Genomic DNA, 115,343 nt, shown 5'->3' with positions numbered 1-115,343 from the left:
GTGGCGAGCTGGCTGCTGCTGGGCGAGGTCCCCGCCGCGATCCAGCTGGCCGGGGGAGTGCTCATCCTGGTCGGCGTCGCGCTGACCCGTTCCCGCCCCGCCGGCCTCGCCGAGCCCCGGGAACCCTGGGACGAGCCCCGGGAGCCCTGAGAACGCGGCGACGGCCCGCCACCCCAGCGGAAAGGGGTGCACGGGCCGTCGCCTGGTCGACCATCCGACCGCCGCGGCCTGACCGCGTTCCCGCAGGTCAGGCCGCGATGACGCGATCAGACGTCGTAGTACAGCGCGAACTCGTAGGGGTGCGGGCGCAGCCGCAGCGGGTCGATCTCGTTCTCCCGCTTGTACGAGATCCAGGTCTCGATCAGGTCCGGGGTGAACACGCCGCCCTCGAGCAGGTAGTCGTGGTCCGCCTCGAGCCGGTCGATGACCGCGCCGAGCGAGGCCGGGACCTGGGCGATGTCCTTGAGCTCCTCCGGCGGGAGCTCGTAGAGGTCCTTGTCGACCGGCGCCGGCGGCTCGATCTTGTTCCGGATGCCGTCGAGACCGGCCATCAGCATCGCCGAGAAGGCGAGGTACGGGTTGCCGGACGAGTCCGGGCAGCGGAACTCGATGCGCTTGGCCTTCGGGCTGTCGCCGGACAGCGGGATCCGGATGCAGGCCGAGCGGTTGCGGGCCGAGTAGACCAGGTTGACCGGGGCCTCGAAGCCGGGGACCAGGCGGTGGTACGAGTTCACCGTCGGGTTGGTGAAGGCCAGCAGCGACGGCGCGTGGTGCAGCAGGCCGCCGATGTAGTAGCGCGCGGTGTCCGAGAGCCCGCCGTAGCCGGACTCGTCGTGGAACAGCGGCTGGCCGTCCTTCCACAGCGACTGGTGCACGTGCATGCCCGAGCCGTTGTCGCCGAACAGCGGCTTCGGCATGAAGGTCGCGGTCTTGCCGTGCTGCCACGCCGTGTTCTTGACGATGTACTTGAACAGCATGATGTCGTCGGCCGCGTGGAGCAGGGTGTCGAACTTGTAGTTGATCTCCGCCTGCCCGGCGGTGCCGACCTCGTGGTGCTCCCGCTCCACGTCGAAGCCGCTCGCGATCATCGTGCTGACGATGTCGGCGCGCAGGTCGGCGTAGTGGTCCACCGGCGGGACGGGGAAGTACCCGCCCTTGTAGTTGACCTTGTAGCCGAGGTTGCCGCCCTCCTCCTCGCGCCCGGTGTTCCACCAGCCCTCGGTCGAGTCGATGTGGTGGAAGGTCTCGTGCGGGTTCGAGCCGAACCGGATCGAGTCGAAGACGTAGAACTCCGCCTCGGGCGCCATGTAGGCGGTGTCGGCGATGCCGGACGCGGCCAGGTACTCCTCGGCCTTGCGCGCGATGTTGCGCGGGTCACGGCTGTAGGGCTCGCCCGTGATCGGGTCGTGCACGAAGAAGTTGATGTTCAGCGTCTTGTGCTTGCGGAACGGGTCCAGGCGCGCGGTCTTCGAGTCCGGCAGCAGCGCCATGTCGGACTCGTTGATGGCCTGGAAGCCGCGGACGGACGAGCCGTCGAAGGCGGCGCCGTTCTCCAGCAGGTCGCCGGCGGTGGAGGCGGGGACGGTGAGGTGCTGCATCACGCCGGGCAGGTCGCAGAACCTGATGTCGACGTACTCGACCTTCTCGTCCGAGATGTACTTCAGTACCTCTTCGGAGTTGTTGAACACGCGCGCTGGCTCCTTCAGTCGTCTCCTGATTCGGCCGCGACCGTAGGGCGGCCGTGTTGCCCGTTCATCACTCGTGCGTTTCGCAGACGTTAACGGGCCGGGATCGCGTCCTCTCTCACACGGGACAACTAGGGTAGGGCGCATGGCGGGGTTCCTCGACTCCTGGACGGGCGGTTCACCCTCCGCGCACGAGCAGGGCCACCCGGGTGAGCGGTTCGGCCTTCCGGCCGAGGGCGTGGGTGCGGTCGCCGGGTTCGGCAGGCGGCTGGTCGGCGTCACGCTGGACTGGCTGCTCGCCTACGTGCTCACCCTGGCGGTCCTGGGGCTCGACGCGCTGGGCGGGTCGCGCATCGGCTGGTGGGTGTGGGCGGTCTGGTTCGTCCTCACGGTGGTCCCGACCGCACTGTTCGGCATGACGCCGGGGATGGTCGCCGTCGGTATCCGGGTGGCCCGGGTGGACATGGCCGCGACGGTCGGGTTCCGCGCGATCCTGCGCACCGCCCTGCTCGGCCTGGTGATCCCGCCGGTGATCCGGGACGCGGACGGCCGTGGCTGGCACGATCGGGCGAGCCAGACCGTCGTGGTCCGCGCCCGCGCCTGAGAACGACGGCGGCCGGGACCCCGTTCGGGTCCCGGCCGCGCGTGCGTCGGTGTGGTGCGCTCAGCGGCGGCGCACGGTGCGCTGGACGCTGCGCATCTTGGCGCCCTGGGGCAGCGGGCCCTTCGGCATGGCGGCGGCGCGGTTGCCGAGCGCGGCCAGCCGGGCGTCGAGCGACTCCATCTCCGCGGCGCTGATGTTGCGCGGCAGCTTCATCATGTGCCGCTGCAGGCTCTTGAGGGGGACCTGGCCCTCCTCGTTGCCCACGACGACGTCGTAGATCGGGGTCTGGCCGACCACCCGCGCGGTGCGCTTCTTCTCCTGGGCCAGCAGCGACTTGACCCGGTGCGGTGCGCCCTCGGCCACGAGCACGACGCCCGGCCGACCGATGACCCGGTGCACCGCGTCGAGGTGGGTGGTGCCGGCGACGCCTTGGGTCACCCGCCACTGCCCGCGCAGCTGGTCGAGCGCCCAGCCCGCGGCCCCCGGCTGCCCGTCCGCCTGCGCGTAGACGCTGCGCTGCACCCGGCGGCCGAAGATGCTGATCGCGATCATCACGCCGATCGCGACGCCGAAGGCCAGGAAGATCCATTCGAGGCCGAAGATCAGCCCGATCAGGAACGCGACGACGGCCGCGCCGACCACCGACCCGATCATCAGCGGCAGCAGGAGCTTGTCCTGCTTGCGCTGCATCTGGAACGCCTGCCAGATCTGCGCACGCCGCTGCTTGGACGCCGCGCGCTTCTCCGCCTTCAGGCGCTTCTGGGTCTCCTTGTCGGGCTTGCCGGCCATGCGGGCCAGGATACGTCCCGCAGGCCGGGTCGCGCCGCGAGGACCGGCGACGGTCAGCCGCGGGCGAGCAGCGAGCGCGCCTCCTGGGCGGCCGGGGCCTCGGCGGCGAGGTGCGCGAGCTCGGGGGAGAGCTCCTCGCCGCGGTGGGCGACGGTCTGGGCGTAGAGCCGCCCGGCCCGGTAGGAGGAGCGGACCAGCGGCCCGGCCATGACGCCGGCGAAGCCGATCTGCTCGGCGGTCTCGGCGTGCTCGACGAACTCCTCGGGCTTGACCCACCGCTCGACGGGGTGGTGGCGCTTGGAGGGCCGCAGGTACTGGGTGATGGTGATGATCTCGCAGCCCGCGTCGTGGAGGTCCTGCAGGGCGGCGGTGACCTCCTCGGGGGTCTCGCCCATGCCCAGGATCAGGTTGGACTTGGTGACCAGCCCGTCCTCGCGCGCGGCGGTGAGCACCTCGAGCGAGCGCGAGTAGCGGAACCCGGGGCGGATCCGCTTGAAGATCCGCGGCACGGTCTCGAGGTTGTGCGCGAGCACCTCGGGGCGGGAGCCGAAGACCTCGGCGAGCTGGTCGGGCTTCGCGTTGAAGTCCGGGATGAGCAGCTCGACGCCGGTGCCCGGGTTCAGCGCGTGGATCTGCCGGACCGTCTCGGCGTACAGCCAGGCCCCGCCGTCCTCCAGGTCGTCCCGGGCCACTCCGGTGACGGTGGAGTAGCGCAGGCCCATCTGGCGCACGGACTCGGCGACGCGACGGGGCTCGTCCCGGTCGAGGTCGGCGGGCTTGCCGGTGTCGATCTGGCAGAAGTCGCAGCGTCGGGTGCACTGCTCGCCGCCGATGAGGAAGGTGGCCTCGCGGTCCTCCCAGCATTCGTAGATGTTGGGGCAGCCGGCCTCCTCGCACACGGTGTGCAGGCCGCCGGAGCGGACCAGGCCCTTCAGCTCGGTGTACTGCGGGCCGGTGCGGGCCTTCGTCCGGATCCACGAGGGCTTCCGCTCGATCGGGGTCTCGGCGTTGCGGACCTCGAGACGCAGCAGCTTGCGGCCTTCGGGAGCGATCGTCACGGCGACCAGCCTACGCCCCGGGATCGGGGGTGACGCCCGTCTCCGCGGCCGTCACGGCCCACAGCCGGCGGGCCGACCCGCGGTCCTGCGCGGCCGCGCTGCGCCGGGCCGGAGCGGGCCTCCCACGCATCTCGCCGAGCCCGCCCGGACCGATGTACTCGCCGCCCGTGAGCCCCGGCGCGGTCGCGGCGTACAGCTGCGGCAGCACCCCCTGCGCGAGGGGCTGGGTGGCGAGGGCGTTGACCGGCGTGGCGAGCCACCCCCACACCCGCCCGCGGCGGCGCAGCGAGTTGGCCAGCAGCTCGGTGTCCGTCATGCCGGGGTGCGCGGCGACCGCGATCACCGGGTCGCCGGCCGCCTTCAGGCGCCGGTCCAGCTCGGCGGCGAAGAGCAGGTTCGCGAGCTTGGACTGCGAGTAGGCGGTGCCTGGACGGTAGGGGCGCCGTCGGAAGTGGAGGTCGTCGAGGTCGAGGCCGCCCCCGCGGTGGGCCAGGCTGGAGACCACGACCACCCGCGAGGCCGGCCCGGTCCGCAGCGCAGGCATCAGCAGCCAGGTCAGTGCCGCATGGCCCAGGTGGTTCGTGCCGATCTGCAGCTCGAAGCCGTCGACGGTCGCCAGCGGCGGGGTGCCCATCACGCCGGCGTTGGCCATCAGCACGTCGAGCCGGTCGCCGGTGCGCTCGCGCACCTCCGCGGCGGCCCGCCGGACGGACGCGAGGTCGGCGAGGTCGAGCTCGACGAGCTCGGCACCGATCGGCCCGGCCACCGCCCGGCCACGGGCGGGGTCCCGCGCGGTGAGCAGCACCCGCGCACCGGCCGCGGCCAGGGCCTCGGCGGACGCCCGCCCGAGCCCCGAGGTCGCGCCCGTCACGAGCACCGTGCGTCCGGTCTGGTCGGGCAGGTCGGCGGTCCGGCGGTTCATCGCGGCCCAGGCTAGCGTTGCCCGCCGTGGACCTCCGGATCTTCACCGAACCGCAGCAGGGTGCCGACTACGACGACCTCCTCCGGGTCGCGCGGACCGCGGAGGAGGCCGGCTTCGACGCCTTCTTCCGCTCCGACCACTACCTCGCGATGGGCGGCAGCGGGGAGCCGGGCCCGACGGACGCCTGGCTGACGCTCGCCGGGCTGGCCCGCGAGACGTCCCGGATCCGGCTGGGCACCCTCGTCTCCTCGGCCACCTTCCGGCTGCCCGGGCCGCTCGCGATCGCGGTGGCGCAGGTGGACCGGATGTCCGGCGGTCGGGTCGAGCTGGGGCTGGGCACGGGCTGGTTCGAGGCCGAGCACGCCGCCTACGGCATCCCGTTCCCGCGGCTGCGCGAGCGCTTCGACCGGCTCGCCGAGCAGCTCGAGATCATCACCGGCCTGTGGCACACCCTGCCCGGGGAGCGGTTCGAGTACTCCGGTGACCACTACACGGTCACCGACTCACCGGCCCTGCCCAAGCCGGTGCAGCAGCCGGGCCCGCCGGTGATCGTCGGGGGCAAGGGCAAGCAGCGCACGCCGGCGCTCGCTGCCCGGTTCGCGTCGGAGTTCAACGTCCCCTTCTCGTCCATGGACGACGTCGCCGCGCAGTTCGCGCGGGTCGAGGAGGCCTGCGCCGCGGTGGGCCGGGACCCGAAGGAGATAGTCCGCTCCATCGCCCAGGTGGTCTGCGTGGGCCGGACGGACGAGCAGGTGAAGGCGCGGGCGCTCGCGATCGGGCGGGAGGTGGACGAGCTGAGGGCCAACGGCCTCGCGGGTTCGCCCGAGGAGGTGGCGGACCGGCTGGGCCGGTGGGCGGAGCGCACCGGCATCAGCCGCGTGTACCTCCAGGTGCTGGACCTGGGCGATCTCGACCACATCGAGCTGATCGCCACGCACCTCCTCTGACCCGGCTCCGACCAAGATCCGGGTCCGGCACTGACCGAGCGGGATGACCGGTCGGCGCGTACTGCCGTGCCGTCGTCACCCTGTGACGAACTGTCCGTAACGGACGGGTTCCCTCTTTCGATTGCCAGACGCAAGAAACGGCCACACTCCGTGAATGATCGGAGCAACGGAGTAGGCCGTTCGTAGTACTGGCTCCGTCGGACGAGGAACACCTGCTCGTTGCGAACGCACCACCTCTCAGGGCGCCGTCCGGCCCTGCTCATCCTGCTCGCGCTGGCGCCGCTGCTCCTCGCGGCGTGCGGCGCGGGCCCGTCGGCGGACGAGGCCGCGTCCGGGGACGGGGCCCACACCGGGACCCGGCTGCAGCCGTACGTCGACGCCTCGCTCGTGCCCTCGCCCCTGCCCGCCATGGCCGACGCCAGCGGGGTCACGCACGCCGTCCTCGGCTTCGTCCTCGCCGGCGCGGACGGCTGCACGCCCACCTGGGGCGGCACACAGCCCGTGACCGCGACGGCGGTGGTCGCGGCGGCCCGCGACCTCACCGAGCGTGGCGGCGGGGTCGCCGTCGCCACCGGCGGCGCGACCGGCACCTACCTCGAGAACGCCTGCACCGACGCCGCGTCGCTGGCCCGGGCCTACGGCGAGGCCCTCGACGCGGTCGGCAGCACCGAGCTGGTCGTCGACGTCGAGGAGGACGTCCCCGTCCCCACCGTCGTCGAGGCCCTGCGCACCGTGCAGGACGAGCGGCGGGCCACGGTCACGCTGACCCTCCAGGTCGACGACGCCGAACGCGGGCTGACGCCGCAGGCCGTCGACCTGGTCCGGGCGGCCGACGAGGCCGGGGTCGACGCCCGCGTCGACGCCATGGTCATGAACTTCCCCTACACCGGGTCCTGGGCCGACGCGATGACCACGGCGACCGGCACCGTCCTCACCCAACTCCGCGAGGTCTGGTCGGGGACCGGCGAGCCGGAGGTCGCCGCGCGCACCGGCGTCACCTTCATGGTCGGCCGGACCGACACCGGCGCGGTCACGACCCTCGACGACGCCACGGCCGTGGTCCGCGACGCCGACGAACGCGGCCTCGGCACCGTCGGCTTCTGGTCCGTCGGCCGCGACAACGGCGGGTGCCCCGACCGCGCCACCGCCTCCTTCGACTGCAGCGGCCTCGCGCAGTCGCCCTTCGCCTTCACCCTGGCCGCCCGCGACGCGGCGGCCGCGTCCCCCGAGGAAGGTTCCCGATGATCGACGACGACACCCTCGCGTACCGGGAGGTCCCCGAGCGGGGCCCGGTGTTCGTCGACGGCACCGGCCGCCGCCAGCGCCGGATCCGGATGGCCGTGTACGGGCTGGTCTCGATGTGCCTGGTGTTCCTGATCGTGGTCGGCAGCAGTTTGGCCGCCGGACAGCGCACCCCCATGCTGGACATCCCCGTGCTCGGCGACCTGCTGCCCGCGCCGGAGGCCGAGGCGGCCGACGACGCCGAGGGCGAGCTGCGCCCGGAGGCCCCGCCGTCCCAGGGGGGCCTGATCGGCGACGTCACCACCACCACCGGTGCGAGCACCTCCGGCGGGACGCCGACCGGCGGGGCCGCAGGCGTGATCGCCCCGCTGGCCGGGCTGCCCGCGGCTCCCGCCCCGCTCGCCCCGGTCGCGGGTGCTCCCGCCCCCGCGGCTCCCGTGCCGGGTGCCCCCCTCCCGGGCGCCCCCGTGCCGGCGGCTCCCGTGCCGGGCGCCCCCGTGCCGGCGGCTCCCGTGCCGGGCGCCCCTGCGCCGGCCGACCCCGCTGCTCCCGCCGATCCGGGGACGACGGACCCGGGCACGACCGACCCGGGCACGACCGACCCGGGGACCACGGATCCGGGCACGACCGACCCGGGGACGCCGACGGACCCGAACTCCGAGGGCGGGCAGGACCCGACCACCCCGCCGGCGAGCGACCCGACCACTCCGCCGCCGGCCACCACCCCGCCCCCGGTGACCACGACCAGGCCCCCGGTCACCACGACGACGCCGCCGGTCACGACCACCACCCGGAAGCCGACCACCCAGGCGCCGCCGCCCGCGGCCACGACGCCGCCGGTCGTCACCACGACCACCACCACGACGCCCCCGGTCGTCCCCGCGTAAGAGCAGGCAGGTCATGTCCCGTCCCCTCCGCCGGCGCGCGAGTTCGTTCTCCCTCGGCAAGTTCGTGGTCGCCCTGGTGGTGCTGGCGACCTTCGTCGCCGTGCTCCTCCTCAACGGCGTCCTCACCGCCAAGACCTCGTCCGACGCCGATGGCCACATCGTCCGCGGGCCGGACGACCGGGTGCCCGCCGCCGTCCACGAGGGCGGTTCGGCGATCGACACCATCCACGACCCGGTCCGCACGCTGAGCTACCCGGCGAAGACCATCGCCCTGACCTTCGACGACGGCCCGGATCCCGAGTGGACCCCGCAGATCCTCGAGGTCCTGGAGAAGCACCAGGTCCCGGGCACGTTCTTCGTGCTCGGCTCGATGGCCGCGCAACACCCCGACCTCGTCCGGGAGATGCGGGCGACGGGGTCCGAGATCGGGCTGCACACCTTCACCCACCCGAACCTGGCCGAGGCGTCGACCAACCGGATCGACCGCGAGCTGACGCTCACCCAGCTCGCCCTGGCCGGCGCCACGGGCGAGATCTCCTACCTGGTGCGGCCGCCGTACTCCTCGCGCTCGGACGCGCTCACCAACACCGAGTACGAGGTCGTGCGGGAGCTCGGGGAGCGCGGGTACGTCACGGCGCTCACGGACTTCGACAGCCGCGACTGGGAGCGCAAGGGCGTCGAGGTGATCGAGAAGGCCTCGAGCCCGACCTCGGACGCCGGGGGCGCGCTGCTGCTGCACGACGCCGGCGGCGACCGTTCACAGACCGTCGCGGCCCTCGACCACCTGATCCCGCAGCTGAAGGCGCAGGGCTGGCGCTTCACCACCGTCAGCGACGGCCTGGGCCTGCCCACGGCCAACACGCCGGCCGACGTGTGGGACCGCGTCTTCGGCACGGTCCTGGTCGCCGCCGCGGGCGTCTCGACCTACATCGTGCGCGGGCTGGAGTGGCTGCTCCTGCTGGTCGGCGCGCTCGTCGTCGCCCGGCTCGTGATCATGATCGTGGTCGCCCGGCGGCACGCGAAGCAGAGCCGCCTGGCCACCCGCACGCGGTCCGAGCCCTGGTACACCGCGCCCGTCTCGGTGGTGGTGCCCGCCTACAACGAGAAGGAGTGCATCGAGCACACCGTGCGCTCGCTGGTGGCGAGCGACCATCCCGTCGAGATCATCGTGGTCGACGACGGCTCGACGGACGGCACGCCGGACATCGTCGAGGCACTCGGCCTGCCCGGGGTGCGGGTGATCCGCCAGCCCAACGGCGGCAAGCCGGCCGCGCTCAACGCCGGCATCCGGGCGGCGAGCCACGAGATCGTCGTGATGATCGACGGCGACACCGTGTTCGAGCCGACGACCGTGGGCACCCTGGTGCAGCCCTTCGTCCGGCCCGAGGTCGGCGCGGTGGCCGGCAACGCGAAGGTGGCCAACCGGCGGAGCCTCGTGTCGCACTGGCAGCACATCGAGTACGTGATGGGCTTCAACCTCGACCGCCGCGTCTACGACCTGTGGCGCTGCATGACCACCGTGCCCGGCGCGGTCGGCGCGTTCCGCCGCACCGCGCTGCTCGAGGTCGGCGGGGTCAGCGACGACACCCTGGCCGAGGACACCGACCTCACGATGGCGCTGTGCCGGGCCGGCTGGCGCGTGGTCTACGAGGAGCGCGCGCGGGCCTGGACCGAGGCGCCGGGCACCCTGGGCCAGCTCTGGCGCCAGCGGTACCGCTGGAGCTACGGGACGATCCAGTCGATGTGGAAGCACCGGGCGTCGATCGTCGCGCGGGGCCCGGCCGGGCACTTCGGCCGCGTGGGGCTGCTCAACATCGCGCTGTTCCAGGTGGTGCTGCCGCTGCTCGCGCCGCTGGTCGACGTGTTCCTGGTCTACGGCCTGTTCTTCCTCGACCCGGTCACCACGCTGCTGGCCTGGGGCGGCGTGCAGCTGATCCAGCTGTTCGCCGCGGTCTACGCCTTCCGGCTGGAGCGGGAGAAGATCGGCGTGCTCTGGTTGCTGCCCCTCCAGCAGATCGTCTACCGGCAGCTGATGTACGCCGTGCTCATCCAGTCGATCATGACCGCGCTGGCGGGCATCCGGCTGAAGTGGCAGAAGCTGCGCCGCACCGGCGACTTCGGCGGCGCGCCCGTCCAGAAGACGGTGGGGGCCGGTCTGTAGGTCCGTCGTGGGTGGCGGTGGTCGCCGGAGCGACCATCGCCACCCGGGGGCTCAGTGCAGGGACGGGTGCAGCTGCAGGTCCAGCCCGGCCACGCCTGCGGCCACCGCCGTCTCGCGCCGCGGCACCACGTGCTCGCGGACGGGCAGGGTGCCCTCGAGGGCGGCGAGCACCGCCTCGGTGACGCTCGCGAGCACCTCGTCCGTCGGGATCTCGCGGCCCAGCTCGGCGGACAGCGAGGTCACGCCCGCGTCCGTGATGCCGCAGGGCACGATCCGGCCGAACTCGCCGAGGTCGGGGTCGCAGTTCAGCGCGAAGCCGTGCAGCGTCACGCCGCCCTGGACGCGCACGCCGATGGCGGCGATCTTGCGCTCGGGGCGCAGGTCGTCGGCCGGGAGCCACACGCCGCTGCGGCCCTCGACCCGGCCGGCGGTGCTCACGCCGAGGCCGTGGCAGACCGCGATCAGGGCCTCCTCGAGCCGCCGCACGTAGTCGACGACGTCGAGGGGCTCGCCGAGCGAGACGATGGGGTAGCCGACGAGCTGACCGGGGCCGTGCCAGGTGATCCGGCCGCCGCGGTCGACGTCGATGACCGGGGTGCCGTCGGTGGGACGGTCCTCGGGGCGGGTCCGCTTGCCCGCGGTGTACACCGACGGGTGCTCGAGGAGCATGAGCACGTCCGGTCCGGTGCCGGCACGCCGCGCCTCGGCGTTGGCGCGCTGGACGTCCCAGGCGGTGAGGTAGTCGATCGTGCCGAGGAGGTCCACCCGCACGGGGTTGGGCGAGCGGCGGCACGAGGTTCCCTGGCTGGCCACCGGCCCAGAGTACGCCCGCAGATCCTCGCGGACGGGCGGGTGTGGTCACACCACGGGGACCGCACAGCCGGTGCTCAGGTGAGGGCGCGCAGCACCTCCGCGGCCGCCCGCCGACCGCTGACCAGTGCACCCTGCGTGGACGGGGTGTCCCGGTGGTCGCCGCACACGAACAGGCCCTCGCCCAGTGCGACCCCGCTGCGCAGCGGCCGGCCGGGGAGGAAGGCGGGCAGCGCGCCGCGGATCTCCGCGGTGTGCACGAGCTCCCAGCCGTCCGTCGAGGTGGCGTAGATCCGGGCCAGCTCGCGGCGCACCTCGGGCTCGGGGATCGCCGGGCCGACGACCGTCGAGGAGACCAGGGGGCGGCCGGAGGCCGAGTACTCCGGGGCCGCCGCCGTCAGGACGACGGTGTTGGCGACCGGCCCGCCGGTGCCGTCGAGGTGCAGGATCGGCTCGTCGGCCGGCGGTTCGGGCATGGTGTGGTACCAGGTCGTGAGCGTGCGGGTCTCCGGCGCGGTCGTGCCGGGGAGCAGCCGGGCGGCCGTGTCGGCGTCCGTCGCGACGACGACCGCGCGGGCCGCCATCTCGCCGTCCCTCGTGCGCACGATCGGGGTCGCCCCGCCGGTGACGGACTCGACGGGGGTGCGCAGCCGCACCGGCAGCCCGGCGGCCAGCCGGCGGGGGAGGGCCTCCATGCCGTCGGCCGGCACGAACACCCGGCCCAGCGCGAAGCTGCGCCACACCAGCCGGACGAAGGCCTCGCTCGTCACGAGCTCCCGGTCGGCGAGCACGCCCGAGAGGAAGGGGCGCAGGAAGGTCTCCGTGGCGGTGCCGCCGAGCCCGGCCGCGGCCAGGTCCGCGGCGGCCGAGCGGGCCGTGCGGAGGGCGGTGCGCCGGGGCGGGGTGGCGAGCCCCCGCGCGGTCCAGGCGACGAGCTTCGCGAGGTCCGCGGGCGGGAGCGCGCGCAGCGAGCCGGGCGCACCCGTCGGCTCGCGCAGCGGGTTGACGAACCGGCGCAGGGCCCCGTCGGCGGTCCGGATCGCCGCGCCCGGCTCGAACGCGCGCATCGCCAGGGACTCCGGTCCGTCCGGCCCGAGGACCGTGCGCAGGGCGGGATAGGCCGTGTTGAGCACCTGGAAGCCGCGGTCGCAGCGGAAGCCGTCCACGACGTCCGTCGCGATCCGCCCGCCGACCCGGTCGGCCGCCTCCAGGACGGTGACGTCGAGGCCGCGGCGGCGCAGGATCCGGGCTGCGCGCAGCCCGGCGACCCCCGCCCCGACCACGGCGACGTCCGTGTCGGGGGTGCGCGCGCCCGTCATGCCCGGACGGCCGCGGAGAGAGCGTCGGCGAGCGTGGTGTGCCGGAAGGAGAAGCCGGCGCCGAGCAGCGCGCGCGGCATCGCACGCTGGGAGAACAGCAGCATCTCGCGGCCCATGTCGCCGAGCACGGCGCTCACCGCGAAGGCCGGGACGACCAGCGGGGCCGGCCGGCCGACGGCGCTCGCGAGGGTCTGGGTGAGGACCTTGTTGGTCACCGGGGTGGGCCCGGTGACGTTGACCGGGCCGCTCAGCGAGTCGTTCTCGACGGCGAACCGGATGGCCGCGACCTCGTCGTCGAGCGAGACCCAGGGCATGTACTGCTCGCCGCTGCCGATCCGCGCGCCCAGGAACGCCTTCCACACCGGACGCATCAGTGCGAGCAACCCGCCCGACGGCGAGAGCACCAGCCCGGTGCGCAGCCGGACCACCCGGACGCCGGCGTCGGCGGCCGGCGCGGTCGCCGCCTCCCAGTCCCGGCAGACCTCGGCCAGGAAGCCCTCGCCGGACGGGGCGGACTCGTCGATCTCCTCCGGCCCGGCGTCGCCGTAGTACCCGACGGCCGAGCCGCTGATCATCGCGGGGACGCCGGCCCGGGCGACGGCGGTGGCCAGCACCTCGGTCGGGACGTTGCGGCTGTCCCGGATCGCCTGCTTGCGCGCCCCGCTCCACGGCCGGTCGCCGATCCCGACGCCGCCGAGGCTCACCACCGCGTCCGCCCCGTCGAGGGCGCCCTCGTCGATCGCGCCGGACGGCGGGTCCCAGCCCCGCTCGTCCGGGGCGGAGGGCGCGCGGCGGACCAGCCGCACGACCTCGTGGCCCGCCTCCCGCAGGCCGGCGACCAGGGCGGTTCCGATCAGGCCGGACGAACCGGCGACGACGACGCGCACGGCCCGGATCCTTCCGAACCCGGCCGGGGCGCGCGACTCGGGCACGCCGACGCGGAGGCGTGAGAACGGCCGGAGGGGCCCCGCGACCTGCGGGACCCCTCCGGCTGTGAGCCGTCGTGAGTGGGCGTCAGAGACCGAGCTCGGCCTCGAACGCGCCCTCCTCCAGCCGCGCGCGGATCGCGCTGACGAACCGGCCGGCATCGGCGCCGTCGACGATCCGGTGGTCGTAGGTCAGCGGCAGGTAGCAGACCGACCGCACGGCGATGACGTCCTCGCCGTCCGGCCCGGCCACGACCTTCGGCTCCTTCGCGATCGCACCGGTGCCGAGGATCGCGACCTGCGGCTGGTTGATGATCGGCGTGTCGAACAGCGCGCCGGCGCTGCCGATGTTCGTGATCGTGAAGGTGCCGCCGGAGAGCTCGTCCGGCTTGATCGTGTTGTTGCGGGTGCGGGCCGCGACGTCCGCGATCTTGCGGGCGAGCCCGGCCAGCGACAGGTCCTCGGCGTTCTTGATCACCGGGACGAGCAGGCCGCGCGGGGTGTCGACGGCGATCGCCAGGTGGACGTTGCCGTGGTACTCGATCTGCTTGCCGTCCCCGGTGATCGAGGCGTTGACGGCGGGGAAGGCCTTGAGGGCCTCGACCGTGGCCTTGGCGAAGAACGGCAGGTAGGTGAGCTTGACGCCCTCGCGCTGCTCGAAGGCCGCCTTCGCCCGGGCGCGCAGCTTCGCGATCCGGGTGACGTCGACCTCCTGCACGGTGGTCAGCTGGGCGGAGACCCGCAGCGACTCGGTCATGCGCTGGGCGATGACCTGGCGCAGGCGCGGCATCTTCACCGTGGTGCCCGGCTGCGGGGCGTCGGCGGCGCGCGCCGGGACCTTCGTGGGCTCCTTCGGCGCACCGGTCGGCGCGGCGGCCGCCGGGGCCGGCTGCTCGGGGGCCGCGGCGGGCGCCGGGGCCTTGGCGGCCTCGGCCGCGGCGAGTACGTCCTGCTTGCGGATGCGGCCGCCGACGCCCGAGCCCTCGATGGTGTCGAGGTCCACGCCGTGCTCCGCGGCCAGCTTGCGGACCAGCGGGGTGACGTACGGCGGGGCGGAGGTGCCCTTGGTCTCGGCCTTGCCGTTGCCCGACCCGCCGCCCGACGGGGCGGGCGCGGTCTCGGCGGCGCGGGCGGTGTCCTCGGTCTCCGGCTCCGCCGGCTCCGGGGCGGCCTGCTCCTCCTTCACCGGCTCCTTCGGGGCCTCTTGCGTGGGCTCCTCGGTCTTCGGGGCGTCCGCCTTCGGGGGCTCGGGCGCCTTCTCCTCGGCGGGGGCCGAGGCGGCGTCCGCGTCGCCGATGACGGCGAGCTGGCCGCCGACCTCGACGGTGTCGTCCTCGCCGACGGACAGCTCGAGGACCGTGCCGGCGACCGGCGACGGGATCTCGGTGTCGACCTTGTCGGTGGAGACCTCGAGCAGCGGCTCGTCGATCTCCACGGTGTCGCCGACCTGCTTGAGCCAGCGGGTCACCGTGCCCTCGGTGACCGACTCGCCGAGCTCGGGCATGGTGACCGGGGTGCCGCCGCCGGAGGACGTGCCGGTCGCGGCCTTGGGGGCCTCCTGCGGCTCCTCGGCCTGCGCGGGCTCCGGCTCGGCCTCCGCGGCCTCGGGCTCGGCCTGCGCGGCCTCGGGCTCCGCCGCCTCGGACTGGGGCTGGGCCTCGGGCTGCGCCGCACCCTCGTCGGACCCCTCGTCGCCGATCACGGCGAGCTCGCCCCCGACCTCGACGGTCTCGTCCTCGCCGGCCACGATCCGCTGCAGGACGCCGGCGACCGGGGACGGGATCTCGGTGTCGACCTTGTCGGTGGAGACCTCGAGCAGCGGCTCGTCGACCTCGACGGTGTCGCCCTCCGCCTTGAGCCAGCGGGTGACGGTGCCTTCGGTGACGCTCTCACCGAGGGCGGGCATCTGGACGGAGAAGGCCATGTCTGCTCGGATCCTCTTTCGACGTGCGGTGGGTGTGGTCCGTTCGGGACCTCAGCCGTGGGTGTGCAGGGATTTGCCGGCCAGGGCGAGGTGTGCCTCGCCGAACGCCTCGTTCTGGGTGGGGTGGGCGTGCACGAGCGGGGCGACGTCGCCGGGCTCGGCCTCCCAGTTGTAGACGAGCTGGGCCTCGCCGATGAGTTCGCCGACGCGGGCGCCGACCATGTGGATCCCGACCACCGGGCCGTCCGTCGCGCGCACGAGCTTGATCGCGCCGGAGGTCTGCAGGATCTGCGACTTGCCGTTGCCGCCCAGGTCGTAGGTCAGGGTCTCGATCTCCCCGAACTTGTCCTTGGCCTGCGCCTCGGTGAGCCCGACCGAGGCCACCTCGGGCTCGCAGTAGGTGACCCGCGGAATCCCGGCCTCGTCGATCGGGGCCGGGTCGAGCCCGGCGATGTCCTCGGCCACGAAGATGCCCTGCTGGAACCCGCGGTGGGCCAGTTGCAGGCCGGGCACGATGTCCCCGACGGCGTAGACACCCTCGAGGTTGGTGCGCAGCCGCTCGTCGGTGGTGACGAACCCGCGCTCCATCCCCAGCCCGGCCTCCTCGTAGCCGTGCCCGGTGGTGTTCGGGCCGCGCCCGACCGCGACCAGCAGCAGATCGGCCTCGATCTCCTCACCGGACTCCAGGGAGACGGTGACGGTGTCGTTGACCTGCTTGGCGCCGGTGAACTCGACCCCGGTCCTCGCGGTGATCTTGCGGCGGCGGAAGGCGCGTTCGAGCAGCTTGGAGGCGAACTCGTCCTCGTTGGGGACCAGCCGGGGCAGGGCCTCGACGACGGTGACCTCGGCGCCGAAGGAGCGCCAGACGGAGGCGAACTCGACCCCGATCACCCCGCCGCCGAGCACCACGACCCGCCGGGGCACCTCGTCCAGGGCGATGGCCTGGTCGGAGGTGATGATCCGGCCGCCGATCTCCAGCCCGGGCAGGGTCTTGGAGTAGGAGCCGGTGGCCAGCACGACGTTCCGGCCGGCGTAGGTGGTGCCGTCCACCTCGACCGAGCGCGGGCCGCGGAAGGTGCCGGCGCCCTCGACGAGCTCGATCTTGCGGGACTTCACCAGCCCCTGCAGGCCCTTGTAGAGCCGGCCGACCACGCCGTCCTTGTAGGTGTTCACCCCGGCCATGTCGATGCCCATCAGCTGGGAGAGCACGCCGACCTTGGCGCCGTCGCGGGCGGCGTCGGCGACCTCGGCAGCGTGCAGCAGGGCCTTGGTGGGGATGCAGCCGCGGTGCAGGCACGTGCCGCCGAGCTTGTCCTTCTCCACCAGCACCACCGACATGCCCAGCTCGGCGGCCCGCAGGGCACACGCGTAACCACCGGAACCGCCGCCGAGGATCACCAGATCGGCAGTCCGTTCGGGCACGTCCGTTCTCCTCACTCGCGGCGTCAGTGCGTCCGGCGACCCGGTGCTCCGTCCGGGGCGGCCCCATCTTGTCACTCGGTGGCAACAGTCGCTGGAACCGGTCCGGGAGAAATCCGCACAGGTCGCGCGTTGGGTGGGTAGCTGTCGAGGGGAGCGGAGGCCTCATGGGACTGTTCGGCCGCAAGCGCGCCGGTGGGCGGCGTGGTGCCGCGGCCGAGGACGCCGAGTACCTGCGCGCCTGGGCGGCGATGCGCGAGGGCGTGGAGGCCTTCGTCGAACCCCGCACCGCCGTGACCGAGACGACCATGGTCCTCGTCGCCAAGGACGGGGAGTGGACGCGGCGCCGGGTCGCCGGGCCGGAGGGCGCCCGCAGGCTCGCCCGGTCGCTGAAGATCCCTGTCTACGACGTCCAGCTCGTCGGCTACCCGCAGCGGATGCGCGACCACGACGCCCGGCAGCGGGTCCTGCGCGAGCGCGAGCGCCGGCGCGGGCTGGGGGAGCTCGGCGGCTACGGTTCCTAGTGACTCTTGCGCGCACCGATCGCCTGCAGCACGGGGGCGGCGCGCAGCAGCGGGCCGGGGGCCAGGGCGGACAGTCGCATCATCGCGCCGCGCCAGCCGGGCACCGTCTTGTAGACGCGGCCGGTCCCGAACAGGCCGACCAGCTCGGTGGCCACGCGCTCCGGGCTGAGCAGCACGCCCGAGCGCACGAGCGCGCGCGCTCGGGGCTCCATCGTCTCGAGCAGGGCCGTCGCGACGCCGTCGGGGTTGATCGCGTGCACCCGGATCCCGTCCGCCCGCACCTCGGCCGAGAGCGCGGAGGCGAGGGACAGCACGGCTGCCTTCGTCGCGGCGTAGAGGGAGAGGCCGGGCACCGGGCCGAGCCCGGACAGCGAGGCGGTGATCGCGAGGTCGCCCCCGCCGCCCTGCTCGCGGAACGCGGCGATCGCCGCGCGGGAGCCCCACACCGGGCCGAGCAGGTTGATCTCGACCAGGGCCCTGGCCTCGGCGTCCGTCAGCTCGGCGAGCGGGCCGCCCGTCCCGACGCCGGCATTGCTCACCCACGCGCCGAGCGGGGCGATCCCGCGGGCCCGGGCCGCGATCGCGTGGGCCGCGGCGGGGTCGGTGACGTCGTACGCGGCGGGCTCCCCGCCGATCTCCGCCGCGGTGGACTTCGCAGCGGCCTCGTCGACGTCCGTGACCAGGACGCGGTAGCCGCGCCCGGCGAGCTCACGGGCGATCGCGGCGCCGATGCCGCGCCCACCACCGGTGACGACGGCCGAGCGGGAGCCTGCGGGGACCGAGTGGGCGACACTGCGGCGGATCACGCGCCTGACCCTACCCGCGGGTAGCGATCAGGGAACCCCCGAGACGGGTCCGGGACGGGCCCCGATGTCCGGTCCGTCGCCGCCCGGTGGACTCGGTGCGTGCCCGCCTCGACACCCGCCTCGACACCCGCCCGCTCGCGCACCACGGCCACCGCCCGTCCGCCGGCCCGGTCGTCGGGGACGTCGTCGGGAGGGTCGTCGGGAGCGTCGGCGGGACGGGGAGGCGTCGCGGCGCGGACCTGGCGCCGGCTGGCCGTCTGGGCGCACGTCCTGTCCTCGGTGGGCTGGATGACCTGCGCGCTCGCCCTGTTCGCGCTGCTCGTCCCGGCCCTGCGGGGCGGCGCGCCGTGGGCGGTCGAGGCCGCCCACCACCTCGACACGCAGCTCCTCGCGCCCCTGGCCAACACCTCCGCCGCGACCGGCCTCGTGCTCTCGCTCGGCACCGCGTGGGGGCTGGCGGTGCACCGGTGGGTGCTGACGAAGCTCCTCATCACCCTGGTGCAGCTCTACCTGGGGATCTTCGTGCTGTCGGAGGCGCTCGACACCGCCGCCGACACGCTCCGCGTCTCGCCCGCCCTGGTCGTGGGCACGGCGCCGATGGCGGGCGCGATCGCCGTGCAGGCCTGGCTGTCGGTCGCCAAGCCCGGCGGGCGCACGAGGTGGGGCACCCGGGGCGGGCGGTCGGTCACCCTCCCGACCGCACCACCCTGGGTGTTCGCGCTGGTCGTCGCCGCCCCGGTGGTGGACGTGACGCTCGGCCTGCTCCTCGGCTTCCCCTCGCCGCTGTGCTCGCTCGCCGCGGTGGTGGTCGCGGCGGTGGTCCGTCACCGCGCCCTCCGCCGCGCCCGCCGCGGGAGCGCCCCCGCGTAGCTCCCGACTCGCGGAAGCTCACAGCGCGACTCGCGGAAGCTCACAGCGCGACTCGCGGAAGCTCACAGCGCGACTCGCGGTGCCGGAGCTCCCGACTCGCGGGAGCCCACGGCCGCCCGACTCGCGGGAGCCCCGGCGCGACCTGCCGGTCAGCCGTTCGCGGCGATGTCCTCGAGGAGCGCGATCAGGGTGCGCACCGGGACGCCGGTGCCGCCCTTCGGCGTGTAGCCCCAGGGCCCGCCGGTGTTGAACGACGGCCCGGCGATGTCGATGTGCGCCCACGGCAGCCCGTCGGCGACGAACTCGCGCAGGAAGACCCCGGCCGCCAGCATCCCGCCGAACCGGTTGCCGGTGACGTTGGCCAGGTCCGCGATGCGCGAGTCGAGCTCGCCGCGCAGGTGCTCGGGGAGCGGCATGGCCCACGCGTCCTCGCCGACCGCCCGGCCGAGCGCGGCGACCCGGTCGCGGAACTCGTCACTGCCCATCACGCCCGCGGTGCGGGTGCCGAGCGCGACCATCTGCGCGCCCGTCAGGGTGGAGGTCTCGACGAGGTAGTCCGGGTCGTCCTCGGCCGCGCGCACCATGGCGTCGGCCAGGATCAGCCGGCCCTCGGCGTCCGTGTTCAGCACCTCGACCGTCTTGCCGCCGTACATCGACAGCACGTCGCCGGGCCGGTACGCGGTGTCCGACGGCATGTTCTCGGCCATCGGCACGGTCGCGGTCACGGCCACGGGCAGGTTCAGCCGGGCCGCCAGCACCGTCGTGGCGATCACCGCTGCGGCCCCGGACATGTCCGAGGTCATATGGTCCATGTTGGCCGCGGGCTTGATGGAGATGCCGCCGGTGTCGAAGGTGATGCCCTTGCCGACCAGCGCGACGTTCTTGACCGGGTTCTCGCCGCCGGACCAGCGCAGCCGGACCAGCCGCGGCAGCCGCGACGAGCCCTGCCCCACCCCGAGGATGCCGCCGTAGCCACCGGCGGCCAGCGCCTCGTGGTCGAGCACCTCGACCTCCAGCCCGGCGGCCTCGCCCAGCTCGCGGGCGCGCGCGGCGAAGGTCTCGGGGTAGAGCGCGTTCGGCGGGGTGTTGATGAGGTCCCGCGCGGTGGTCACCGCCTGCGCGACCGCGAAGGCGTGCTCGAGCACGTCGGCGTCCGCCCGGGGGAACTCGACGGACTCGATCGGCTTCTTCCCGGCCGTCGGGTCGCCCTTGAAGGCGGTGAAGCGGTACGCCCCGAGCAGTACGCCCTCCGCGGCGGCCGTCAGGTCGACCGCACCGAGGGTGCTCACCACGCGCCCGCTGCCCGCCAGTGCGCGGGCAACGGCGCCGGACGCCCGCCGCACCCGGTCCGCGGGGACGGCGCCGGACTCGTCCGGCTTGCCCAGCCCCACCCCGACGACGAGCGGCGAGCCGACCGCCCCGCGCGAGGGCAGCTTCACGACCTCCTCGACCTTGCCGGTGGCACCGGCGAGCGCGAGCAGCCCGGCGAGGGTGCCGTCGAAGGCCGCGTCGACCTCCTCGGCCCCGGGGGCGAGGACGGGCTCCGCGGTGCCGTTCTCACCGTTGCCGTTCGGGCCCGGCAGCACCCCGACGACGAGGACGTCGGCCTCCGCCGCCGCGGCGGGGCCCTCGAGGGCGCCGATGCGGGTGCCGGTCTGCGGGACGGTGGTCGTCAAGGCGGGTCTCCTCGGTCGGGTCCGCGCCGGGCGCTGCGCACGGCGGCGTGAAGGGTGGGATCCGCCGGGCCCGGGCGCCGCGCCGCCCGTCGACGAGCGGTCCGAGCGCCCGGCGAGACCTCTTCGAGATGCTAATGACACCGTCACGGGGCCGTATCGCACAGGGTCGGATGCAATGGTGGTCCCCGTGGCAACGACCCTCGGCCGCCGTCTGGGTACCGCCGACGTGGTGGTGCTCGGGCTCGTCGCCATGCTCGGCTCCGGCGTCTTCGCCGTCTTCGCGCCCGCAGGCGCGGCGGCGGGACCGTGGCTGCTGCTGGCGGTGCTGCTCGCCGCGGTCGTGGCCGGGACGTGCGTACTGTCCACCGCGGAGCTGGTGCTCGCGGGCGGGACGGGCCGGGCGACCTTCTCCGCCGGCTACACCGCCGGCTACGTCGCGGCGCGCGAGCGCCTGCACCCCGTGGCGGGCCGGCTCGCCGGCGTCACGCTGCTGACCGGCGGGGTCGCCTCGGCGGCGGCCGCGGCGGGCGTGTTCGGGGCGTACGTGCTGCCGTCGAACCCGCTGGTCGCCGGGATCGTCGTGATCGTCGCGGCGACCGTGCTCAACGTCGTGGGGGTGCGCACGACGGCCCGGTCCTCCTGGCTGCTCGCCGGCGGGACGCTCGCGGTGCTGGTCGTGGTGGTCGTCGTCGGCCTGCTGGGACCCGGCGGGGAGCAGACGGTGTCGGCGTCCGTGACGGCCGCGGGGGAGGCCCGCGGCGTCGCCGTGCCCGTCCCGCAGGCCTCGCCGGGCGCGCTCGGCGTGCTGTCCGCGGCGGGGCTGGTGTTCTTCGCGTTCGTCGGCTTCGCCAACGTGGCGACCTACCGCGAGGAGGTCCGCAACCCGGCCCGGACGCTGCGCCGCGCGATCCCGATCGCGCTCGGCGTGTGCACCCTGACCTACCTGGCCGTGGCCGGGGCGCTGCTGATGGGCCTGGGCACGGACCGGATCGGCGAGGAGCACGCCCCGCTGGTCGCGCTCGTCGACACCGGCCAGGCGCCGGCGCTCGGGGTGCTGGTGCGCATCGGCGCCGCCGCGGCGGCCGGCTCGACGCTGCTCGCGGTGCTGGTCGGGATCAGCCGCACCGCCATGGAGATGGGCGCCCGCGAGGACCTGCCCCGCTCGTTCGCGAAGGTCTGCGGCAGCGGCGCCCCCTGGCGATCCGACGTCGTCGGCGCCGCCCTGGCGATCCTCGTCGCCGTGCTCGCCGGTCCGGTCGCCTCCATCGCGCTGTCCGCCTGCGCGATGCTGCTGCACTACGCGATCGTGCACGCGGCCACGCTGCGGGTGCCCGGCCGGCGGGCCCCGGCGTGGGTGCCTGCCGTCGGGTTCGTGCTGTGCGTCGGACTGGCCGCGCTGCTGCCCCGGACGTCCGTGCTGATCACCGTCGGCGCCCTGCTCGTCGGCTGGGGGCTGTCCGAGCTGTCGGCCCTGCGGGCCCGCCGCCGCCCTCCCGCGGTGCAGGAGGAGCCGCCGGGGGAGCAGGCGGCCTGAGTACGGTTTGCGCGTGAGCGACGAGCTGATCACGGGGCCCCTGCACGACCGGCACGTCGCGCTGGGGGCGACCCTCGGCGCCTTCGGCGGGTGGTCCATGCCGATCGCCTACCCGGCCGGCACCGTGGCCGAGCACACCGCCGTGCGCGAGGCCGTCGGGATCTTCGACGTCAGCCACCTGGGCAAGCTGTCGGTCCGCGGCCCGGGGGCGGCCGAGTTCGTCAACTCCTGCCTGACCGCCGACCTCGGGAGGATCGCGCCCGGGAAGGCGCAGTACACGCTGTGCTGCACCGAGACCGGGGGCGTCGTCGACGACATCATCGCCTACCTCGAGGGGCCGGACGAGGTCCTGCTCGTCCCCAACGCCGCCAACGCCGGGCGGGTCGCCACGCTGCTGCGCGCGGCCGCCCCGGCCGGGGTCGAGGTCGTCGACCGGCACCGCGAGCTCGCCGTGATCGCGGTGCAGGGCCCGCGCTCGGCCGAGCTGTTCGCCACGATGTTCGCCGGGTTCTCGGGCGTCGCAGGCCTGGAGTACATGGCCTTCGTCGACGCCGGCGCCGTCCGCGTCTGCCGCACCGGGTACACCGGGGAGCACGGCTATGAGCTGCTGGTCCCGGCCGCCCAGGCGCCCGCGGTCTGGGACGGGCTGCTCGCGGGCGCGGAGCCGCTCGGCGGGCGGCCGTGCGGGCTGGGCGCGCGGGACACGCTGCGGCTCGAGATGGGCTACCCGCTGCACGGGCAGGACCTGAGCGAGGACATCACGCCCGTGCAGGCCGGCAGCTCGTGGGCGGTCGGCTGGTCGAAGCCGGCGTTCTGGGGCCGCGAGGCGCTGCTGGCCGAGCGGGAGGCCGGCCCGACGCGGCGGCTGCGCGGACTGTGCGCCACCGGTCGGGGGATCCCGCGGGCCGGGATGACCGTGCTCGCCGGTGGCGAGCCGGTCGGCGTGACGACCTCGGGCACCTTCTCGCCGACCCTGAGGACCGGGATCGCGCTCGCCCTCATCGACACCGCGGCGGGGGTCGCCGTCGACGACACCGTCACCGTGGACGTCCGCGGGCGGGCGCTGGAGACGCAGGTGGTGAAGCCGCCGTTCGTGCCGTCGCACGTCCGATGATCGGGCTCCCGACCGGCTGACGCGCGCCTTGCCCCGCGGGTTACCGTTCACGCATGAGCGCGCCGCTGTTCACCCGTATCCCGAACCCCGCCCCGGCCTCGGACCAGCGGCGCGACGAGATCCTGGCCGCCCCGGGCTTCGGTCGTCACTTCACCGACCACATGGTGTCGATGCGGTGGACCGTCGGGGAGGGCTGGCACGACTTCCGGGTCGAGCCGTACGGGCCGATCGCGCTCGACCCGGCCACGATGGTCCTGCACTACGGGCAGGAGATCTTCGAGGGGCTCAAGGCCTACACCCAGCCGGACGGGACGATCGCGTCGTTCCGCCCGGAGGAGAACGCGGCGCGCTTCCGCCGGTCCGCGGTCCGCCTGGGCATGCCGGAACTGCCGGACGAGCTGTTCCTGGCCGCGCTGCGCGAGCTGGTCGCGGTCGACCGCGCCTGGGTGCCCCCGGCCGGTGGCGAGGAGTCGCTCTACTTCCGGCCCTTCATGATCGCGACGGAGGTCGGGCTGGGCGTGAAGCCCGCCGACTCCTACCTCTTCCTGCTCATCGCCTCACCCGCCGGCGCGTACTTCCCGGGCGGGGTCAAGCCCGTCGACGTCTGGCTGTGCACGGACTTCACGCGCGCCGCGGTGGGCGGCACCGGCATGGCGAAGTGCGGCGGCAACTACGCCGCCTCGCTGCTGCCGCAGGCCCAGGCCGCGCAGCACGGCTGCGCGCAGGTCGCCTACCTCGACGCCGCGGAGCGGCGCTGGGTCGAGGAGATGGGCGGGATGAACCTGTTCTTCGTCTTCGGCTCCGGGGAGTCGGCCGAGCTGGTCACGCCGGAGCTGTCCGGCAGCATCCTCGAGGGCGTCACCCGGCACTCGCTGCTCACCCTGGGCAAGGAGATCGGCTGCCAGGTCACCGAGCGCAAGATCTCCGCGCGCGAGTGGCTGGTGGGCTGTGCCGACGGGGCCATCACCGAGGTGTTCGCCTGCGGTACCGCCGCGGTGATCACGCCGGTGGGCAACGTCAAGTTCAGCGAGAACAACGGCGTCGGGACGATCCGGGTCGGCGACGGCGAGCCGGGCGCGATCACCATGCGCCTGCGCACGCTGCTCACCGACATCCAGCGCGGCACCGGTACGGACACGCACGGCTGGATGACCGTTCTCTGATCTCGCCGCCCGGGCGCGGTCAGGCGCCTAGCAGGAGCAGGACGGCGGCGGTGCCCAGCTCCGCCGCCGCGCCCAGGACGTCCCCGGACATCCCGCCGAACCGCCGTGCGGTGTGCGCCGAGAGCACGACGACGAGCACGGCCGCCAGCGCGACGCCCGCCGGGCCCCGCCAGCCGGCGACGGCGAAGCCCGTGCCGGCCAGCACGATCCACCACACCGGCGCCACCCACACCGGCTGGGACCCCGCCACGAGCGCCCCGAGACCGCCCGGCCGCGCCGGGGGGACCCCGCGCCGGGCGACCCAGCAGAAGCCCGCCCGCCCGCTCGCGACGGCGATCGCGGTCCCGGCCACGACCTGCCAGCCGGTCAGGGCGCCGAGCGATCCCGCCTGCACCCCGAGCACGACCAGCAGCGTCACGACGGCGAAGGGTCCCGCACCGCCGTCCTTCATCACGGCCAGCGCCCGCTCCGGCGGACCGAAGCAGCCCAGCCCGTCCGCGGTGTCGGCCAGCCCGTCGACGTGCATCCCGCGCGTCCCGAGGGCCAGCAGCCCGACGGCGAGCAGGCCCGCCACCAGCCCCGGAACGCCCAGCGCGGCCAGGCCCCACACGAGCAGCCCGGCCACGGCGCCCAGCCCGGCCCCGACGAGCGGCGCCCAGCGCAGCGCCCCGGCCGCGGCCCGCGGCGACGGTGTCCCGGTCCGGACCGGCAGGACGGTCAGCAGGCTCAGCGCGAGGCCGAGGGCGCCCGCGCGGCGCTCGTCCGCGCTCATCCCGTGACGGCGCGCACCGGCGCGATCCCGCTGGCCTCCGCGGTCGCGGTCTCGCCCAGCAGCCGGGCGGCCGCCTGGACCAGCGGCAGCACCGCGACCGCGCCCGTGCCGTCGCCGTGCCGGACCTGCAGGTCCAGCACGGGCACGAGCTGCAGGTGCTGCAGCACCAGCGTCATCGCGGGCTCGGGGGAGTGCTGGGCGGCGAGCCACCACTGGTGCGCGCCCGGGGCGAGCTCGTCGGCCAGCAGGCCCGCGGCGCCGACCACCAGCCCGTCGAGCAGCACGGGGGTCCGGCGCAACGCGGCCTGCACCAGGAACCCGGTGAGCACCGCGAGGTCGGCGCCGCCGGCGGTGCGCAGCAGCGCGTACGGGTCGCGGACGTGCGGCTTGGCCCGGCGCAGGGCGTCCCGGATCGCGGCGGCCTTGCGCATCCAGGCGTCGTCCCCGATACCGGACCCCCGCCCGACCACGGCGACCGGTTCCGCCCCCGTCACGGTCGCGACCAGCGCCGACGCCGGGGTGGTCGCCCCGACCCCGAGCGAGGCGGGCACGAGCAGGTCCGCGCCGGAGTCCACCTCCTCGTCCGCCAGCGCGCGCCCGATCCGGATCGCGTCCCCGACCTCGGCGGCGGTGAGCGCGTCCTCGCGGTCGATGCGGCCGCTGCCCCGGCGGACCTTGAACCGCTCCTGGCCGGGCAGCATCGCCTCGCGGTCCAGCCCGGCGTCGACCACGCGGACGGACGCGCCGGACACCGACGCCGCCACCGCGACCGGCGCGGACTGCTCGAGCGTGGCCGCGACCTGCCGTGCGGTCACCTCGGGCTGGTAGGCGGAGACCCCCGCCGCGGCGATCCCGTGGTCCGCCGCGACGACGACCACGCGGGCCCGCGCGGGCGGTCGCGGTGGGCAGACACCCTGCATCGACGCCAGCCACAGGCCCAGGTCGGCGAGCACCCCCAGCCCGCCCGCCGGCACCGCCAGCGCCTCGTACCGGGCGACGGCCTCGCGTCGCGCCTCGAGGTCGGGCGCGGGCACGGGAGGCAGGGCGGGGAAGGGGCTCTCGCTCACGGGCCCTTCCTACCGTCCGGCCCGCGGGCGTGGCGCAGCAGCCCGGCCTCCTCCGCGGCCTGCGCGGCTCATGATCACCGTTTCGGACACTTCCCGGCCGTCGGTGGCCAGGAGGTGTCCGGAACGGCGATCACGGCCGCAGGGCGGGGCTCCGGCGCATGATCGTCGCCTGCGGCTGTCGAAGCGTCAGGATCGTCGCCGGACGGTCCGGATCGGCGATCATGACCCGCCTCCCCGTCCATGATCGCTTCGTGTGGGCGGAAAGCGCCAAATATGGCGGGGGAGCGGTCGCAAGCAACGATCTTCGGTGGCACAGGGCCCCGGCGCTGTCCCATCGCCGTGATCGTCGTACCGGACCGTCCGTGGCCGTCCACGGCGCGGAGCGGTCCCGGACGACGATCATGGCGAGCATCGTCGGGCCCGGCCGCCGTCGTCAGACCCGGCCGTCGTCAGCTCCCGGCGTCTTCAGGTGGAGGGGGAGGCCCGCCACCAGCAGCACCACCTCGTCGCACACCTCGGCGAGGGCGGCGTTGAGCGCGCCGAGCTCGTCCCGGAACAGGCGCCCGGCCCGGGTCGCCGGGACCACGCCCAGCCCGACCTCGGCGGACACCAGCACGCAGGGCGCGTCGCCGGGAGCCCGCCGCACGGCCTCGACCAGCGTGGCGACGGCGTCCTCGACCCCGGGCGGGGTGGTGGGCGCCTCCCAGGCCTCGCAGTCGTCGAGCACGCCGGTGAGCCAGGTGGCGAGGTCGTCGACCAGCAGCGGCCCGCCCCGGGTCAGCTCGGCGACGAGGTCGGGGTCCTCGACCGTGGTCCAGCAGGCGGGGCGGCGCGCGGCGTGCCGGGCGATCCGGGCCTCCCACTCGAGGTCGTCCGGCAGGCGGCGGGCGGTGGCCGCGTAGCGGACCGGCGCGTCGGCGGGCAGCAGCGCCTCGGCGTACCCCGACTTGCCCGACCGGGTGCCGCCCAGGACCAGGATCCTCAGACCTGCGCCCCGCGCTTGACCCGCGGCTTGGGCACCCGCAGCTTGCGGATCTGGCTGGCGCGGGTGAAGGCGTACCACCCGGTGCCGAGCCCGCTGATGTGCTCGTCCGGGAACTTGGCCCGCGCCTGCCGCGTGACGCGCATCCCGAGCGTGACGCCCTCGACCACCATCACGAACAGCACGACCAGGCTGAACAGGCTCAGGTACTGCTGCACGGACGGGATCGGCAGCAGCACCGAGATCAGCACCACCACCGCGAGCGGCATGAACAGGCCCATGAGGTGCGGGCGGGAGTCCACGACGTCCCGGATGTAGGCCTTGACCGGGCCGCGGTCCCGGGGGAGGAGCACGCGGTCGTCGCCCGCATCCATCCGGGCGCGGCGCTCGGCGGCCTGGGCGCGGCGCTCGTCCTTGCTCGGGCGGTTGGCCTTCGCCAGGCGGGCGGCCTCGCGCTGGGTCCGCGGCGGGGGCGGGGCGGGGCCGCGGCGCTTGCTCTCGGCGTCCCGCCGCTTCGGCGTGGGCCGGCCCTTGCCCTGGGTCCAGCGCGGATCGAGTGGCTTCCTCTCCTGCGTGCCCTCGGCGTCGTCCGTGTCGACGGACGTGGCCGGGGAATCGTCGGAGCGGCGCAGGAACCTCACGGGTCCACAGGGTACGGGCGATAGCGTGCGCGGTGTGCGTGTGGTCGTCGCTCCCGACTCCTTCGGCGGAACACTGAGCGCGCGGGCCGCGGCCGGCGCCATCGCGGAAGGCTGGTCGCGCGCCGTGCCCGACGCCCGGATCGACCGCCTCCCGCTGGCGGACGGCGGCACCGGCTTCGTCGACGTCCTGCAGGAGCGGCTGGGCGGGACCCTGCACGAACCGCAGGTCACGGGCCCGTTCGGGGACCCGGTGACGGCGCCGTGGCTGCAGGTCGGCACGACCGCGTACATCGAGTCGGCCGCGGCCTGCGGGTTGCACCACGTGCCCCGCGAGCGGCGGACGCCCGAGGTGGCGGGCCGCGTCACGACGCGCGGGGTGGGCGAGCTGCTGCGCGCGGCCCGGGCCGCGGGCTGCACCGAGGCCGTCATCGGGCTCGGCGGGTCGGCGACCACGGACGGGGGCTCCGGGATGCTCGCCGCCCTGGGGGCCGCCCCGCTCGACGCGTCGGGCGCGGAGCTGCCGCCGGGCGGGGCGGACCTGGCGCGGTGCGTGCGGCTGTCCGGCACCCCGGACGTCGGGATGACGCTGGTCGCGGCCGCGGACGTCGACAACCCGCTGCTGGGCCCGCACGGCGCCGCGGCGGTCTTCGGTCCGCAGAAGGGCGCGGACGAGGCGACGGTGGCCGCCCTCGATGCCGCGCTGGCGGCGTGGGCCGGGGTGCTCGCCGGGGCGACGGGCCGGGACGTGCGGGACGAGCCGGCGGCCGGCGCCGCGGGTGGGCTCGGCGCCGCGCTGCTCGCGCTCGGGGCGCGCCGGGAGTCCGGGGCGGGGCTGGTCCGCCGGCTGCTGGGGCTGGACGAGGCGCTCGACGCCGTCGCCGCCGAGGGCGGTCTCGCGATCACCGGCGAGGGCAGCTTCGACTGGCAGTCGCTGCGCGGCAAGCTGATCACGGCGGTGGCCGGGGCGGCGGCCGAGCGGGGCGTGCCGTGCGTGGTGCTGGCCGGGCAGGTGAGCGTCGGGCGCCGGGAGGCGGCCGCGGCCGGCGTCGACGCCGCCTACTCGGCCTCCGAGCACGCGGGCGGGGTCGAGGCGTCCATGGCCGATCCGGCGGGCACGCTGGCGGCCCTCGCCGAGCACGTCGCGCACAGGTGGGGCGGGTCGCCGGCGAGCCGGTGACCGGTATCACCCGGTCGGTGGGCGGCGGAATCGCGCAGGCCCCGGAGGGTGTCGGCGGCAAGGCCTACTATGGGTCGCGGTACGACTTCCGGGGACACCGGGAACAGTTCCGCCACGTGCGCTGTTGGGAGAGTTCATGACCGTCGAGAACACCGTCGAGGCCGGCACCGTCGAGGAGACCCACGGTGTCGAGCTGACCGACAACGCCGCCCTCAAGGCGCGCTCCCTGCTCGAGCAGGAGGGCCGCGACGACATGCACCTGCGTATCGCCGTGCAGCCCGGTGGCTGCGCAGGCCTGCGGTACCAGCTCTTCTTCGACGACCGCTCGCTCGACGGCGATCTGTTCCGCGAGTTCCACGGCCTCAAGGTCGGCGTGGACCGCATGAGCGCGCCGTACCTGCAGGGCGCGGTCATCGACTTCGTCGACACGATCGAGAAGCAGGGCTTCACGATCGACAACCCGAACGCGGGCGGCTCCTGCGCCTGCGGCGACTCCTTCAACTGAGTCTCGGCGTCCCGGGCCCCCGGGTGGGAGATCACGTCTCCCACCCGGGGGTTTCGTCATGTCTGACGTAAGGTGATCCGACGTGCGCATCGCCGTCACCGGATCCATCGCCACGGACCACCTCATGCACTTCCCGGGGAGGTTCGCGGACCAGCTCGTGGCCGACCAGCTCGACCGGATCTCGCTGTCGTTCCTGGTCGACGAGCTGACCATCAAGCGCGGCGGCGTCGCCGGCAACATCGCCTACGCGCTGGGCGTGCTCGGGCGGGCCCCGGTGCTGGTCGGGGCGGTGGGCGCGGACTTCGCCGACTACCGCTCCTGGCTGCAGCGGCACGGCGTCGACACCAGCGGCGTGCACGTGTTCGACGACGTCCACACGGCCCGGTTCGTCTGCACCACGGACGACGACATGCGCCAGATCGCGTCGTTCTACGCCGGCGCCATGGCCCGGGCCCGGCTGATCGAGCTGCAGCCCGTCGCGGAGCGGGTCGGCGGGGTGGACCTGGTGCTGGTCGGCGCCAACGACCCCGAGGCGATGCTCCGGCACACCGACGAGTGCCGGCAGCGCGGCTACGACTTCGCCGCGGACCCGTCGCAGCAGCTCGCGCGGATGGACGGCCCGGAGATCCGCAGGCTCGTCGAGGGCGCGCGGTACCTGCTGACGAACGACTACGAGTGGGAGCTCCTGCTCAAGAAGACCGGCTGGACGCCCGAGCAGGTCGGCGAGCGGGTCGGCACCCGGATCACGACCCTCGGCGAGAAGGGCGTGCAGATCGTCGGGCGTGACGGGGTCGCGCTCGAGGTCGGCGTGGTGCCCGAGACCGCGAAGGTCGACCCCACCGGTGTCGGCGACGCCTTCCGTGCCGGTTTCCTCGCCGGCACGTCCCAGGGTCTGTCGCTCGAGCGCTCCGCCCAGCTCGGCTCGCTCGTCGCGGTGCTGGTGCTGGAGACGGACGGGCCGCAGGAGTGGCGGTGGGACCGGGGGAGCGCCCTCGACCGCCTGCAGCAGGCCTACGGTCCCGACGCCGCCGCCGAGATCGCCCCCGCCCTCCCCGCCTGACCGCGCGACTCGCGCTCGGAGTCTCCGCGAGTCGCGCTGTGGGCTTCTGCGAGTCGCGCTGTGGGCTTCGGCGAGTCGCGCTCTGGGCCTCCGCGAGTCGGGAGTTCGGGCAGCGCTCGTCGGCACTTGCGGGGCACCGAGTCGGCGCGGACCTCGTCGCGGTCACCGCCGCGCTGCTCGACGGGCTGGACCTCGAAGTTGCCGCCGGGCACCCGCTGCCACGGCGGCGGGACGGGTCGGCGCTGCGGGCCGCGGATCACCGCGCCGGGGCGGGCCGGATGAGCGGGTCCGCCGGCGGCCCGCCGCTCGATCCCGAAGCAGCCGGGCGCGGCTTGCGGAAGCTCAGGGTGTGACTCGCGGGAGCCCACAGCACAACTCGTCGAAGCTCAGACCCCGACTCGCCGAAGCTCAGACCCCGACTCGCGGAAGCTCAGACCCCGACTCGTGGGAGCTCACAGCGCGACTCGCGGAAGCTCAGACCCCGACTCGCGGGAGCCCAGGGCGCGACTCGCGGAAGCCGACAGCGCGGGTCGGGGGACTACAGGGTGACGGGGTAGGCGGGTTCCGGGACCTCGGGGGTGATCCGGCGCTCGACGAAGATGCCGTACCAGATCAGGAAGACCAGCAGCGTCCAGATCCGGCGGCTGTGGTCGACCGGGCCCTCGCGGTGCGCGTCGAGCATCGCCCGGACCGCGGGCAGGTCGACCAGGTGGCCGGCCCCGGAGTCGCGGATGATGTCCCGCGCCCAGCTGTACATCTCGTCCCGCAGCCAGTGCCGGATCGGCACCGGGAAGCCGAGCTTGCGCCGGTTCAGTACGTGAGACGGCACGATCTGGGCCAGCGCCCCGCGCAGCGCGTACTTCGTGGTGCCGCTCGCGCCGCCGGTGATCTTCTGGGCCAGCGGCAGTGCCGAGGCGACCCGGAACACCTCCGGGTCGAGGAACGGCACCCGCAGCTCCAGCGAGTTGGCCATGGTCATCTTGTCGGCCTTGACCAGGATGTCGCCGCGCAGCCAGGTGAACAGGTCGACGTGCTGCATCCGTGCCACCGGGTCCCACTTCTCGGACGCGGCGTAGTGCGGGGCGGTGACGTCCGTGTGCGAGACCCGCGGGTCGTACTGGCGCAGGATCTCGTGCAGCTGGTCGTCCCGGAAGATCCGGGCGTTGCCGTAGTAGCGCTCCTCGAGCCGCAGCGAGCCCCGGCGCAGCAGGTCCTTGCCCCGCATGCCCTCCGGCAGCCGGCGCGAGGCCCGCCCGAGCAGCGGCCGCAGCGTGCCCGGCACCTTCTCGAACGGCGCGAGCGACAGCGGCTCGCGGTAGATCGTGTAGCCGCCGAACAGCTCGTCCGCGCCCTCGCCGGACAGCACCACCTTGACGTGCTGGCGGGCCTCGCGGGCGATGAACCACAGCGGGACCAGCGCGGGGTCGGCCACCGGGTCGTCGAGGTACCAGACGATGAGCGGCAGGGCCTCCATCATCTCGTCCGGCTTGACGGTCCGGACGACGTGCCGCACGCCGATCGCCGCCGCGGACTCGGCCGCGACGTCGACCTCGGAGTAACCCTCGCGCTCGAAGCCCGTGGTGAAGGTGATGAGGTCCGGGTTGTGCTCCTTGGCCAGCGCCGCGATGGCCGTGGAGTCGATGCCGCCGGAGAGGAACGCGCCGACCGTCACGTCCGCGCGCATGTGCTTGGCCACCGAGTCCCGCAGCACCTCGGTGATCTCGCCGTGCACGATCGCCTCGGCCTCGGCGCTGGCCGGGGCGTGCGAGGGCAGCGACACGAACTGCGGGTGGAAGTAGCGGTGCTGCACGGGCTGCTGCCCGGCCTTCACCGTCACGTAGGTGCCGGACTCGACGCGCCCGATGGCGCGGTGCAGCGTCTCGGGCTCGGGGACGTACTGCAGGATCAGGTAGTGCTGCAGCGCGGCCGGGTCCAGCTCGTCCGAACCCGCGATGCCCAGCTCGGGGGCCAGCTCCAGCAGGCTCTTCTTCTCGCTGGCGAACGCGACGCCGGTCGGCCCGGACGCGAGGAACAGCGGCTTGATGCCGAACGGGTCGCGCGCGACGAACAGCTGCCGCTCCCGGGCGTCCCAGATCGCGAAGGCGAACATCCCGCGCAGCCGGGTGACGGCCTCGGCGCCCCACTGGTGGTAGGCCGCGGCGATCGCCTCGGTGTCGCCCTCGGTGGCGAACTCCGCGCCCAGGCCGGCGAGCTCCTCGCGCAGCTCGAGGTAGTTGTAGATCTCGCCGTTGAAGACGATCGTGTACCGCCCGGCGTCCTCGGCCGGCGGCGGCGGCCAGTGCAGCGGCTGGTGCGAGCCCGCCACGTCGATGATGGAGAGGCGGTTGAAGCCCAGCACCACGTCGTCGTCGTTCCAGGTGCCGCTCTCGTCCGGCCCGCGGTGCCGAGCGCACCTCAGGGCGCCGGCGATGGCCTCGGTCCGGTCGGCCGCGTCAGCGCCGGCGGTCAGCAGTCCCAGCAGTCCGCACACGATGAGCAAGTATGGCGGTCCCGGACCGGGGACCCCCGGACGGGTCACGCACCACCGCGCGAACCCCCGGGGGCGCGTGGGGCCGATCTGCTCGGCTAGTCTCTACGCGTGGTCGAAGGTCCGCCCCCGTCCCGGTGCGCGGGCCGCCGACCCGACCGGCCGCTCCGTGAAGGGTTTGCGCTGGTCGGAACGAGGCAAGGTGTGGTGGGAGCACCACGCGGACGAGGGGAAGGCGGCGGGCAGTGAGCCGATCGGAGCGCGGCGGCACGACCGTGCGTGGCCGCACCGGGTACGTCCGGGCGGCGAAGCTCGCCGGTCTCGGGCTGCTGACGATTCCGCTGCTGGCAGGGTGCTCGGTCGAGGAGGTCATCCGCTTCGGGTGGCCGGTGGGCGTCACGCCCGAGGCCGAGCAGATGCGCCACCTGTGGACCTGGGCGGCCATCGCGGCGCTGATCGTGGGCGTCATCACCTGGGGCGCGATGTTCTGGGCGGTGGCCTTCCACCGCAAGAAGAAGGGCGACGACGAGTCCGTCCCGCGCCAGACCCAGTACAACCTGCCGGTCGAGATCGTCTTCACGGTGATCCCGACGATCATCGTGGCGGTGCTCTTCGGCTTCACCGTGGCAGTGCAGCAGTACGTCGACAAGGACAAGCCGACGGACGTGCGGGTCGACGTCACGGGCTTCCAGTGGAACTGGGCCTTCCGCTACCCGGGCCAGATCGCGGCGAACGGCCAGCCGGTCGAGACCATCGGGACCTCGAACACCATCCCGATCCTCGTCCTGCCGACGGACCGCTCGATCGAGTTCACCATCGCGTCCAACGACGTGATCCACAGCTTCTTCGTGCCGGAGTTCCTCTTCAAGCGGGACGTCTTCCCGATCCCGGAGAAGAACGACACGGACAACACCTTCGTGATCGACCGGATCGACCAGCAGGGCGCGTTCGTCGGCCGCTGCGCCGAGCTCTGCGGCACCTACCACGCGTCGATGAACTTCGAGGTCCGCGCGCTCAGCCCGGACCTGTACGACCGGTACCTCGCGCTGCGCAAGGAGAACAACCCGGCGACCGGGGTGCCGAACTCCGCCCAGGAGGCGCTGACCGCGCTGAACTGCGGCCAGTGGTGCGCCCCGGAGGCGATCACGACCCGTCCGTTCACCGACCGCGGGCAGATCGCCCAGGCCGACGCCCAGCCCGTCGCGGCCGGGAAGTGAGGGAGGACCAGCGATGAAGGTCGAATCCCGGATCTTCGAGATCTGCACCGCCTTCTTCTTCGTCGCCGCGATCGTCTACACGATCCTGACGCACGAGGCCGTCGGCATCGCCGCGCTGTTCCTGACCGGCGGCCTGTCGCTGATCATCGGCACGTACTTCCGGTTCGTGTCCCGACGGCTCGAGGAGCGGCCCGAGGACAACCCGGAGGCCGAGGTCTCCGACGGCGCCGGCGAGGTCGGCTTCTTCTCGCCGGGCAGCTACTGGCCGATCGCCGTGGCCGCCTGCGCCGCGCTGGTCGGCGTCGGCCTGGCGTTCTTCTTCTGGTGGCTGATCGTGATCGCCGGCGTGATGCTGCTGATCGCCGTCGGGGGCCTCGTCTTCGAGTACCACATCCGCCCCGCGGACCACTGATCGCGCTGCTCTCCTGATCGACGCCGACGGCGCCGGACCCCTCGGGGCTCCGGCGCCGTCGGCGTTCCCGGGGACGTCGGCTGTCAGCCGCGCGCCGCCGAGCCCAGCGCGTCCCGGGCGATGATGACCTGCTGGATCTGGCTGGTGCCCTCGTAGATCCGGAAGAGCCGGACGTCCCGGTAGAACCGCTCCACCGCGACCCCGCGCATGTAGCCGGCGCCGCCGTGCACCTGCACCGCACGGTCGGCCACGCGGCCCACCATCTCCGAGCAGAAGTACTTCGCCGCGGCCGGCCCGGCGATCTTGTCCGTGCCCGCGTCGAACGCCCGGGCCGTCTCCAGGACCAGAGCGCGGCCGGCGTGGTAGTCGGTCACCGAGTCGGCCACGAGGCCCTGGATCAGCTGGAAGCGGGCGATCGGCGCGCCGCCCTGCTCGCGGGTCTTCGCGAACTCCGTGGTCTCGTGGACCAGCCGGGCCGCCATCCCCGCGCAGACCGCGGCGATGTGCAGCCGGCCGTGCGCCAGGCACTTCGCGGCGATCCGGAAGCCCTGGTCGACCCCTTCCTCGCCGCCGACCACGGCGTCGGCCGGGACGCGGACGTCGTCGAGGTGGACGTCCGCGGTCCACGCGCCGGACTGGCCCATCTTCTTGTCCTTCGGCCCGATCGAGAGCCCGGGCGTGCCCTTCGGCACCAGGAAGGTCGAGATCCCCCGGTTGCCCTTGGCCTCCGGGTTGGTCCGGGCGAAGACCATGATCACGTCGGCGACCGGGGAGTTGGTGATGTACCGCTTCGAGCCGTTGATCACCCAGCCGTCGCCGTCCCGCTTCGCCGTGGTGGCCAGCGCGGACGGGTCCGAGCCGGCGTCGGCCTCGGTGAGCCCGAACGAGGCCGTGACCTCGCCGGACGCGAGCCGGGGCAGCCAGGTCTTCTTCTGCTCCTCGGTGGCACCGTCCAGCAACACGTGCCCGGCGATGCCGTTGTTCGTGCCGAACAGCGAGCGCAGCGCCGGGGTCGTCCAGCCCAGCTCCATGGCCAGCTGCACCTCCTCGAACGCGGAGAGCCCCAGCCCGCCGTACTCCTCCGGGATGGTGAAGCCGTAGAGGCCCATCTCCTTGCACTGCGTGACGATCCGCTCGGGGATCACGTCCTGCTCGTCGATCTGCTCCTCGAGCGGCACGACCTCGGTGCGGATGAAGTCCCGCACCGACTCCAGTACGTGTCTCAGGTCGTCGGCGTCCACCGCTGCTCCTCTCTCCATCGCTACCCGACGGTAGCTCAGCCCCGAGGGTCGCTCCGCACGCTCCGCTCAGCGCCCATGTTCGCTCCGCTCAGCGCCGGATGTCCGCTCCGCTCAGCGCACCCGCGCCAGGACGAACCCGTCGTACCCCTTGGCGCCGACGGTCTGCAGGGCGGTGGCCTCCACCCGGCCGTCGCCCTCCAGGGCCTCGAACATCCGGCGCGTGCCCTCGACCTGCGCGTCCCCACCCGTGACGATCCGACCGCCGCGGACCACGTTGTCGACGACGATCACGGTGCCGGGCCGGCCGAGCCGGATCGCGTGGTCGAGATAGGCGGCGTTGTTCTGCTTGTCGGCGTCGACGAACACCAGGTCGAAGGGGCCCTCGAGGGTCGGCAGCGTGTCCAGCGCCGCCCCGACCCAAATCTCGACCCGGTCGGCGAGGCCGGCGTGCTCGAGGTTGGCCTGGGCGACGGCGGCGTGTTCCGGTGAGTACTCGCAGGTCACGAGCGTGCCGTCGGCCGGGAGGGCGCGGGCGAGCTGGATCGTGGAGTAGCCGCCGAGCGTGCCGATCTCGAGGATCCGGTGGGCGCCCGCGATCCGGGCGAGCAGGTGCAGGAAGCGGCCCTGGACGGGGGAGACGTCGATCGGCGGCAGCCCGGCCTCGGCGTTGCGCTCGAGCGCCGCCGCGAGGACGGGATCCTCGGGCATGAGGGCGGCCTCCAGGTAGTGGTCGACCTCGCGCCAGACGTCGCCGGGCACGGTGCTCCCCGGGACAGGGCTCCCGGACGCAGGGCTCTCGCTCATGCCCCCACCCTGGCCTTCGGCCGGGCCGCGGGCCAGCGTGGTCGGGAGCTGCGTGATCGGGATCGCGGGTGGTGCGGGTGCCGGGTCGGACACGCTCGGCGGACCGCGGGGAGGGCAGCGCCTAGGGTGCGGTACATGTCCGAAGCGAACGACTCGACGCCGCGCAGGCGCAGGGTACCGGCCGGGGTGCGGGTCGTGTTCGACGGCGCCGCCGGCAAGCTGGTGGGGGACCGCTGGGCCCCGGTGGGCGAGCGGCGGGGACCCGCGCTCCTGCTGCACGGCGGCGGCCAGACCCGGCACTCCTGGTTCCGGACCGCGGCGGCCCTGGCCGACGCCGGCTGGGACGCGGTCGCGCTCGACGCCCGCGGGCACGGCGACAGCGACTGGGCGCCCGACGGCGACTACGGCACGGACGCGCTGGACGCGGATCTGCTCGCCGTGATCGAGCAGGTGGGGGAGCCCGCGCTGCTGGTCGGGGCCTCCATGGGCGGGATGACCGCGCTGGTCGCCGAGGGCGAGCACGGCGGGCTGGCGCGCGCCCTCGTGCTCGTCGACATCGTGCCCAGGGTCGAGGCCGACGGCGTCGCGCGGATCATGGCGTTCATGGGTGCGAACCCGGACGGCTTCGCCTCGCTCGACGAGGTGGCCGAGGCCGTCCGCGCCTACAACCCGCACCGCAAGCGCCCGCCGAACCCGGAGGGCCTGCGCAAGAACGTCCGGCTCCGGGAGAACGGGCGCTGGTACTGGCACTGGGACCCCGCCTTCCTCCGGGTCGGTGACGAACCCCGCCGCTCGACCACGCACGAGCGCGCCGCGGCGGCCGCTGCCCGCGTCGCCGTGCCGACGCTGCTGGTCCGCGGCGCGCAGTCGGACATCGTGAGCGAGGACGGGGTGCGCGAGCTGCTCGAGCTCATCCCCGGCTCGGTCCACGTCGACGTCTCCGCCACCGGCCACATGGTCGCGGGCGACGACAACGACGTCTTCACCCGCACCGTGCTCGACTTCCTCCAGGAGAAGCGGGTGAGCCCGCGGCGCCCGTGACGCGGCCGCGGCTTCGGCGGACGCCTCCGAGAGTCGTCGCAAGCCCTCGGGGTCGTCGCAGCGCTCACTGGTCGTCGCAGCGCTCGGGGGTCGTCGCAAGCCCTCGGGGCACCGCGGCCCCGAGGTTCCCGCGGCTCTCGGGGGAGCTCGCAGCTCTCAGAGGTTGTCGAGCGCCACCCGGGCGATCGCCGTCGCGGTGTCCCGGGTCTGCTGCTCGGTGCCCGAGCCCTGCAGCGAGACGTCGATCGTGGCCGCGCCACGGCGCACCAGCAGGCCGCCCAGGCCCTCGGGGAAGTCCCGGTCGCTGTAGAAGAACAGCGCCTGGTCACCGAGGCCGGGCACGTCGACACCCGACACACCCACCGAACTGCGCGAGGCGGCCGCCTTGGCGTCGAACCGCGGGCCCGCCTCGACACCCACCGTCAGCCCCGGGGCCGCCGGGGTGGCGGAGTAGGCGCAGACGCTCCGGGTGGTGCCGTCCGTGGCCGCCGGGTTCGCGAACACCAGCCCGCTGGCCCGCGCGATCTCCGCCTGCGGGACGAGATCGCAGGCGCGCGGCAGCGAACCACCCGCGCCCGACGGACTCGGTTCGCCCGCCGCGACACCGGCTGACGGGGCGGCCCGACCGGACGGCGGAGCCGTGGCCGGTGCCGCCGACGGCGTCCCGGCCGGTCCCGCCGACGGCTCCGCTGTCCCTCCGCAGCCGGTAAGCACGGCCACGGCGCCGACGAGCGCGAGGGCGAGAAGGGGGCGCAGCGGGAACCGGACGGAACGGACGCGCATCCGCCGAGGGTAGCGACGCTCCGTGGACCGCCCGCCACCGGGAGTGATGTCCGGCACGCCCGGCCGGTACCGTGCCCGGCCCGAAGCTCCTCCGGCCTGCACCGGGGGCCGCCCAGCCCTCACCCGATCAACGCCAGCGGCTCGGACCGCGATGGCCGGGCGCGGGGCACCCTGGCCGCCGGCACCGGCTCCGGCACCACCGCCAGCTCGGGCAGGCGCCGACCCGCGGCCCGGATCAGCACCGCGGTCCAGGTGCGGAAGGGACGCCAGGGCTCGGCGATCCGAGCCAGGTCCTCCGCGGTGGCGGGGGCGCCGAGCCCGTAGCCCGCGCCGACCAGGGCGGCCAGCCGCGGCTCGCCGTCGACCAGCGCGTCCTGCACGCCCGAGGCACGCAGGTGCACGAGCCCGGCGGCGAACTCGCCGATCCCGTTCACGGTGCGCAGCCGCGCCCGCACCTCCGCCGGGTCGCCCTCCCGGGTCGCCACGGGGTCCAGCAGGCCGTCCACGGCCGCCCGGGCCACCGCACGCAGCCGCTCCTGCTTCAGCTCGGGCAGGCCCGGCAGCCGCTCCGCGGCCAGCAGCTGCTCGGGGGTGGGCACCGCCGCGAGCGCGACCCCCGCGACCTCGACGACCCGGCCGAACTCGCGGGACAGCCGCTCGCGCGCCGCCAGCGCCTGCCTGCGCCCCCAGCGCTGGGTGATCACGCACCAGAGCGCCGCCTCGTAGGGCGAGGCGAACAGCACCGGGCGCAGGCCCGGGGCGGCCGCCTGGATGCGACCGACCAGCGGGTCCCGCTCGCCGACCTCGGCGAACGCCGCGCCGTCGCCGTCGAGCGAGAGCATCCGGGCCACCTGGTCCCGCACCGGCTCCACGGCCTCCCCGGGATCGAGCCCGCTGACGGTGCCGTGGACACCCGCCCCGTCCTGTCTCACGGCGACACCGACCTGGCCGCGCAGATCGTCCCGGCACAGGGCGAGCCGGAGCACGCCGTCGGCGAACGCGCCGCCGCCCGGCCAGTCCCCGGCCGGCTCGGCGCCGTGGCCGAAGGCACCGGCCTCGGCCAGGGAGAACGGGCCGCGGGGACGGATCGTGAAGGTCTGCTGGGGAACCGCTGGAGTGGTCATGGCCGCAGCATGCCCGCCGCCACCGACAGTTCCCGGGGCCCGCGGGAGTCGTCCCCAGCCGTTGCTCCGGTCGGTGATGATGCAGCTGCATGACTTCCGCTGCGGGTGCGGCGTGGGCTATCCAGGAGGGACCGACCGCGACGACAGGGGTGGGGGATGACCGAGTTCGACCTGGTGGTCCGGGGTGGATCCGTGCTCGACGGGAACGGGGGACCGGCGCGCACGGCGGACGTCGGCGTCGTCGGCGACCGGATCGCGGAGGTGGGCCGGATCTCCGGGACCGGCCGCCGCGAGATCGACGCCGACGGCGCGGTCGTCGCCCCCGGGTTCGTCGACATCCACACCCACTACGACGGTCAGGCGACCTGGGAGTCGAGGCTCCAGCCGTCGTCCTGGCACGGGGTCACCACGGTGGTCGCGGGCAACTGCGGGGTCGGCTTCGCGCCCGCCCGGCCCGAGCACCGCGACCGGCTGATCGACCTGATGGAGGGCGTCGAGGACATCCCGGGGATCGCCCTGCACGAGGGCCTTCCCTGGACCTGGCTGACCTTCCCGGAGTACCTCGACGTGCTCGAGGCCCGCCCCTACGACGTCGACCTCGCCACCCAGGTCCCGCACGCCGCCCTGCGCGTGCACGCGATGGGCGAACGGGCCGCGGCGCACGAGGAGGCCACGCCGGACGAGGTCGCGCTGATGGCGAAGCTCGCGGCCGAGGCCGTCCGGGCGGGGGCGCTGGGCTTCTCCACCTCGCGCACGCTCAACCACAAGAGCATCGACGGCGAGCTGACCCCCTCCTACGGCCTGGGCGCCGCCGAGCTCGTCGCGATCGCCGAGGCGGTCGGCGCGACCGGCACCGGGGTGTTGCAGCTGGTCAGCGACTTCCCGGAGCCCGAGCAGGAGTTCGCGCTGCTGCGCGAGATGGTGGCCGCGTCGGGCCGCCCGCTGTCCTTCTCGCTGCTGCAGTTCCCGCAGGACCCCGACAGGCACCGCGCGATCCTGGCGATGACGGAGCGGGCGTGGGCGGACGGGCTGGAGATCCGCGCGCAGGTCGCCGCCCGGCCCGTCGGGCTGATCCTCGGCCTGGAGAACACGCTCAACCCGTTCATGACCAACCCGGTGTGGCAGCGGCTGGCCGACCTCACGCCCGGCGAGCAGGCCGCGCGCATGCAGGAGCCCGGCCTGCGGGCGGAGATCCTCGCCGCGCAGACCGGCGAACGGAACCGCAGCCGGCTCGGCGGCATGCTCATCCACAAGTTCGAGCTCATGTACGAGCTCACCGACCCGCCGAACTACGAGCCGCCGACCTCGGAGTCGATCGCGAACCGGGCCGCGCGCGAGGGCCGCGAGCCGGTCGAGCTGGCCTACGACATCGTGGCCGGGGGCGGCATGCTCTACCTGGTCGGGGCGAACTACGCCCACGGCAACCTCGACGACGTGTACGAGATGCTCCGCCACCCGCACACGCTGCCCGGGCTGTCCGACGGCGGCGCGCACGTCGGCACGATCTGCGACGGGAGCTTCCCGACCACGCTCGTGCAGCACTGGACCCGGGACCGGGCGGGGGAGAAGCTCGACCTCGCCTACGTGGTGCAGCAGCAGGCGCGCGACACCGCGCGGGCGGTGGGGCTGCACGACCGGGGCGTGCTCGAGCCCGGGTACCGCGCGGACCTCACCGTGATCGACGTCGCCGGGATGCGGCTGCGCCGGCCCGAGATGCGGGCGGACCTGCCGGCCGGGGGGCGGCGGCTGCTGCAGCGGGTCGAGGGGTACCGGCACACCGTGGTCGCCGGTCAGGAGACCTACACCGACGGCGAGGAGACCGGGGCGCTGCCCGGCCGGCTCGTCCGGGGGGAGCGGCCGGCGCCCCGCTGACCGCCCCGCCCGGAACCCGGTCGGCGGGAGGTGGGGCTGGCCCTACCGTGGTCCGGGGAGCGTGCCGGGTGGGGACCGGTGCGCGCGTGGGCTTGGGTGGGGGCATGAGCGAGGAGGGGGTCCCGGCGGCGGTCGTCACGCCCGGGCCGGCGGTCGGGGCGGTCCGGCGGGGGCTGCGGTACCTGGTCACGGGCCTGCCGTTGGGCGTGCTGGCGTTCGTCGTGGCGGTCGCGGGATTCGCGGCCGGGATCGGCACGGTCGTCGTGTGGGTGGGGCTACCGGTGCTGGCCGGCACGTTCGTGCTGTCCCGGCGGCTGGCCGACGTCGAGCGGCGGGCCACCGAGGCCGCCACCGGCCGGGCGCTGCCGCCGCACCACTACCGTCCCCGGCGCGGGCGCGGCGTGATCGGCATGCTCGGGCGGCTCGCCGACCCGCAGTGCTGGCGGGACCTGCTGCACGCGGTCGTCGGCCTCCCGGTGCGGCTGGCCTGCTTCGTGATCGGGGTCGCCTGGGTGGTCACCGGCCTCGGCGCCTCGCTGTACGTGCTGTGGGAGTGGTCCCTGCCGCGCGGCGAGCGGACCGGGCTGATCGACGTGATCACCGGGGTCGCGTCCCGGGCGCTGGACGTCGCCTTCACGACCCTGGTCGGTCTGGTCCTGCTGGCCACGACGCCCTGGGTGGTCCGGGCGCTCGTCGCCGTGCGCGCGGGTCTCGCGCGCGGCCTGCTCACCAACCGGACCGCCGCGCTGCGTGCCCGCGCCGTGCAGCTGGCCGCGGGGCGGCGGGCCGCTGTGGCCGCCGAGGCCGCCACCCTGCGCCGGCTCGAGCGGGACATCCACGACGGCCCCCAGCAGCGGCTCGTCCGGCTGACGATGGACCTCGAGGCGGCCGACCGCCGGCTCGACGACGACCCCGACCGTGCCCGGCCGCTGATCGCCGAGGCCCTCACCCAGACCCGGGAGGCGCTGGCCGAGCTGCGGGCGTTGTCCCGGGGCATCGCCCCACCGGTCCTGGCCGACCGCGGGCTCGTCGCGGCGCTGGCCGCCGCGGCGGCGCGGTCGACCGTGCCGGTGAGCGTCGAGGTGGAGCTGCCGGCGGGGGAGCGGCCGGCGGCGGCCGTGGAGAACACCGCGTACTTCGTGGTCACCGAGGCGCTCACCAACGTCGCGAAGCACTCGGGGGCGACCCACGCCACCGTCGACGTCCGGCCCCGGCGCGCCGACCTCGTCGTCCGGGTGACGGACGACGGCGTCGGCGGCGCCCATCCGGCCAAGGGCCACGGATTGTCGGGGCTGTCCGAGAGACTGTCGGCGGTGGAGGGGCGGCTGGAGGTCGCGAGCCCCGAGGGCGGGCCGACGGTGATCACGGCGTGGATCCCGCTGGCCGGGTTGGAGGACGCGTGAGGGTGGTGCTGGCCGAGGACTCGCTGCTGCTGCGCGAGGGCCTCGTGCGGCTGCTCGACGAGGCGGGGGCCGAGATGGTGGCCGCCGTCGGGGACGGGGACGCGCTGGTCACCGCGGTGAAGGAGCACCGGCCGGAGGTGGCGGTCGTCGACGTGCGGATGCCGCCGACCTTCACCGACGAGGGGCTGCGGGCGGCGCTGGAGATCCGCCGGGAGTGGCCGGACACGGCGATCCTGGTGCTGTCCCAGTACGTCGAGGAGTCCTACGCGGCGGACCTGCTGGCCGCCGGCGGGGGTGTGGGCTACCTGCTCAAGGACCGGGTGTCCCGGCTCGCCGAGCTGTCGGACGCGCTGGAGCGGGTGGTGGCCGGCGGGACCGTGCTCGACCCGGAGGTGGTGTCCGCGCTGCTGACCCACCGGCGTCGGCGCGACCCGGTCGAGTCGCTCACTCCCCGTGAGCGAGAGGTGCTCGGGCTGATGGCCGAGGGGCGCACCAACACGGCCATCGGCCGCGACCTCGTGATCACCCAGGGCGCGGTCGAGAAGCACATCTCGTCGATCTTCACCAAGCTGGGGCTCGCGCCGTCGGGTGACGACCATCGGCGGGTGATGGCGGTCCTGGCCTGGTTGCGGGCCTGACGACCACGCGGGCCGCAGATCCCGCCCGTCCGTGTGATGGCGGATGCGGCGTGTGTCCGCCACGCTCTCGCCGGTCCAGTCGGGGCGACCGGTCGGGGGAAGAGTCGATGGCGCTGCGCGAGCGTATGCCGGTTACGGAGTCACGATCCGTCACGAGGCGGTCGGGCCGGCATCGGGCCGGGTCGCGCCGGCCCGCGATCGTCGTGCCGGAGCAGCGCGGAACCTCCCACCGCTGGGTCACCGCGGAGGCCGACGAGCGGGCCCGGCGGCGGGAGGCGCGGCGGCGCCCGGCTGCTCCGGTCGCGGCCGCCGAGCCCGGTCCCGGCGTGGAGAGCCGGTCCGAGCGCGCGGAGGCGGCCCGGAGCGCGGCCGCCGGCCTCGCCGGGGCGCGGCTGGCCACGGCGCTGGTGAGCCGGGTCGTCACGGACTGCCGCCGGGAGGCGACGACCCGGATCGCCGACCGGATCGCCGGCGCTCGTGCCCCGCTGCCCGAGCCGGGCGTGGTCGACCGCGCGCCGGAGCCGGGGGTGACACGGTCCCTGCCGGTCCGCTACCGCGGCGTGGACGGGCGGCACCGTCCGCGCCGGCTCGCGATCGGGGTGTGGGTGCTGCTCGGGTTGCTGATGGTCGTGGCCGTGGGTGCGGTGCCGTCGGCGGCCCGGCACACCGGCGTCCTGACCTCCGACGCGGCCGCCGAGCGCTTCCCCGGTGTGTTCCCCGAGAACACCGAGCCAGGGCCGGGCGGCGGCGATCCCGTCGCCCCGGCGCCCGCGGAGTTCACGACCGCGCTGCCGGACGGCCGCGCGCAGGTCGCCGTCGACGCCGCGCTCTCGCAGGTGGGCGTGCGGTACCAGTGGGGCGGCGACGGCCCGTCCGCCGGTGACCAGGGCTTCGACTGCTCGGGGCTCACCGTCTTCGCCTACGGCGCCGCGGGGATCACGCTGCCGCGCACCGCGCACCGGCAGTACGTCGCCGGCCCGCACGTGCCCGCGGACGCCCCGTTGCAGCCCGGGGACCTGGTCTTCTACGGCTCCCCGTCGGCGGTGCACCACGTCGGCGTCTACCTCGGCGACGGACGCATGGTGAACGCCCCGACCTTCGACAAGCCGGTGCAGACCTCGTACTACCGCTGGCGCGGCGACGACTACCTCGGCGCCACCCGGCCCGCGGCCCCCGGTCCGCGCACCACCGGGATGCTTCAGGTGCTGCCCGAGCCCCGGGGCTTCGCGCCGAACGAGTGGCCGCGGACCTTCGACGCCCCGGCCGCGCCGGCGCCCGCCGCCGCGATCGCGCCGAGTGCGAGCCTGCCGCCTGAGTCGGTGACGGCGGCCGCGGCGATGGCCGCCTCGGCCGGCCCGCTCAGCGTGGTGGACGGGGGTGTGCCGTCCGGCCCGGGGTCGGCCGGGGTGGTGCACGGCGAGCCCGCCGCGGCACCGGCCACCGGTCCGGCCGCCGCGGGGCAGGCCTGGCGCCCCGCCGCGGCGACCTGGCGGCTGCCCGCATCCGGTGGGAGTGGGGCAGCGGCGCCGGAACCCGCAGCTCCGGCGGCCCCTGCTGCTCCTGCGGCTCCGGCAACCGCGGCGGCTCCGGTACCGCCGATCGGTGGGTCGGCTCCGGTCGTGGCCCCGGGGGATCAGGCGGTTCCGGGGGATCAGGCGGCCCCGGCGGATTTGGTTGCCCCCAGGGATCTGGCGGTGCCGGTGGGGCAGGCGGCGCCGGTGGATCTGGCGCCCTCGGAAGATCAGGTGGCTCCCGGGGACCTGGCGGCGCCGGTGGGTCAGGCGGCCGGCACCGACCCGGCAGCAGCGGTGGCCGGCGCAGCTGCGCCGGCGGGACCGGCCGGAGCCGTGGCCGCTCCACCGTCCGACGAGGCCGCAGCGCTGGCTGCCCCGGCGACCCCACGCGTCGGCACCCTGACGCTGCCCGACGGCGAGCTCCCGTTGTTGGCGGCGCGGCTCGAGGAGGCCGGTGTCCCCGTGGCGCCCGAGCCGGGGACCGCCGCGCTGCTCGACGAGGGCGGCGCCCAGCTCGTCGTGCTGCGCTCGACCGAGGACCTCCCGCTGGACCAGCAGCTCACGGTCGCCCTCGACGGTGCCGATCCGCGGTCGCGCACAGTCGTGGAGGCGACGTCGCTGTCCGCGGAGCAGCTCGCCGAGCACGTCCGCACCCTGCCCGCGGGCGAGTTCCAGGTCGTCGCACCGGCGGCCGACGGCACCTGGACGGTCGCCGAGCTCGAATGACGGTGTCGGCCCGGCTAGAGCCGGCGTCGGACGAGCACCGGCGTTGTCGAAGGCGCATCCAGCAGCGCCCGGTGCTGATCGCGTCACAGGTGATCGGTGCTCTGGTGCGCTGAGGGCGGTGGCGCGGGCCCTCACTGCATCCGAACGTCGATCACCGTGCCGCCGCCGGCGGTGGCGACTCCCGGCCGGCGAGGCTGCACGCGGATCGGCGAGCACTGCAGGCACGCGGATCGGCGAGCACCGCAAGCACGCGCATCCGCGAGCAGCGAAGGCACGCGGATCGGCGAGCACTGCAGGCACGCGGATCGGCGAGCACTGCAGGCACGCGGATCGGCGAGCAGCGAAGGCACGCGGATCGGCGAGCACTGCAGGCACGCGGATCGGCGAGCACTGCAGGCACGCGGATCGGCGAGCACCGCAAGCACGCGCATCCGCAAGCATTGCAAATGTGTCCCGGAGACACCCTGGACCGCGGCCCGGTGAGCACAGCGCCCGAGGCGCCGGCTCCCGTCAGCCCCCGTCGACGGCCCGCAGGTCGAGCACGAGCTCGGCGGGGACCTCCCCCTCCGCCACCACCCGCACCGGCACACCCCAGTCCTGCTGGTAGCGGTGGCAGGCGGCGAAGACGGCGTCGCCCTCGTCGCAGGCCGCTGCCGTGACGCTCACCGACAGCACGCCCTCCCCGGGCGCGAGCCGCAGCGACCGCACCAGCCCGGGCGCGGTCCCAGCGCCCTCGACCAGCAACGACGAGGGCGACGCCGCCACCGTCAGCACCGTCGGGTCGCCGAAGCGCGTGTCGAGGTGCTGCCCGGTGGGCGGGGTGAAGTCGATCGTGAGCGCGACGGGGCCGGCCGCGAGGTCGGTGCGCGGCCGTCGGACCGTGTGGGCACCGGCGTCGACCAGGGCGCCGGCCGGGATCGGCAGCCGCACCAGCCGGTGCGCGGCCGATTCCACGACGACCAGCGTGTCGCCGTCGACCAGCACGTCGCTGGGCTCGGCGTGGCCCTGCGCCAGCGTCGTGACCTGCCCGCCGGCGATCCGGCGCACCGCACCGTTGTACGTGTCCGCCACCGCGACCGACCCGTCGGGCAGCACGTCGACGCCCAGCGGGTGCTGCAGCAGTGCCTCCCGGGCCGGCCCGTCGCGGAACCCGAAGTCGAACAACCCGAGGCCCACTGCCGTGCTGACCTGCGGCGTCGCGGCGAGGTCGAGAGCCCGCACGGCGGAGGTCTCGGCGTCGGCGATCCACAGCACGTCGCCCGCGACCGCCAGCCCGGACGGCTGGGCGAAGAAGGCGTCCGTGACCGGCCCGTCCCGCAGCCCCTCCGCGGTGGTCCCGGCGAGCACGGCGAGCTCGCGCGAGACCGGCGAGAAGCACCACAGCTGGTGCCACCCGGCCATCGCGATCACGATCCGGTCCCGCCACCACGCCACGTCCCAGGGCGTCGACAGCTCCGCGGCCGTCCCGCCCGGCTCCACCCGCTCGCGCAGCGGCGAGCCGGTGCCCGCCACCGTCGTGACCTCCCCGTCGGCGAGCCGCAGCCCGCGCAGCGCGTGGTTCACCGAGTCGGCGACGACGACGTCGTACCCCACCTGCGCGGCCACCTCGTCCGGCAGCACGGCCAGGCCCTGGGGCTCGGAGAACTCCGGCGCGCTCCCGTCGCGGAACCCGCGCGCCCCGGTCCCGAACCGCCGGACCTCGGCGAACTCCGGGTCGAGCTGCACGAGCTGGTGGTGTGCGGTGTCCGACACCAGGAACCCGCCGGGCACCGCCACGACCTTCCCGGGGCACCGCAGCGAGGTCGACGGCGGCGGGGGAGCGACGTACGGCCCGTCGCCCCGCCGGAGCGTGCCCTTCGTGGTGTGCTCGGCGACCAGCTCGCGGATCAGCACGGCCAGCCCGTGCGCGTGCCCCTCGCCCGCCATCTGCGCGACGACGTACCCCTCCGGGTCCACCACCGCCAGCGTCGGCCAGGCGCGCGCGGCGTAGGCGTCCCACATGGCCAGGTCCGGGTCGTCGAGCACCGGGTGGTGCACGCCGTACCGCTCGACGGCCGCCTCCACCGCCGCCGGCTCGCCCTCGTGGGCGAACTTCGGCGAGTGCACCCCGACGACCACCAGGACGTCGGCGAACTCCTCCTCCAGCGGGCGCAGCTCGTCGAGCACGTGCAGGCAGTTGACGCAGCAGAAGGTCCAGAAGTCGAGCAGGACGATCTTGCCGCGCAGGTCCGGAGCCCGCCCGCCCGTGTTGAGCCATCGACGTCCGCGCAGCTCCGGCGCCCTCACCCGCATCACGGCCGGATCAACGCGCGGCGCGGCCGCTGCTGTTCCAGACTGGTCGGCGTGCCGGAACTGCCCGAGGTGGAGACCGCGCGGAAGGTGCTCGAGCACGCCCTGGACCGCGAGATCCGGAGCGTCGACGACAACGACGACTGGGTCTGCCGTCCGCACCCGCCCGGCGAGATCGCGGAGGCGCTGGTCGGGGGACGGCTGACCGCGGTGCACCGGCGGGGCAAGACGATGTGGTGCGAGACCGTGAACCGCGACGGCGAGGAGGGCCCGACGCTCGGCGTGCACCTCGGCATGGGCGGCCGGGTGATCGTGACGAACGACGAGGGCGAACGGGTCGGCGGCGGCCCGGAGCGGCCCGACCGGCAGCCCCGCAAGCCCGAGTGGGACCGCTTCACCGTGAACTTCGTCGACGGCGGTCGGTTCCGGCTGTTCGACAAGCGCCGGCTGGGGCGGATCCGCCTCGAGCCGGACCTCTCGGGCCTGGGGCCGGACGCCGAGGAGATCTCCGCCGCCGACTTCCGCACCCGGATCGCGCGGAGCCGCTCGGCGGTCAAGGCGCGGCTGCTCGACCAGTCGGTCATCGCGGGCGTCGGGAACCTGCTGGCCGACGAGACATTGTGGCGGGCGAAGATCAACCCTGCCGTCCCTGCCGACGAGCTGGACCGCGCGGAGCTGGACCGGCTGTACCGGAACCTCGAGAAGGCGCTGAAGGCCGCGATCGCGAACGGCGGGGTGCACACCGGCGAGGTCATCGAGCACCGGCACCCCGGCGGGCACTGCCCGCGCTGCGGCGCGGAGATGCGGCACGGGGCCGTCGGCGGCCGCAGCACCTGGTGGTGCACGAAGGAGCAGCAGTAGCCCCCGCCTCAGGCGGGCACGGCCGGCTCGGGGTGCCGGGCGCGCCACCACAACAACGCCCCGGTGCACACCGCCAACCACGCCGCACCCGTGGCCCAGCCGGCCACGACGTCGCTGAACCAGTGCACCCCGAGGTAGATGCGGGTGTAACCGATCCCGCCGATCCAGCCCGCGGCGACCAGCAGCGCGCCGAGCCGGAGCGGACCGGTCAGGTGGGGCCAGGCCAGCACGACGAGCGCCCCGACGACGGCCATGGACATCGTGGCGTGGCCGGAGGGCAACGACTCGTTCCCGGCCTCGACCAGGCGCACCGGCAGTGGCGGCCGGGGCCGGTCGAGGATCCGCTTGACCAGGGTGAACACCACACTGGCACCGGCCATCATGGCGATCAGCCACACGCCGTCCGCCCGGCGGCCACGGGCGAACAGGACGCCCCCCGTGACCACGGCGAGCAGCGCCATCACGGCGGTGCTGCCGAGGTTGGTGAACACGACCAGGATCGCGGTGACCCCGACGGACCGGCTGTCCATCGCCCCTGCGAGGGCCGAGCGGTCCTCGTCCGCCGGCCCGACTCCGGTGAACGCGGCCCAGATCAACCCTGCCGCCAACGCGAGCAGGAGGACGGAGCAGGTCGCGGTGAGGGTGAGCGCGCGGCGGGTGGGCACCCTCCCACTCTGCCCAAGCGGGCCGCGCGCCGCCCGCCGATCCGCGGGATCCTCAGGGTGGGCTCAGCCGCGGCCCCGGAGAGCGCGATACCGGCGGATGAGGGCGGCGGTGGAGGCGTCGAGCGCGGAGAAGTCGGGGTCCTCGCCGTAGAGCGCGGGGCCGAACTGCTTGGCCATCACCTTGCCCAGCTCCACGCCCCACTGGTCGAAGCTGTCGATGCCCCAGATCGTGCCCTCCACGAACGTCTGGTGCTCGTAGAAGGCGATGAGCTGACCCAGCGTCGACGGGGTGAGCTTCGGAGCGAGGATCGTCGAGGTCGGCCGGTTGCCGGGCATGACCTTGTGCGGCACCACGTCCGCGGGCGTACCCTCGGCCTCGATCTCCTCCTTCGTCTTGCCGAAGGCGAGCGCGGCCGTCTGCGCGAACAGGTTGGACATGAACAGGTCGTGCATGTCGGCACCGCCCTCGCCGGGCAGGTCGTGGTTGGGCTCGGCGAAGCCGATGAAGTCCGCCGGCACCAGCCGGGTGCCCTGGTGGAGCAGCTGGTAGAAGGCGTGCTGGCCGTTCGTGCCCGGCTCGCCCCAGAAGATCTCGCCGGTGAGGGTGGTGACCGGGCTGCCGTCGCCGCGCACCGACTTGCCGTTGCTCTCCATGGTGAGCTGCTGCAGGTAGGCCGGCAGCCGGTGCAGGTACTGCGAGTACGGCAGCACCGCGTGGGTCTGGGCGCCGAAGAAGTTCGAGTACCAGACGTTGAGCAGCCCGGCGATCACCGGCAGGTTCGCGTTCAGCGGGGCGGTGCGGAAGTGCTCGTCGATGGCGTGCATGCCGGCGAGGAACTCGGAGAAGCCCTCCTGGCCGATCGCGACCATGAGCGAGAGCCCGATCGCGGAGTCGACCGAGTAGCGCCCGCCGACCCAGTCCCAGAAGCCGAACATGTTCGCCTCGTCGATGCCGAACTCGCGGACCTTCTCCGCGTTGGTCGACACGGCCACGAAGTGCTTCGCGACGGCCTTCTCGTCACCCAGGCCGTCGACCAGCCAGGTCCGGGCGTTGCGCGCGTTGGTCAGCGTCTCGAGCGTGGTGAAGGTCTTGGACGAGACGATGAACAGCGTGGTCGCCGGGTCCAGGTCGCGGGTGGTCTCGGCGAGGTCGGTCGGGTCGATGTTGGACACGAACCGGCACTCGATCCCGCGGTCCGAGTAGTCCTTGAGCGCCTCGTACGCCATGACCGGGCCGAGGTCCGAGCCGCCGATGCCGATGTTGACCACGGTCCGGATGGGCTCGCCGGTCGCGCCGGTCCACTCGCCGTCCCGGACCTTCGTGCTGAACTCGCCCATCCGACGCAGCACGGCGTGGACGTCCGCGACGACGTCCTGACCGTCGACGGTCAGCGAGGCGTCCACCGGCAGCCGCAGCGCGGTGTGCAGCACCGCCCGGTCCTCGCTGGTGTTGATGTGCTCGCCGGAGAACATCGCGGTGATCCGGTCCGGCAGCCCGGCCGCCTCCGCCAGGGCCACCAGCTTCGGCAGCGTCTCGGCGGTGATCCGGTGCTTGGAGTAGTCGAGGACGAGGTCGGCGCCCTGGACGGTCATCGCCTCCGCCCGGCCGGGGTCGGCGTCGAACAGCTCGCGGAGGTGCGTCGGCTCGACGGCCGCGTGGTGCTCGGTCAGGGCCGCCCACTCCGGGGTCGCGGTGATGTCTCGGGGGATGTCCACGGCGGACATCATGCCCGCGTCCGGCCTGGCTGACACGCTCCGCGGACCGGAGATCGACGGTGTGGCTACCACGAAGGCGACAGTGGTGGGGGCGTGCTGTCCGGCGCGGGGCCGCACGCGGTGTCCTGTGGTCCGACGACGACAGCACCCCGAGAAGGAGCGTCCCCGTGAGCGAGCAGCCCGCCCCCGCCGCCGGCAACACCGGTTCCGCCGTCCTCGCCAGCCCCGCCTGGATCATCGGCGGCCTGCGCAACCGCCCCGGCTACCTCGTGACCGCCGCGACACCGCCCGGCCCGCCCCGGATCGCCTTCACCGACGGCGAGGAGACGGCCTTCGACGTCCCGCTCGCCGAGGTCTCCGACGTCACCTACCCCTGGTACTGGTTCGGCGGCGGCTTCAAGGCCCGGATCGGCGGCAGGACCGTGAAGATCACCTTCGTGAAGCCGAACGGCATGCCGAGCCCGAACCCGTCCGCGCTCGGGATCGGCCTCTCGGCGCTCGGCGTCGCGGCCGCCTTCGAGGGGGTCGGGCACGTCGGCGACCTGGCCGGGCTCGCGTGGATCGCCCCGGGCCGCAAGGCGACCGCGCAGTGGCGCGAGGTGCTCCCGGCCTGACACCGGGCCTGGCCGCAGCCGCGCCTCCCGTCCGTGCCCCTCTTCGCGCCCCTCTTCGCGCCCCTCTTCGCGCCCCGTGTGCCGTCACCGTCCCGGCAGCGGGACGAAGCGGCGCAGCTTGCCCGTGGCCGGGTCGCGGTCCAGGGCGGGGGCGAGTCGCACGGTGACGTCGGGGCGGCGCAGTCCGGCGCGGGCGAGGGCCGCTGCGACCTCGGCGGCCACGCCGTCCGTGTCGACGGTCCCGGCGCCGGCGGCGGCGACGGCGGTCACGGCGACCCCCGCACCGGTCTGCCGCACCTGGTACTCCGCGATCTGCGGCACCCCGACGAGCACCGACCGCACGACGAAGGGATGGACGGTCACGCCCTCCCAGCGGAAGCTCTCGTCGCTGCGGCCGCTCACCGTGGCGCGCAGGTGGCCGTCGCCGGGCTGCGCGGTGAGCACGTCCGTGAGCTCGTAGCGGATCAGCGGCTGGACGCGGTTCTCCAGATTGGTGACCAGGACCTTCGCGGACGGTGTGCCGGGCGGCACCGGCCGGTGGTGCTCGTCGACCAGCTCCACGATGCAGCCGTCCTCGGCGAAGACGATCGCCTCGCCGTCCGGCGGGCTCGCCCCGACCAGGCCCTCGGTGGAGCCGAACGTGTCGATCACGGGCACGCCGAAGCCGTCCCGGACGGCGGCGCGCATCTCCGGCGTCAGCGTCTCGCTCGTGCAGGTGACCGTCAGTGGACGGATCCGCAACCGGCCGGCCCGCTGCTCGGCGGCCAGCCGCTCGATCATGCTCGCGTAGCCGTAGAGCAGCGGGGCCTGCACGGCGTTGAGCCGCTCGACGATCTCCGGCACCGGCAGCGTGGCCGGCACGGGCACGAAGTGGAACGGCAGTGCACCACCTGCGAACTGCGCGGCGCCGCCGGTCGGGTGCACCGCGGAGCGGGCGGAGACCATCGCGATCGGCAGGCCGCCGGGCGGCGGCCCGCCCATCGCCTCGATCCGGGCGACGAGCCCGCGGCAGAGCGAGCCGAGGAACTGCCGGAGCGCGGGCGGGTCGAACACGTACACCCCACGCCGACCCGAGCTGCCGCCCGAGGTGAAGGCGACGTACTCGCCGAGGATCGGTTGCGGTTCGGCGGTACCGGCGGCCAGGGCGCTCTCGACGAGCCGGGTGCCGAGCCGCCGGTCGGTGAAGACGTCGTCGAGCGCCGCCATCATCTCGGCCTTGGTCATGACCGGCAGCGCGGACAGGTCGCGCGGATCGACGGCGTCGGGGTCGACGCCCGCGAGCCGGCGCGCGTGGAAGGGCGAGCGTTCGGCGGCGTGGGCGAGCAACGCCGCCAGGCGCTCGCGCTGGTGGCCCACGATGCGGTCGCGGCCCCACGACACCCGGGAGAGCTGCCCGGGCAGCGTCGGCACCAGCTCGGCCTGCAGCCGCTCCCGGTAGGCGGCGAAGGCGGTGGACGGCGTCGCGGCGGTGGTCGGGGACATGCGCGCCTCCTCGGCGGCTCCTCGGTGGCTCCCTGGTGGGACGGTGGGTCAGGCCGGCTCGACGAGCCGGGACAGCAGGTCGACGACGACCTCGACGTCGACGGGCGTGGTGCCGGCGGCGATCTCCAGCACCCGGCCCGAGGCGAGCGTCATGACGAGCCCGGCCAGCACGGGCGCCGGGTGGACGGGCACGAGCCCGCCGCGTGCGAGGATCGCGGCGATCGCCTCGGAGAACCGCTCCAGCGTGCGGGTGTGCAGCGCCGCGTAGCGGGCGTTGACCTCCGGGGCCCGGGCCGCGGCCACCCGGAACTCGATGAGCAGCCGCGCCCACCCGTCCTCGGCCTCACGCCGTGTGTTGGCGACCAGCAACGCGCGCAGGCCCTCGATCCCGGCGTGCTCGGCCGCCACCCGGGCGTTGAGCTCCGCGCGCTCGGCGATGCGCCGCTCGAGCAGCGCGAGGAACAGGTCGGCCTTCCCGGCGAACTGGGAGTACACGACCCCCTTGGAGAAGCCCGCCTCCTCGGCGATCGCCTCCAGGCGGGCGCCGACGTAGCCCTGGTCCAGGAACACCCGCCGCGCGGCGTCGAGGACGAGTTCGCGGTTGCGTTCGACCTGCTCCGCGCGGGTCAGCCGGACGGCCATGGACAAGGGGAACACCGTGGGTACCCGGATGTCAAGAGTATCTGGATACCAAAAGTATCTCATCGGTCGTCGAAGGCTCCGTGCTCGTCGCGCCTCGGCACCCCTGTGGGTGGCCGAGCGGCCCCGACAAGCGGGGGAGTCGTGGAGACGAACGGTCCGTAACCAGGCGCCGCGGGTTTCGTTACCCGGATGAGTGGTTCACGCCTGCTGTTCATCGCGTGCGGATGACGGACCACCGCAGAGACCGCTGTTCGGCCTACCCGGCGCCGCACTCCGGTCTAGCTTCGTCACCCAGCGCGGTTTGCCGACGACCCCGAGTCAGGAGAGGTCCCGATGTTGACCCGTTCGCTCCCCGAGCCCGCGAAGCACGTGCTCATCCTGCTCGCCCGCTTGACGGTCGCCTTCATCATGCTGGCCCACGTCTGGGACACCTTCGGCGTGAAGGGCTTCGGGACCGCGACCGACCAGTTCGCCAACTTCGGGATCCCACTGGCCATCGTGGCCACCGCGTTCACCCTGGTCGTCGAGCTGGTCGGGTCGATCCTGCTGGCGGTCGGGATCTTCGTGCCCTGGGCCTCCGGCGCGATGGCGTTCGTGATGCTCGGCGCCGTCTACTTCGTGCACGCCCCGCACGGCGTGTTCGTCAAGAACAACGGCTGGGAGCTCGTCGCCCTGATCGCGGCGCTCGTGCTGGCCATCGCCGCGTTCGGCCCCGGCCGCTACAGCCTCGACCACCTGCTGTTCGAACGGAAGCGCGCCGAGGACGTGCCCGCGCCCGTCGACGTGAGCTCCGACCCCGCCGGCGTCCCGGTCGCCCCCGCGCCGGCCACCTTCGCCGCCCGCCCGGCCCCGGCCCAGCGGTGGGACGGGCAGCCCCGGTACGCCGCGCCCGCGCCCGCCCGCCGGTGGGAGGCGGAGGTGCCGGCCGAGCAGCCCTCGCAGCCGGTCCGGGTGTCGGCCGCGCGTCCCTTCTCCCTGTGGGACGACGGTCCCGCCGCTCCGCACAGTGCCGTGGCCGACGCCCCGGCACCCCGCCGGGTGCCGACCGCCTACGCGAACTCCTCGGTGCAGCCCGCCGCCCGGCACGTCGCGTCGGCCCCGCACGCGGACCGGTCCGTCGACTACGCGGACTACGCCGACCCGCACGCGCACCTCGACGCCGTGCACCGCGAGCAGCACTGACCGGTGCCGGGCCGGGCGCCCCCGAACCTCACGACCTCTCCCGCTCCAGGGTCCCGCGCCCGTCCCCGTCCCGCCGCCACGCGACCGCGGCGGGACGGGCGGCCGCGGGGCCCTCGTCGTTCCCGGACGCGGAGATCGCGCTGCGCTTCACGTCGATCACACACTGTGACACCGGACATGATCACCCCGACGGGACGGATCGCCCGGCTACGGTCGGACGAGATAGTAGAACGTTCATCAATCGGAGGTCGCCTGTCATGACCCGTGCCCTGACCGGAACCGCCCGCGACGTGACCCCCGTCCCCGCCTGACCCGAAGCACCGACCTGAAGCACCGACCGGGGACCGGCGCGGAAACCGCTCGCACGGCGGGGGATCATCGTCGGCGGAGCGAGGAGGGACCCGTGCTGCGCCACGTCACGGCGACCCGCTACGTCACGCCGTTGCGTGAGGGCGGGTCGCTGCCCGGTCTGATGGAGGCCGACGACCTCGGTACCTACGTCGTGAAGTTCCACGGCGCGGGGCAGGGCCGGAAGGTCCTGGTCGCCGAGATCGTCGTCGGAGAGCTGGCCCGCGCGCTGGGCCTGCCGGTGCCCGAGCTGGTCACGGTCGACCTCGATCCCGAGCTGGGGCTCGCCGAGCCGGACCAGGAGGTGCAGGACCTGCTGCACCGCTCCGCCGGGCTGAACCTGGGCCTGGACTACCTGCCCGGCGCGCTGGACTTCGACCCGCTGGCCTTCGACCCCGGTCCGGAGTTCGCCGGGCGCGTGCTGTGGTTCGACGCGCTGGTCGGCAACGTCGACCGGTCCTGGCGCAACGCCAACATGCTGCTCTGGCACCGCGCCCCGTACCTGATCGACCACGGCGCCACGCTGACCTTCCACCACGGCTGGGCGCGGACGCTGGAGGACCCGGCCGCGGTCGCCGCCCGCCCGTTCGACGCGGGCGACCACGTCCTGCTCGGCTCCTTCCCGGACCTCGACGCCGCCGACGCGGCGCTCGCGCCGGAGGTCACCGCGGATGCCGTGCAGCGCGCGGCCGCCGCGGTGCCGGACGAGTGGCTCGCCGGCGAGTCCGGCTTCGACGGACCCGACGAGGTGCGGGCCGCCTACGCCGACATCCTCACCGCGCGGGTCGCGGCCCGGGAGGCCTGGCTGCCGGCCGTCCGGGAGGCGGCGGCGACCGGGCGTCCGCGCCCGATCACCCGCAGCGGTCGGCCGCCGGCGTGGCTGGCCGCCCGACTGCCGAAGGTGGGGCGGGGAGCACAGGAATGAGCACGGCACACGGCCTCGAGGTCTACGAGTACGCGGTGCTGCAGGTCGTGCCGCGGCCCGAGCGCGGGGAGACGATGAACGCCGGGGTGCTCGTCTACTGCCGGGCGAAGGACTTCCTCGGCGGGCGGGTGCACCTGGACCGGGACCGGCTGCGGGCGCTCGACCCGCACGCCGACGCCGACGCGATCGCGGACGCCCTCGAGGTCGCCGCCGCCGTCTGCGCCGTGCCCACCCCGCCGCGGGCCGATCGCCGGACCGAGGGGGCGCTGGCCGCGTCGGGCCCCGGTGCGGGCGAGGACCTCGGCCGCCGGTTCCGCCGGCTGACGGCCCCGCGCAGCACGGTCGTGCGGCCCGGCCCCGTGCACAGCGGGCTCACCGCGGACCCGGCCGCCGAGCCGGACCGCCTGCTGGCGGCGCTGGTCCTGCCCCTGTAGGGGCGGGAGTGGCGATCGTCGCAATGGCGTCGATCGCCGCTCACGGGGCAAGGTGACGGCATGAGCGGATCGACGCAGATCGCCACCGACCCCGTCCCCGCCGCGGCGCTCACCGAGTGGCTGCGGGCCGAGGTCCCCGAGATCGCGACCGGAGCGGAGCCCGTCGACGTCACGCGGATCTCCGGCGGGCACTCGAACCTGACCTACCGGATCGTCGACGCCGCCGGCACCCCGTGGGCCCTGCGCCGCCCGCCCACCGGCGGGGTCCTCGCCACCGCCCACGACATGGGCCGCGAGTGGCAGTTCATCGCCGCGCTCGCCGACACCCCCGTCCCCGTCCCGCGGGCCGTCGCCTTCTGCTCCGACCACGCGGTGATCGGGGCCGACTTCTACGTCATGGGGTTCGTCGACGGCATGGTCCCCGGCGACGTCGAGGCCGGGCAGGCCATGCCGGTGGAGATCCGCCACGCCGCGGGCCTGGCCTGCGCCGACGTGCTCGCCGAGCTGCACGCGGTCGACCCCGACGCCGTCGGGCTGGGGGAGCTGCGCCGGCCCGGCAGCTACCTGGAGCGCCAGCTGCGCCGCTGGCACCGGCAGGCGCACGACTCGGCGGTCGAGGACCTGTCGGTCGTCGACGAGGGGCACCGGCTGCTGGTGGAGCGGCGCCCGGCGGACGAGGAGCTGACCATCGCGCACGGCGACTACCGGCCCGGGAACCTGTCCTTCGGCCCGGACGGGCGCATCGGCGCGATCTTCGACTGGGAGCTGGCGACGCTCGGCGAGCCGCTTGCCGACCTCGGTTACCTGCTGGCGTCGTGGGGGCGTCCGGGCGACACCGTCCGGGAGATCACCTCCGGCCCGACGACGCTCGAGGGCTGGCCGGAGCGCGAGGAGATCCTCGCCCGCTACGCCGAGCGATCGGGGCGCGGCGAGCGGATCGCCGGGCAGGCGGACTACTTCGAGGCCTTCGCCCGCTGGCGCTCGGCGTGCATCGGCGCGGGCGTCTACACCCGTTACGCCGCCGGGCACATGGGGGACGCCGCGGAGGACGCGGAGACCGCCCGGTCGCGGCTGGCGAACCTGCAGGAGCAGGCCACGGCGGCGGTGGAGATCCTGCGCCGCGGTCCGCGATGACGGCGGGGGTTAGGGTCACCTGGTGACCTGGGCTTCCTACGGCGCCTACCTGGGCATCGCCGTCCTGCTCGTGCTCGCGCCGGGGCCGGACACGCTCGTCCTGCTCCGCAACGCCCTGGCCGGCGGCCGCCGCGGCGGGCTGCTCGCCTGTGCGGGGATCCTCGCGGGCAACCTGCTGCAGGGCAGCGCGGCGGCCTTCGGGCTCGGCGTGCTCGTCGCGAGCTCGCGGCCGCTGTTCGAGACGCTGCGCTGGGCGGGCGTCGCGTACCTGCTGTTCCTCGCCGTGCAGGCGTTGCGCGGTGCCTGGCGCGGGGACTACGCGGCGTTCACCGAGCTCGTCGAGAAGCGGCGCGGGCAGGGCTTCCGCCGCTTCCGGGAGGGCTTCCTCTCCAACGTGACCAACCCGAAGGTGCTGGTCATGTACCTGTCGGTGCTGCCGCAGTTCCTGGTCCCGGGCGTCACGACCACGGCCGACGCGCTGCTGCTCGCCTACACCGTCGGCGTCCTGGGCGCGGTGTGGCTCCTCGCCCTGGTGTTCGTGGTGCACCGGGTGCGGGCGTGGCTGGGCCGCCGGCGGGTGCGGCGGTCGATCGACGCCGTGACCGGCGCCGCGCTCGTCGGGTTCGGCGTCGCCCTCGCCGCCGAGTAGCGGGTCGCGCTACCGGACCGGGGGCTTCTCGGTGCCGTGCGCGAAGCCGGCGGACTCCGGCCCGCGCTGCGGCGTGCTCTGCCGGCGGAGCTGCTCGAGGGAGCGGCGCAGGTCGTCGAGCAGCAGGCCGGCGAGGTCGTGGCTGAAGCCGTTGCGCACCACGATCCGCAGCGCCGCGATGTCCTCGCGCTTGGCCGGGAAGGTGTAGGCGGGCACGAGCCAGCCGCGTTCGCGCAGCGCCGCCGACACGTCGAAGGCCGAGAAGGGCTGTCCCTCGGCGACGGTGAAGGCGAACACCGGCAGCTGCGACCCGTCGGTGAGCAGCCGGAACGGGCCCAGCTCGGCGATCGCGGACGACAGTGTGGTCGCGACGTCCCGGCAGGTCTGCTGCACCCGGCCGAAGCCGACCCGCCCCAGCCGCAGGAACTGGTAGTACTGCGCGATCACCTGGCCGCCGGGCCGGGAGAAGTTCAGCGCGAAGGTCGGCATGTCGCCGCCGAGGTAGTTGACCCGGAACACGAGGTCCTCCGGCAGGGCGTCCTCGTCGCGCCAGAGCGCCCACCCGACGCCCGGGTAGACCAGGCCGTACTTGTGCCCCGAGGTGTTGATCGAGGCCACCCGAGGCAGCCGGAAGTCCCAAGGCAGGTCGGGGTCGCAGAACGGGGCGATCATCGCGCCGGACGCTCCGTCGACGTGTACCGGAACGTCGAGGCCGGTGCGGGACTGCAGGTCGTCGAGCGCGGAGCAGACCTCCTCGACCGGCTCGTAGCTGCCGTCGAAGGTCGAGCCCAGCACCACGACGACGCCGATCGTGTTCTCGTCGCAGAGCGCCACGGCCTCGGCCGCGCCCAGGTGCAGCCGGTCGCCCTCCATCGGGACCAGCCGCGGCTCGACCTCGAAGTAGTTGGCGAACTTCTCCCAGCAGATCTGGACGTTGATCCCCATGACGATGTTGGGGCGGGCGGTGTCCTTGCCCTCCGACCCGCGGCGCGCCTGCCACCGCCGCTTGAGCGCCAGCCCGCCGAGCATGCAGGCCTCGCTGGACCCCGTGGTCGAGCAGCCGACGGCCCGGGCCGGATCCGGGGCGTTCCACAGGTCCGCGAGCATCCGCACGCACCGCTGCTCGATGTCGGCGGTCCGCGGGTACTCGTCCTTGTCGATCATGTTCTTGTCGAACGACTCGGACATCAGCCGCCGGGCGTGCGGCTCCTCCCACGTCGTGACGAACGTGGCGAGGTTCAGCCGCGCGTTGCCGTCGAGCATCAGCTCGTCGTGCACGATCTGGTACGCCACCCCGGGATCGAGCCCGTCGGCCGACAGCTCGTAACGGGGCACCGTGATCGGCTCGGCGCCGAAGACCGGGTTGGCGAAGACCGGCTTGTCGGCGGGCTCGCGCCGATGCGGAGTGGGCATGGTGCGGACCTTAGGGGAAGTCGGTCACATAACCCCGGGACCGAAGCCACGGAAGCAGACGGTCCAAGGCCTCCACCGTTCGGACGCGACTTCCGCCCCCGTCGTGCAGCAGGATCACCGCGCCGGGGTGCAGGTGCTTCTCGACGTTCGCCACGATCTCGTCCGCGGCGGGGCGTTTCCAGTCCCGCGGGTCGATCGCCCAGCCCAGCGGCTGCATCCCGTGCGCCACGGCGGTGTCGAGGATCTGCTGGTCCCAGTTCCCGCCCGGGGCGCGGAAGTAGGTGACCGGGGTGCCCGGCACACGGGTGGCCACGTCCGTCAGCTCGGCGGTGACGGTGGCGGCGTCCCGGGCGGGGAGCCGCTCGTCGTGGCTGTGCGAGTGGGAGCAGATCCGCATCCCGGCGTTCACGACCTTCGCGACCACCTCGGGGTGGCGCTCCATCTGCGACCCCACCATGCAGAAGGTCGCCCTCGCACCGTGCTTCACCAACACGTCGAGGATCTGCGGGGTCCACTGCGGGTCCGGGCCGTCGTCGAAGGTGAGCGCGACCCGGCGGTCCTCCGGACCCGCGACTGGCAGGTCGGTGAGCACCACCGGGCGGGCCGTCGGCGTCGGCGGGGTGACGACGACCGGTGCGGGCTCGGGCGCGGGCGCCGCCACCTGCGTGCCCAACGGCGCGATCAGGCCGAGCGCCAGCGCCCCGAGCAACGCCGGCACCCGGTCGGCCGCTCTGCCACGGAACATCCCCTCCGCGGTGCGCGGATCGGGACGGGCGGGGCGGGTCAGGAGGGCTCGTCCGCCGCGTCTCACCGGTGCCACGCCCATGGACGTCTCAACCGCCTCTCCCGGCTCGCCCGTCACGACCGTTCGTACCCGAAGGGGTGACCCGAGGTCGGCGGACACGCCGAACGACCAGTGCATTCGCGCCCCGTCAGCCGGTCGCGTCGCCACGCTGCTCCCGGCGGAGCAGCCGACGCAGCGCGGGCAGTACCCGCTCGATCGTCGACGGGCGGGTGAGGAGGGGGCTGCGGGTGTGCGGACCTCCGTCGGGATCACCACGCTCGCACCGCCCGTCGCGGCGATCTCCAACTCGAGGAAGCTCGGCGTGAACGGCAGCGTCGAGAAGCCCTGCAGGGCGCCCAGACGCAGCTCCGCTCCGGACCCACTCCGGGTGTGCAGCGCCGAGATGTGGTCGTAGTGGTACTCGAAGGTGCGTACTTCGACCGCTTCCCGGTGACGGCGTTCAGCTCACAGGTGAGAAGCGCGAGATGGTGGCGGCCGGGGCAGAGGACGGCGACGGTGTACTCGGTGAACCTCCGGTTGCGGTCCTCGCCGAGCCGGTGCCGTGCCTTCAGGGTGGGCGGACCAGGACGAGCGGGCCCTCCGGATCCGGCAGGTCAGGTCCCTCAGCGCGGCCGCACGTCCTCGGCGTGCAGGTCGAGGTCGCTCTCGTCCAGCTCGAAGCGCTTCATCGCGTCGGCGGCGGCGGCGACCCGCCGACCGCGACCGCCAGTCCGGTGGATCCGCGGTCGCCGCGGAAGAGCCGGCTGGAGCCGACGGCGATCCGGCCGACCAGCCCGTACTTGCGGGCGACGGCGCGGCGGACCCGGCGGGTGCCCTCGGCGTCGAGCAGCTCGGCGGTGGCCGGCACGGCGGGGCCGAGGGGCCGGCCGCGGCGGTCGCACTCGGCGACCTCGACGGCCCCGGACCGGCGGATGCGCTTGACCTTGCCGGAGTCCGTCACGGTCCAGACGCCGAGCCGCCCGTCGTCCAGCCCGGCCGCCCAGACCGGTGTCGGGACGGGGGTGCCGTCCTTGCGGAAGGTCGTGAGCAGCACGTACTGCGCGTCGGCCAGGCGCCGTGCCGAGGGTCCGCCCGCCGCCTCGTTCACGCCGGCACGCTCGCCCGGTGCAGCTCCACCGGCACGCTCTCGTAGCCGCGCAGCAGTTTCGTGCGCCGGCGGACCGGGGCGCCGGCGCCGCGCATGTCCGGGAAGCGGTCCACCAGCGCCCGCAGCGCCACCTCGCCCTCCATGCGCGCCAGCGAGGCGCCGAGGCAGAAGTGGATGCCCTGCGAGAAGGCGAGGTGCCTGTGCGACTCCTCGCGCGTGACGTCGAAGCGGTGCGGGTCGGGGAAGATCGCCGGGTCCCGGTTCGCCCCGCCCAGGTGCGTGATCACGAACGTGCCGCGCTTCACCGGGACTCCCGCGACCTCGGTGTCCCGCTCGGCCACCCGGCCGGTCCGCTGCACCGGGGACTCGAAGCGCAGCATCTCGTCGATCGCCACCGGCCACCGTTCCGGCTCGGCGTGCAGGAGCGTCAGCTGGTCGGGGTGGTCGAGCAGGAGCGCCGCCCCGCTGCCGACGAGGTTCACGGTGGTCTCGAACCCCGCCGCCAGGAGCAGCATGGCGATGCTGGACAGCTCGTCCTCGGTGAGCGTGCCGCCCTCGTCGTGCGCGGTGACCAGCGCGGAGAGGATGTCCTCGCCGGGCTCGCGGCGGATCCGCTCGAAGTGGTCCAGCATCCAGGCGTGCAGGGCGTCGATGTCGCGCTCCGAGCGGCGGAAGTCCGCGTAGGAGAGCCCGGCGTCGAGCGACAGCGCGGCGCCCTCGCCCCACTCCAGGAACTGCTCCCGCATCGACACCGGTGCACCCAGCATCTCGGCGATCACGGTCGCGGGCAGCAGCGCGGCGTAGTCCTTGACCAGGTCGGCCCGATCGCCCTTCGCCGCCATCGCGTCGAGCAGCTCGGTGGCGATCTCCTCGGTGCGCGAGCGCAGCGCGGCGACCTTCTTCGCACTGAACGCCCTGGTCACGAGCTTGCGGTAGCGGGTGTGGTCCGGCGGGTCCGAGGCGAGCATGGACGGCGGCTGGGCCGGGCCGAGGGCCCAGGAACCCCCGATGGCGAGGGCTGCCCGCACCACCCCGGGCAGGTTCTCGGGCATGCGCCCGCCGACGCCGAAGTCCGTGCTGCGCAGCACCTGCGTGCAGGCCTCGTGGTCGACGGTGGCGTGGAACATGCCGGTGTCGACGAGCCGCCCGCGCGAGCGCAGCTCCTCGTAGAAGGGGTACGGGTTCGCGACGACCTCGGGATCGGTCATCAGCCGCGCACCCAGCTCGCCGGCCCGCACCTGTCGGCGGACCATGCGCCGCATCACGCCGTGCCGGAGTCCCCATCGCGCCACCCGGCGCACGCCCCGCGAACCCGCCATGCCGACCTCCTCGCCGTCTCCCTCCCGAACTTACCGCCGGTAACCTGTGCTGCCCAGGGGCGCGGCTCAGGGGATCCTCAGCGCGGAGGTCCGCGCCACGGGCCCGGCGGTGCGCCGGCGTCCGCGCCGAACGCTCCGCGGGCGCTTCTGCTAGATCTGTGGGGTGTCCCGCCTCCTCGCCGTCAGCGACCTGCACGTGCGCTATCCCGAGAACCGGGCGGTCGTCGACGCGCTGACCGCGGACCCGGGGGACTGGCTGATCGTCGCCGGCGACGTCGCGGAGCGGGTCGACGACACCGTCGCGACCCTGGCGGACCTGGCCGCCCGGTTCGCGCGGGTGATCTGGGTGCCCGGCAACCACGAGCTGTGGACGCGCACGAAGGACCCCGTCGACCTGCGCGGGGAGCACCGCTACCGGTACCTGGTGGAGCGGTGCCGCGCGCTCGGGGTGCTCACGCCCGAGGACCCGTTCCCGGTGTGGGAGGGCGAGGGCGGCCCGGTCGTCGTCGCCCCGCTGTTCCTGCTCTACGACTACTCGTTCCTGCCCGCCGGCACGACCACCAGCGCGGAGGGGCTCGCCGCGGCCTACAACGCCGGCGTCGTCTGCACCGACGAGCACCTGCTCCACCCCGAGCCGCACCCCTCGCGGGAGGCGTGGTGCGCCACACGGGTCGAGCAGACCCGCCGCCGGCTCGACGCCCTCGACCCGGGCCTGCCGACGATCCTGGTCAACCACTGGCCGCTCACCCGGTTGCCCACCGAGGTCCTGCGCTACCCGGAGTTCGCGCTGTGGTGCGGCACCACCGCGACCGCCGACTGGCACGTCCGCTACCGCGCGCAGGCGGTGGTCTACGGGCACCTGCACATCCCGCGGGTGATCTACGAGGACGGCGTCCGCTTCGTGGAGGCCTCGCTGGGCTACCCGCGTGAGTGGCGGCCGCGCGAGGAGCGGCACGGCCACCCCGCCCACGTCCTGCCCCGCCAGGTCCTGCCCGTCCCCGCGGAGGACTTCGGCGTCCGCCGTTGACGACGCCCGAGAACGGTGAACGGCGCCCTCGCTCACATCTGGTGAGCGAGGGCGCCGTTCGCCCGAGGTTCAGCGCCGGCGGCCGTAGCGCCGGTTGAACTTCTCGACCTGGCCCGCCGAGTCGAGGACCCGCGTCGCGCCCGTCCAGAACGGGTGCGAGTAGGAGCTCATGTCGACGCGGACGAGCGGGTACGTCCGCCCGTCCGTCCACTCGATCGTCTCCCGGGAGGTGGCGGTCGAGCGGGTGAGGAACGCGTCGCCAGTGGACCGGTCCTGGTACACGACGGGCTCGTACGTGGGGTGGATGTTCGGTCGCACGGTGTCCTCCTCGGGATGTCCTCCTACGTCGCTGATGGTAACGGTTGTCGTTTGCAGGAGATTCCCGTGGATCGCACCGGGCTCGTCGCCGTCCGCTGCCCGGCCTGCCCCGCCCACCCGGCGTCGGACGAGACGCTCCGCGAGGCGGTGCGGGGGAGCCTGCCCGCGGCGTCGGTCGACGGAGCGTCGGGCCGGTCCGGTCACGGCCGCGTGGGCGGTCACGCGGGCGGTCGACGCGGCGTCGGTGAAGGCGTCGACCTGGTGGCTGGTGGCCGCCGGGTCGGCCATCGGGTTCGCGTTCCTCACGAAGATGGGTCAGGCGCTGCTGGTCGTGCCGGCGCTGGGCCTGGTGTACCTGGTCGCCGGCGCCCGCGGCTGCGCACCCGGATCGTGCAGCTGCTCGGCGCGCTCACGGCGACGGTGGTGTCGGCGGGCTGGTTCATTCGTGCTCGTCGAGCTGTGGCCGGCCGACAGCCGCCCGTACATCGGCGGCTCCACCACGAACTCCCTGCTCGAGCTGGCCCTCACCGCCACCACGGTCGGTGGTCAGACGGTCTACGACCTGACCGCCTGATCCAGCCGCGCGTAGACGTCGCCGGAGCGTCCGAGCGGGCGGACCCGCTCCAGCAGCCCGACCAGCTCGTCGGCCGGGAGCCAGCGCTCGCTCGCGAACCGCAGGGTCTCGACGGGGGAGTAGTTGTAGGTGTACGGACCCAGGCGGGCGACGAGTTCGAGCGCGGCCAGCGCGGCGTCGTGGGCCGGAGGCAGGTACTCGAAGGACAGCGCGCGCAGCGGCGTGCGCAGCCCCGTGAGCACCTCGACCTCGAAACCCTCGACGTCGATCTTGCAGAAGGCCGGGCGGCCGTGGGTGGCCAGGAGGTCCTCGAGGGTCACGACGTCGACCTCGACCTCCTGGTCCCACCGCACCCAGGAGAACCCGCGGTCGGCGGAGACGGTGTCGATCCACTCCGGGGACATCGACGAGACCGTCGGCGTGCGGGTGGAGACGCCGATCCGCGCCCGGCCCGCCCGGGCCCCGACCGCGCCCGGCAGGATCGTGACGTCGGCGTCCCGGCCGAAGAACAGCCGCAGCACCCGCACGCAGTCCGGCTGGGGCTCGACCGCGACGACCCGGGCGCCGAGCCGCCGCCACGCCCGCACCCGGCTGCCGACGTGCGCACCGACGTCGAACGCGAGCTCGCCGGGCGCGAGGAACTGCGAGTAGAACCGCACCATCTTCCGGTGCCGGCCGGGAACGCCGTGGTACATCGCCAGGGACCGGCCCATCCCCCACGCCCGCGCGAGCATCGCCCGACCGTACCGTCGCGCGTCCGGTGCCGCGCCGCCCCGAACGCCGGCGCGCCCCGAGCGCCGGCGTCGCTCCGGGGCCGGGTCAGCGCCGTCCCCACGCCGAGACGAGCGGCGGGACGGCGATCGGCAGGTCGCCGCCGGCCAGCGCGTCGAGATGCGCGTCGATCTCGGCCTCGGAGACCAGTCCGGTGCGCGCGAGCGGTGCCCGCAGCTGCGTGGTGTTGGCGGCCTCGAGAACCGCGCCCGCCCAGGAGGGCAACGAGAGCACGGCCTCGGCGTCGACGCCGTGCAGCCCGAGGGAGCGGAGCTCCTCCGGGAGCGCCCGGCCGAAGCGGCGGGCCACCCCGCGGGCGTCGAGCAGGAGCAGGAACGCCTCGCGGACGCGCCGCGCCCGGTCCTGCGCGACGTCGTCGGGGTCGCCCAGGCACGGTGCGGGTTGCAGGTCGATGTCGAAGTCCTCGACCAGCAGGATCCCGCCCGGCCGCAGGGCGGCGGCCATGCGCCGCAGGGCCTCGTGCCGGCGCGGCAGGTGGGTGAGGACGAGCCGGGCGTGCACGAGGTCGAAGGTCCCGGGCGGGTCGTCCGTGGTCACGTCGTGCCGCAGCACGCGCAGCCCCGGTGCCTCCGCGGCGGTGAGCGCCTCGGGCGCGATGTCGGTGGCCACCACCAGCCCGTCCGGCCCGACCCGCGCGGCGAGCCCCCGCGGCACCGACGGGCCGCCGGCCCCCACCTCCCACACCCGGGCGCCCCGCGCGATCCCCAGGGAATCGACGTGCCGGAAGGTCGTCGCGTCGAACAGCGCCGACAGCGCCACGAAGCGCTCCTCCGCCCCCACCTCACGGTTGTCGAGCAGGTACCCGCGCCCGGTGCCCATCCCCGTGCTCATCGCCGTACCCATCGCCGTCTCCTCACCGCCGCCGTGTGTGCTGCGTCTGAGCAGTGGAGGCCGGGGCGCGATACGCGCGGGGCGACGGATCGCCGGGCGGTGCGTCGGACCGCGCAAGGCCCGTCAAGCCCCCGTCCGCGTGCGTCTCCCCACCGGAGGTCGCCTGATCGCAGTATGGGCACCCGCGGGTCCGCCCCCGCATGATCTGGATCGGTACACGGACGCCGGACGAGGGGGAGCCCGCCGATGGTGGTCACCACCGCACGGACGCGCACGCGCCCGGCGGGCCCGGGCGGCGGCCGCGTCCGCGCACTGCTCCGCGAGGCCCGCTCCTGGCCGACGATCCTGATGATCGGGCTGTGCCTGCTCGCCGGGATCCCGCTGACCATCGCCCTGACCCCGGACCAGGACCTGACGATCCTCGGCCAGCACATCTCGGTCGGCGCCCGCACCCCCGACCTCTCGGTCGAGGGCCCGGCCCGGCTCGTCCAGGTCGGCAACACCGAGCTCGACATCCCACGGCTGCAGGTCGTCGGGCCGCTGCGCCCCCAGCTCGAGATGGGCCCGGTGCAGCGCAACGACGCCGCCGCCAAGGTGCTCGACCCGGACACCACCGCGGAGGCGACCGCCAAGGCCGTCGACCAGCTGCGGACCGGGTTCGTGAACTGGTACCTGCTCGGCACGCTCGGGGTGGTCGGCACGGCCCTGGCCGCGGCCGCGCTGGTCGGCTGCGCGCGGGTGCTCGGGATCCTCCGGCGGGAGAAGTCCAGCGAGCACGTCACGGTCGCCGACGTCTGGCACCGCTGCTCCGGCACGATCGGCCGGATGGCGCTGCTCGCCGTCACCGTGTCGGTGGTGGCCTGGGGCGGGTGCGGCGCGCTCGCGTACACCGGCACGATGCGCGGCCTGGCGCAGGTGAGCTCGCTGTCCGATCTGGTCGGCAGCGCACGGGTCACGCCGGCCCCGGTCGGCCCGCCCGTCTTCGGCTACGCGGGCGCGGTGATCGGCGACTCCCGGGCCGCGCGGGTCGGCGGGCCGCCGGTCGCCGAGCCCGAGGGCGACGACGTGGCGTGCGAGCGCAGCGCCGACTCCCTCGCGGCCGAGCTGGGCACCATGGTCCCCGGCCGGGTCCGCAATCTCGCCTGCCCGAGCGCGACGGTCGCGCAGGGCCTGCGCGGCCCGCAGCAGCGCGGGAACGTCCAGGTGCCGGCCCAGGTCGCGCTGCTCAAGCAGATGCAGGACCTGGAGTTCGTGGTGGTCGCGATCGGGCCCAACGACGTCGGCTGGTCCGATCTGATCACGTACTGCTACGGCGTCGAGACCTGCGACGACAACCTGACCCGCGGCGAGTTCGACTACCGGATGGCCGCGTTCGACCGCGACTACGCCGCCCTGCTGCAGGACCTCGCGCAGCTGCCGAGCTCGCCGCGGGTCGTCGTGCTGACCTCCTACGACGCCTTCCCCCGGGAGACCGACCCGGCCTGCCCGGACGCCCGCGGCCCGTCGTTCGCGGCCGGGCTCACCCAGGACAAGATCGACCTGCTGACGGACCGCAACGACCAGCTCAACGCCGTGCTGCGCGCCGGCGCCGAGAAGTACGGCTTCGCGGTGGCCGACCCCGGCCTGACCCTGCTGTGCAGCACCGCCGCGGACGGGCTGGGTCCGGATCTGCAGGGTCTCGCCGACCCGTTCGCCTTCCACCCCACGGCCGTCGGGTCGCTGCGGCTCGCGGCGACCGTGGCCCGGGTCGTGGGGCCGCTCGACGACTGACCCCCGACCGTCCGGCGGCGGGGCCTGGGACGATGACGGCATGGGCTCGCCGATCGACCTGTCCCCGGAGGAGCACGTGCGCCCCGGCGCCGTCACCGACCCGCGCGAGGTGCTGCGCCTCGGCGGGGCGCCGCTGCCGCTGACCGTGCCGGCGCGGCTCTACGTCTGCGGGATCACCCCGTACGACGTCACGCACCTCGGGCACGCCGCGACCTTCGTCTGGGCGGACACCGCCGCGCGGGTGATCCGCATGACCGGCGTCGAGACGGTGGTGACCCGCAACGTCACGGACGTCGACGACGTCCTCACCCGGGTCGCGGCCGAGCGTGGCCGGGCGTTCGACGAGTTCGGGCTGACCCAGGAGTACTACGTCGAGCGGGACATGGCGGCCCTGCACGTCCGCCCACCGGCGCACTCGCCGCACGCGCGCCACCACGTGTCGCACGTGGTGCGGCTGGCGATCGCGCTGCTCGCGGCCGGGGCGGCCTACGAGCGGGACGGGTTCGTGTACTTCCGCGGCGCCGCCGTCGCCGCGGGCCGCGACCGCGAGGAGGCCCTCGCGCTGCTGGCCGAGAACGGCGACGACCCGGCCGACCCGCGCCGGGACGACCCGTTCGACGTCCCGGTGTGGCGGCCGTCGGGGGAGGGCGACCCGGCGTGGCCCAGCCCGTGGGGCCCGGGCCGCCCGGGCTGGCACGCCGAGTGCGCGGCGATGGCGCTGGCCACCCTCGGCGGGGTCGTCGACGTCCTGGCCGGCGGGGCGGACCTGGCCTTCCCGCACCACGCCTACCAGGTCGCGATGGCCTCGGCCGCGACCGGCAGCGCCCCCTTCGCCCGCCGCGAGCTGCGGGCGGGGACGGTCGGTGTCGACGGCGCCAAGATGGCCAAGTCGGCCGGCAACCTGGTGCTGGTCGCGGACCTGCTGCGCGAGGCCCCCGGGTCGGCCGTGCGGCTGATGCTCCTGGACCGCACGTGGTCCCGGCCGTGGGACTACCGTCCGGGGGCACTCGACGAGGCCGCCACGCTGCTCGAGCAGCTGTACGTGGCGGCGGGCCGGCGGGGGGACTCGCCCGCGGCCGTCGCGGAGGTCCGCGCGGCGCTGCTCGCCGATCTCGACGTGCCGCGCGCGCTGCGGGCGGCCGTCGAGGCCGGCGGCGACGCCGCTCGCCAGGTGCTGCGCACGCTCGCCCTGCAATGACCCGCTAGGACGAGGTGCCCGAGATCGTCCGGCCCGCCTCGACACGCTCCGTGCCCGCCGCGTAGGCGCGGCGGAACGCGGCGACCCCCGCCAGGGCGGTGGTCTCGACGTCGGCGGGCTCGGCGGTCGCGTCGAACAGGGCCCGGTCGAGCGGGGCGCCCAGGACCAGGAAGGCGAAGTGCTCGGCGGCCCGGTCCGGGTCGTCGACGGTGAGGTCCGGCTGCTCCCGCAGGCAGGAGGCGAGCGTCCGCATCACGAGCCCGGGCGCGCGGTCGTAGTACTCCCGGGCGAGGTCGGGGAACCGGCGCGACTCCCCGATCAGCAGCCGGCGCAGGGGGAGCACCCGCGGCCCCAGCACCGCGCCGGCGAGACGCACCGCGACGCCCTCGAGGCCGCCGTCCGCGAGCCCCGTCGCCAGTTCCCGGGAGAAGCCTCGGCGATGGTGATCGCCTGCTCCACGACGGCGCGGAACAACGCCTCCTTGCCGCCGTAGATGTTGTAGACGGTCCGCTTGGCCACGCCCGCCTCGGCGGCGATGAGGTCGACGTTGGCTTCAACCGACCTCGACGACGGGGGAGTGGTGCACCGGGAAGTCGACCGAGTTGGCGATGAAGCAGGTCTCGGACGCCTCGTGGTGCAGGGCCCCGGCCTTGTGCCGCATCGACTCCTCGGCGACCCGCACCCGCGGCCGCAGCACGACCTCGGTGAAGTGCCCGCCGTGCGTCGGCGACTCCTCCATCGTCCCCTCGGCGGCGTCCGTGTAGCCGGTGACCACCACGCCGTGCCGCGCGCACAGCGCCAGGTAGCTCAGCATGTGGCACTGCGCCAGCGCGGCCACGAGCAGCTCCTCCGGGTTCCAGCGCGCCGGGTCGCCGCGGAAGGCCGGGTCGGCGCTCCCGGCCAGCGCGGGCTTGCCCTCGGCGACGACGTCGTGGGCGCGCGAGTACGACCGGTAGTCCGAGGTCCCGGACCCCTCGTCGCCCGTCCACCGCACGGTGACCGCGTAGCCGTGCGTCCGCCCCATCGTCGGCCTCCTCCCCTCGGTGCACGGCACGGTAGGCGGGCCCGGGGGCGCTGTCATCCGATTCAGGTGATGCCCCCGGGCGGCGGGTACGGGACGGTGCACGGCTGCTCGACCACACCCCCAGGAGCCCGTCATGGCCGCACCCGTCGTGCACGACGTCCGCCCGTACCCGATCGCCGACGAGACGTTCCTGATCAGCTGGGGGATCGACGCCCCGCCGGTCGGCCACTTCCCGGTCAACTCCCTCGTCATCCGCGGGCGGGAGCCGACCGTCGTCGACACCGGCGCGCCCGCGGTGCGCGACGAGTGGCTCGACGCGATCTTCACGGTCGTCGAGCCGACGGACGTCCGGTGGATCTTCCTGTCGCACGACGACCGCGACCACGCCGGGAACCTGCTCGCCCTCCTCGCCGCCTGCCCGAACGCGACCCTGCTCACCACCTGGTTCGCGATCGGCCGGATGGCCGAGGAGTGGACGACCCCGATGAACCGCTGCCGATTCGTCAACGACCGGGAGCCGGTGGACATCGGGGACCGGGTGCTGGTCTCGGTGCGGCCGCCGGTCTTCGACAACCCGACGACCCGGGGCGCGTACGACCCCGTGACGCAGGTGTACTGGTCCGTCGACACGTTCGCGACGAACACCCCGCACCCGATGCTGGAGGCCGACGAGCTCGGCGACGGCGACTTCCGCGACGGCCAGCTCCTCGGCGGCCGCCTCGTGGCGCCCTGGCACCGCTACCTCGACCAGGGCAAGTGGGACGGGTGCGTGGGGGCGGTGCAGGACCTGGGCGTCGCGGTGGTGGCCGGCTGCCACACGCCGGTCATCCGGGGCCGGCGGGTTGCCGAGGCATTCGAACTGTGCCGCGGGCTGCCGGCCGTCGAGCCGTGGCGGGAGTTCGACCAGCACGACCTCGACGGCTGGATGGCCGAGGCCGGCGCGCTCGCCGAGCCGGGAGCCCCCGCCGCGCCCTGAGCCACGCGTCCCGGGCCGCTCTTGACCATCGGCGCGGATTCCGGTGAGCTGGGCCGGTGCCGCACGGCGGCACCCGAGCACCGAGGGGACTGATCGACGTGAGCACTCGCTCCGCAGGGACCGCCTGACCCTCGCCCTTCCGGTACGCGCCGTGGTGTGATCCCGCGCCGCCGTGACGCCTGCCCACCCGCCGGTCCCGGCCGGCGCGCCGCCGTGCCCGCACCCGTGCGCCGGCGCCCCCACGTCCGTTCCCGCCGTGCCACGGGGCGCGGCGGAGCCGTGCCGTCTGCACCCCCACGAAGGAGAGCCGTGCCCACTGTCTCGCTCGACCACACGATCGTCCTCGCCCGCGACAACCGGGCCTCCGCCGAGTTCCTCGCCGGCCTGCTCGGCCTCGAGGTCGGCGCGCCCTGGGGACCGTTCGTCCCCCTGCGGCTGAGCAACGGGGTGACGCTGGACTACGTCAGCGTCGACCACGACATCCCGCTCCAGCACCTGGCGTTCCTGGTGCCCGAGGAGGACTTCGACGCGATCCTGGACCGGATCCGCGCCGCCGGCCTCGAGCACTTCGCCGACCCGCACATGACCCGGCCGGGGATCAACCACAACCACAGCGGCCGGGGCGTCTACTTCCTCGACCCCGCGGGGCACGGCATGGAGGTGCTCACGGCGCCCTACGACACCTCCGCCTGAGAACGCCGAAGGCCCCCTGTCTCCAGGGGGCCTTGTCGGGTGGTGGGCGATACTGGGATTGAACCAGTGACCTCTTCCGTGTCAAGGAAGCGCTCTCCCACTGAGCTAATCGCCCGAGGCGGAGGCGGGAATCGAACCCGCGTACAGGGCTTTGCAGGCCCTTGCCTAAGCCACTCGGCCACTCCGCCCGAGATCCCCCGGATGGCTTCACGGGGATCGGACCTGGAGGCCCAGGCAGTGAACACGTGGTTTCCTCCGAGCGGACGACGGGACTCGAACCCGCGACCCTCACCTTGGCAAGGTGATGCGCTACCAACTGCGCTACGTCCGCATGCACTCGGTTTCCCGGTGCTGTCGGGGCTGCTCGCTCCGACGTGAAGAACATTAGCGCAGGGATCCCGGGGGCTCCACACCCACCCCCCTGTTTCCCCGCGCCGACCCGCTGAGCTGCACGAACGGGCCGCAGGGAGTGCTGCGGCCCGGCGCGGTCGGGGTCAGTCGCGGGCGCCCTCGCCGGCGTTGGGGGCGAGGAGCTGGTCCAGGGCGGCGTCGAAGTCGAGCCAGGAGTACTCCGTCGCCGGCGGCACCAGCTCGAAGGTGCGGTCGAGGAACGCGGCGAGCGTCGTGGCGCACGTGGTGAACACCGCGTGGCCGGACGGAGAGGCCAGCTCGACCTCGATCCGGGTGGGCTCGTGGGCCACCGGCTGCACCCGGACGTCGCCGGTGCCGGCCGGGCCGAGCAGGCCGTCCGCCAGCAGGTCCCGGGCGAACACCCAGTCGACCGGGCTGCCCTGGCCGGTCCGGAACGACGCCTGGACCGCGTACGGGTCCCGGCTGGAGTACGAGAGCTCGACCCGCACCGGGACCGGCGCCGAGTCCGGGGTGATGAGCTCGAACGTCGCCGGTTCGCGGATGATCGTGGGCTCGTCGCGCATCCTTGGTCCTCTTCCTCGTGCCGCGTGGTCCGTCGTGCGGAAGAACGAGCGGATCGCCAAGATGTGACGGGTCGGGGGACGTCTTCCGAGGACCGGATCGACCGCTTTCACACGGACGGGTTAGTGCGGTTCCCGTGTCGGGTGTGCCGACCTGCGAGGACGGGTGATCGCCCGGTCGGCTGTGATCCACGTTCCAGGCAGGATGCCGGTGAACCGGCCGCACGCCGGCGTCGAACACGGGGTTGTGAGGGACGCGCTGGTGGCGGATGTCGCCGACGGAGCCGGGCCGCCGCGGGGGCGTCCCCGGGATCCGCGCCCGCCCGCCGGGCGGGCCGGGGCCGACGCGGCCCTCGTGGCCCGGCTGGTCGAGGGGGACGAGCGGGCCCTCGCCGAGATCTACGACCGCTACGGTCGCCCCGCCTGGTCGCTCGCGCGTCGCATCTGCGTGGACGACGGGCTGGCCGAGGACGTCGTCCAGGAGGTGTTCCTCACGCTGTGGCGTGACCCCACCCGCTTCGACGCCGGGCGCGGTGCCTTCGCGACCTGGCTGCTGACGCTCGTGCACCACAAGGCCGTCGACGCCGTGCGGCGCGAGGCCGCCGTCCGGCGCCGCACGGTGTCGGTCGAGGACACCGACGACGCCCCGACGCCGGTGGGGCCGGGGGCGGACCAGGAGGCGCTGGGCGCCGTCGTCGCCGGGCAGGTGCGGGACGCCCTCGGCGGGCTGCCCCCCGAACAGCGGCAGGCCCTGGCGCTCGCCTACTACGGGGGCTACACCCAGCGGGAGGTCGCGGCGCTGACCGGCGTCCCGCTCGGGACGGTGAAGTCGCGGATGTTCACCGGGCTGGCCCGGCTGCGGACCGCGCTGGGCCCGCCGGTCGCCGACGGCCGGCTCACGGACGGGGGTGCGCGATGACCGGGTCGCACGCGCGGGACTGCCCGACCGAGGAGCAGGTGGTCGCCTGGGTGCTGCGGGCGGCCGAACCGGAGGACGAGGCCGAGGTGCTGCGGCACCTCCCGACCTGTGCCGCGTGCCGCGCGCTCGTCCGGGAGACGGAGGAGACGCTCGCCGCGCTCGGCGGGGCCGTCGAGCCGAGCGAGCCGCCGCCGGACCTGCGCGACCGGATCCTCGACGCCGCCGCGCGCACGCCGCAGGAGCATCGGACCCCCCAACAGGCCGCGCCGCCGGGGGGCAGGACCGGGGGAACGGGCGGATCGGGCGGCGGGCCCGGCGGCCCGGCCGTGCCGCGCCGTCCGGTGACCTCCGGCCCGACGGGCGGGGGCCCGTCCGGCGCCGCTCCGTCGGGAGGTGCCGGGTCCGGGCCGGACCGCGGGGCCCGCCGAGGCGTCCGCGGCCGGGTGGTGGCTGTCGCGACGGCCGCCTTGGTCGCCCTGGCCGCGATCGCCGGGCTCGGCGTCCACAGCGCCCGGCTCAAGGCGGAGCGGGACGCCGAGGCCGCTCGCGCCCAGGCCATGGTCACGATGTTCCAGCAGCTGGCCGAGCCGGGCACCACGCACGCCTTCCTGGCGCCGGCCGGCGGCGGGCCGGTCGTCGCGGCAGTGATGATGCACGGCTCCGAGCAGATGGTCCTGCCGGTCGCCCTGCCGGCCAACGGCGCGGACCGCGTCTACGTCCTCTGGGGGCTCCCGGCGGACGGAACCCCCGCGCCGCTCGGCACGTTCGACGTGCGAGAGGACACCGCGGGTATGCAGTCGGTAGGGTCGGCGGCCGGCGGGGCCGGATACGCGCAGTTCGCGATCTCGATCGAACCCGGTCGGGTCGCTCCGGACACGCCGTCCCAGGTGGTGGCGAGCGGGCGGGTGGAGATCTGATCAGCACCGAGCAGACCTCGCGGGGCGAGGAGGGGCAGGAACGCGGCCGGTTCGACGCGCTCAAGGACCGGCTGCGGCACTTCCGCGCGCGCATCGACGAGCGCCCGACCGCCCGGCGCACCTACCGCGTCGCCATCGGCGTGCTCGGCACCCTCGTGCTCGCGGGCGGGATCGTCGCGATCCCGTACCCGGGCCCGGGCTGGGCGATCGTGTTCGTGGGGCTCGCCATCCTCGCGTCCGAGTTCGCCTGGGCGAAGCGCGTGCTCACCTTCGCCCGCGGAAAGTACGACGCCTGGACCGACTGGCTCGGCCGGCAGAACCTCGTCGTGAAGCTCCTCGTGCTCACCGCGACCGGGCTGATCGTCGTCGGCACGCTGTGGGTGCTGAACGCGTTCTGGCTGGTCGCGGGCTGGGTGGGGCTGCAGGAGTGGACCTGGTTGCAGAGCCCGATCCTGGGGTGATGTAGGGTTCCTCCCGTGACGGCGGGCGATTAGCTCAGGGGGAGAGCGCTTCGTTCACACCGAAGAGGTCACTGGTTCGATCCCAGTATCGCCCACGCAGCCAAAGGGCCCCTGACCAGCAGGTTCAGGGGCCCTTCGGTGTTTCCGGGGTCAGCCCGGAGGCTGTTCTGTAAGCGGATCGGTAAACATGGCTTCGGGCCCCTCGTCCGGAGGCGGCAGGAACAGGTTGCTGATGGTGACCGCCGCGGCCTGGTCAAGCTCCGGGATGTCCGCGGTGTAGGTGTCCAGGGTGAAGGCCACGGTGGCGTGCCCGAGCCGGGTGCTGACGATCTTGGGGTTCACCCCGGCCCGCAGCGCCATGGTCGCGTAGGTGTGCCGGACGTCGTGCAGCCGGATCCGCGGCAGCCCGGTCTCCCGCACGATCCGCTGGAACCGCACGGACACCGCGCCGGGGTGGAGCGGGCGCCCGTCCGGCCAGCAGAACATCAGGTCCTCGTCGTGGTAAGAGGAGCCGAAGGCCGCCCGCTCCACGTCCTGCTCGGCGAGGTGCTCGTTCAGGACCTGCACGGTGGTCGGGTCGAGCCCGAGCAGGCGGCGGCTCCGGCGCGACTTCCCGTCGGAGCGCTTCGCCCGCCCGGAGACGACGACCCGGGTGCTGACGACGGTAAGCGTCCCGGCCACGGGATCGAACGCCGAGCGGACCGCCCCGACCGCCTCGGAGCGCCGCATCCCTGTCGTCGCGAGCAGGACCCAGAGGGCATAGAAGCGGTCGCTCCGGGCTGCGGCGAGGAACCGGCCCAGCTCCTGCGGAGTCCAGGTCATGTGGCCGCGCCGGTCGATGCGAGGCGGGCGGACCCGGGCGGCCGGGTTGGTCGAGAGGTACCGGAGCTCGACGGCGTCGGCGAAGGCCCGCCGCAGCATGACGTGGATCGAGGTGACGGTTCGCGCGGACAGGCCGGGATCGACGGGGAGGGGCACCTTTCCGTTGCGGTAGCGGCGGACGGCGTTGCTCGCGGCTGAGTAGGAGACGCCTGTTCGCCGGGCGATCTCGGCCGCCCCCATCCGTGCGTCCTCGGGACTGCAGCTCCACAGCGCATACATCTCGGAATCGGTGTCGCGCTTGCGCCGCCCGGAGGTGAGCAGATGCTGGTAGAACGCGGTGAGGGTGGCGGGCTCGATGGACTGCAGCCGCCGGGTCCCGATCACGGGGATGACGTAGGCACGGGCGAAGGCGGTGTAGTTGGCGAGGCTTGTCGGCTTGAGCGTCATCGCCGCGGTGGTCAGCCACTCCTCGAAGAACTCGGCGACCGTGCGGGTGGAGGAGGCGACGAACGTGTTGGTGCGCAGTTCCCCGTTCGCCTCGGCGAGCGCGTCCCAGGCCTCGCTTTCGGTCTCGAACCCGGACTTCGCCCGCTGCCGCCGCTTCCCGGTGAGCGGGTCGGGCGCCAGCTCGATCATGAACGCCCACTTCGCGCCCCGCTGATAGACGGTCCCGCGCAACCCACGCTGGGCGCTCGTCCGCCCGCTCACGATGCCTCGACCATCTCCCGCAGCCGGTCCCGAGGGATGTAGATCCGCCCGCCGAGCCGCTTCGAGGGCAGCACGCCGCTGTCGACGTAGCGGTACGCGGCCGCCCGGCTGATCCCGAGGATCCGAGCGGCGGCCGGAACGGTGAGCAGGACAGGCAGGTCGTCGAAGTCGGTCATGGGAGTCCTCCTCGGGCGCTGTGGTCCCAGGAGCCTCGCCGGGCGCCGCTCCGTCTTCGGGAGCCGTCGTGCGGAGGCTCGACCGAACAGGGCCGAAGGAGTCACGGGGCGAGCTTGACCTGCGGTCGCTCGCCTCCGCCACGGACTTTGATCGATCTGTGGACAGCTCGGACGCTCGCGCGTGACTGTGGACAACCCGTAACGCGACGACCACGCGCCGCGAGCCCTTCGTCAGCTCCCCGGCTCCCCGCACGATCTGCTCGGAAGGCACACCGACGTGCTCGTCGTTCGTTCGTCCCCGCTCGCCCTTGTTCGCCCCTCGTTCGCGGGCGTCCGGTGATGGCCGCGAAGAAGCAGAATCCCGCGGCCGGCTGCGGCTGCCTGATCCTGCTGGTCCTCCTCCTCGGCGGCCTGATCCGCGCCTGCAGTGGCGGGGGAGAGGACGAGACCCCGACGGCCACCCAGGCCGTCCTCGGCACCCCGACGACGACGCCGACCACGTCAGTCCGCTGGACCCCGAGCCCCACCCCGACCGCGCCGACCACGACGACGCGCAGGCCGGCCCCGACGACGACCACCAGGCCGGCGGGCACGCCGAAGCCCCGCCCGAACCCCCAGCCTGACCCAGACCCGAACCGCAACAGCCAACGCACCGCCGACCCGGCCCCGCCCGCGTCGGTCTACTACAAGAACTGCGCCGCCGTGCGAGAAGCCGGCGCCGCCCCGATCCGGAGAGGTGACCCCGGCTATCGACCCGGTCTCGACAGCGACGGAGACGGAGTCGGCTGCGCCGGCGACTGACTCGTCGATGGTGCACTGCGAACGACTCGCCGTTCGGTGCTTCCGTGCCGGAGCAAGATATGCAGAAGGTTCCCTTCCGCGGTCGCGAGGGCGCGACCAGACGATCTTGCGAACGAGGGCGTTCGCGCTCACCTCACGACAGCGTGAAGCGGGCGCCGTCAGCCGTCGTGCCGACGGCCGACCCCGCACGCCCCGCCGATCAGAGGCTCCATGGCTCCCAGCGATGCTGCCGCTCAACCCGCCCCCCCCGCTGGGGGAGCCGGGCACCCGTTCGCTCCCGCGGCGGACCCACCAGCGGATCTAGATACCTACTCTGTTGTCGACCGGAAGATGAAGCCGGCGCAAGCCGTGCAGCTCGCGCGGAAGGTTGCGCGTCGCCACGGGCTGGTGGTCGAGGACGTGCCCGGCAGGGGCAAGGGCTCGCACCATTGGTATGCGCTGATCGATTCCGACGGTGTGGAGGTGGGCGGGTTCTCGCTGACCGACCCATCCCCGGGAGCTGTCCTGGGCCGTCCTGCGGTCCTTCGAGGACGCGCTCGTGCCCCTGTTCGGTGAGAAGTGGACGGAGAAGAAGTGATGGCCGAGCGTCCGACCTATCCCGTACGCGTCGAGCGAGAGGGCACTCTTTGGGTAGCGACGGTCGAGGGACTGCCGGCCCGCACCAACAACGTCACGGACGTCGAGCATTTCGCCGAGCTGGAGCGAGAAGTACGCGACTTCGTCGCGACCTTCTGCGACTGCGAGCCGGGCGACTTCGACCTGACCTGGCACTACGTCCAAGGCGACAACGAGTACACCCTCGCCCTCAAACGGCTCCGCGAGTGGGACGAACGACTTGCCGAGTACCCGCATGGCCGAGCTGACAGCCACGCGCGACGACGCCCGCGCCACAGCGATCCAGTCCATGCAGAAGGCCGGGCTGCCGCTCCGCGCGATCGGAGACGTGCTCGACCTGTCACGTCAGCGCGTAGGGCAGTTGCTCAAGCGTCGCGCTCAAAGCGCCTGAGGCGAGCTGATCGGCTCGACTCGGAGGTCCTCGACGATGAGAGGCAACCCAGCCGTATAGCGGAAGCCTCTCGGCACATTCCAGTAAGCGCGATCCTCCCGGGTCCGAACGCTTCAAATCGATGGGCTTCAAGAGCATCGATGTGGTGAGGAAGGTGCCACTCGAACGAGTAATGACGTCAGCGGAGCGCGGTCGATCCCGCCACGATGGGCCAGAAGCTCGATGCGGCTACCCCGGCTGGGTGAGAGCCCGCTGAGGGTGATCTTGTCGCTAGGGTGCGAGCACTGGCAAGGGGGGCACGTTGGCCAAGCTGAGCACGATCTTGGACCAGATCGACGCGGGCACCATGCAGCTGCCGGAGTTCCAGCGGGGGTACGTCTGGAACCGGGACCAGGTGCGCGGTCTGATGCGGTCGCTCTACCACGGCTACCCGGTGGGTGCGCTGCTCGTCTGGGAGACCGAGGGGGCAGGGCAGGCGGTCCGCGGCAGTGCGTCGACCGCCGGACAGAAGCAGCTCCTGCTGGACGGACAGCAACGGGTCACGACGCTGTACGGCATCATCCGCGGCGCGGCGCCCCTCTTCTTCGAAGGCGATCCGACGGTCTTCGAAGGCCTGCGGTTCCACCTGCGGGACGAGGTGTTCCAGTTTCACGCACCCACGAAGATGCGGGACGACCCGCTCTGGATCGACGTGACGGCGCTTTTCCGAGAGGGCGAGGGCGCGGTACTCGCGTCGCTCATCGATCTCAACTGGGTGCGCCCCGACCTGCCGGAGTACTTCAACCGGCTGGGCAGGCTGCGGAACGTCAAGGACCGCGAGTTCCATGTCGAGCAGATCACTGGCGCGGACAAGACCGTCGACGTCGTGGTCGACATCTTCAACCGGGCCAACTCCGGCGGGACGAAGTTGTCCAAGGGCGACCTCGCGCTGGCCAGGATCTGTGCCGAGTGGTCGGACGCCCGTCCGACCATGCGCCGCAACATCGAGCGGTGGCGGGAAGCCGGGTTCGGGTTCACCCCGGACTGGCTGCTGCGCAACGCGAATGCCGTGGCTACCGGCCGCGCTCCGTTCTCCGCGTTGGAGGACGTCTCGGCCGGGGAGTTCCAGGACGCGCTCCACGGCTCCCTGCACCACATCGACCACCTCCTGCACCTCACCTCCACCCGGCTCGGGCTCGATCACGACCGGGTGCTCATGGGGCGGTACGCCTTCCCGGTGCTGTCCCGGCTCCTGCAGAACCGCGGCGGTCGGTTCCTCGACGGGGCCGAGGCGGACAAAGCGCTGTTCTGGTTCATCCACGCCGCGCTGCGCGGACGCTTCGCGGGCTCGACGGAGACGTTCCTGGCCAAGGATCTCGAGGTCGTCGACAAAGGCGGGATCGACGCGCTGATCGCCACTCTCGCGCGCTCCCGCAGGGGCGGACTCACCGTCGATGCCCAGGACTTCGAGGGCGCGAACCGCGGTTCGCGCTCCTACCCACTGGTCTACCTGATCACGCGGGTCCGCCATGCCAGGGATCTGGTGAGCGGGCGCGCCCTGGGGCAGGACGCCGCGGCGGTGCAGGTCCACGAGGTCTTCCCGAAAGCCGCGCTGGCCAAGGCCGGGTACTCGTCGGCCGAGCGCAATGCCGTGGCCAACTTCGCCTTTGTCACCCCGTCCTCGGCGGTCGAGCTGGCCTCGCGGCTGCCCGCCGACTACCTCGCGGCGATCGATCCAGCGGTCGCCGCCTCGCAGTTCCTGCCCGCCGATCCCGCGCTGTGGGAGATCGGCAACTACCGAGAGTTCCTCGCCGCGCGTCGCGAGCTGCTGGCGAGCGCGACCGGCGAGTTTCTCGACGAGCTCGTCACTGGTCGCCGTCCGTGGGGCCCGAACGAGGAGCTGCGCGGTGTCGAAGTCGAGACCGACCAGGACGAGGTCGGCCCGCGGGCCGCACAGGTCCGGGCGCTGATCGACGAGCTCGTCGAGCTTGGAGCGGTGCGGCCGAGCCTCGACGTCGAGATCGCGGACCGGGAGACGGGGCGGGTACTCGCAGTCGCCGAGGCGTTTTGGCCGGACGGTCTGCAGCCTGGGCAGGGCTCGCCGGTCGTGCTGGAGCTCGACCCGGACGAGGCCGACCTGTCTCGGCTCGCCGAGCTCGGCTACGAGGTCTTCACCTCAGTCGACGCGCTGCTCGGCTCCGCGCGCAGGCGCAACGAGGTCGCCTCAGGTGACCGTGACGCTGACCTCGCTCCGGTCGAGCCCGTCGACCTCGCGTCGGAGGACGACGGCGAGTTCGACCATGCCCTGTTCACGCTGATCGAGCGGTGCCGCACGGAGGTCGGCTACAACCCGGTCGTTCTCAAGGACATGGCACACGTTCATGGAGCGGTCGGCGCTGCCCGCCTCCTGCTCGGCTCGCCGACCCCTAGCGACGGTTTCGTCCGGCTGTGGGACGAGGGGCGGCTGGACCTGAGCGTCGAGGCCCTGACCGTCGAGCCGCGGTTCGTCGAGCTGTTCACGCCCGAGCAATTGGATCGGGCGCGGAAGCGCCTGGCCGTCCCGGCTCGCTAGACGAGCCCGGTCGGTCGTGTGAGGAGGCGAAATGACCTTGAATGAGCCGAACAGTTCCGAGTTCACGACGTCGCATGCGGTGCTGGACGGGTACCTCGACGGCGAGCGCCGGCTACAGGCAGTCAGTGGTCTCCGTACCTACTTCTGTGGCACCCGGTACGCCGGACGCCGGTTCGAGAACATCGCCGGCCGGGGCGACGCGGCGTCCGTCGCCAATCGCATCACAGCGGCGGATCTCGTGGCGCTACCACTGCTGAGCATTGGGCTCGACAGGCCGCAGCTGGTCATCGACATCCTCGAAACCCACGCCGAGGAGATCGAAGGACTGCTGTCCTCCATCCCGGCGGACAGCGATATCGGCCACGTGGCCTGGAGTGCTCTCGACGAGAGCTCGCCGGCCCAGAAGCTCTACAGCCTTCTGCGTTCCGTCCACGGTGTCGGCCCGACCACCGCCTCCAAGTTGTTGGCGCGCAAGCGCCCGCACCTCTTCCCGATCGACGACGACCTGGTGCGCCAACGGCTGGGCCGTGACCGCGGGCTCTGGGCCTGTTGGTGGACCTGGCTGCGCGAGGAGAACCGACAGCGCGCTGTCGCCGACCTTCGCGATGAGGTCGGCGGCATCGCCGACATCTCCTCGCTCCGCGTCATGGATGTCGCGGTGTGGATGAGCGTGCGTGCAGGTCGGTGAAGCGGCTCAGGCGGCGACGAAGACGTTCTCCCGATGCCAGGCGAAGTAGCCGGCGCTCCGCTGGGTGAATGCGAGACACCTCCCGCCCTGCAGTGACTGCAGTTTCTTGAGAACCGGCCCTGGGGAGCAGTCGCGCACTCGGATTGCTCCGGAACCGTCGACGGAGACGAATCCGTCCTCGTACAGCTTGTCGCAGCCAAAGAGGCAGACGAGCATCGCGATATTATTCCAGTCCCGCTGCTCGTTCTCCGTACATTCGCTCCGCTGCTTGATGTGTGCTGCGACGAGGAAGGTACTCGGGAAGTCCAGCGAGCAGAGAGCACAGGTCGCGCTGCTTCGGCCCCTCAGTAGACGTAGGCGGAGCGCTCGCTGCTCTCCCCGAGTCTCGGCTTCGGTGAGATGGGTCAGCTGTCCGGAGAAGAACCCGAGATCATCGCCGAAGGCGCCTAGCGTGCCCTGCTCGACGTCCGCTCTGCGCGCCTGCAAGAGCAGCTCGGCCTGTACTTGGTCCATCCAGTAGCTGCGGGGTGTGCGGTTATCGTACTGCCAGATCTGCTCGATGCCGTGCCCTTTGCAAAATGTCCCCGCCCCACTCAGCACTGAGTGGAGATGGTTGGACGCACGATCAAGCCGTCCCACCGCGACGACCGTCTCGGCGAGGAAGCGATGATCGGGACGCATGGCCAGGAGCGTCAGAAACACCCTGGCCTCAGAATTCAGCCCCTGCCAGAGGCCCCGCGCCAGCTCCATGTCTTGGACCCGCCACGGCCTGCGGGTTCCGTCAGCCGAGGGGCGTGGACTCATGTCCGGGCCGCGGAAGAGGAAGATCGCTGGATCACCGACAGCTCGTCGCGGGCTCGGGTGGCGGCGACGTAGATCAGGGAGCGCGAGCGGAGTTCGGCGTCTTGGCGACCTGTCTCGTCCAGGCCGGCGAGGCGGGCGGTCTCGGCGTCAGTGTGCTGGGCGACGCTGGCGAGGACGACCTTAGTGAACTCCATTCCCTTCGCCCGATGCATGGTCATGACCAGCGGTTTCCCCTTCGGCGGCTGCTCCCGGTCGACGGCGCGGACGGGGACGCCGCGCTCGGCGAGGCCGGTGACCACGCGCTCGCGCTGGAAGCGGTCCTGGACCATGACGGCGATCGTCTCGGGTGTCGTCTCCTCGGCGAGCCAACCCTTGATGCGGGCAGCGATCGTGTTGAGTTCGCCGGTCAGCGACGTGACTGGGTCGATGCTCGGCTTGGGGCCCGTGCGGGCCGAGCGGTAGCCCGTCGCTTCCGGCTCCTCCTCGAGATCCACATAGGATCCGCCGTCGAGGATCGACATGGCGTAGTGCAGGTTCTGCGCAGTCGTGCGGTAGTTCAGCGTGAGGCGACGGGACCGGCCGACGATCTTGATGCCGTAGCGGCCCAGGACGGTGCGTGGTCCGTAGATGCGCTGGTGGGAGTCCTCGGCGAGGAATAGGTCGTCGGCGCCGTCGACGGCCAAGGCGCGGAGCAACTGCCAGTGGGCGGGGGAGAGGTCCTGGCCTTCGTCGACGAGGACGTGGTCGGCGAGTGGGCCCGTCTCGCGCAGGTGAGCCGCGGCGACGGCGGCGGCCTCGCCGAAGTCCAGCGTGCCGTCGATACGGTTCTGCGCCCGGTACGCGGAGACGAGTGACCACACCGCGGCGCGCTTGGCGCGGTCCAGCGCCAGTCCACGGCCCGGACGGCGGACCCGCAGGTAGCCGGCCTCGTTCTGCACGCTGTTGGGCAGGACGATCAGGGAGTACTCGGTGGCCAGGAAGTTCTCGTTGGCGATCTCGGGCGCCAGGTCGGTGCCTGCGGTGTCGAGGACGGCACGCCAGCGGGTTCCGGGCACGCGGCCGTTCGGGCTCGACCGTTCCTCGCCCAGCACAGCGGACACCGCGCCCGCGATTCCGCTTCCGGCGCCCCGGATGACGGCGGCGGCGAGCGCGTCGACCCCGGCGATGAACACGCCCGGGTCACCGAGCTTCGCCGCCTGTGGCACCCGGGGATTGAGCTGAGCGAGGCTCTCGCGCAGCGCGTCGGCGAGGTTCGTGGTGAAGGTCGTCAGGACGATCCGGGCCTGGGGGTTCCGCCGAGCGAGATGCCGCGCCCGGTGCACGAGCACGACGGTCTTGCCGGTCCCGGCGCCGCCGGACAGCCGGAACGGGCCGCTGTACGTGCGGTCGACGTAGCGACGCTGCTCGGGGTGCAGGAAGACCCGCCAGGCGCCGAAGTCGCCGTCCTCGATGACGCGGCGCAGTTCGTCCTGGTCGTCGATGAATGCGAACTGGGCCGCCGCGGCCGGCTTCCGCAGCGACTCGAGGAGGTTCTCGTCATCGGTGCCCGCGGCGGGAGCCGGGGCGTCCAGCTGCAGCTTGTCGTAGATGTCATCGATGGAGTCCGTGCTGGTCAGGTCCACGAGGAGCAGGCCGATCCAGCCTTCGTGGCGCTGCGCGAGGGCGAGTACGGCGTCCTCGTCCGTGGCGGCAAGGGCGCCGTCGGCGATGTCCTCGGGCAGGCCGAGGCGCTCGACGAGCTCGGCGCGCGTCCGGCCGCGTCGGACGAGGAGCGGCTTCCGCGGCGCCGTCGCCTCGACGACCGGCTCGATCGGCGGAACGTCTTCGGGCGCGGGCGTGGCCGGCCTGGGAGGAGTCGTGTCGGCCGGATCCGGGGAGACCGGCTCAGGCTGAGCCGCGGCCTGCTCTGGGCTGGGCGCGGGGGTCGCCTCGATCTGAGGCAGCCCGTTGATCGGGTTGACCTTCAGCCGGACGCGCTCGGCGACCGCGATGGCCTCGTCGTGCGGCCAGACGCCGTGGATGACGTAGTGACGCTCACCCTCACCGTCGAGGCGGAACATGACGGCGCGCCAGAAGTCGTCGACGCGGCCGGTGCGCACCCGCGGGTCCGTGGCCCCCTGGATCGGCTCGACGTGCAGGCCCGTTGTGGTGTCGTCCGCCGAGAGCTTCTGCAGGAAGGCCATGGCCTTGGACCGCACCGAGCCGTCCAGCTTCTTCGGCCACTTGGCCATGATGAGCGTGGGCACTACTCGGACCCCTCCCGGCCGGCACCGGTCTTGCTCAGCTCCGCGATGATGGCCGCCGGATCCGGCGGCACGACGATCCAGCCCGCGGCTTCGAGGTCGGTTCGGTCCTCGGCGGCCATGCCGTCGGTGGCGACGACGACGTGCAGGCTCGGCCACGCGACATCGATCATGATGCCGTCGGGGCCCTCGTCGCCGATCACTGGTGCAAGCGAGACGCCGGCAGTCGCGAGCGCCAGGACGAGCTCGCGCTCGGAGCCGGGCTGCGCCTCGTCGACCGCGCGCGCCCAATCCTCGTCGAGATCGACGGTGGTGTCGGAGGCGGCGGGCGCCGTCACCGGAACGGAGACGGCGGTCGCGTCGGCGAGCGTGGTAGTAGTGACGACGGTGGGCCAGTCGCGGAGCGCAAGGGCGTTCGACAGGCGTAGCCAGGCGCGCCAGGAATCCGCGTGCGCGGCGTCCAGCGTGGAGTCCCGGTCGTCGAGCACAACGGCCACGCTGACGAGCTCACCCGACAGCTCTACGGCGACCGCCAGGGCCCCCGAACGCCAAACCTGAGCCAGCCGGTCCCCGGGTGCCGGCGAGGGCCCGCCGAGGAGCGTCGAACGAGCGGCTGCGTGGAGGTCTACCCCCTCCGCCAACGGGACGGGTGTGCTCGAACGGAAGAACATCGGAACCGCTCTCGCGGCCCTGGCGGTGTGGACCGGTTCCGGTGATTCGACCCAGCGGAGCAGCCAGTCGACCGGTCCCAGTGCGAGCGCCTTGTACGCGGCTGGCGAGGCCATGAACTGGGGCATCGCCTGGAGCGGACCCACGAGCGCGTCCGAGTACCACGAGGGCGCTGTCTGCTCACCCCTCTCCGCGGCGAGCACGTCCTTCGCCGACACCGACACCACCACCCGCCCGGTGTCCCGCAGGATCTGCCGCTTGGAGGCGTCGTCCGCCAGCCGGTTGTGTGCGACGGTGGCGTGGAAGACGAGCCCGTCGGTGAAGATCGCGACAGCAGGCACCGAGGCGTCGTTCGTCTCGAGCACGAAGTCCGGGCGCGAATTCTCCAGGTTGACCTGCGGCGTCAACGTCCACAGCCGCGGCTGCCCGGGGATCGTGAACCGCACGGAGTTGCCGAACGGCCCGGGGACCTCCTGCGTCGCGGCCCCCATCTTCTTCAGCCGCTCGACGAACACCTTGCGGAACCGCTGCTCGAGGTGGGACTCGGGGTCCTCGGGCGGCGGCACCTTCGTGACCGACCAGGGAGCCACCTGGTCCAGGCTCGTGTCCTCGGGCTTGAAGCCGAGCAGCGTTCGCAGGTGTCGCTCCGCGGACGCCCGCGACGCCCGTCGTACCTGGCCGGGCGCGACGAACGGGAGCAGACAGCGGTGACAGGCGAGCCGAGGTTCGGTGCGGCATTCGCAGTCCCGCACCCGCTCCCACGCCGTGGCGAGGAGGCTCCGCAGCGCTTGCTCACCGCCCAGTTCGGCCAGGTAACCCGTGCCGCCGGGGACGGCGTCGTGCAGCAGGATCGCCTCGTGGTTCTCCGAGCCATCGCTCAACGTCGGGTCGACGACGTGCTCGACGCGGATGTGGTCCGGGTGTCCGCCGAGCTGCTCGCGCAGCCCCAATAGCAGCGCGGCCGCGAGGCTCGGCGCGGCGAAGTCGTCTCCGATGGTCACGGCGCTCGGCAGCCGCAGCAGGAGCCCTTGGGTGCGCAGCGTCCGGGACAGGGCGACCGTGGTGGTGTGCTCGGCGGGCGAGGTGCGGTACCGGCACCACGGCCGGTGCTCGTGGGCCTGGTTCTGCCCGGCGTCCGTGTCCAGTTTCCCGCAGCCCTCGCAGACCCGGAACAATGCGCCTGAGATCTCCTCGCCGGCCACAATGCGGGTGGCGCCGTGCCCGGCCGTGCCGAGGTTGACCCACCGGATCGTCAACGACGTTAGGTACGTGCAGCCGAGCCCGACGTCCTCGGCGAACCAGCGGTCCCCGAAGTGAGCCGGGTCCACGTCCGCCGCCGTGACGACCTGGAAGAAGCGGCTGTCCCGCTGGTCGCGCCGGTCGGTGATCGTCGCCTCGTCCCGCCGGATCTCCGCCGTGACGTGCGCCAGCTCGACGACGTCGAGCCGCTGCCCCATGTCGCCGACCCCGCTGCTGCCGCACCGCGGGCACGACGAGACGGACGTCGTCTTCCCCTCCACCGCGACGTCGACGGCGTAACCGCAGGCCGGGCAGAACACCCACGGCCGGATCCCGACCCCGTCCACCCCGAGGTCGACGGCGTCGATGGTGATCTCCAGCCCGCGCGCGTAGAAGCGGGCGCCGGGCGCGAACTCCCGGATGGCCTGCGCGGAGCCGCGCTGGAGCCGGGCGTGGTCGGTCTGGAAGGTCTTCGTGTCGGGGTTCATCCAGCTCAGCCCGACGTCGAGGGTGACGTTGTCGTCGAGCAGCGTGTAGTTGGGCAGCAGCCCGTACTCCTCAAGCACCCCGATCCAGTACTCGCCCTGCAGATGCGCGAGCTGGCCGACCGTCAGCTTGCGGGCGGTCTCCGCCGAGCGCAGGGCCCGCTGATCGTCGTCGGTGGCGGCGGGGGAGTTCGCCTGCGCGGCGAGCGCGGGCAGCGCGTCGTCGATCGTCTTCCTGCGGTGCTGCAGCTCCTCGACGGTGGCCTGCCAGCGACCGCTCGCCTCGTGGAGGTGCGCGGCGAACGCGCTCGTCCCGGGTCCTCCGGGCGTCGCGAGCCAGTCGCGGAGGGACTCGACGACGTCGGCCGGCAGCGACGAGAACGCGGCGAGGAACCGGGTGAGGTGTTCCGTGGCGTGGGTCTCGGCATGGCTGATCAGGTCGCCGAGGAAGGTGCCGGGAGTGCTGGCGCCGATGGCTCCGCGCGCTCGGTTCGGGTGCGGCCGAGTCTCGTCGCGGGCGAACTCGTCCGCCAAGTGCGCGGTGTACTGGCGGCGCAGGATCTCCTCGGCCCGCAGGTAGGTCGCCGGCGGGCGCACCTCACCGTTGATCACCGAGAGTGGGTCGCCGAGCTTGGGCAGCTGCTCGCCGCGGCCGGTGATGAAGGCCAGGTTGAGCGCATTGCCGGTGAGGCGGCCCGCACGGCCGACCCGCTGCAGGTAGGAGGCGACGGTGCGCGGCAGCGAGGCCAGGACGACGGCGGAGAGGTCGCCGATGTCGATCCCCATTTCGAGGGTCGGCGTGGCCACCAGGACGTTCGGCGCGGCGGGGCTCGTATGGGCGCCCTTGAACCCGTTCTCGTAGTCGAGGCGGACCTCGTCCTCGAGGAGGCTGGTGTGCTCCCGCGCGACGACGCGCCGCATGTCCGGGGAGGCGTAGAGGCGCTGGTAGAAGTTCTCGGCGAGGCGGCTCGGCCGGAGTCGGCCGGTGCAGGTCACGAGCATGCACGGGGCATCGGTGAGCTGCTCGACTGTGGTCACCGAGCCGGTGACCGGTGCCCGGCAGGTGCTGCAGACGAGCAGGTGCCGGCCCTCCGCGAGGTCGTCCGCCGATGTTGGGCTGACGACGACGCCGCCCGCCGGGATGGCGAATACCGCGGCCCCGGACGTGCTGGTGATCGAGCTGAGGACCCCGTCGCGCACGAGCTGGTCGAGCAGCAGCCGGGCGAGCCGGCCGCCGTCGGTCGGGCTGACGTCGAGCACCCGGGAGGTCCACTGCGCGTACCAGGACTTCGGCGGGGTGACCGGCTCCAACCCCTCCCCGGCGGGGTCCCCGCTGCCACCGATGCGGGGGTAGCCGGGTGCGGGACGCCCCTTCGGGAAGGCAGGCATCCCCTCGGAGCGCGGTGGACGGCCACCGGTGACGAACCAGCGGTTGCCGTCCTCCTGGCGGTAGCGCTCGAACCACGGGTGCTCGATCGCCCCGAGGGACCGCATCCGGTCGAGCAGCCCGCGCACCCACTGGAGGAGGACGACGTCGGGCCGCTCGCCGTCGTCGGTGTCGGTCTGCGTCTGCACAGCGACCCCGGCCAACACCTTCCGCGCCGCGGCGATCATCTTCGGCGGCTGCCCGGCCTCGACCCCGACGGCCGCAGAGCCGGTCAGCTCCAGGGTGCGGCCGGTGCGGGAGTTGAGCCCGAACTCCAACATCGCGTCGAGTGCGAGCCGCTTCCGCACGCGCGTCCGGACGCTGGTCGGCACCTTGCGCAAGGTCTCCGTCGTCCAGAACGGGGTGAACGACTCGCGGTCGGCGCAGTCCGGTGCGAGGAGGCGATAGCGGGCGAACGTCTTGTCGCCCGCGCTGCGAATCACCTCGTCGACCAGGCCGTCGAGCGTGAGAGGCCCGTCCGCGACCGCCTCGCGCAGCACGGCGCGCAGGGTGAGGGTGTGCGAGCGGGCCTGCACGAACCCAGCGCGATGCGCAGCATCCTGCACGGAGTCGGTGAAGACCAGTGCCTTCTTCTCGCTGGGCGCGATCTGCGCCGAGCCGAAGAGCGTGGACAGCGACACCGAGAGCAGCGTCGCGATCGCGCTGCCCAGGAACCGGATCCCGTCCTCCTGCCCGCAGGCCGGGCACGTGTCCTTGCGGGAGTCCTCATCCGCCTCCTTGCCGGCGTGGGTGAGGACGGGCAGCACCCAGCCGTCGCGCAGGTCCGGATCGTCCTCGGCCGGGGGAGTGGTGAGAAGCTCGCGGCTGCGAACGGAGAACCAGGCCAGGCCCGCGGCAGGCGCGGCACCGCCGAAGACCGCGTCGGCCTCCGCCGCGGCGGACATCAGCGGGCGGAAGCGGCCCTCGCGGTTGGCGTGGTCGCGGCGGATGGAGTCGTCGTCGGTCGAGAGGCTGCCGCCGACCGGCGCCAACCCGACGCCCCACCCGGACCGCCCGCAGCGCCGGCAGTAGAGCGCCGGGAACGACGGCCGGACGTCCTCCGTGTCGTGCACACCGGTCGGCGGGCCGTCGTCGCCCCACCGGAACACGGCGGTCGGGTCGGCGGCGCGGTCGATGCGGGTGAGCTCGCGGACCCACAGGTGGGCCTCCACCGACAGTGCGGCCCGGTCCATCGTGGCGCGGACGTGCCCGAGCGCGGCGACGACGCGGGACAGCAGGCTCTCCCACGCCGAGTCGCGTCCCGTCGCCGCAAGGCTCGGGGTAGCCGCCGGCCCGACGACGCGCTCGACGAGAGCGGTCAAGCTGATCGCGTCGCCGGACTCGCGGGTCATGGCCGCGACGAGTGGATGGGCTTGGCTCAGCCGGAGCAGCAGGTCGTCGCCTGCGCTGGCAAAGGCCTCGGGCTCCTGGCCGTAGAGCAGCGCGAACGTGGTTCGCGCGAGCACGCCGCCGTCGGGATCGTCACCGAGGTCGTCGAGCGCGGCATTCGCCGCGGCGACCTCGAGCTCGGAGATCGGTCTGGGCGCGAGGCCCATCGCGGAGGTGATCGTGGTCGAGCCCGCAGCCCACTCGTCCTGCGCGAGCCGCGACTCCGTGACGACGGCGTCCGGCCCGAACGGCTCGCCGAACACGGTCTCGGCGAACTCCAGCATCACGGCGGGATCGCCCTTGTCGCCCAACGTCGCGGACGTGGCGACCGGCGTAATCCGCCCGAGTGGGCGCGCTCTGTCGTCCTCGCCGAGGTGGGGATCCTCGTCGGACCAGTAGCTCTTGAGCGTCATCCCGAGCCGACGCAGCAACATCGCGACGTCCGTGCCCTGCGCACCGTCGTAGGTGTGGAACTCGTCGAGCACGAGGTAGCGCAGGCTCGTGGCGGACCTGCGCCAGATGTCGCGGTCGGCGTGCCGCAGCAGGAGCTGGTCCAGCATCTTGTAGTTGGTCAGCAGGATGTCCGGCGGCTCGTCCCGGATGATCCCGCGGTCGGTGATCAGCCCGTCCTCGGTGACCAGCGTCCGGGGCGCGTCGTCCTGTCCGGTGTAGAGCGCCGCCGTGACCGAGTGCAGCGCCTTGTGTCCAGTGATGAGCTTCGTGAGGCGGGACGCCTGGTCGTTGGCCAGGGCGTTCATCGGGTAGAGGATCAGCGCCTTCGTCCCGGTCACGCCCTCGCGCCGTGCGCGGAGCACGTGATCAAGGAGCGGGTAGAGGAACGCCTCCGTCTTGCCGGACCCTGTGCCGGTCGTGACGAGCGTGGGCTGCGGCCGCTCGTTGACGAACGACGACAGGCGCGCGAACGCCGCCGCCTGGTGCCCGTAGGGCGTGAAGCCCTCATACCACTCGAGTGACTCCCGCCAGCCTTCGTCCGCTGGCCGAAACGGCAGCCGCAGTCTCACGTACGGCCCCTTGAACATCCCGGACTCGGGATCGCCGAGGAAGCGATCGAGCGCGTCGCGGGAACCAGGGTCGGTGAGGCCGAATGTGGTGGTGAGGTAGTCGACCAGGCTGTGCCGGATGTTCCCGGCCTGGACTGTCGGCAGCAGCTCACTCACGAGCGCTCCGCCAGCCGCCGCTCGAACTCCGCATACGCCACCCGCATGTCCTTCTCGCGGTCGAGTGTCACGAAGGGAAGCTCGTAGACGTAGGTGTTCCCGGCCTGGTTGGTGGCGGTGCGCTCCTCCTCGGTGATCCGCTCTCCCTTCTTCCGCCACACGGTGAGCACTGAGTTGGGGACGAGCCGCCCGTTCGCGTCGTAGAAGTACGTATTGCGGTCGTAGCCGTAGAGAACGGCGAACTGGGTGCGGTAGATCGTGCAGAGCTCGTCGGCGGTGAGGCCAAGCATCAGCGCCACGAGTGCGTCGATCTCGACGAGCGCTTGGCGACGATCGGCGGCGATGCGGAGCGGAGTGTCGGGAGTCCAGGTTGGTCCGACAGCGCCCAAGTCGGGGCGACGCGGGTGGGCGGGGCCGCCGGTCCAGGAGTCAAGGGTGGCCTCTGGCGACCAGCACTGTGACCACAGATCGGAGTAGACACCCGTGACTGCGTTGAGGCGAAGGGTTCGTAACGCCAAGCTGCCCCGTAGATGACCGTCCGCCCAGGGCAGCCGGTTGATTGTGCCCATGCTAATAGTCGATTTCGGTGTAGCGCGAACCGAGAAGTCGCAGATGAGCGAGCTGAGGAATCCGCTCACAGTAACAACATCAGTCAGTGAGTCGCCCGTCGAGCCTGCCGATGAGACGCCGTGAATATGGGCTGGGCCAGGCGGAATAAGCGCCGAAATAAGCGTTCGCTCGTTGGTGTTGACCCCCATGTTTCGCCAGGCAATTCGCCAGTGATCGCGGGCTGGATCAGGGGCCTCCTCGTCACCCCAATCTGTGTAGTCGCAGTCGTACTTGTAGCGGTCACCGGTTGGCTTGTACGCAGTAACTGGAATGGTGTCTGTTGCAAGTTGTTCGAAGTCGGTGGACGACCAATCCATGTTGCTAATTAAGGTCTTGTTAGGAGTCTTGTTGAGCGGCGTGGCGACGTACAGGTGGGGCCCTTGTAGGATCACGTCGTCCCACGACTCGGGGGCGCCCCAGTCGGTCTCGAAATAGCCCTTCTTGCGGTCTATGCTTTCGTCCCAACCTCGAGAGAATCGAAGTCCGAATTCACTGATTCGAGGGGCCTGGGTTAGTTTGTCCAACACGGAGGCTGCCGCGTGGTTAACCGCATATACCATGCGGGTCTGCGCTATGGGGGTTTCTGGCTTTTCTAGGGCCGAATGCCAAGTCGCCAGTACCGCGTTGTTGACGTGGGTGATCCGTCCGCGGTGCGGGCGCTGGTCCCAGTTCCCGTCCCCGTCCTTGAGCCCGGGTTCGGGGCCGGATCCGTCGTGGATCAGGGAGCGGATCGCTGTGTCGGGGTGATAGAGGGACACTGCGTTGCGGAATCTCACAACGCCAGGTCTCCCGTAGACGCTTACACTGTAATGACGCTGATTTCCCATTTCGAACAGCTGAAGCTCATTGCTGAACTCCCAGTGCGTTCGCAGTCTGGGGTATATCTCGGCGCGTAGCGCTCCCGCCTTGCTGTCCGTGAAATGAGTGTCAAGGTGAATTAGTCCGATGGTGCCGCGGCCCGAACCAACTCGCCACGTCTGCTCTAGGAAGCAGCGGTAGAGGTCGGGCTGGAAGCCCTGCAGGTAGGGGTACTGCGCTAGCGAGCCCACAAACTCGGCGGTGCACGCGATATCGGTAGTGCCTTCTACTACCAGATCGAGCGCCCCCGGGAGAGCAAGGGTCGTCGCCCGCTTCTCCGCGATCAGGTTCTGACTCGGCTTGGCGGTGAGCTTCCACCACGGGTCGCTCTCGGCGAGTAGTGCGTCGATGTCGGAGCGTGGCCGAACCCATGGAGGATTTCCTACTTGCAGGTCAAACCCGTTTCGTGTGAACACCGTGGCAAAGTCGAGGTTCCAGTGGAAGAAGCCTTGTTGCTTCGCCACTCGCTGGCACACCACCAACCACGGATGCTCGGAGAGCACCGCCTCGATGGGTCGGGCGCCAGCGAAGTCGAGCTCCGACACCTCGGCGAGGCCGAGCTCGTCCCAACCGGTCGCCTCGCCGAGAGTGATCTGCCCAGCCGTCCTCGCGGCCTTCTTCGTGTGTTCCTTGCCGAACTCCGGGTTACGTCCGAGCAGCGCCTGAAGCCCGGCGATCCACTGCTCCACAGTGGGTGGGTTGACCCGCTTGCCGTTCACGGTCGTCGCGGTCTCGGCGAGGGGCCAGAACCAGAGGGCGGTCCAGGCGTCCATGACACGGCGGAGCCGGCGGTAGGCGCCGGACTCGTCGGCGAGGGAGGCCTCGATCTCCTCGCGCGTCACCTCACCACCGGCGGGGAGCGAGCCTGCGCCCCAGACCGGGATAGAGCGGCGGATCTGCTGTTCGGCGAGGTGGAGGCGGCGGTAGCTGATCTGCCACAACGCTTCCACGCGGTTCGCCAGCTCCGCCAGCGCCGCGACCTGGGCCTTGGTCGGCTTGGCCTTCGTCGACCCCCGCCAGGTCTTGAGCTTCTTCACCGCGTCCGGGACGAGGCTCGCCGCTTCCTTGGCGTCGGCGGCGGCGCCCCAGCCATCGGCAGGCAACAAGAAATGATGGATGCCGTCGCCGAGGTCGGAGGCGATTCGCCCAGCCTCGATGTCGGTGGGGAACGAAGTGAGCGGGAGGTCCTCCGGAACAGCCGAGAGCCAGCTCTTGTCGGCGACCTGGCTGCGGCGGTACACCGCGCGGCGGGCGCCGATCAGGGAGTTGCCGCGGCGCAGGTGCAGGCCGAACCACGGGGCGGAGAGGCCGGAGACCATGGTGTCGAGCCAGAGGGAGATCTCGGCGAGCTCGACCGCGGTGGCGTTGAGGTCCACGCCGTAGACGTTGTGCAGGGCGAGGTAGGCCTTCACCTCTTGCAATCGGCGCGGGTACTCGTCCGGGTCGATGCGCTCACCAAGCTCTTCCTGCCGACGCTTGAGGTACTGCTCCGCGAGCTGGCGGACGGCCTCGATGGCGAAGGCGCCGGAGCCCAGGGCGGGCTCGCAGACCGTCAGCTTCAGGATCTCCTCGGCGCTCGTGCGCTCGCCGTCCTGGTCGAGGAGCTCTTCGAGGGCCTGACCGACGGTGAAGCGGGTCAGGACCTCGGGGGTGTAGTAGGAGGCCGACTGCTGGCGCTCCCGCCCGGCGAGCCGGTAGACGAACGAGCCCGCACGTTGCAGGACCGGCTTCTTCTCACCCGTCAGCGGGTCCTCGGCCTTGACGAAGTCGGCGCTTGCGATGCCCTCGGACCGGCTCACCGGAACGACCCACGAGCCCTTGCTGCTGTCGCCGCCCTTCGCCACCTCGTAGAGGTCGGTCTCGGCGAAGAAGCCGGTGTAGGACATCAGGCCCTCGTACACCGCGCCCAGCTGGTTGATGCCCAGCTCGGCGTAGGAGATGAAGCCGCGGTCCTTCCCGCTGCGCTCCTTGCTGAGCAGTAGATGACCGAGCACCTTCTGCAACGCGGCGTTGCCCAGCCCGACGTCGTTGATGAAGGCAGTCGCCTTAGGCGCGAACAGGTCCGCGCGCAACGCGTTGAAGGTCAGACCCTCGGAGGAGGCGGCGACGTCGGAGTCGTTGTCAGGGATCTCGATCACACGCTCCGGGGCGTGCCCGGTGTCGACCAGCCGGAACAGCACCGACAGCGACTCGTAGAGATGGGTGCCGGCCTTCGCGCGCGGGGTGGCGAGCTCGACCTGGACGAGCTCGCGGAGCCGGTCGAGGCTGTAACCGGCGTCGTACTCCGCGGCTCCGGCGGGCAGCACGCCGAGCTCGGGGGAGGCCTCCGCGTAGAGCAGGAAGAGCACGCGGTAGAGGAACCGCAGGGACTGCTTGGCGAGGTCGTTGGCGTCGGACCCGGGCAGCGGTTCGAGCCCCTTGTCACGGCGCCGGGCCACGACCTCGTTGGCGATGATCTCGATGGAGAGCCGCACGCCCTCGCGGAGATCCTTGGACACCCCGACGGTGTGCTTGACCGACTTCTCGAGGGTCTCGAGCCACCAGAGCTTCCCGGCGGCGTCGGGCGCGACGGACTCGGCGGACAGACAGGTAAGCGCGCGGTCGATCTCCCCGCCGCGCTTCGACTCGTTGCGCTCGCAGATGAGCTGCAGGTCCACGGCGAGGAAGCGGCCCTCGGCCCAGCGCTCCTGCTCGGCGAGGATGATCCAGCGCCCGGCCAGGATCAGCGCGAGGTCGGGGGCGGCGGTCTCGTCGACGAACAGGGCCGAGACGAGCCGGGCGGCCGAGGTAAACTCGTCGCCGTCCTCGGTCAGCGCCACCGGCTGGAGGAGGGTGGGCGCGTCCTTCGCGAGGGCGTCCTCGTGGGTGACCGCGGGGCGCGCGAGCACCACAGCTAACGGCGCCCGGTCGGTGATGCCCGGCGCTGAGATGCGCAGGAGCGGTCCGTCCTCGGCGATCTGGAGGCCGTGTCCGCGCAGCTCCAGGACCGAGACGATCTCGTCGTAGACCTCGCGGGCGGCCTTGGCGACGGTCTCGTCGTCGTGGACGACGGCCGCCTGCGGGTCGGCCTGCTCGGCGAGCGCGGCGAGATCGGTCTCCAGCTTCTGCCGGACCTTGGTGAAGCGGGAGCGCGGCGTCGGGCGGCCGGCCTTCTCCTCGGTATCCCACGTCTTGCGCCTCGCCACGACCTCGGCATGGAAGGACTGCGAGGCCGCCTCGGAGCCGAAGTAGTGCTCGGAGATCCAGCTCTCACCGACGATGATCGCGTCGGACCCGCTCACGCCTGCGCTCCGTTCTCCGGCACGACGACCAACAGCGGGCGCACCAGCTGCCGGTCCGGTTTCATGGCCTCCACCAGCTCGCGCTCCTGCGCCACGGTGACCCGGCGCTGCTTGAGGCCGGCGTGCTGGGCGACCTGGTCGGCCTGGGCGTCCCAGCGGTCGAGGCGCTGGGACCAGTCGTCGACCCGACGGGCCACGTCCGCGGAGTTGGCGGCGACCAGCGAGCCCATCTGGGCCTGCGCCTTCTCGACCGCCGGCCCCACGAGCCGCTGCAGATCGCTGGCGGACTCGACGCCGCCGGGGTTGGAGCGGGTGCGATCCCAGCCGACGGAGGCGAGCATGTCCGCCGCGGACTCGTGCGGCGTGAGCAGCGCGAAGGCCGGATCCGGGAACGCTACGCTCAGCCAGGTGGCGGCCACGATCTCACCGCTGCGGTTGGTGAGCGTGCCGAGCAGCAGCACCGTCGGGTCGTCGACCTCGCCGCGCACGGCGAAGATCTCGTTGCGGCCCAAGGCCGACAGGGCTCGGTCCGCCGCCCAGCCGAGCACGGGGTGCAGGGGGCTGAGGTAGTGGGCGTCCGGCCAGTTCGAGCCCTTCTCGTCCTTGAGCGCGGCGGCCAGCCGGTCCTTCCCGCGGGAGATCGTCGTCGCCAGGATGAGCTCGGAGGTGACCTTGCGGTCGCTCAGGTAGGTCTGGGGAAGGACTTCCAGGCGTTGGGCGAGGTCGTCTGGCGGGATCAGCGACGCCGTGCCGAAGGTCGTGTCCTGCCGCCACCCCACGCCGCTGTTCGAGGGCGGGGCAGTCGGGTCGATGAACGCGGCCGCCAGAGCGGTGTCGAGGTAGGCGATGTCGTCCGGGAAGAGGCCGGTGCCGGGCGAGCTCGTGGTGGTCGCAGTCGGCTCCGGTGCCGGGGCAGCGGTGCTGAGCTGGGCGAACAGGCTGGCGAGATCGCCGGAGGCCTGGACCTGCGCGGGAGTGCGCACGACGTCGTCGAGCGACTTCTCGTGGGCCAGCACGCTGCGGATCTGCTCCTCCTCGGCTTTCACGTCGTAGATGCCCATGAGAGAGGCGGCGTCGCCGAGAGCGGTGTGGGCCTCGCTCTCCTTCTCGATGAGGCTGCGCAAGATGCGGACGTCCCCGGCGAACCGCTCGCTGGCCGGGTCGAGAAGCAGCGCGGTGATGCGCGGCGGGTGCTTCTGGCCATAGCGGTCGATGCGGCCGTTGCGCTGCTCGATGCGGATCAGGCTCCACGGGATGTCGTAGTGCACCAGCTCGTGGCACTGGGCGTGCAGGTTCACGCCCTCCGAGGCCACGTCGCCCGTGACCAGGATCCGGACCGCGGCCTTCTCCTGCTTGAACTCCCGGACCACGCGCTGCTGCTCGTCGTCGGCCAGCCCGCCATGCATGATCTGGACGGCGCCTTCGGAGAGCCCGAGGTCCATGGTCAGCTTCTCGGCGAGCCAGTGCAGCGTCTTGACCCGCTCGGCGAACACGACGGCTCGCATCGGAGAGTTCCTGCCGACGCCGATCTCCTTGAGGTGCTTCACCAGCGCGGCGTACTTCGCGGAGGGCTGGGCCATCGCGGCGTCGGTGAGCTCCATGAGGCGCTGCAGCGCGGCGCGCTCGACGTCCGCCTTCGCGTCGGGCCCGAGCCGGTTCGTGCGCTCCTTGATGGACTCCTGGAGGGCGGCGGGGGAGGAGAGGAACGCCTTGGCCAGGGTCCACGGGAACAGCGCGGAGTTCTGGCCCGAGTAGGGGCTCGCGCCCTCCGGCCACAGCCAGACGTCCTCGAGCTCACGGGCGATCGCGTTCTCCGCTGGGTTGGCGGGCACCAGCACGTTGTGCGGTGGCTGCCGCTCCGCCCAATCAGAACCGACGACGGACTCCACCTCGGGGCTGTGCCGATGCCGCCGGATGACGAGGTGCTCGATCTCCTTCGCGTTCAGCTCGCCGGACGGCGGCACCGCGGACGGATCAAGCAGCCGGATGAGCTCGGCGAATGACTCCTTCTTGCCGTTGTGCGGTGTGGCAGACGCCAGAATGAGGGCCTCAGCGTTGCGCGCGAGAATGCGGGCGAGCCGGTTGTTCTGCGTGGCGTTGTTGGCGAGGTTGTGGGACTCGTCGATCACGACGGCGTCCCACTTCTGCTTCTTCAGGCTCGCCCGGTAGCGGTCCGACTTCAGTGTGTCGATCGAGATGATGACGCGCTTGAAGTAGGTGAACGGGTTGCGCGTGGCGGGCAGCTTCTGCCGCACGCGCTGAATCCCGGCCGAGTCGAGACGGACGAAGGGAAGGGCGAAGCGGGTCCACATCTCGTGCTGCATCTGCTCCAGCACGTGCCGCGGGGTGACGATCAAAATCCGCTCGCCCCGCCCGCGTCGGACCAGCTCGGAGAGGATCATGCCGATCTCGAGCGTCTTGCCCAGCCCGACGGCGTCGGCAAGGAGAATTCTGGGCCGGAGATTCTCCGGATCCAAGGCCCTCCGGACCGCGGCCTGCTGGTAGCTCAATGCGTCGGCCAGGCCTTGGGTGGCGACGGTCAGGGAGCGGTCGCCGAGGGGGATCGGAGTCTTGCGGAAGGTGGACTCCAGCCACAGCCGCGCGGTGCGGTAGTGCGGGCTGGTGTCGGCGACCACGGTGGCCTGGGCCGGATCAAGCGGCTGGATGTCGTCGAGGCTCGCGTAGAAGCTCGCGGTGGTGTCCCGCACGAGCTCGGTGAGGCCGCGCACGTGGACCAGGAGGCCGTCCGCGGTCTGCTCCGTGGCCTGCACGAACCAGTCCTCGTCCCGTACCACCACGACGGAGCCGGGCGCGAGCGCCGTCCTGACCTCGGAGTCACTGGTCGTTGTGATGACGGCTCTCCCCTCCGTGCGGGGAGACTATGGCCGTATACACCAGCCAGCCCCCCAAGATCGTGCCCTCATAACCTAGAGGGGGAGGTCACCCGTCGCTCACAAGGGTTCACTATCGGGTGATGCTCGCGGGCCCCGGCCGGCACGGGGTGACGGGTTTGGGACGGTGTCACGGTGCAGCCACCTACCGCTGGGTCGACCAAGCTCGTCTCCCGCTTCGCCTGGGACGTCGTCCCGGCGCCTGTGGCGCGAGCGATGCTCCTGAGCGTGTACCGGGCCGCACAGGATCGTGACAGCGTGGAGGCTCTCGCGCGTCGGGCCGATGAGGATCTGCCGGTACTGGCCGAGGTCGCGCTGGGCGCCCCACCCCGGGCGAAGCTGATGGATCACCTGATCGATCCGATGCGCGAGCAGTGGCTGCCCACGCTCGGAGCGCAGGATCTCGCCGAGATCGTCAATCTGGTGCAGCACGGGCTCACCGGAGACGCACGCGACGAGGTGCTCCGGACCACGCAGGAGCGAGTCGACTTCCTCCGAGCGCGGCGCCGCACGGACAACTTCAAGGCCGTTCTTCGGCGCGAGTTCATCGCCAGGAACAAGGATCGTCGCCCGGTTCTGACGACGTCGGCGCCCCAGAGCGAGCGGGACGCATCGGAATGGCGGATCACGGGTGCGGGCGCGACCGACCCGCGTGAGCCGTATCCGCATCAGCGAGAGGCGTGGAGTGCCATGGACGCGCTCCTCGACGACGACGCCTCCGACGACCGTGGAGGCCTCCTGATCCTGCCGACGGGTGCCGGGAAGACCTACACGATGGTCCGCTGGCTCCTGCAGCGCATGAGCAAGGACGCCGACCTAACGGTGCTGTGGATCGCCGATCGGCAGGAACTCGTGGAACAGGCTGCGTGGACCTTCGTCGAGGTCGGCCGGTCGCTGCCGCTCGGCGTCGAGCGCACCCTGCGCCGCATCCACAGCGGGGCGAATGTCGCGACGACGCTCGCGAGCGAGGCTCTCGACATCGCCGTCGTGACCCGGCAGAGCCTGCGCGGCAAGTTCGACGCGGGGACGCGGAAGCGGATCCAGAAATTCGTCGGCGGCCGCCGGACGATCGTCGTCATCGACGAGGCGCACCACGCCATCGCGCCCACCTACGCTCAGGTCCTGACCCTCCTCGACGACCTCTGTCAGCCAATGCTCGTCGGTCTCACCGCCACTCCGTGGCCGAGTGGGTACGGCGGCACGATGGAGCTGCGCCAACGCTTCCCCCGGGTGCTGGCGAAGGTCGATCCGGCCGAGCTCGTCCGGTCCGGGGTCCTGGCTAGGCCGGTGCACCACAGTGTCGAGACCGCACAGCGAGTCGAGCTCAGCGACGAGGAGCGCACCCAGCTCGGCAAGGGCGATCTCACCGCCGACCTCTTGCGCCGCTTCGACGTCGCCCGACGCAACGATCTGATCGTCGAGACGTGGTCGAACCGGCGAGAGGAGTGGGGCAAGACTCTCGTGTTCGCGGTGAACATCGCGCATGCCGACCACCTCGGCCGGCTCTTCGAGGAGCAGGGCGCACCCACGTTGGTCGTGCACACGCGGTCGGGGAGGGCCCGTGGCGAGGTGCTCGACGAGTTCCGTGAGGCAACGCAGCCGACGGTGCTGGTCAGCGTTGGCATGCTGACCGAGGGTGTGGATCTTCCCGACGCGCGGACGGTGTTCCTCGCTCGACCGACGACGAGCCGGATCCTGCTGCGCCAGATGATCGGGCGGGTGCTGAGGGGTCCGCGTGCGGGCGGCGAGGCTCTCGCGCACATCGTCGACGTCCGCGACAAGTGGGACGAGGACGTCGACGTCCTGCGTCCGATCGAGATCCCGCTCGGTACCGGGCAACCCGAGCCGCCCCGGGGCGAGACTGACGGGCTCCACCGGCTCCCCAGGATTGTCGACGAGGCGAGCGGGGTGGACGTTCCGGAGGACGTCGTCGCGCGGGTGCTGCGAGCCTGCGTGGAGCGTCATCGCGGCTCCTCCACGGTGCCGATGGTGAGGAGCCTCAGGCTGACCGGGTTCTACCGGCTCGACGAACTGAGCCCGCCCGTCTTCGACCACACACAGCGCCGCTACGAGGCGCTGGTCGAGTCGGAGGTGGCGGGGAACCACGTGTCGGTGGCGAAGGCGATGGAGAGTTTCGAGGATCTGCCCATCCCGCGTCCGCTGCGCCGGGACGTCGAAGCCGTTCTCGACTTCGTGCGGTCGCAGGGCGTCGCGCCGCCGCTCGAGCCGTTGCAGGTCATGGTCGACGTCAGAGCCATCGCGGCCGACCTCGCCGACAGGGCCATGTCGCCCCTCGACCAGCACGCCTGGCTGAAGGAGAGGTTCGAGACGAGCCTGGCCCGAGCCGTCTACCCGAGCTTCCAGGCGTTCGACGAGGCCGTCCACCAGGCACTCTTCGCACTCGCCTCGCCGGGGAGGATCGACCCGGAGGACGTCCGGCCCGGGAGCGGAGGGGAGAAGCTGGTCGCCGTCGCCGAGCGGGACCTCTCCGTACTGCTCGACAGAGTGCGCACGCGGGCTCAGGAGCTCGTGGCCGACGAGGATCCCGTCTATCGCGATCTCCTCGGCACTCGACTCGACATCGGCTGGACGCGCGACGTCGACCGCACAGCCTTCGCGCGGTGGGCGCCGCGGATGGCGGGGAGGCGCCGGGGTGAGCCGAAGATCTGGGTCAGCTCGATGCTGCGTGTCGACCCGGCACAGGTGCCGGACGGCGTCCTCGAGTACCTGATCTGGCACGAGGTCGTCCATCACCTGCTCCCCGGCCAAGGCCACGATGCCGGGTTCCGCCGACTCGAAGCGCTGTGGCCGGAGTCGGCCAGCCATGACTACTTCCTCGACACCCTCGGGGAGCGTTTCGATCTCACCGCCTGACCGGTCGTCGGCTCTAGACGACCGCTCGTCGCAGTCAGCTTTCCTCGAACGTGTGTTCGGCTAGCGTCGGGTGCATGTCGGAGTGGGAGCTGGGGTTGGACGAGGGCGCGCTGCCCTGGTCCTCCGATGCCGTGCTGTCCGACGTGGTGGACGAGGTCGGTGGCGTGGAGCCTGCGCTCGCGCTCCTCTTCGGTGAGATCGGGGAAGTGCTCCCGCCGGCCGTCCACCCTGGACGATCGGGAGCTGGTCGAGGCGATCGTGGAGCAGGAGCGGCTCAGCCGTGTCCACGCGGCGCGCCGCACCCGGTTGATCGCGGAGCTGCAGCGGCGTCGTCCTGGTGACGAGCCCGGGGTGACCAGCGAGGACGACGCACCGATGGTGTTCCCGACATCCCGGTGGGCGCCGGACGAGCTGGGTCTGGCGCTGTCAATGTCGCGGCTCACCGCGAAGAGCGCACTGGCTCAGGCCGCCCGGCTTGACGCACTGTTCCCCGAGGTCATGGAGGCGCTCGACGAGGGGCGGATCGACTCCTACCGGGCCCAGCTCATCCACGATCTGACCCTGAACCTGCCCGACGCGCAGGCGCGCGCCGTCGCCGCCGTCGTGCTGCCTACAGCCGGAACGCAGACCTACTCCATGCTCCGGGCCGACATCCGCGCGGCGACCATGCGGCTCGATCCGGAGGGGGCGAACGAGCGACACCGGCAGGCTCGCAGCGGTCGTCGGGTGGACGTCTATGCCGAGGAGGAGGGCATGGTCGCATTACGGGCGGTCGTGCCCGCCACCGAGGCCGACGCCATCTGGCACCTGCTCACCCGGCTCGCCCGCAGCATGGAGGACGACGAGCGGAGTCTCGACCAGCGCCGCGCGGACCTGGTGGTCGACCTGCTCCGCGGCCGGCTGAGCCTGACCGATCTGGAACAGCGCGAGCCAGGCTCGTTGTCTCCCGCCCCCGGTGCGGGCACCGCCCTGGTGCAGGTCGTGGTGGGTCTGGACACGCTGACCGGGGCCTCCGAGCAGCCCGGCCACCTGACCGGGTACGGCCCGATCCCCGCCGACCTGGCCCGCGAGGCCGCCGCGGACGGCGTGTGGCGACGGCTGGTCACCGACCCCGTGAGCGGGTCGCTGCTGGACCACGGCCGCGAGACCTACCGGGCGCCGAGGGCCCTGGCGGACTTCGTACGGGCCCGGGACCAGGTGTGTCGGCACCCGATCTGTCGCAGGCGGGCGATCGACTCGGAGTTGGATCACCGGGTGCGTTGTGCGGACGGCGGCGCAACGAGCGCGGCGAACCTCGTGGGGCACTGCAAGCACCACAACCTGTTGAAGGAACAGGGCAGGTGGGAGGTCCTGGCCCATCCGGACGGGACGATCACCTGGGTCACTCCCACCGGCCACCGCTACTCCAGCCGCCCCACGACTATCGCCCGTACAGCGCGGGCCGGGAACCTCCCGATCTTCGTGCCACTACCGACACCGACACGGCCCCGCCGATCGACGACGAACCGCCCTTCTGAGCCGACCTCTGCCTCGTCGCGTCCGCGCGTTCACGCCTCAGCTCAGCGGGAAGCGCGAGACGACCTGCGCCGCGAGTTCCCGCGTGCGGGCGTCGATGTCGGCTGCCGTCCACGAGTCCTTCGTAGCCAGACCGGTGTTCAGAGCGAGGCCGTTCCGGTACCCGATGTGCAGTCCACGGGCATCGGTGCGATCGCGCTTATCGACGAAGGACTTGTTGCCGAGCGTGCTGTTGTAGGCCGTGATCGTCAGGTTGCCGAGGCGGTGGACGTGGGCCTCCTGCACCGTCGTCGCGGCGTCCGGGCCGCCGAGCATGTCCACCCAGGCCTGCGGGAGGTTCTTGCCCTGGGGCAGGACGTGCTCGATCGTGAAGGTGTAGTGGCCCTTCTCCTGCACCCACAGGTCCCGCCACGTCTCCTTCGTCATCGCGTGCTCGGCGAGGGACACGAGGATGAACCGCGTGACGTCCGAATTCTCGTCGTAGATCGGGCCCTCGAGACGGTCACGGAACTCGGCGTCACTGGAGGAGACGGCGACGAGGTCCCGGACGATCCTGGCGACCACTGCGTCACCGGTGAGCCCCACGACGTTCCCGACGATGCCCATGAACAGGGTCGGCAGCCCGTAGGTCTGCGGGAACCCGGTGAGGTTGCGTCGGACGAAGAAGCTGGTCAGGCGACGAACGACCGCGACGAGATGGTCGTCGGAGACCTTCAACTCGTCCCGCTTGGACAACAGCCACATCAGCAGGATGTACGACGGAGCTCCTTGGGCCCGCATGAGCTTGCGGAGAGCGTCGTCCAGCTCTGTCGGCTCGTCGAGCTCGGTCACGCACGTCACGCGGCCGTAGATGCCGCTCGCGGTGACGAGTGCCTCCATGCGCGCGCGGAGGTCGCCACTGAGCAGCTTCTCGTAGATGCCGATCAGCTTGCTCTTCGTCGCGACCTGTGCGTTGAGTACCTCGGGAAGCTCGGCCTTGAAGGCGTTGTAGTAATGACGCAGAAAGCGCTCGTGGGTCGAGTAAGTGTCGCCGAGGTTCGACAGCATCTCGTTCCACATCTTGAACGCGTCGTCGACGTCCAGGCCGTCTCCGCTGGACGCGGCGAGCAGGTGGTTCTTGATGAGGTCGACAGGCGTGAGCGGCATCCCGCGGTTGTTCAGAGACTCGAACAGCACGAAGGCGTCCGCATGACTGGCCACTTCGATCTTGACCAGGATCGCCTGCTGGGCCGTGTGCAGGACGCGCTCGGCGGCCTCGACGGCGGTAGTGCCTTCGGACTCGGCCAGCTCCGCGATCGCCGTGCGGAAGTACTGGAAGCACTTGTGGATCCTGCGCATCGGGAAGTACGGCAGCTGGACCGACTCGATCTTGAGCCCTGCGATCGTGAGGACACGACGGTAGTCGTCCAGGTTCTTGCCCTGGGTCTGTGGCGTGACACGAAGGTGTCCGCCCGGGAGCACCAGCCGTTTGCCCAGACTGATCATGGCGAACTGCGCGTCGTCGTCGAGTTCGTCCCTGTGCTCTTTGAAAATCGAATAGATCGAGGAGAGCAGGAGCGTCAAGGTGGTGGCGCGCTGCTGGCCGTCGATGAGTTCGAGGACCGTGCTGTCGACGGCGTCCTTGGTCTGGTTCAGCGTGATGATGGTGCCGAGGAAATGAGCTCCCTCAGCCTCGACGAGGTCCTGGAAGAGGTCCTCCCACTCCTTCTTCTGCCAGGAGTACTCCCGCTGGTAGCGCGGGATCCGGTAGACGATGTTGCTCTCGGTACTGAAGAGGGCGTGGACCGGGTACTGGCTGGCTGAGTTGATCACGGTGTCCTCTTCGGGGGAGCGGCGAGTGTGGTGACCAGTGTGTGAACGTCGTGGTGCCATGAGCGGAGCTCGGGGCCTGTTGGCGCGAGTTCGTAGGCGTGGTGGTGGGCGGCTCTGCTCAGGGTGTGCCAGAGCTCGGTGGCGCGGGAGCCGAGGTCTTGGTCGATAGTGCGGGTCAGGGTGAGTAGTTGGGCGCGCCTGGTGACCTCCGCGATGGCGGGGTCGTGGGTCGCCCAGAAGTCGTCGAGGCCGTGCTCGAAGGCGAGCCGGATGAGCCAGGTGCAGGTGCGGGGCCAGGCGCCGTGCTCGACGAGCTCCGGTTCCTTCAGGATCCGGTCGGCGACGGCGAGGCGACGGAAGGCGTCATGGCTCATTTCTGCAACCACTCCGCGAGCTTCTTGACGTCTTTCACGAAGGGATGGAGGTCGCCGGTCAGGCCCTTGTGCGCGCCCTTCTTGCACTTCTGGAAGGCGTCGACGCCGTCCGGGCCGAGGCCCGATTTGATGCGGCCGAGGAGGTCACTGCCGCGCTTCGGGTCGTCGAAGACGGCGAGAGTGGCCTTCTTGTTCGTCGTCTCGGCCTCGGCGAGGAGTGACTCGACGGCGGCGTGGGTGTGGCCTGCGGCGAGGCGGACCGAGCGGATCTTGGTGTGGCAGGCGGCCTCGACGGCGCTGCGGCAGCAGGAGGCGACGAGCTCGCTGCGGATATCCGGCGGGAGGTCCTTGGTCGAGGCCATGGCCTTGGCGTCGTCGAGGTAGCGGGCGATCGGGTCGTCGCTGCGGCGCATCTCGACGGCGGAGCGCTCGCCGCGGGCGACCTCCCAGATCGTGGCGGAGAGCTCGAGGCGGCGGACGGCGTCGGCGAGGCGGTCGTCGTGGGTGAAGACGACGACCTGCCGGGACTCGGCGACCTCGGCGAGGACGCGGGCCAGGCCGTCGACCTTGGCGGGGTCCATGGCCTGCACCGGGTCGTCGATCAGGACGAAGCGGAACGGGCTCTGGTCCACCGTGGCGCGCGGCAGGAACAGCGACAGGCCGAGGGCGTGGAGTTCGCCCTGGCTCATCACGCCGAGGGCGGTTCCGCCGTCGACGCCGTCGATCCGGACGTCCATCGCGACCCGTCGACGGGTGGCGGCGCCGTCGAGTCGGACCGGGCCCAGCTCGACGTTGCTCTGTTGGCGCAGGGCCTGCCACACCGACTGGGACTGTTCGGCGAACGGAGCGAGGCGCTGGTCGCGCAGCTTCCCGGCGGTGTCGGAGAGCCACTTGTCGGCGCGCTCCAGCCCCGCGAGCCGTTCGGCCTGGGCGGCGGCCTGTGCTGCCTCGTCGTGCCAGGCGCTCAGCCTGCGCGCGACCGGTGCCCAGGTCTCGTCGAGGTGGGCGAGCTGCTGCTCCGCCGCGGCCTGGATCTCGGTGAGCTCAGTGAGGGCAGGCCCGTGCGCGGCCTCCAGCGCCTGGGCCAGAGCGGCGGGTCCGGTGGTCTGCGCGGCGGCGGACCAGGCCTGGATTGCCTCGCCGGGTTCGGGAACGGGGAGGGGCCGGACGAGTGCACGGGCAGCCGATACGGCCCGATCGAGCGCCGCGGTCAGCCGCCGCGACTCCGCGGTGGCCTGCTCGAGCTCCTCCGCGCGGGCGGCGGCCCGGGTCCGCCAGCTCTCGTCGAGGGTCCCCTGCCCACAGACCGGGCAGGTCGGGGTCGCGGACTCGGCGTGGTCGTGCAGGGCCGCGCGGAGCAGCTGGGCGACGCGGTCGGCGTGACCGGTCTCCGCGGTCGCGGCGGCGGCGTGCTCGTCGAGTCGGCGGCGGATCTCCGCTGCGGCAGCGGCCACCTCGTCGGGTTCGGGAAGACGTTGCGCGACGACGGCGCGCAGGGGTGCGGACACGGCGTCCGGTTCGCCGGCCCCGGAGATCAGCTCGGCGACCGCGGCGAGATTCGGCTTGGTGGGCTTGAGCAGCGCGGCGGCCTCGGCGAGGCGGGGGTCGTCGCTGCCCTCGAGCTCGGTCCGCAGCGCCTTCCGCTGGGCGTTCGCGGACCGAGCGGCCTCGCCGACCCGCTTGCGGGCGGCCTTGATGCGCTCGTGGGCGGTGGTGAGGGCGCCGAGTCCGAGCAGGCGGTGCAGGGCGTCGTGCAGCTCGCTGGGCTTGCCGTCGATCAGCGTGCCGAGCTCGCTGTAGGAGAGGAAGGGGCGGTAGGTGCCCATCGCCTCCCGCCAGTCTGAGCCGTCGAAGTCCACACGCTTCGCCCGCGGCGCCTGACGGGTCCACCGGCCCTCGTCGAGCTCTGCGCCCTTATCCCAGCGTCTCTCGATGCGGGTCGTCCCGAGCGTCCCCGCGGTGATCAGGTCGACGGAGACGGAGCGCTCGCCGTCGGAATGGAGGTTGCGCCAGCCGTCCCGCCACACGCTCGTTCGGTTCTCCCAGCGGCGGCTGGTGCCGGTCATCACGAGCTCCGCGGCCTCGGCGAAGCTCGACTTGCCCGAGCCGTTGCGGCCGGTAACCAGGGTCAGGCCCGGACCGGGCTTGAGCGGCAGGGTCGCGGGATCCGCGATGCCGCGGAAGCCCTCGACATGCACGGCAGCCAGGTAGACGTCCGGGTGCTCGGGGACCTCGGCTCCAGGGCGCTCCGCGGCGGGTGCGCCGCGGCCTTCGACAGCGTCGGTGAGCTCCTGGTCGCTCGCCCACGCGGCGAGGACGAGCGCGGAGACGGTGTCGTCCGCGGCCTCGTCCTCCAGCAGGCGCTCCATCAGCAGGTCGAAGAGGCCGTGCTCCGCCTCGTCCATGCATCCCCCCGGATGATCGTTCTGCGAGCACGCTAGCGGTGGTCGGTCACCCGCTGTTCACGCGGGCTCACGGACAGGTGACACGGCGGTCTCAGGTCGCACCGTGGCCGTCCGCACCGTCGCAGCGGACGAGCGGAGCGATCTGCTCGAGGCGGGCGCGGATGACGTGACCGAGCTTGGTGTTGTCGTAGCGCTGCATCGTGGCGCGATAGACCGCTGTCGGGTCTGCCCAGCCGACGCTCGCCGCCTCCTCCGCCATCACGGCGGCGAGCTCGGCGGGTGGGACCTGGTCGAAAGAGCGGGGGCCGAGGGCGCGGACCCGGACCTCGGGCTGATCGGCGAGGCGCAGCGTGACCGGCTTGATGCCGGTCTCGCCGAGGGGGTTGTCCCGTACCAGGCGGCCCGTCCTGATCGCCGAGCTGATGGCGGAGTTCAAGGCCTTGGTGATCAGTGCGCCTGCTCGTCTGCCCGCGGAGGAGCGGACGTAGACGTGGTGCAGCCGGCTGCCGAGCACCGGGCCCTCCACCGCGACGATGTCGACGAGCCCGTCGATGATCTCCTTGGTCGACGCCTCCGACACCGGCGTCGTGGAGCCGTGGAACTCCTGGTAGACGGCGCGGCGCACCCGGCCAGGGGCGACCACTTCGGCCCCCGGCTCGGCGTCGACGAGGTCGTCCGTCCAGGTCTCGACGTTCGCAGGTGAGGGAGAGGTTGGCGTCGGTGGTACCACCTCGACGGCGCGGAGGCCCCACGCCGGCGTCGAGGCCTCGGAGTCGGCTTCCGAAGCGGGCTCGGCCTCGGCGTGAGAGGTCTGGACGAGGTCGACCTCGAAGTCGAGGACGTTGTCCGTATCGTCCGACACGGGAGTCGCCCAGCCCGCCGGGTGGATGTCGAGCTCGGTGAGCGTCGCCCACAGCGGTTCGAGCGCTGCCGCGGGGTCTCGGTAGAACTCGGACTCGAGGATGCGGTGGAAGCGCCAGCCGCAGCGCTCCAGCTCCCGCTGCCTGCCCATGTCCCGCTGGTACGCCTCGGGACCGTGCCAGAAGTCGCCGTCGCACTCGATGGCGAGCCGCCGCGTGGGGCCCACGGCGACGAGGTCGATCGAGTAGCCGAGCGACTCGTACTGCGGGATCAGCGTGTACCCGCGGCTCCTGATCCGGTTGTGGACGCGCTGCTCGAAGAGCGAGCCGAACGGGGCGACGGGCATGTCCTCGGGGACCAGACCGGTCGTGGCGCCCTCGTGCTCCTCGACGCCGCGGTCGGCCACGCCGTAGCAGTAGTCCAGCAGCTGGTACCGCATGTCCTCGGGATTCGTCAGCGAGCTGCGGTCCACCGAGTGGAAGACCCAGAGCTGGTCCTTGGCCCGTGAGGCGGCGACGTTGTAGCGCTGTACGTACATCGTCTGGGTCAGGGCGGTGAGCCTGCGTTCGGGTCCGGGGGCGGCCACCATCGAGAGGAAGACGACATCCCGCTCGGAGCCCTGGAAGTCCGCCGCGTCGCCACAGCGAAGGTCGCGAGCCGCCCACTCCTCGGGCGTGATCCGGTCGAGCAACGCCTTCTCGATCGCCTTGGCCTGGCCTGTGCCCAGCAGCGAGATCACGCCGAAGGTGCGCCCGTCGTACGCGGGGTCGGCGATGCACTTCTCGACCTGGGCGACGATGGCGTCGATCTCGGCGGGGTTCGTCCGCGTGCTCGACGAGCCCTTCTCATAGCCGTTCCGCACGAAGACCGGCTTGACGGGCTCGAGACGGTCGGCTCCGAACTGACGCACCGGGATGAGCCGCACGCCGTCGGGCTCGTAGGCGATGCGGTTGGAGAAGCCGATGATCTCGGGAACGCACCGCCGGTGCTCGACGAGCGTGATCATGCCGCTGAAGCGCATCTTCGCCTCGTCGAACAGCGAGCGCTGCGGGTCCTGCCAGGTGGAGCGGAACTGGTCGTCGTGCAGGTACTGCGCGCCGAGGTCGCGCAGCTCCTGCTGGTCCACCCCGACCGCCGAGGGCGACACCTGGCGGTCGTCACCGATGACGACGATCTTCGGCGCCATGTACTGGAGGAAGGAGGCCTCGATGCCCGCTTGCGAGGCCTCGTCGACGATCACGACGTCGAACATGTCCGGCTGGACGTCGAACTGGTCGGCGATGCGGTAGAGCGGCATGATCCACACAGGCACGGCGGGGCGGCAGCGGTCCATCGCCGAGCGGATCTCGCGTCGGCGCTGGACCGCGTAGGTGCCGGTCCCCTTCCCGAGCCGCTTGACCAGCGAGGCGTACTGCTCGAGCGATGCCCGGGATCCACGCGTCAGCCGGCCGGGCGCCACGGCGTGGTCCCAAGAACGCACCGCGGACAACTCGGTCACGTGGTGACGGATTCGTTCCTCGACGGCGAGGATCTCGCGCTGCACGGCGTTGACGTCCGCGGCCTCCTGCCCGGCGAGCCACGCCGAGGCGACGGCGTGTCGCCAGGCGTCTTCGATGTCGGGCACCCGGTCGTCCCAGATCGGGGCGGCCGCGGTCCCGGCCAGCGCGGTCGCCAACTCGGGGGCCGTCTCCAGCCGGGCGGCGAGACCGTCTCTACTGCGGAGAAGGTCACGAACCTGCCAGAGGCGGACGAGCCGTTGGTGGGCGGCCGCGTAGCCGCGGTCGTCCCGGCTGCGGGCGGCCCCGACGAGTGCGTTCAGCACCGGGGCGGCGTCGGGCTCCCGCTCGGCATCGGCGAGCGCGGCCATCGCGGCGTCGATTCGGGCGGTCTCGGCTGCGGCGTCCTCGGCGGCGGCCACCCCGGCGAACACGGCGAGGTACCGCTCGACGGCAGGCGGTGTCAGCCACGCGGGCTGGGGGAGGCCGAGCGCGGTGACGCGGGCGGCCTCGGCGGCGAGCCGCCGGTCGGTCTCCAGCAGTCGCGCGAGCACCACGGTCTCGGCGCGGTGCCACTGGAGCCGCTCCGCGGGTGTGTCCTCCTCCGGGATGACGACGGTCGCCGGCCACGCGCGGTCCAGTGCGTCCAGGACCTGGTCGGCCTCGACCCAGAGCAGGAAGGCTCGCACTTGCTCGGCCGTCGTCGGAGCCTGGCCGTCGACCCGAACGCGCGCGAAGAACGACTCGGCCGCCTTGACCGCGCGGGGCGTCAACATGCCTTGCTTGGGGATCCCGTCGCCGCCGAGCTTGATGGTGTTCCCGGCGGCGAGGTGGTCCTCGACTCCACGCGCTGCGGGGACGAGCAGCCCGATGTCGTCGCCGTGCACGGTCACGGAGGTGGCCGGTCCAAGCTCGGCCACGATCCGGCCCGCCTGGTCGAGCAGCGCGCTGAGGTCGCCGTGGCGACCCGACCAGACGGAACCCCGGCCGCGCGCGAGATCGCCGAGTGCTTCGGGCAGCCACGCCTCCGGACGGGCGAGGAGCTCACGGACCTCCGTCATCACTCCGGCGACGGCGGCGGTCAGCAGCCGGCGGGTCTCGGGGTCGAGGGCCGCGGCAGGCGCGTGGGCGGGATCGTCTCGCAGCACGGCGTAGGACTCGGCGACGCCGTGCGCGCGTCGCTCGGCTTGCACCGACGCGGCGAACGCGGCGGGGGCCGGCAGCGCGTCGATGGCGACGAGCCTGCGCCCGGCTTCGGGCTCGTCGGCGACGAGATCGCTGTCGCAGAGGTGCGCTCGCCACTGCGCGAGCTCGGGCCCGGAGACCGGCGCGGGACCCGAAGGCGCCGAGACCAGCTCCGACAGCCAGCCGTACCGATCGTCGCCCGCGCGCACGAGCCGGGCGACTGCGGCAGGGGTCCCGCGGTACCCGTCGAGGTCGACCTCGACGACCTCGCGCTCACGGGCCTCCTGGAGGCGGTGTGACAGATCGGCGCGAAGCCTGCGGAGATCGTCGACGGCGTCGAGGTGCCGTCGGATCGCGCGGGCGGCGTCGTCGGCGTCGTGTTCCTGTGCGGTGGAGGCGATCCGCTCGACGGCGACGCGAAGGTCCGACATGTCCTCGCGGGACGACCCCACGACCGCGACCGCCAGCGGCTGGATGGCCTCGGGCAGCTTCTCCCGGACCTCCTTGAGCGCTCGGTCGGTCTGAGCTGTCACCAGGATCCGCTTGCCCTGGGCGAGCAGGTGAGTGATCAGAACTGCGGCGGTGTGGGTCTTGCCGGTCCCGGGCGGGCCCTGGATCAGCGTCTGCGCGGTGCCGTCCACGCGCTTGAGGATCTGGAGCTGGCGTTCGTTGACGGGCAGTGGCAGGAACGGGTCGTCGTCCACCCGAACCACCGCGCCGCCTCCGTGCTCGGCACCGGCGGTGCCGGCGGGCTCGTGGTCGGCATCGACGAGGGGGCGGATGCCGTCAGGTACCTCGCCGGCCTCACGCAGCTGCTCGACGATGCGCCGGAAGATCTCCTGCAGACCCTTCTGGGAGCGCCTGCGCAAGAGGAGGGCGGGCGCGAACGAGGTGACGGGCGTCCGGGTCGGCGTCGTGGCGTCGTCCTCGTTCCGGTATGCGGCGTCGGCGGCGAGCTGGTGGGTCAGCCGTCGGCCGAGCTCGCCCATCCGGTCGCGGTCCATCGGGTGCGCGTCACTGTCCCGAGCGCGGTCGCGAAGCTCGTTCACCAGCTTCGGCTGTCCGACAAGGCCCGGGTCGAGCATGTCCAGCTCGAGGGCGGAGCCGTCGACGGAATCGTCGACGAGCACGCTCAGCCGACCCGAGTCCTCGTCGAACTCAATCCGGGCAGCCGTGGTGACCAGGTGTCGTCGGACTCGGGTCCCCGTCGGCGGCGTCCAGGCGAGCAGGCTGCTTCCGACGACCAGCTCGAGCTCCTCCGGGTGGCCCGAGGCCGCGACGTGGGCTGAGAAGAGGTCGTTGTAGTAGTCGCGAACGGGCTGGTCGCGTCCTTGTTGCTCGGCCCAAGCCCGCCAGTGGGGCAGGAACTCGGCGAACAGCTCATCGATCTCGGGACGCTCGTCGCGGCCGACCCGGCGCCGCAACGAGCCGCCCTCCGAGGTCTCGACCTCGAGAAGGCGGTGCTCGCGCAGTTCGGGTTCACGCGTCGGGTCGGTCGGCGGGTCGGTCAGCCACTCCGCCAGCTCGGCATCAGGTTCCGGCGCGGGAACGGCAGCGAGTCGATCAACGACGAGGATCACTCCGCTGCCCTCGGCAGGAGCGTCCCGCACACCGCCGTGGACTGCGCCGTGGTCGGGGGCATCGGCGAGCCACAGCACAGCTCCGTCGCGGCGGTACTGCTCCAGGTCGGTCACAGCGGAGCTGCGCAGCCGCTGCGCCTCGCCAAGGAAGGTGAACAGGCGGATGGCCCGGTCGACGAGCGGATCCTGGGTGCGCTCCGGCGTGGTCGACTCGTCGTTCATGCTTCGTGCCCCGTGCTCGTCGGCGAACATGACGTTCGCGGCCTTCCCGTCCATGCGACGCGTCCCCGTATCGGAGGTGATCGAATACTTGTTACCAACTGGCCGATTCCATCGGCCGCAGAGCCTTCTGTGTTAGGCCGAACGGCCGCGTCTGTCCCTGTGTCGTGGATCTGCGAGGCTCTGTTTCTCCCTGCGCTGAGCGATCATCAATCCGGATGATCCGGTCGCCTCGGGGTGGGCGTGACATGCGCTGTTCGGGTGGAGGACGGAGTACTGATGGCCGCCGAGGTCGGTGACACGGTCGGAGTCGCGCGAGATCTCGCCAGGCGAGCGACAGGCCTGCTCGGACGTGCCGAGGATCTGCGAGTTCGGGCGCGACACCAGCTCGAGGCGTTGACGGATCGCGAGGTTGAGGCGCGATTGCGGGGGATGCCGCTGTCGGTGTTGCGCGAGAGCGCCGGTCGCGGGGTGCGGTGGGGTGCGATCGAGCAGGCCGGGCTGCGGACTGTCGCCGACGTCCTCGACGCCCGTCGGCTCGTTGCGGTGCCCGGCGTCGGGGAGCGGACCGCTCAGCAGGTGACACAGGCGGCGCGAGCGGCTTCGGCGGCCACGCGCGGCGAGGTCCGGTTCCGGTTCGACGTCGACCATCGCCGCCGTGATGAGGCTGAGCTGCTCGCCACCCTGACCGCACTCCGGGCTGCCGAGGCGGCCCAGGCGATGGCGCCCGGTGTGCGGAGCCTCCTGGACATCACCGAGCCGCTCGCCGACGAGGCCGCCATGCTGGGGAGCTGGTGGCGTCGAACTTTCTCCGGACGACGTCGTCGGGACGCGGCGAGGGGCGCCCACGACCGGCTCGCCGCCATTCTGGCCGAGCCGTCCACGCAGGCCGTCGTGACGGGGATCGCAGACCAGGAGCGGCGCGTCGAGCCCCGGAGCTATCGGCACGCCGACCTCTGGGCGAGGTATCAGCAGGACGCCGCATCGGTCAACGCGTTGCTCTCGACGATCGGCGCCGCGTCGGGCGACGAGGCGTCGGCTCAGGGGTTCGTGCCCGAAGAGCTGCGGCAGCGCGTCGTCGCGATCCCGCTGGACACGTCGCTGCTCAAGGCGACGCTGCGCGGCTATCAGGTGTTCGGTGCTCAGTACGCACTGCACCAGGAGCGCTGTGTGCTTGGTGACGAGATGGGGCTCGGCAAGACCCTGCAGGCGCTGGCGACGCTCTGCCACCTGGCGGCACACGACCAACGTCGCTTCCTCGTCGTCTGCCCCGCGAGCGTTCTGGTCAACTGGGTCAAGGAGACCGAGAAGTTCACCCTGCTGGCGACGCACGTCCTGCACGGTCCGGAGCGAG

Annotated in this window: 93 protein-coding genes, 4 tRNA genes and 1 pseudogene (2 of these 98 only partly in view); 45 read left to right on the top strand and 53 right to left on the bottom strand. The window is 72.9% G+C overall.

The window, feature by feature from the left end:
* Positions 1–150 carry the final stretch of an EamA family transporter gene (locus ABD990_RS08170; RefSeq protein ID WP_345379453.1) on the top strand. It extends 843 nt beyond the left edge of the window, so the window shows 150 of its 993 coding nt (coding positions 844–993); the start codon falls outside the window, past its left edge; the stop codon is at positions 148–150.
* 116 nt (positions 151–266) lie between these two features.
* Here ABD990_RS08170 and glnA read toward each other — a convergent pair whose 3' ends face one another.
* On the bottom strand, positions 267–1,688 hold the full coding sequence (gene glnA / locus ABD990_RS08165; protein ID WP_345379451.1) for a type I glutamate--ammonia ligase: 1,422 nt from the start codon (positions 1,686–1,688) through the stop codon (positions 267–269).
* Positions 1,689–1,830: 142 nt separating this feature from the next.
* Here glnA and ABD990_RS08160 point away from each other — a divergent pair, with 142 nt between their 5' ends.
* Positions 1,831–2,289, top strand: a complete 459-nt coding sequence (locus ABD990_RS08160) for an RDD family protein (RefSeq protein ID WP_345379450.1) — start codon at positions 1,831–1,833, stop codon at positions 2,287–2,289.
* Positions 2,290–2,349: 60 nt separating this feature from the next.
* Here the strand turns inward: ABD990_RS08160 and ABD990_RS08155 are convergent, their stop codons facing one another.
* From ABD990_RS08155 to ABD990_RS08145, 3 genes are read right to left on the bottom strand one after another with little or no spacing between them, the layout of a single operon-like run.
* On the bottom strand, positions 2,350–3,078 hold the full coding sequence (locus tag ABD990_RS08155) for a DUF4191 domain-containing protein (RefSeq protein WP_345379449.1): 729 nt from the start codon (positions 3,076–3,078) through the stop codon (positions 2,350–2,352).
* A 53-nt stretch (positions 3,079–3,131) separates the two neighbouring features.
* On the bottom strand, positions 3,132–4,136 hold the full coding sequence (lipA, locus tag ABD990_RS08150; RefSeq protein ID WP_345379448.1) for a lipoyl synthase: 1,005 nt from the start codon (positions 4,134–4,136) through the stop codon (positions 3,132–3,134).
* Between the two features lie 10 nt (positions 4,137–4,146).
* Entirely contained in the window at positions 4,147–5,058 is a 912-nt protein-coding gene (locus ABD990_RS08145; RefSeq protein WP_345379446.1) for an oxidoreductase, read from the bottom strand.
* Between the two features lie 26 nt (positions 5,059–5,084).
* On the opposite strand from ABD990_RS08145, the gene ABD990_RS08140 reads away from it, so the two are divergent.
* The 4 genes from ABD990_RS08140 (at position 5,085) to ABD990_RS08125 (ending at position 10,295) form a co-directional block, all read left to right on the top strand.
* Positions 5,085–6,005, top strand: a complete 921-nt coding sequence (locus tag ABD990_RS08140) for an LLM class F420-dependent oxidoreductase (protein WP_345379444.1) — start codon at positions 5,085–5,087, stop codon at positions 6,003–6,005.
* Between the two features lie 219 nt (positions 6,006–6,224).
* Positions 6,225–7,250, top strand: coding sequence for a glycoside hydrolase family 18 protein (locus tag ABD990_RS08135; RefSeq protein WP_345379442.1), 1,026 nt, complete (start codon positions 6,225–6,227; stop codon positions 7,248–7,250).
* Positions 7,247–8,134, top strand: coding sequence for a hypothetical protein (locus ABD990_RS08130; RefSeq protein WP_345379441.1), 888 nt, complete (start codon positions 7,247–7,249; stop codon positions 8,132–8,134). The genes ABD990_RS08135 and ABD990_RS08130 overlap by 4 nt, the downstream gene beginning before the upstream one ends.
* A gap of 13 nt (positions 8,135–8,147) precedes the next feature.
* Positions 8,148–10,295, top strand: a complete 2,148-nt coding sequence (locus ABD990_RS08125; protein ID WP_345379439.1) for a bifunctional polysaccharide deacetylase/glycosyltransferase family 2 protein — start codon at positions 8,148–8,150, stop codon at positions 10,293–10,295.
* Positions 10,296–10,346: 51 nt separating this feature from the next.
* Here the strand turns inward: ABD990_RS08125 and lipB are convergent, their stop codons facing one another.
* From lipB to lpdA, 5 genes are all read right to left on the bottom strand, one after another.
* On the bottom strand, positions 10,347–11,108 hold the full coding sequence (gene lipB / locus ABD990_RS08120; protein WP_345379438.1) for a lipoyl(octanoyl) transferase LipB: 762 nt from the start codon (positions 11,106–11,108) through the stop codon (positions 10,347–10,349).
* A 74-nt stretch (positions 11,109–11,182) separates the two neighbouring features.
* Complete coding sequence (locus tag ABD990_RS08115; RefSeq protein WP_345379436.1) at positions 11,183–12,424, bottom strand: NAD(P)/FAD-dependent oxidoreductase; 1,242 nt, start codon at positions 12,422–12,424, stop codon at positions 11,183–11,185.
* The gene (locus ABD990_RS08110; protein ID WP_345379435.1) at positions 12,421–13,311 is read right to left on the bottom strand and encodes a TIGR01777 family oxidoreductase; all 891 of its coding nucleotides are present in this window, start codon (positions 13,309–13,311) and stop codon (positions 12,421–12,423) included. Before ABD990_RS08110 ends, ABD990_RS08115 begins: the two co-directional genes overlap by 4 nt.
* Before the next feature lie 127 nt (positions 13,312–13,438).
* Positions 13,439–15,274, bottom strand: a complete 1,836-nt coding sequence (gene sucB, locus ABD990_RS08105) for a 2-oxoglutarate dehydrogenase, E2 component, dihydrolipoamide succinyltransferase (protein ID WP_345379433.1) — start codon at positions 15,272–15,274, stop codon at positions 13,439–13,441.
* 51 nt (positions 15,275–15,325) lie between these two features.
* Entirely contained in the window at positions 15,326–16,696 is a 1,371-nt protein-coding gene (gene lpdA, locus ABD990_RS08100; protein WP_345379432.1) for a dihydrolipoyl dehydrogenase, read from the bottom strand.
* A 164-nt stretch (positions 16,697–16,860) separates the two neighbouring features.
* Here lpdA and ABD990_RS08095 point away from each other — a divergent pair, with 164 nt between their 5' ends.
* Positions 16,861–17,217, top strand: a complete 357-nt coding sequence (locus tag ABD990_RS08095; RefSeq protein ID WP_345379431.1) for an oxidoreductase — start codon at positions 16,861–16,863, stop codon at positions 17,215–17,217.
* On the opposite strand, the gene ABD990_RS08090 is transcribed toward ABD990_RS08095, so the two are convergent.
* Entirely contained in the window at positions 17,214–18,023 is an 810-nt protein-coding gene (locus ABD990_RS08090; RefSeq protein ID WP_345379430.1) for an SDR family NAD(P)-dependent oxidoreductase, read from the bottom strand. The genes ABD990_RS08095 and ABD990_RS08090 overlap by 4 nt on opposite strands.
* A 99-nt stretch (positions 18,024–18,122) precedes the next feature.
* Here ABD990_RS08090 and ABD990_RS08085 point away from each other — a divergent pair, with 99 nt between their 5' ends.
* Positions 18,123–18,893: a hypothetical protein gene (locus ABD990_RS08085; RefSeq protein WP_345379428.1), complete on the top strand. Its 771-nt coding sequence runs from the start codon at positions 18,123–18,125 to the stop codon at positions 18,891–18,893.
* 149 nt (positions 18,894–19,042) lie between these two features.
* On the opposite strand, the gene ABD990_RS08080 is transcribed toward ABD990_RS08085, so the two are convergent.
* On the bottom strand, positions 19,043–20,569 hold the full coding sequence (locus ABD990_RS08080; protein ID WP_425569540.1) for a leucyl aminopeptidase: 1,527 nt from the start codon (positions 20,567–20,569) through the stop codon (positions 19,043–19,045).
* 187 nt (positions 20,570–20,756) lie between these two features.
* Here ABD990_RS08080 and ABD990_RS08075 point away from each other — a divergent pair, with 187 nt between their 5' ends.
* From ABD990_RS08075 to ABD990_RS08065, 3 genes are read left to right on the top strand one after another with little or no spacing between them, the layout of a single operon-like run.
* The gene (locus ABD990_RS08075) at positions 20,757–22,103 is read left to right on the top strand and encodes an APC family permease (RefSeq protein ID WP_345379426.1); all 1,347 of its coding nucleotides are present in this window, start codon (positions 20,757–20,759) and stop codon (positions 22,101–22,103) included.
* Between the two features lie 13 nt (positions 22,104–22,116).
* Positions 22,117–23,217, top strand: coding sequence for a glycine cleavage system aminomethyltransferase GcvT (gene gcvT, locus ABD990_RS08070; protein ID WP_345379425.1), 1,101 nt, complete (start codon positions 22,117–22,119; stop codon positions 23,215–23,217).
* A gap of 53 nt (positions 23,218–23,270) precedes the next feature.
* Positions 23,271–24,380 (top strand): branched-chain amino acid aminotransferase, encoded by a 1,110-nt coding sequence (locus tag ABD990_RS08065; RefSeq protein WP_345379424.1) that lies wholly within the window; start codon positions 23,271–23,273, stop codon positions 24,378–24,380.
* Between the two features lie 19 nt (positions 24,381–24,399).
* Here ABD990_RS08065 and ABD990_RS08060 read toward each other — a convergent pair whose 3' ends face one another.
* From ABD990_RS08060 to ABD990_RS08045, 4 genes are all read right to left on the bottom strand, one after another.
* The gene (locus tag ABD990_RS08060; RefSeq protein WP_345379423.1) at positions 24,400–25,152 is read right to left on the bottom strand and encodes an adenosylcobinamide-GDP ribazoletransferase; all 753 of its coding nucleotides are present in this window, start codon (positions 25,150–25,152) and stop codon (positions 24,400–24,402) included.
* Positions 25,149–26,219, bottom strand: coding sequence for a nicotinate-nucleotide--dimethylbenzimidazole phosphoribosyltransferase (locus ABD990_RS08055; RefSeq protein ID WP_345379421.1), 1,071 nt, complete (start codon positions 26,217–26,219; stop codon positions 25,149–25,151). The genes ABD990_RS08060 and ABD990_RS08055 overlap by 4 nt, the downstream gene beginning before the upstream one ends.
* Before the next feature lie 433 nt (positions 26,220–26,652).
* Complete coding sequence (locus tag ABD990_RS08050) at positions 26,653–27,282, bottom strand: bifunctional adenosylcobinamide kinase/adenosylcobinamide-phosphate guanylyltransferase (protein ID WP_345379420.1); 630 nt, start codon at positions 27,280–27,282, stop codon at positions 26,653–26,655.
* A complete protein-coding gene (locus ABD990_RS08045) occupies positions 27,201–27,842 on the bottom strand; it encodes a DUF3043 domain-containing protein (protein WP_345379419.1) in 642 nt (213 codons plus the stop codon). The genes ABD990_RS08050 and ABD990_RS08045 overlap by 82 nt, the downstream gene beginning before the upstream one ends.
* A 34-nt stretch (positions 27,843–27,876) precedes the next feature.
* Here ABD990_RS08045 and ABD990_RS08040 point away from each other — a divergent pair, with 34 nt between their 5' ends.
* The 3 genes from ABD990_RS08040 to ABD990_RS08030 all read left to right on the top strand — a co-directional run bounded on the left by ABD990_RS08040 (position 27,877) and on the right by ABD990_RS08030 (position 30,584).
* Positions 27,877–29,019: a glycerate kinase family protein gene (locus ABD990_RS08040; RefSeq protein WP_345379418.1), complete on the top strand. Its 1,143-nt coding sequence runs from the start codon at positions 27,877–27,879 to the stop codon at positions 29,017–29,019.
* Between the two features lie 136 nt (positions 29,020–29,155).
* Positions 29,156–29,524, top strand: coding sequence for a HesB/IscA family protein (locus tag ABD990_RS08035; protein ID WP_345379417.1), 369 nt, complete (start codon positions 29,156–29,158; stop codon positions 29,522–29,524).
* A gap of 124 nt (positions 29,525–29,648) precedes the next feature.
* Positions 29,649–30,584 (top strand): carbohydrate kinase family protein, encoded by a 936-nt coding sequence (locus tag ABD990_RS08030; protein ID WP_345379556.1) that lies wholly within the window; start codon positions 29,649–29,651, stop codon positions 30,582–30,584.
* 538 nt (positions 30,585–31,122) lie between these two features.
* On the opposite strand, the gene asnB is transcribed toward ABD990_RS08030, so the two are convergent.
* On the bottom strand, positions 31,123–33,075 hold the full coding sequence (asnB, locus tag ABD990_RS08025) for an asparagine synthase (glutamine-hydrolyzing) (RefSeq protein WP_345379415.1): 1,953 nt from the start codon (positions 33,073–33,075) through the stop codon (positions 31,123–31,125).
* Between the two features lie 242 nt (positions 33,076–33,317).
* Here asnB and ctaC point away from each other — a divergent pair, with 242 nt between their 5' ends.
* Together ctaC and ABD990_RS08015 are read left to right on the top strand one after the other, a co-directional pair.
* Complete coding sequence (gene ctaC, locus ABD990_RS08020) at positions 33,318–34,289, top strand: aa3-type cytochrome oxidase subunit II (RefSeq protein WP_425569537.1); 972 nt, start codon at positions 33,318–33,320, stop codon at positions 34,287–34,289.
* A 13-nt stretch (positions 34,290–34,302) separates the two neighbouring features.
* A complete protein-coding gene (locus tag ABD990_RS08015) occupies positions 34,303–34,701 on the top strand; it encodes a cytochrome c oxidase subunit 4 (RefSeq protein ID WP_345379414.1) in 399 nt (132 codons plus the stop codon).
* 83 nt (positions 34,702–34,784) lie between these two features.
* On the opposite strand, the gene ABD990_RS08010 is transcribed toward ABD990_RS08015, so the two are convergent.
* Both ABD990_RS08010 and ABD990_RS08005 read right to left on the bottom strand, forming a co-directional pair.
* Positions 34,785–35,942 (bottom strand): acyl-CoA dehydrogenase family protein, encoded by a 1,158-nt coding sequence (locus ABD990_RS08010; protein WP_345379413.1) that lies wholly within the window; start codon positions 35,940–35,942, stop codon positions 34,785–34,787.
* 111 nt (positions 35,943–36,053) lie between these two features.
* Positions 36,054–36,746: an O-methyltransferase gene (locus ABD990_RS08005; RefSeq protein WP_345379412.1), complete on the bottom strand. Its 693-nt coding sequence runs from the start codon at positions 36,744–36,746 to the stop codon at positions 36,054–36,056.
* Positions 36,747–36,881: 135 nt separating this feature from the next.
* Here ABD990_RS08005 and ABD990_RS08000 point away from each other — a divergent pair, with 135 nt between their 5' ends.
* A complete protein-coding gene (locus ABD990_RS08000) occupies positions 36,882–37,787 on the top strand; it encodes an alpha/beta fold hydrolase (protein WP_345379411.1) in 906 nt (301 codons plus the stop codon).
* 156 nt (positions 37,788–37,943) lie between these two features.
* Here ABD990_RS08000 and ABD990_RS07995 read toward each other — a convergent pair whose 3' ends face one another.
* Together ABD990_RS07995 and ABD990_RS07990 are read right to left on the bottom strand one after the other, a co-directional pair.
* Complete coding sequence (locus ABD990_RS07995; protein WP_345379410.1) at positions 37,944–38,570, bottom strand: hypothetical protein; 627 nt, start codon at positions 38,568–38,570, stop codon at positions 37,944–37,946.
* A 119-nt stretch (positions 38,571–38,689) separates the two neighbouring features.
* Positions 38,690–39,694, bottom strand: a complete 1,005-nt coding sequence (locus tag ABD990_RS07990) for a DNA-3-methyladenine glycosylase 2 (protein ID WP_345379409.1) — start codon at positions 39,692–39,694, stop codon at positions 38,690–38,692.
* Positions 39,695–39,850: 156 nt separating this feature from the next.
* Here ABD990_RS07990 and ABD990_RS07985 point away from each other — a divergent pair, with 156 nt between their 5' ends.
* From ABD990_RS07985 to ABD990_RS07970, 4 genes are all read left to right on the top strand, one after another.
* On the top strand, positions 39,851–41,566 hold the full coding sequence (locus ABD990_RS07985) for an N-acyl-D-amino-acid deacylase family protein (RefSeq protein WP_345379408.1): 1,716 nt from the start codon (positions 39,851–39,853) through the stop codon (positions 41,564–41,566).
* Positions 41,567–41,670: 104 nt separating this feature from the next.
* Positions 41,671–42,969 carry a sensor histidine kinase gene (locus tag ABD990_RS07980; RefSeq protein ID WP_345379406.1) on the top strand — a complete coding sequence of 433 codons (1,299 nt, stop codon included), beginning with the start codon at positions 41,671–41,673 and terminating at the stop codon, positions 42,967–42,969.
* Positions 42,966–43,607: a response regulator gene (locus ABD990_RS07975; protein WP_345379405.1), complete on the top strand. Its 642-nt coding sequence runs from the start codon at positions 42,966–42,968 to the stop codon at positions 43,605–43,607. Before ABD990_RS07980 ends, ABD990_RS07975 begins: the two co-directional genes overlap by 4 nt.
* Before the next feature lie 203 nt (positions 43,608–43,810).
* The gene (locus ABD990_RS07970) at positions 43,811–45,847 is read left to right on the top strand and encodes a C40 family peptidase (RefSeq protein ID WP_345379404.1); all 2,037 of its coding nucleotides are present in this window, start codon (positions 43,811–43,813) and stop codon (positions 45,845–45,847) included.
* A gap of 510 nt (positions 45,848–46,357) precedes the next feature.
* Here the strand turns inward: ABD990_RS07970 and ABD990_RS07965 are convergent.
* Positions 46,358–48,139 (bottom strand): NHL domain-containing thioredoxin family protein, encoded by a 1,782-nt coding sequence (locus tag ABD990_RS07965; protein WP_345379553.1) that lies wholly within the window; start codon positions 48,137–48,139, stop codon positions 46,358–46,360.
* A 51-nt stretch (positions 48,140–48,190) separates the two neighbouring features.
* Here ABD990_RS07965 and ABD990_RS07960 point away from each other — a divergent pair, with 51 nt between their 5' ends.
* The gene (locus ABD990_RS07960; protein ID WP_345379402.1) at positions 48,191–48,997 is read left to right on the top strand and encodes an Fpg/Nei family DNA glycosylase; all 807 of its coding nucleotides are present in this window, start codon (positions 48,191–48,193) and stop codon (positions 48,995–48,997) included.
* An 8-nt stretch (positions 48,998–49,005) separates the two neighbouring features.
* Here the strand turns inward: ABD990_RS07960 and ABD990_RS07955 are convergent, their stop codons facing one another.
* Positions 49,006–49,662 (bottom strand): phosphatase PAP2 family protein, encoded by a 657-nt coding sequence (locus ABD990_RS07955; RefSeq protein ID WP_345379400.1) that lies wholly within the window; start codon positions 49,660–49,662, stop codon positions 49,006–49,008.
* 63 nt (positions 49,663–49,725) lie between these two features.
* Positions 49,726–51,387: a glucose-6-phosphate isomerase gene (pgi, locus tag ABD990_RS07950; protein WP_345379552.1), complete on the bottom strand. Its 1,662-nt coding sequence runs from the start codon at positions 51,385–51,387 to the stop codon at positions 49,726–49,728.
* A gap of 158 nt (positions 51,388–51,545) precedes the next feature.
* On the opposite strand from pgi, the gene ABD990_RS07945 reads away from it, so the two are divergent.
* Complete coding sequence (locus ABD990_RS07945) at positions 51,546–51,992, top strand: hypothetical protein (protein WP_345379399.1); 447 nt, start codon at positions 51,546–51,548, stop codon at positions 51,990–51,992.
* A gap of 84 nt (positions 51,993–52,076) precedes the next feature.
* Here ABD990_RS07945 and ABD990_RS07940 read toward each other — a convergent pair whose 3' ends face one another.
* Positions 52,077–53,474 carry a phenylacetate--CoA ligase family protein gene (locus ABD990_RS07940; protein WP_345379397.1) on the bottom strand — a complete coding sequence of 466 codons (1,398 nt, stop codon included), beginning with the start codon at positions 53,472–53,474 and terminating at the stop codon, positions 52,077–52,079.
* A 48-nt stretch (positions 53,475–53,522) separates the two neighbouring features.
* Complete coding sequence (locus ABD990_RS07935) at positions 53,523–54,116, bottom strand: TetR/AcrR family transcriptional regulator (RefSeq protein WP_345379550.1); 594 nt, start codon at positions 54,114–54,116, stop codon at positions 53,523–53,525.
* Between the two features lie 333 nt (positions 54,117–54,449).
* Between ABD990_RS07935 and ABD990_RS07930 the strand changes: the two genes are divergently transcribed.
* Entirely contained in the window at positions 54,450–55,298 is an 849-nt protein-coding gene (locus tag ABD990_RS07930; protein ID WP_345379396.1) for a DoxX family protein, read from the top strand.
* 28 nt (positions 55,299–55,326) lie between these two features.
* On the opposite strand, the gene ABD990_RS07925 is transcribed toward ABD990_RS07930, so the two are convergent.
* Positions 55,327–55,458, bottom strand: a complete 132-nt coding sequence (locus tag ABD990_RS07925) for a hypothetical protein (protein WP_345379395.1) — start codon at positions 55,456–55,458, stop codon at positions 55,327–55,329.
* 243 nt (positions 55,459–55,701) lie between these two features.
* Here ABD990_RS07925 and ABD990_RS07920 point away from each other — a divergent pair, with 243 nt between their 5' ends.
* Genes ABD990_RS07920 through ABD990_RS07905 form a run of 4 tightly spaced genes read left to right on the top strand, consistent with a single transcriptional unit; the run spans position 55,702 to position 58,788 of the window.
* Complete coding sequence (locus tag ABD990_RS07920; RefSeq protein ID WP_345379394.1) at positions 55,702–56,571, top strand: HipA family kinase; 870 nt, start codon at positions 55,702–55,704, stop codon at positions 56,569–56,571.
* Positions 56,568–57,005: a DUF3037 domain-containing protein gene (locus ABD990_RS07915; protein ID WP_345379393.1), complete on the top strand. Its 438-nt coding sequence runs from the start codon at positions 56,568–56,570 to the stop codon at positions 57,003–57,005. The genes ABD990_RS07920 and ABD990_RS07915 overlap by 4 nt, the downstream gene beginning before the upstream one ends.
* Positions 57,006–57,065: 60 nt before the next feature.
* On the top strand, positions 57,066–58,139 hold the full coding sequence (locus ABD990_RS07910; RefSeq protein WP_345379391.1) for a phosphotransferase family protein: 1,074 nt from the start codon (positions 57,066–57,068) through the stop codon (positions 58,137–58,139).
* Between the two features lie 22 nt (positions 58,140–58,161).
* A complete protein-coding gene (locus tag ABD990_RS07905; RefSeq protein ID WP_345379389.1) occupies positions 58,162–58,788 on the top strand; it encodes a LysE family translocator in 627 nt (208 codons plus the stop codon).
* Between the two features lie 9 nt (positions 58,789–58,797).
* Here ABD990_RS07905 and gad read toward each other — a convergent pair whose 3' ends face one another.
* The 4 genes from gad to ABD990_RS07885 all read right to left on the bottom strand — a co-directional run bounded on the left by gad (position 58,798) and on the right by ABD990_RS07885 (position 63,412).
* A complete protein-coding gene (gene gad, locus ABD990_RS07900) occupies positions 58,798–60,201 on the bottom strand; it encodes a glutamate decarboxylase (RefSeq protein WP_345379387.1) in 1,404 nt (467 codons plus the stop codon).
* 10 nt (positions 60,202–60,211) lie between these two features.
* Positions 60,212–60,946: a polysaccharide deacetylase family protein gene (locus ABD990_RS07895; RefSeq protein WP_345379386.1), complete on the bottom strand. Its 735-nt coding sequence runs from the start codon at positions 60,944–60,946 to the stop codon at positions 60,212–60,214.
* 724 nt (positions 60,947–61,670) lie between these two features.
* Positions 61,671–62,093 (bottom strand): PPOX class F420-dependent oxidoreductase, encoded by a 423-nt coding sequence (locus ABD990_RS07890; RefSeq protein ID WP_345379385.1) that lies wholly within the window; start codon positions 62,091–62,093, stop codon positions 61,671–61,673.
* Positions 62,090–63,412 carry a cytochrome P450 gene (locus ABD990_RS07885; protein WP_345379383.1) on the bottom strand — a complete coding sequence of 441 codons (1,323 nt, stop codon included), beginning with the start codon at positions 63,410–63,412 and terminating at the stop codon, positions 62,090–62,092. The genes ABD990_RS07890 and ABD990_RS07885 overlap by 4 nt, the downstream gene beginning before the upstream one ends.
* 154 nt (positions 63,413–63,566) lie before the next feature.
* Between ABD990_RS07885 and ABD990_RS07880 the strand changes: the two genes are divergently transcribed.
* Complete coding sequence (locus tag ABD990_RS07880) at positions 63,567–64,439, top strand: metallophosphoesterase family protein (RefSeq protein ID WP_425569553.1); 873 nt, start codon at positions 63,567–63,569, stop codon at positions 64,437–64,439.
* A gap of 69 nt (positions 64,440–64,508) precedes the next feature.
* On the opposite strand, the gene ABD990_RS07875 is transcribed toward ABD990_RS07880, so the two are convergent.
* Positions 64,509–64,757, bottom strand: a complete 249-nt coding sequence (locus ABD990_RS07875; RefSeq protein WP_345379380.1) for a type B 50S ribosomal protein L31 — start codon at positions 64,755–64,757, stop codon at positions 64,509–64,511.
* On the opposite strand from ABD990_RS07875, the gene ABD990_RS34325 reads away from it, so the two are divergent.
* The gene (locus ABD990_RS34325; RefSeq protein ID WP_425569530.1) at positions 64,744–65,331 is read left to right on the top strand and encodes a glycosyltransferase family 39 protein; all 588 of its coding nucleotides are present in this window, start codon (positions 64,744–64,746) and stop codon (positions 65,329–65,331) included. The two genes, ABD990_RS07875 and ABD990_RS34325, sit on opposite strands and share 14 nt — an antisense overlap.
* On the opposite strand, the gene ABD990_RS07865 is transcribed toward ABD990_RS34325, so the two are convergent.
* A complete protein-coding gene (locus ABD990_RS07865; RefSeq protein ID WP_345379377.1) occupies positions 65,313–66,065 on the bottom strand; it encodes an FkbM family methyltransferase in 753 nt (250 codons plus the stop codon). The two genes, ABD990_RS34325 and ABD990_RS07865, sit on opposite strands and share 19 nt — an antisense overlap.
* Before the next feature lie 85 nt (positions 66,066–66,150).
* Positions 66,151–66,966 carry a class I SAM-dependent methyltransferase gene (locus tag ABD990_RS07860; protein ID WP_345379376.1) on the bottom strand — a complete coding sequence of 272 codons (816 nt, stop codon included), beginning with the start codon at positions 66,964–66,966 and terminating at the stop codon, positions 66,151–66,153.
* A 234-nt stretch (positions 66,967–67,200) separates the two neighbouring features.
* On the opposite strand from ABD990_RS07860, the gene ABD990_RS07855 reads away from it, so the two are divergent.
* Together ABD990_RS07855 and ABD990_RS07850 are read left to right on the top strand one after the other, a co-directional pair.
* Entirely contained in the window at positions 67,201–68,724 is a 1,524-nt protein-coding gene (locus ABD990_RS07855; protein ID WP_345379374.1) for a GDSL-type esterase/lipase family protein, read from the top strand.
* Positions 68,725–68,764: 40 nt separating this feature from the next.
* Complete coding sequence (locus ABD990_RS07850; protein WP_345379373.1) at positions 68,765–69,922, top strand: cysteine--tRNA ligase; 1,158 nt, start codon at positions 68,765–68,767, stop codon at positions 69,920–69,922.
* Between the two features lie 4 nt (positions 69,923–69,926).
* Here ABD990_RS07850 and ABD990_RS07845 read toward each other — a convergent pair whose 3' ends face one another.
* Genes ABD990_RS07845 through ABD990_RS07835 form a run of 3 tightly spaced genes read right to left on the bottom strand, consistent with a single transcriptional unit; the run spans position 69,927 to position 70,946 of the window.
* Positions 69,927–70,340: a TetR/AcrR family transcriptional regulator C-terminal domain-containing protein gene (locus tag ABD990_RS07845; RefSeq protein WP_345379549.1), complete on the bottom strand. Its 414-nt coding sequence runs from the start codon at positions 70,338–70,340 to the stop codon at positions 69,927–69,929.
* On the bottom strand, positions 70,241–70,459 hold the full coding sequence (locus ABD990_RS07840; protein ID WP_345379548.1) for a TetR/AcrR family transcriptional regulator: 219 nt from the start codon (positions 70,457–70,459) through the stop codon (positions 70,241–70,243). Before ABD990_RS07840 ends, ABD990_RS07845 begins: the two co-directional genes overlap by 100 nt.
* Before the next feature lie 16 nt (positions 70,460–70,475).
* Positions 70,476–70,946, bottom strand: coding sequence for an OsmC family protein (locus ABD990_RS07835; protein ID WP_345379371.1), 471 nt, complete (start codon positions 70,944–70,946; stop codon positions 70,476–70,478).
* A gap of 133 nt (positions 70,947–71,079) precedes the next feature.
* Between ABD990_RS07835 and ABD990_RS07830 the strand changes: the two genes are divergently transcribed.
* Both ABD990_RS07830 and ABD990_RS07825 read left to right on the top strand, forming a co-directional pair.
* Complete coding sequence (locus ABD990_RS07830; protein ID WP_345379369.1) at positions 71,080–71,922, top strand: oxygen-binding di-iron domain-containing protein; 843 nt, start codon at positions 71,080–71,082, stop codon at positions 71,920–71,922.
* Between the two features lie 309 nt (positions 71,923–72,231).
* Positions 72,232–72,615, top strand: a complete 384-nt coding sequence (locus ABD990_RS07825) for a VOC family protein (protein ID WP_345379367.1) — start codon at positions 72,232–72,234, stop codon at positions 72,613–72,615.
* Positions 72,616–72,655: 40 nt separating this feature from the next.
* Here ABD990_RS07825 and ABD990_RS07820 read toward each other — a convergent pair.
* The 4 genes from ABD990_RS07820 to ABD990_RS07805 form a co-directional block, all read right to left on the bottom strand.
* A tRNA-Val gene (locus ABD990_RS07820) sits at positions 72,656–72,730 on the bottom strand.
* Between the two features lies 1 nt (position 72,731).
* Positions 72,732–72,803: transfer RNA gene (locus ABD990_RS07815), tRNA-Cys, on the bottom strand.
* 70 nt (positions 72,804–72,873) lie between these two features.
* A tRNA-Gly gene (locus ABD990_RS07810) sits at positions 72,874–72,946 on the bottom strand.
* Between the two features lie 163 nt (positions 72,947–73,109).
* Positions 73,110–73,550, bottom strand: a complete 441-nt coding sequence (locus ABD990_RS07805) for an SsgA family sporulation/cell division regulator (RefSeq protein WP_345379366.1) — start codon at positions 73,548–73,550, stop codon at positions 73,110–73,112.
* 259 nt (positions 73,551–73,809) lie between these two features.
* Here ABD990_RS07805 and ABD990_RS07800 point away from each other — a divergent pair, with 259 nt between their 5' ends.
* From ABD990_RS07800 to ABD990_RS07785, 4 genes are all read left to right on the top strand, one after another.
* Complete coding sequence (locus ABD990_RS07800) at positions 73,810–74,466, top strand: RNA polymerase sigma factor (RefSeq protein WP_345379364.1); 657 nt, start codon at positions 73,810–73,812, stop codon at positions 74,464–74,466.
* The gene (locus ABD990_RS07795) at positions 74,463–75,383 is read left to right on the top strand and encodes an anti-sigma factor domain-containing protein (protein WP_345379363.1); all 921 of its coding nucleotides are present in this window, start codon (positions 74,463–74,465) and stop codon (positions 75,381–75,383) included. The genes ABD990_RS07800 and ABD990_RS07795 overlap by 4 nt, the downstream gene beginning before the upstream one ends.
* Entirely contained in the window at positions 75,293–75,844 is a 552-nt protein-coding gene (locus tag ABD990_RS07790; RefSeq protein ID WP_345379546.1) for a TIGR02611 family protein, read from the top strand. The genes ABD990_RS07795 and ABD990_RS07790 overlap by 91 nt, the downstream gene beginning before the upstream one ends.
* 23 nt (positions 75,845–75,867) lie before the next feature.
* Positions 75,868–75,939 (top strand) — tRNA-Val (locus ABD990_RS07785).
* A 55-nt stretch (positions 75,940–75,994) separates the two neighbouring features.
* Here ABD990_RS07785 and ABD990_RS07780 read toward each other — a convergent pair.
* Both ABD990_RS07780 and ABD990_RS07775 read right to left on the bottom strand, forming a co-directional pair.
* Positions 75,995–77,374 (bottom strand): tyrosine-type recombinase/integrase, encoded by a 1,380-nt coding sequence (locus ABD990_RS07780; RefSeq protein WP_345379361.1) that lies wholly within the window; start codon positions 77,372–77,374, stop codon positions 75,995–75,997.
* A complete protein-coding gene (locus tag ABD990_RS07775; protein WP_345379360.1) occupies positions 77,371–77,550 on the bottom strand; it encodes a helix-turn-helix domain-containing protein in 180 nt (59 codons plus the stop codon). The genes ABD990_RS07780 and ABD990_RS07775 overlap by 4 nt, the downstream gene beginning before the upstream one ends.
* A gap of 339 nt (positions 77,551–77,889) precedes the next feature.
* On the opposite strand from ABD990_RS07775, the gene ABD990_RS07770 reads away from it, so the two are divergent.
* Entirely contained in the window at positions 77,890–78,351 is a 462-nt protein-coding gene (locus ABD990_RS07770) for an excalibur calcium-binding domain-containing protein (protein ID WP_345379359.1), read from the top strand.
* 300 nt (positions 78,352–78,651) lie between these two features.
* On the opposite strand, the gene ABD990_RS07765 is transcribed toward ABD990_RS07770, so the two are convergent.
* Entirely contained in the window at positions 78,652–79,203 is a 552-nt protein-coding gene (locus ABD990_RS07765; protein ID WP_345379358.1) for a hypothetical protein, read from the bottom strand.
* Here ABD990_RS07765 and ABD990_RS07760 point away from each other — a divergent pair.
* From ABD990_RS07760 to ABD990_RS07750, 3 genes are all read left to right on the top strand, one after another.
* The gene (locus tag ABD990_RS07760; RefSeq protein WP_345379356.1) at positions 79,202–79,357 is read left to right on the top strand and encodes a hypothetical protein; all 156 of its coding nucleotides are present in this window, start codon (positions 79,202–79,204) and stop codon (positions 79,355–79,357) included. The genes ABD990_RS07765 and ABD990_RS07760 overlap by 2 nt on opposite strands.
* Before the next feature lie 301 nt (positions 79,358–79,658).
* Positions 79,659–81,908 (top strand): GmrSD restriction endonuclease domain-containing protein, encoded by a 2,250-nt coding sequence (locus tag ABD990_RS07755; RefSeq protein WP_345379355.1) that lies wholly within the window; start codon positions 79,659–79,661, stop codon positions 81,906–81,908.
* 31 nt (positions 81,909–81,939) lie between these two features.
* Positions 81,940–82,596 (top strand): DUF6308 family protein, encoded by a 657-nt coding sequence (locus ABD990_RS07750; RefSeq protein ID WP_345379354.1) that lies wholly within the window; start codon positions 81,940–81,942, stop codon positions 82,594–82,596.
* Positions 82,597–82,602: 6 nt separating this feature from the next.
* Here ABD990_RS07750 and ABD990_RS07745 read toward each other — a convergent pair whose 3' ends face one another.
* Genes ABD990_RS07745 through ABD990_RS07725 form a run of 5 tightly spaced genes read right to left on the bottom strand, consistent with a single transcriptional unit; the run spans position 82,603 to position 99,548 of the window.
* The gene (locus tag ABD990_RS07745; RefSeq protein ID WP_345379353.1) at positions 82,603–83,346 is read right to left on the bottom strand and encodes a hypothetical protein; all 744 of its coding nucleotides are present in this window, start codon (positions 83,344–83,346) and stop codon (positions 82,603–82,605) included.
* A 50-nt stretch (positions 83,347–83,396) separates the two neighbouring features.
* Positions 83,397–85,646, bottom strand: a complete 2,250-nt coding sequence (locus ABD990_RS07740) for a UvrD-helicase domain-containing protein (protein ID WP_345379352.1) — start codon at positions 85,644–85,646, stop codon at positions 83,397–83,399.
* The gene (locus tag ABD990_RS07735) at positions 85,646–92,029 is read right to left on the bottom strand and encodes a DEAD/DEAH box helicase (protein ID WP_345379351.1); all 6,384 of its coding nucleotides are present in this window, start codon (positions 92,027–92,029) and stop codon (positions 85,646–85,648) included. Before ABD990_RS07735 ends, ABD990_RS07740 begins: the two co-directional genes overlap by 1 nt.
* Positions 92,026–96,777 carry a class I SAM-dependent DNA methyltransferase gene (locus ABD990_RS07730; protein ID WP_345379349.1) on the bottom strand — a complete coding sequence of 1,584 codons (4,752 nt, stop codon included), beginning with the start codon at positions 96,775–96,777 and terminating at the stop codon, positions 92,026–92,028. The genes ABD990_RS07735 and ABD990_RS07730 overlap by 4 nt, the downstream gene beginning before the upstream one ends.
* Positions 96,774–99,548, bottom strand: a complete 2,775-nt coding sequence (locus ABD990_RS07725) for a helicase-related protein (protein ID WP_345379348.1) — start codon at positions 99,546–99,548, stop codon at positions 96,774–96,776. Before ABD990_RS07725 ends, ABD990_RS07730 begins: the two co-directional genes overlap by 4 nt.
* Before the next feature lie 378 nt (positions 99,549–99,926).
* On the opposite strand from ABD990_RS07725, the gene ABD990_RS07720 reads away from it, so the two are divergent.
* Positions 99,927–102,542 carry a DEAD/DEAH box helicase gene (locus tag ABD990_RS07720; protein ID WP_345379347.1) on the top strand — a complete coding sequence of 872 codons (2,616 nt, stop codon included), beginning with the start codon at positions 99,927–99,929 and terminating at the stop codon, positions 102,540–102,542.
* A gap of 126 nt (positions 102,543–102,668) precedes the next feature.
* Positions 102,669–103,676, top strand: a pseudogene (locus ABD990_RS34320) (DUF222 domain-containing protein); the annotation flags it as partial.
* A gap of 420 nt (positions 103,677–104,096) precedes the next feature.
* Here the strand turns inward: ABD990_RS34320 and ABD990_RS07710 are convergent.
* The 5 genes from ABD990_RS07710 to ABD990_RS07690 all read right to left on the bottom strand — a co-directional run bounded on the left by ABD990_RS07710 (position 104,097) and on the right by ABD990_RS07690 (position 114,640).
* Entirely contained in the window at positions 104,097–105,869 is a 1,773-nt protein-coding gene (locus tag ABD990_RS07710; RefSeq protein WP_345379345.1) for a DUF262 domain-containing protein, read from the bottom strand.
* The gene (locus ABD990_RS07705) at positions 105,866–106,243 is read right to left on the bottom strand and encodes a hypothetical protein (RefSeq protein ID WP_345379344.1); all 378 of its coding nucleotides are present in this window, start codon (positions 106,241–106,243) and stop codon (positions 105,866–105,868) included. Before ABD990_RS07705 ends, ABD990_RS07710 begins: the two co-directional genes overlap by 4 nt.
* Complete coding sequence (locus ABD990_RS07700) at positions 106,240–108,648, bottom strand: AAA family ATPase (protein WP_345379343.1); 2,409 nt, start codon at positions 108,646–108,648, stop codon at positions 106,240–106,242. The genes ABD990_RS07705 and ABD990_RS07700 overlap by 4 nt, the downstream gene beginning before the upstream one ends.
* Positions 108,649–108,739: 91 nt before the next feature.
* Positions 108,740–114,046, bottom strand: coding sequence for an AAA domain-containing protein (locus tag ABD990_RS07695; RefSeq protein ID WP_345379342.1), 5,307 nt, complete (start codon positions 114,044–114,046; stop codon positions 108,740–108,742).
* Positions 114,047–114,124: 78 nt separating this feature from the next.
* On the bottom strand, positions 114,125–114,640 hold the full coding sequence (locus tag ABD990_RS07690; RefSeq protein ID WP_345379341.1) for a hypothetical protein: 516 nt from the start codon (positions 114,638–114,640) through the stop codon (positions 114,125–114,127).
* 81 nt (positions 114,641–114,721) lie between these two features.
* Here ABD990_RS07690 and ABD990_RS07685 point away from each other — a divergent pair, with 81 nt between their 5' ends.
* Positions 114,722–115,343, top strand: partial view of a DEAD/DEAH box helicase gene (locus tag ABD990_RS07685; protein ID WP_345379340.1) — the start only. Its footprint extends 1,046 nt past the window's final position; 622 of the gene's 1,668 nt are visible here — the first part of the coding sequence; its start codon is at positions 114,722–114,724; the stop codon falls past the right edge of the window.

This window comes from Pseudonocardia yuanmonensis, assembly GCF_039542425.1.
GTDB classification, from domain to species: Bacteria; Actinomycetota; Actinomycetes; order Mycobacteriales; family Pseudonocardiaceae; genus Pseudonocardia; species Pseudonocardia yuanmonensis.
This window is presented reverse-complemented; position numbering and strand designations above follow the sequence as displayed.

What these genes read in the sequence shown, in the direction of transcription:
- ABD990_RS08160 (WP_345379450.1), top strand. Translation starts at nt 1,831, where the DNA reads ATGGCGGGGTTCCTCGACTCCTGGACGGGCGGTTCACCCTCCGCGCAC.
- ABD990_RS08155 (WP_345379449.1), bottom strand. Translation starts at nt 3,078, where the DNA reads ATGGCCGGCAAGCCCGACAAGGAGACCCAGAAGCGCCTGAAGGCGGAG.
- ABD990_RS08145 (WP_345379446.1), bottom strand. Translation starts at nt 5,058, where the DNA reads ATGAACCGCCGGACCGCCGACCTGCCCGACCAGACCGGACGCACGGTG.
- ABD990_RS08130 (WP_345379441.1), top strand. Translation starts at nt 7,247, where the DNA reads ATGATCGACGACGACACCCTCGCGTACCGGGAGGTCCCCGAGCGGGGC.
- ABD990_RS08125 (WP_345379439.1), top strand. Translation starts at nt 8,148, where the DNA reads ATGTCCCGTCCCCTCCGCCGGCGCGCGAGTTCGTTCTCCCTCGGCAAG.
- ABD990_RS08115 (WP_345379436.1), bottom strand. Translation starts at nt 12,424, where the DNA reads ATGACGGGCGCGCGCACCCCCGACACGGACGTCGCCGTGGTCGGGGCG.
- sucB (WP_345379433.1), bottom strand. Translation starts at nt 15,274, where the DNA reads ATGGCCTTCTCCGTCCAGATGCCCGCCCTCGGTGAGAGCGTCACCGAA.
- ABD990_RS08095 (WP_345379431.1), top strand. Translation starts at nt 16,861, where the DNA reads ATGGGACTGTTCGGCCGCAAGCGCGCCGGTGGGCGGCGTGGTGCCGCG.
- ABD990_RS08065 (WP_345379424.1), top strand. Translation starts at nt 23,271, where the DNA reads ATGAGCGCGCCGCTGTTCACCCGTATCCCGAACCCCGCCCCGGCCTCG.
- ABD990_RS08060 (WP_345379423.1), bottom strand. Translation starts at nt 25,152, where the DNA reads ATGAGCGCGGACGAGCGCCGCGCGGGCGCCCTCGGCCTCGCGCTGAGC.
- ABD990_RS08035 (WP_345379417.1), top strand. Translation starts at nt 29,156, where the DNA reads ATGACCGTCGAGAACACCGTCGAGGCCGGCACCGTCGAGGAGACCCAC.
- ABD990_RS08030 (WP_345379556.1), top strand. Translation starts at nt 29,649, where the DNA reads ATGCACTTCCCGGGGAGGTTCGCGGACCAGCTCGTGGCCGACCAGCTC.
- ABD990_RS08015 (WP_345379414.1), top strand. Translation starts at nt 34,303, where the DNA reads ATGAAGGTCGAATCCCGGATCTTCGAGATCTGCACCGCCTTCTTCTTC.
- ABD990_RS08005 (WP_345379412.1), bottom strand. Translation starts at nt 36,746, where the DNA reads ATGAGCGAGAGCCCTGCGTCCGGGAGCCCTGTCCCGGGGAGCACCGTG.
- ABD990_RS08000 (WP_345379411.1), top strand. Translation starts at nt 36,882, where the DNA reads ATGTCCGAAGCGAACGACTCGACGCCGCGCAGGCGCAGGGTACCGGCC.
- ABD990_RS07995 (WP_345379410.1), bottom strand. Translation starts at nt 38,570, where the DNA reads ATGCGCGTCCGTTCCGTCCGGTTCCCGCTGCGCCCCCTTCTCGCCCTC.
- ABD990_RS07990 (WP_345379409.1), bottom strand. Translation starts at nt 39,694, where the DNA reads ATGACCACTCCAGCGGTTCCCCAGCAGACCTTCACGATCCGTCCCCGC.
- ABD990_RS07985 (WP_345379408.1), top strand. Translation starts at nt 39,851, where the DNA reads ATGACCGAGTTCGACCTGGTGGTCCGGGGTGGATCCGTGCTCGACGGG.
- ABD990_RS07980 (WP_345379406.1), top strand. Translation starts at nt 41,671, where the DNA reads ATGAGCGAGGAGGGGGTCCCGGCGGCGGTCGTCACGCCCGGGCCGGCG.
- ABD990_RS07965 (WP_345379553.1), bottom strand. Translation starts at nt 48,139, where the DNA reads ATGCGGGTGAGGGCGCCGGAGCTGCGCGGACGTCGATGGCTCAACACG.
- pgi (WP_345379552.1), bottom strand. Translation starts at nt 51,387, where the DNA reads ATGTCCGCCGTGGACATCCCCCGAGACATCACCGCGACCCCGGAGTGG.
- ABD990_RS07940 (WP_345379397.1), bottom strand. Translation starts at nt 53,474, where the DNA reads ATGTCCCCGACCACCGCCGCGACGCCGTCCACCGCCTTCGCCGCCTAC.
- ABD990_RS07935 (WP_345379550.1), bottom strand. Translation starts at nt 54,116, where the DNA reads ATGGCCGTCCGGCTGACCCGCGCGGAGCAGGTCGAACGCAACCGCGAA.
- ABD990_RS07930 (WP_345379396.1), top strand. Translation starts at nt 54,450, where the DNA reads ATGTTGACCCGTTCGCTCCCCGAGCCCGCGAAGCACGTGCTCATCCTG.
- ABD990_RS07915 (WP_345379393.1), top strand. Translation starts at nt 56,568, where the DNA reads ATGAGCACGGCACACGGCCTCGAGGTCTACGAGTACGCGGTGCTGCAG.
- ABD990_RS07910 (WP_345379391.1), top strand. Translation starts at nt 57,066, where the DNA reads ATGAGCGGATCGACGCAGATCGCCACCGACCCCGTCCCCGCCGCGGCG.
- gad (WP_345379387.1), bottom strand. Translation starts at nt 60,201, where the DNA reads ATGCCCACTCCGCATCGGCGCGAGCCCGCCGACAAGCCGGTCTTCGCC.
- ABD990_RS07895 (WP_345379386.1), bottom strand. Translation starts at nt 60,946, where the DNA reads ATGTTCCGTGGCAGAGCGGCCGACCGGGTGCCGGCGTTGCTCGGGGCG.
- ABD990_RS07885 (WP_345379383.1), bottom strand. Translation starts at nt 63,412, where the DNA reads ATGGCGGGTTCGCGGGGCGTGCGCCGGGTGGCGCGATGGGGACTCCGG.
- ABD990_RS34325 (WP_425569530.1), top strand. Translation starts at nt 64,744, where the DNA reads ATGTTCGGTCGCACGGTGTCCTCCTCGGGATGTCCTCCTACGTCGCTG.
- ABD990_RS07865 (WP_345379377.1), bottom strand. Translation starts at nt 66,065, where the DNA reads ATGCTCGCGCGGGCGTGGGGGATGGGCCGGTCCCTGGCGATGTACCAC.
- ABD990_RS07860 (WP_345379376.1), bottom strand. Translation starts at nt 66,966, where the DNA reads ATGGGTACGGCGATGAGCACGGGGATGGGCACCGGGCGCGGGTACCTG.
- ABD990_RS07855 (WP_345379374.1), top strand. Translation starts at nt 67,201, where the DNA reads ATGGTGGTCACCACCGCACGGACGCGCACGCGCCCGGCGGGCCCGGGC.
- ABD990_RS07850 (WP_345379373.1), top strand. Translation starts at nt 68,765, where the DNA reads ATGGGCTCGCCGATCGACCTGTCCCCGGAGGAGCACGTGCGCCCCGGC.
- ABD990_RS07835 (WP_345379371.1), bottom strand. Translation starts at nt 70,946, where the DNA reads ATGGGGCGGACGCACGGCTACGCGGTCACCGTGCGGTGGACGGGCGAC.
- ABD990_RS07830 (WP_345379369.1), top strand. Translation starts at nt 71,080, where the DNA reads ATGGCCGCACCCGTCGTGCACGACGTCCGCCCGTACCCGATCGCCGAC.
- ABD990_RS07805 (WP_345379366.1), bottom strand. Translation starts at nt 73,550, where the DNA reads ATGCGCGACGAGCCCACGATCATCCGCGAACCGGCGACGTTCGAGCTC.
- ABD990_RS07795 (WP_345379363.1), top strand. Translation starts at nt 74,463, where the DNA reads ATGACCGGGTCGCACGCGCGGGACTGCCCGACCGAGGAGCAGGTGGTC.
- ABD990_RS07775 (WP_345379360.1), bottom strand. Translation starts at nt 77,550, where the DNA reads ATGACCGACTTCGACGACCTGCCTGTCCTGCTCACCGTTCCGGCCGCC.
- ABD990_RS07770 (WP_345379359.1), top strand. Translation starts at nt 77,890, where the DNA reads ATGGCCGCGAAGAAGCAGAATCCCGCGGCCGGCTGCGGCTGCCTGATC.
- ABD990_RS07760 (WP_345379356.1), top strand. Translation starts at nt 79,202, where the DNA reads ATGGCCGAGCTGACAGCCACGCGCGACGACGCCCGCGCCACAGCGATC.
- ABD990_RS07765 (WP_345379358.1), bottom strand. Translation starts at nt 79,203, where the DNA reads ATGCGGGTACTCGGCAAGTCGTTCGTCCCACTCGCGGAGCCGTTTGAG.
- ABD990_RS07750 (WP_345379354.1), top strand. Translation starts at nt 81,940, where the DNA reads ATGACCTTGAATGAGCCGAACAGTTCCGAGTTCACGACGTCGCATGCG.
- ABD990_RS07745 (WP_345379353.1), bottom strand. Translation starts at nt 83,346, where the DNA reads ATGGAGCTGGCGCGGGGCCTCTGGCAGGGGCTGAATTCTGAGGCCAGG.
- ABD990_RS07705 (WP_345379344.1), bottom strand. Translation starts at nt 106,243, where the DNA reads ATGAGCCATGACGCCTTCCGTCGCCTCGCCGTCGCCGACCGGATCCTG.
- ABD990_RS07700 (WP_345379343.1), bottom strand. Translation starts at nt 108,648, where the DNA reads ATGGACGAGGCGGAGCACGGCCTCTTCGACCTGCTGATGGAGCGCCTG.
- ABD990_RS07695 (WP_345379342.1), bottom strand. Translation starts at nt 114,046, where the DNA reads ATGGACGGGAAGGCCGCGAACGTCATGTTCGCCGACGAGCACGGGGCA.
- ABD990_RS07690 (WP_345379341.1), bottom strand. Translation starts at nt 114,640, where the DNA reads ATGGTCGACGTCGAACCGGAACCGGACCTCGCCGCGCGTGGCCGCCGA.